Origin of the sequence: Pseudomonas sp. D4002 (assembly GCF_013385665.1) — a bacterium.
GTDB lineage: Bacteria > Pseudomonadota > Gammaproteobacteria > Pseudomonadales > Pseudomonadaceae > Aquipseudomonas.
Map to the genome: position 1 here is coordinate 1 of NZ_JACAPN010000041.1, position 112,714 is coordinate 112,714.

Below are 112,714 nucleotides of genomic sequence, written 5' to 3' on the forward strand. Positions count from 1 at the left end.
CCAGGTTAGCCGTCCTGGGCCAAGGATGGCCCATGACGGCGGCCCACGGTCCAAAGCCGGAGTGAGGGCACACCGAGCCTAGGCGAGGTGCCGAGTGGTGGGGCAAGAGCGTTTTGCTTACTTTTGCGCTCTTCAAAAGTGAGCCGCTGTAAGAGCGGAACCAATAGTCGCCGTTACCCAAACAACGGATATGTACCCTCAACCGTGCTTCTTGTAACGACGAATCCGAATATCCGCCTGCTCCTTGTGCCCCGCAAACCCTTCCATCCCGCAAAGCCGCGAGCAGTATTCCCCTACCAACACCGAAGCCTCATCCGTCAGCACCCGCTGATACGTGCACGTCTTGATGAACTTGCCGACCCACAGCCCGCCGGTGTACCGCGCAGTCCCGGTGGTAGGCAATGTGTGGTTGGTCCCAATCACCTTGTCGCCATAGGAAACGTTGGTGCGCTCACCAAGGAACAACGCGCCGTAATTGGTCATGTGCTCCAGGAAATACAACGGATCGCGGGTCATCACCTGCACGTGCTCGGAGGCGATGCGATCGGCTTCCTGCACCAGCTCGTCGACGCTGTCGCACAGGATGATTTCGCCATAGTCGCGCCAGGCGACAGAAGCAACCGGTGCGGTGGACAGGATCGCCAACTGCCGCTCGATCTCCGCCGGCAGGGTTTGCGCCAACTCCGCACTGTTCGTCAAAAACACCGCAGGCGAATTAACCCCATGCTCCGCCTGCCCCAACAAATCGGCAGCGATGATTTCAACATCGCTGCTGTCATCAGCAATCACCAGTGTCTCTGTAGGCCCGGCAATCAAGTCGATACCAATCTTGCCGAACAACTGACGCTTGGCCTCGGCCACATACGCATTACCCGGCCCAACGATCATATCCACCGGCTTGAACGTATCGGTGCCCAACGCAAACGCAGCAATCGCCTGCACCCCGCCCACGCAATAGATCTCATCGGCACCCGCCAAATACATCGCCGTCACAATGGCCGGATGAGGCTTGCCATCAAACGGCGGCGCGGCCGCAACAACGCGCTTCACCCCGGCCACCTTGGCCGTCAGCACGCTCATATGCGCCGACGCCAGCAACGGGTACTTGCCGCCCGGAATGTAGCAAGCCACCGAGTTCACCGGAATATTGCGATGCCCAAGGATCACGCCAGGCAAGGTCTCGACTTCCACATCGTGCATCGAGGCTTTTTGCACCTCGGCGAAGCGCCGGACCTGGGCCTGGGCAAAGGTGATATCGCCGATTTCCTGCTCGGACAGGCTCGCCACGCAGGCGGCAATTTCTTCGTCGCTCAGCCGGAAAGATACAGGCGACCACTGATCAAACTGCTTCGAATACTCACGTACGGCCGCATCGCCGTTACGGGCGACGTTGGCGATGATGCGCTCAACGGTATCGCGGACTTGGGCGGCAATCTCGGCTTGGGCTTCGACCGGTTTAGGCGTTTTCAGGTAACGAATCATCAGTGGCTCCAGGTGGTTCTTGAGGGCACGCGACATGCCCCCGGCATTGGCAACCATCTTTTCCTACCCCCCTGCCCCGGGCAATTTCGCAGCCTCCCTATTGGTGACGCAACCTGACGCAACACAGACGCAGTGTTGAAGCACTGCGGCGGGCTGCTGACGTTATTCGTATAACCCCCGATGAAAAACATGTAAGCCCCATTGACTTAGGGATTCGGAGTGATAGGTTAAATAAGCGGTTATACGTATAACCTAACAATCACACCCAACGTAAAGAGGTGATCAACCGTGAGTCGAGTCTTGTATCTATTCGGTGGCTGGCCCGGCCATTTCCCCTACGAAATTGCGGCATGGGCGCGCACCGTTTTCCAGGAACTGGATTTCGAGGTCGAAGAGTCCACCGACATCTTCACACTGGACAGGGACTTGACCGGTTATGACCTGATCGTGATCGGCTGGAACAACGCCGTCACTACCGAGACGCTCACCGCGTCCCAGGAAAACCGCCTGCTGGAAGCGATCGAAAGCGGCACCGGCCTGGTGGGTTGGCACGGCGCAGGCGCGGCGTTTCGCGCCAGCCTCAAATATCACTGGGTGCTCGGCGGCTCATTCCTCGAACACCCGATGGGCGAAGGCTTTCCCCACCCGTACCAGGTCAACGTCATCGACCACAGCCACGAGGTGACCCAGGGCGTCGAGGATTTCGAGGTACGGTCCGAGCAGTACTACATGCAGGTCGACCCGAACATTCATGTGCTGGCTGAAACCACCTTCGACGGCAACCCCTTCCCCTGGCTAAACGGCCATCGCAGCCCGGTGGCGTGGGTGCGCCAGTGGGGCCAGGGGCGGGTGTTCTATCACTCCATCGGGCACGACACCAGCAACCTCGCCGACCCGAATATCCGCCGCCTGACCAAGCAAGGCCTGAACTGGGCGACACGCGGGCGTGCAGCCAGTACCGCCGAGGCAACCCCCTCCGTTTCATCAACCCAAGGAGTCCTGTCATGACTAAATTGACCGGCAGCCAGATCGTGGCTCAAACCCTGAAAAACTATGGCGTCGAATACGTCGCCGGTATTCCCGGCCACGGTATCTGGACCCTGACCGACGCCTTCCTCGAAGAAGACTCCAAGCTCAAGTTCATCCAGGTGTTCCATGAGCAGAGCGCGGTGCACCTCGCCGATGGTTACTACCGGGTGAGCGGCAAGCCGATGGCGGCAGTGACGTCCATCGGTGCCGGCGCCGCCAACACGGTGATCGGCATGGCCACCGCGTTTACCGACTCCACCAGCCTGATGCTGATCACCGGCGGGCCACCCACTCACATGCGTGGCCATGGCTTGCTGCAGGAGCTGGAGCGCTACACCGACAACGACTTCCCGAAAATCGCCGAGGCCGTGACCAAGCGTCATTGGGTGGCGACCCGTGTTGAAGAGTTGCCGTTCATGATGCACCGCGCCTGGAGCGCAATGGTCACCGGACGCCCCGGGCCGGTGCACCTGGAAATCCCGATGGATGTGCAGGCCGAGGCCGCTGAAGTGACCCTGCATGCCCTCGAAGAGCGCACCCCGATCGGCAAATGCTTCCCGGACCCGGCAGCCACCGCACGCGCAGTGGAAGAGCTGAAACTGAGCAAGCGCCCGGTGCTGGTGATCGGCGGCGGCGTGATTACCGGCGAAGCCAGCGCGGAATTGTTCGCCCTGGCCGAAGCCTGGAAGATCCCGGTGGTCACCACCTGGAACGGCAAGAGCGGCTTCCCGGAAGATCACCCGTTGTTCGCCGGCAGTGTCGGCCAGACCGGCACCCTGTGCGGCAATAAAGTCGCGTCCACCGCAGACGTGATCATCGCCGTGGGCTGCCGTTTCACCGACTGGTCGTCGTCCAGCTACGCCAAGGGCGTGACCTTCGCGATCCCGCCGTCGAAGCTGATCCACATCGACATCGACCCGCATGAAATCGGCAAGAACTACCCGGTGACCGTGGGCATTTGTGCCGACGCCAAATACGCCCTCGCCGCCATTGTCGAAAGCCTGAAAGGCGAGACGGTTGAGCGCGAAGAGTACCTGAGCGACCTGCGCGGTTATCAGGAAGAATGGGAAACCAAACTGGCGGGCCGTCGTGACTCCGATCGCTTTCCGTTCACCTCGCAACGCCCCCTCGGCGCGCTGCGCAAAGTGTTCCCGCGGGACACCATCGTGGTGGTTGGCTCGGGCAACACCCAGGGCGCGGTCAAGCAGACTTTCCCGGTCTATACGCCACGTACCCACCTGACCTCCGGCGGCTTCTCGTCCATGGGCTGGGCCGTACCTGCGGCCATCGGTGCGAAGCTGGCGGCGCCTGACCAGCCGGTGGTGTGCATCCTCGGGGATGGCGATTTCCTGATGACCTCCCAGGAAATTGCGATCTGCGTGACCAACAATATCCCTGTGGTGTTCCTGATCCAGAACAACGCCGGCTACATGTCGATTCGCGGTGGCCAGCGCAAGCAGACCAGCCGCCATATCGGCACTGAGTTCAACCACCCGGACGGCACGCCCTACAGCCCGGACTTCAAGGCGGTGGGCGAAGCCTTCGGCCTCAAATCCTACCGTGTGGAGCGCCCGGAAGACCTTGAGCCTATCCTGCAGGAAGCGCTGGATTTGAATGTGCCGGTGCTGATCGAAGTACCCACCGACCGCGATGCGGCTGGCCCTTGGGTGCCCGGCTGGTGGGACTTCCCGATTCCGGAATACATCACCGACGAACGCCAGGATGAGTACTGGCAAATCCGTAATTCCGAACAACACCTGTAACTGCCGGAGCGGCTCACATGAGTGATGCATTGATTTCGCATCATGCAGAGCTGAATCCACAACCGGGGGCGCCGCGCGAACCGCGCGCCCTCGACGTGGTGACACCTGATGCAGATGGCACGATCAACTGTGACGTGGTGATTATCGGCTCGGGCATGGGCGGTTCGACCTTCGCCCATGCCCTGCGTGACAGCGGGCTGGATATTGTGATCGTCGAACGAGGGGATTTCCTGCCCCGGGAAATCCAGAACTGGAGCGCTGAAGCGGTGTTCGGCCAAGGACGCTATCGCAATGCCGAACCGTGGCTGGACCAGGCCAACCAAGCATTTTCGCCGGGGGTGTTTTATTACGTCGGCGGCAACACCAAATTCTACGGCGCCATGCTGCCACGGTTTCGCGAGGCGGACTTTGGCGAGATCCAGCATGCCGAGGGCGTGTCGCCTGCGTGGCCCGTCAGCTACGCCGAGTTTGAACCCTGGTACGCCGAAGCGGAAAAGCTCTACCGCGTGCATGGCCAGGCCGGCATTGACCCCAGCGAACCCTGGCGTTCAGGACCCTTCCCGCAACCGGCACTCAAGCACGACCCGGCCCTGGTTGCGCTGGAGCAAAGCATGCAGCGTGCCGGACTCAAGCCGTTCGTGATGCCGGCGGCGGTGGACTATGGCGATGGCGGCGATTGCGTATTGTGCTCAACCTGCGATGGCTATCCGTGCCTGGTGGAGGCCAAGGCCGACGCTGAAGTTTCTGCGCTCAGGCCCGCCCTGCGCAGTGGCAGCATTCGGCTGATGACTCGCACCACGATCCGGCAGCTGAACACCGATAACGATGGCAAAACCGTGACTCAAGCGCGGGGTCTGTTCGATGGACGCGAGGTGACACTGCGTGCCAAACGCTTCGTGCTGGCGTGCGGCGCAGTCAACAGCGCGGCATTGCTGTTCAAGTCCGCGAACGCTCAACATCCTCATGGCCTGGGCAATAGCTCTGGGCAGTTGGGGCGTAACTACATGGTGCACAACAGCACCTTCATGCTGGCGGTGGACCCGCGACGCAAGAACAACGTGACCTTCCAGAAAACCCTGGCCATCAACGACTGGTACAGCGCCAGCCCGCACAACGCATTCCCCTTGGGTAACGTGCAGATGCTGGGGAAAATCCGCGAGCCGATGATCAGTGCCATGCGGCCCTGGCTGCCGAAATTCGCTTCACGCTATATCACTGACCACAGCGTAGACCTGTACCTGACCTCGGAAGATCTGCCGACCCAGGACAACCGCGTCACCTACGACACACAGCGCGGTGCGATCAAGGTTCACTGGACGCCGAACAACCTCAAGGCCCATGAAGGACTGGTGAGCAAGGCCACCCAAACCATGCGTGATGCAGGGTATCCGCTGATCCTCAAGGCGCGCATGGGCATCGCGACGAACTCCCACCAGTGCGGCACTGCCGTGATGGGCAAGGACCCTACCACCAGCGTGCTGGACCTGAACTGCAAGCTGCATGACCTGGAGAATGTATGGGTGGTGGACAGCTCGTTCTTCCCGTCGTCGGCGGCGGTTAATCCGGCACTGACCATCGCGGCGAATGCCCTCAGAGTAGCGGCACACTTCAAGGGGCAGCCCGGGTAAAGGTGGGAGCTGGCTTGCCTGCGATGCAGTCGACTCGGTCTGTCAGTGGTATTGAGTCGATACCATCGCAGGCAAGCCAGCCCCTACAGCGATCCCTTACCAACGGGATCAGGCGTCTGCCTGCTGGATACTGCGGGTCGAGGTACGCACCACCAGCTTGGTGGCGAAAATCTTCTGCTCGGGCGCCAGCGGCGCATCAGCCGGGGCATTCAATTGCTCGGTCAGCATGCGTGCGGCGTACACGCCCTTCTCCACCATGGGTTGGGCAATGGTGGTCAACCCGAGCTGCACCGCCTCGGGAATATCGTCGAAGCCGATCACCGAAAGCGTCTGCGGCACTTGGCGACTGAGGGCGTGGGCGGTTTTCATGCAGGCAATCGCCATCACATCCGAGCACGCCACCACTGCCGTGACGTCGTTGGAGGTCAGCAATGTGAACGCTGCGGCCTGGCCGGACGTGGAATCCAGCCCACCGGCCTCGATCACGCTCAGGTCTTCAAACGCCAGGCCCGCGGCGGTGGCCGCCTCCACGTAACCGGTGAGGCGTTCGCGGACAATCCGCTCACTGGCACTTTTGAAGCGTTGCAGGTCAATCGGGCCGCGGTAACCATCCGGGTTGAGGCGGTCAATGATGACGCCGATCTTGCGGTGGCCCAGGTCCAGCAGATGCTGCATTTGCGTGCGAGCCGCACCGCGATCGTCGATGCCGACAAAAAACGAATTCTCGACCAGCGGCGAGTCGATCACCACGAACGGAATACTGTGCTTCACCACCGCCAGCACCGCCGGGTGATCATCGGGCAGGGTCGAGATAATCAGGCCATCCACCAGCCCGCGCAGGGCCAGGCTGCCGTGGCTCGCCGCCGGGCCCCGGCCTACCAGGCGGTTGTTGTTGAGCGGAAACAGTGTCAGTGCGACATTTTCCAACTCGCCCACTTCACTGATGCCGCGCAGCATGGCGATGGTGCACGGGTCGGCAAAGGCCAGGGACAACTTGTCCATCATCATCAACCCGATGGCGCCGATCTTGCCCGAGCGCAGGCTGCGGCCCAGCACATTGGGGCCCGGGTAGCCCAATGAAGCGGCCACCTCGAGGATATGCTCGCGCTGGGCCGGGGACAGTTTGGAAGGTCGGTTGTAGGCGTAAGACACCGCAGGCTGGGACACCCCTGCCGCCAGTGCTACGTCTTTCATTGAAACGGCCATCGCTTGCTTCCCAATCCTTTTGAAACCTCATGCGAGGTCATGAAAAAACAGGCGCTCAGTGTACCCGTTGAGGGGAAACCTTCGGAACCAGTCGTGTGGCACTGAACATGATTGCGACCATCAGCGAGGCAACCGCCAGCAGCGCCCAGGATAGATTCGTCGCGTGGGCGAACAAGCCGATCACCGCCGGGCCCATCAGGATACCCAGATAACCGAGGCTGGTGGCAGCGGCAATCGCCAGTTCCCCCGGCATGGTCTTTTGCGCGCCCGCCAGCGACAGGTACACCGGCGCGATGTTGGCCAAACCGATGCCGATGACCGCAAACCCCACCAGGTTCACCTGCCAGTTCGTCGCGAGCACCACCGTGAGAAAGCCCAGGATTACAATCAGGCCACCGCCCACCAGTACTAGCCGGGCGCCGAGCCTGAGCAGAATCCGGTCGCCACTCAAGCGCCCCAACGCCATCATCACGGCGAAGCAGGCGTAGCCCAGGCCTGCAATGGAAGGCTCGACATCACGCACCTGGGTCAGGAACACCGCGCTCCAGTCGAGAATCGCACCTTCGGCCAGGAACGCGAACAGGCACAGCACCCCCAGCACCAGGACTTTACGCGTGGGCCGCACGAAGATCGGGCTGCCCTCTTCGCCGCTGCGCCCGAGCATCTGGCGCCCGTAACTCAGGACAAACGCAGCCAGTGCCGCCATCACCGCGCTGCTGGCCAGCAACGGCGTGGCGCCCAGCCAGAGCAGCGCGGTGATCCCCGCCGCACTGACAATCGTGCCCAGGCTGAACAAGCCATGAAAACCCGACATCAAGGACCGCCCGGTCGCACGCTCAACCATCACGCCCTGTACGTTCATCGTCACATCCACTGCGCCGCACCCTGCACCGAACACGGTCAGGGCAAACATCAAGCCCAAGAATGAATGTGTGGTCGCCAGCAGAGGCAGCGTCAGAAACACCAGGGCGATGCCGATGTGCATGGTAAAGCGGCAACCTTTGCGGGCGTTCAGGATGCCCGCCAGCGGCATCATCACCAGTGAGCCCAGGCCCAGGCACAGCAACAGGATGCCCAATGCGCCGTCGTCCACCCCGGCCCGGCTGCGCGCATAGGGAACCAGCGGCGCCCAGGCGCCCATGCACAGGCCGGACAGCAGAAACGTCAAGCGGTAGGCCGACATATGCGGCGTGGAGCACGGCAATAACAACTCTTGAGACGACACGGAAACCCCAATACCTGGACAGTTGGAGTTATACGTATAACTTAAAACTCAAGCGCCAGCCACTGCCTTGTTACTGTTACATATTCTGGATTGATAAAGCATTGACAGCCCACAGGGTGCAGGTTTTACTTCCGCAAGGTTATTCGTATAACCCAAAATTGCATAACCACCCCACAAAAACAAAAGGGACCATGCAGCGTGATAAGCACTTTCCAGAAAACCCCGATCCCCCCGCGTATTCGCAAGGCACGTATCGCCACCTTTCTCGGTTTCATGATGATCGGCGCCATGATGTACATCTGGTCCACCGGTGTAAGCGTGTTCAGGACCCAGCTTGGCCTGACGGGAGAACTCGGGGACTCGAGTTTCGGCCTGATTGCCCTCGGGGTCGGTGTCGGTTCCGCAGCCGGTGCGCTGCTGGTCGGGCGGCTGCTGGACACCTTCGGCGCCAAGCCGGTAATTACCCTTGGCGCCCTCGCCTATCCCCTTTCGATTATCCCGCTGGGCTTCGTCAACGGTTTCTGGTTTGCGCTGTGTTTCGGCTCTGTGCTGGGGCTGTTGCGCGGCGCCCTGGATACCGCCTTGAATGCCCACGGCGTGCAGGTTGAACGGTTTTATCGACGCTCGATCATGTCCGGCTTCCATGCCTTCTATTCCCTGGGCGGCTTCCTGCTGGGCATGGCATGCAGTTGGCTGACCCGGTTCTACACCGACAGCGTGCTGGTGCCTTACACCGTACTGGGCCTGGCGATGTTCATTCTGGGCTGTGTGTTCAGCCGATGGTTGCTGGGCAAGCATGATGTGCCCGACGCCCAGCTCGACGACTGGCAAGCCGGCACCCAGTCCCGGGACGAAACCGGCAAGGGCCCTTCGGCCAAGACGCTGCTGGTGATGATCGCTCTCGGCACCTTGCTGCTGGGCAGCATGATGGGCGAAAACGCAATTGCCGACTGGGGCCAGGAATACATTCGCCGGGAGTTCGCGACCACCACCTCGACCGCAGGCATGGCGGTCTCACTGTTCGTCGGTGCGTCATTCGTGGGGCGTCTTTTTGGCGACCGCCTGGCCGCTGCGTTCGGTAATGCGCAGGTGGTGTTTGGATGCGGTACGTTGTGCGTCCTCGGCATGATCACCACGATATTGGGCGGTACGGCCGTGACCGGCGTTGTCGGCTTCGCGTTGTTTGGCCTCGGCCTTTCGTGCATCGCACCGTTGATGATCTCCGCCGCCGGGCGCCGGGACCCGGCACATGCCGGGCGCAATATCGGCATCGTCAACTGCATCGGATTTTCCGGGATGCTGGTGGGCCCCGCCGTCATCACCGTCATCGTCAGCAACTTCGGCCTGAGCAAGCTGATGTTCTTCCCGCTGGTGATGCTCGGTTTGCTCGCGACGTTCGGCCCACTGCTGATGCGCGCGCCGAAGAAAACCGTTGCCCGCGGCAAAGCGCAAACCGAGGTGTGAGGGAGGCCCGCATCGTCACTGCACCGGCAGGAAATTCATCAGCAGCAAGCTTTGCGCGTAGTTGAGCCCGATGCGCCGGTAGCGTTCGTCGAGCATCTGGGTCAACAGGTCGAGGCGCGCGACGATCTTGCCGAACTCCACGGCAAAGCTGAGGTTGCTGCCCGCCTCCGAGATCTCGTTGGAGAACAGCAACAGCGAGCCATTGGCATCCTGGCGCTGACTGAGCAGCCAGGTGGCCTTCTCGATATTGCGCGCGGCATTGCTGACGAACTGCGGGTTGATCGAGTCCGTTATATAAAACTCGGTGCGCCCGCCGTGTGCCGTCACCAGCATGCTGCCGATCGCGTAGATGAAGGCGCCTACCCGGTCGCCGCGAAACTCCGGGCTCAGGGAATAGCTCAACGCCGCCAGGTCGCGACGATCCCCCAGGGCAGGTAGCGGTTGGCGAAGTTCGATGGCCTGGCGGATTTGCCGGGCGGCGGTCACCGCGTCGGTGTAACCCGATTGACGCCACTGGTTGGGGTTGCGCAGGTAGAGCTTGCTCATCAGCAGATACAGGCTTTGCAGGTTGTCGCGCATGCTCAGGGTGGCCATGCGATCAACGCTGGTCTGGAAGAACTCGTCGGGCTTGCCGTTGCTGAACTGCGTGGCAATATCGCGCCCCTGCTGCTGGCTGCAACCGTTGGCGCAAAGCATCAAAACCGCAGCCAGCCACAGCGGCTGACGCATCCATCGGGTGATAAAAACAGGTAACGTGCGATCCATCGGCACCAGGTCTGGGTCTGCTGTCCACGCCGGAAATTAGTGTGGTCGGGACAGAGATAGATCGGAAGAACGGGAAAAAGTGCAGTGAGGGCGGCAAACCAATAATTTTTCCAGAGGTGCATCCACTTTGATCCTTGGTACGTAGATTCAATACCCTCACCCGGAGGGCACAAGCACCAAGGAGATACATCATGCACGCCATCTACAAAAAAATTGCTGCCGTTGCCTGCTTTACGATCCTCTCCGTCACCACATCCCTAAGTTTTGCCACCGACACCGTAATGGTGGGCGGCGCGGCGATGTATCCGACGAAAACCATCGTCGAAAACGCAGTCAACTCAAAGGACCACACCACTCTGGTGGCGGCGGTCAAGGCAGCCGGACTGGTGGATACCCTTAACAGCAAAGGCCCGTTCACCGTATTCGCACCGACCAACGAAGCTTTCGCCAAGCTCCCCGCAGGCACCGTGGATACGCTTGTGAAACCTGAGCACAAAGCCGATCTCACAAAAATCCTGACCTATCACGTGGTGGCTGGCACTCATACCTCTGCACAACTGATGGCCGACGCCAAGAAGAACGGCGGTACCGTGATGTTGAAAACCGTGCAGGGTGAGTCGCTGACGATCAAGCTGCATGACGGCAAACTGTGGGTGGTGGATGCCAAGGGTGGCAAGGCCAGCATCAGCATTGCGGATGTGATGCAGTCCAATGGCGTGATTCATGTGGTTGATTCGGTGCTGATGCCGTAATCGTCGCTTGACACCGAAAAGCCCGACGCAGTGTGCGTCGGGCTGATTCGGATGCTTCAGTTGTCGGGGTGTTCACTCGCGACAGAATCAGCCGCATCCACATCCGACATATCCTCTTCCAGAGGGGCATCATCGTCCGGTTGTAGAGGCGCTTCAGGTTGATCGCGCCGAGGATCATGCCCGGTTTCATTGTCTGTACCGCGCGTTACGCCTTGCTGGGATACATTCCCAGGGGCCTTCTCGTTAATTTCCATGCTGGCTCTCCGTTCTAGCGCGGGATGTCCGTGCTTGAACATGAGAAACGATGCGGTGTCGCGAGTGCCGGCCGATGGACGAACGGTGGGGATCAATTTCATAACGGCCCTAACGCTCCGAGAGACTCTATCCACCGCAGGATCGCGGGTTTCTCTGCTGGTTTTTCGCCAATGCAACACACCTCGGGGTCGGTGAGAGAACACCAGACAGACACCGGGTCTCCCACTCGCAAGCCATACGAGGCTTTACGAAGCGTCGTCGTTGACCAAGCGTCAACCGTCTCGTTGAGAGACTTGTGAAAGTGCTGCCCATTGACGCTATAGCTGAAGCTCATGAACTGGCGTCCGGCCCACGATGCCTCACGCCCGACGAAGGTTACGTAGCCAGGCACCACTTGCCCCGCGTCCATGGCGCTCATGAGTTCTCTCCTGAAAACAGCCCGGAAACACGTTTGTTTTTTGTGCTTTTACACTGTTATAGCTCAGAGGCCCGCAGCGCGACAGGTCCTTGGTCGCCGCCTACGGTGAGGCCTGAAACTGACTACCCTTTATATCTGACACACATTGACATATCGATAATTCTCGATATGATCACGCCATGGACTTACTCGAAATATTCAAAGCCCTCTCAAACCAGACACGCCTCGAAATCCTGAAAGGTTTGAAGGACCCCGAGAAGAACTTCCCTGCACAAGATGAAGGGGACGTTCACACGGTGGGCGTGTGCGTCAGCAGTATTCAGGAAGGCATCGGGCTCTCGCAGTCGACGGTGTCTGGTTACCTGGCAACGCTGCAACGGGTGGGTCTGGTCGAAGTCAGGCGCATCGGCCAGTGGACTTACTACAAGCGCAATGAAGCCACCATCCGCAGGCTTGCCGAGATCATAGGGAAAGATTTGTAGTTTTTTTACCACAGAATATCGAGATTTCGCGATATCCCTTTTTGTCGAAACGAGGAAATGCAATGAAGGCGTTGATACTCAAGTCATTTGGCGGCCCGGAATCATTTGAACTTCGCGACGTTCCCAAGCCCGTTCCGCACACGGGGCAAGTCCTGGTCCGCGTACACGCAACCTCCATCAACCCGCTGGATTACCAGGTCCGACGTGGCGACTACGCTGACCTGGTGCCGCTACCGGCGATTACCGGGCATGACGTATCGGGGGTCGTTGAGGAAGTCGGGCCGGGGGTTACGTCCTTCGCGCCAGGCGACGAAGTCTGGTACACCCCGCAAATATTTGACGGACCCGGCAGCTATGCCGAATACCACGTGGCGGCCGAAGGCATTATCGGGAAGAAGCCCCCTGCCCTGAGTCACCTTGAAGCGGCAAGCCTGAGCCTGGTCGGCGGCACCGCCTGGGAAGCGCTGGTGGTGCGTGCAGCCCTCAGGGTGGGAGAAAGCATCCTGGTGCACGGCGGCGCGGGCGGCGTCGGCCATGTGGCGATCCAACTGGCGAAAGCCATTGGCGCCCAGGTGTTCACCACCGTACGCGACGTCAATGTCGAGTTCGCGCGAAGCCTGGGCGCGGACGTAATCATCGACTACGAAAAGGAAGATTACGTCGACGCCATCCTGCGGGAAACGGGTGGCCGTGGCGTTGATGTGGTGTTCGATACCATCGGCGGCACCACATTGTCCCGTAGCCCGGACGCGCTTGCGCAACTGGGTCGCGTGGTCACGATTGTGGACACGGCGCACCCCCAGAACCTCGTCCAGGCCTGGGGCAGGAACGCGAGTTATCACTTCGTTTTCACACGACAGAACCGCGGCAAGCTGGATGAAATGAGCGCACTGATCGCCAACGGTCAACTGCGGCCACACGTTGGCGCGGTCTATTCCCTTGCCGACATCCCGCTCGCCCATTCCCGCCTGGAAAGCCCCAACAACGGCATTCAAGGGAAAATCGCGATTGCCGTGTTTGCCGGCTTACAGGAGGATTGGCGCAACGGTGCTTGAGCTGATCGCACTGAACCACTTTTTTGGAGAGCACGGGTAAATGGCAGAACTGATGGAAAGGCTCGACGGCCCAAGGACCGCGCAGCAGGAACTGTTCTACGACCTCGAAGATGCGACGGCCGTTATCGCCTGGTCGGTCAATCAATTGGCCACTATCGCCGGGGTCGCCAAATCACCCGACGAAGCAGTCGCCCTGATGAAGATGGGTGCACTGCTCGCGGCTCAGCAGGAAAAGCTCAGCGGGTACGCGGATGAGGTGAAGGCCGGAAGGATTGTGCGAGGAGAGGGTCACTCGTGATAAATACGCTACGCACTCAACAACCTTTCACATCCCTTTCACACTCGAGCGCTTATCGTTACTCCAGCTCCTAAGTGAACACCTTTAAGCCCGCACTCCCCATCGCGGGCTTTTCTTTGCCTGGAATTTGGTAAAAGGGATATCAAAACCTTCATCCAGTTTCATTTGTTGATGGCCTGGGCTGTCGCCTTAATGCTCCCACACGAACTCGTGCACAGGAGCAAAATATAATGAAAAAACGTCAACCGTTACTTCAGCTCAACACCTTGGCCGTGGCGCTGGCATTTGCCTTGCCGGCCATGAGCTATGCCAGCGATCAGTCCGACTCCAAGGGCTTTGTCGCCGACAGCAGCTTGAATATCCTCAACCGCAACCTGTTCTGGAACCAGAACGGCAACGGCGCCCACACCCGTGACTGGAGCCAGGCGCTGATGGCAACCTACAGCTCGGGCTTCACTCAAGGCACCATTGGCATCGGCATTGATGCGTTTGCCGACCTGGCGTTGCGCATCGACGGGGACACCGACCGCGCCGGTGGCCCGAACATACCGTCCGACGCCAATGGCAATCCGGATCATGGCTTCGCGAAGGCCGGTGGTGACGTCAAGTTCCGTATTTCCAATACCACGCTCAAGGTCGGCGACCTGCAGCCTACGTCGCCGGTGTTCGCCACCGCCGATAACTACCTGATGCCACAGACCGCAACAGGCTTCCAGATCGACAGCCATGAAATCACCGGCCTGAACCTGGAGGCCGGCCATTACACCTCCGGCACCGGTACCACCACCACCTCGCGCAGCGGCGACATTCTCGCCAGCTATGCAGGCGTGGAAGCGTCGTCGGCCAGCTTCGCGGGGGGCAAATACCAGTTCAGCAAGGAATTCACCGCGTCGCTGTACGGAGCACACCTGGAAGACGTGTGGAATCAGTACTACGTCAACCTGAACCTTGTTCATCCACTGACCGATGACCAATCCGTCGCGCTGGACTTCAACCTCTATCGCACACTGGACGACGGCAGCGCCAAGGCCGGGACCATCGACACCACCGCAGCCTCGCTGGCGGCTGCCTACACCCTGGGTGCACAGACCTTCACCCTGGCCGGGCAGAAAGTGCATGGTGACGAGCCGTTCGACTACGTCGGCTTTGGGGAGACCAATGCCGGCGTCGGTGCCGGGCGCTACGGCAACTCGATCAACCTGGCTGACTCGGTGCAATACTCCGACTTCAACGGCCCGGACGAGCGGTCCTGGCAGATGCGCTATGACCTGGACATGGGAGCCTTTGGCGCCCCCGGCCTGAGCTTCATGGCCCGCCATATTCGCGGTGCCGGCATCGACGGTACGCATACCCCCGGCAATTCGGCCTACACCGGGTTCTATGGCGCCAACGACCAGGAACACGAAACCGACGCCGAAGTGAAATACGTCGTGCAGAGTGGCCCGGCCAAGAAGCTGTCCTTCCGCCTGAGGGAAGCCTGGCACGATGGTGATGCGTCCACCGGGGGGCATCTGGTGCAGACACGCCTGATTACCGAGTACCCGTTGAATATCTTCTAAACAGGCGGGAGTGCCCGGTTGATGGATCTACCGGGTACTCTGCGTAGCCAGGTATTGATCGGTAGGCGTTTTGATTCCACACACAAAAAAAGGCGCTACCAAGAGCGCCTTTTTTGTTACCGCTGACTTATTGCAAACTAACCTGACGCAGTTCGGGCTCTTTCCCGCTACCAATCGTGATGCGCTTGGGCTTGGCCTCTTCAGGAACCACGCGCAGCAAGTCGATGCTTAACAGCCCGTTGTTCATCGAAGCACCGCGCACCTCGATATGATCTGCCAGCCGGAACGACAGCCGAAATGCTCGTTGCGCGATGCCCTGGTGCAGATAAGTGACTGCTTTCTCGGTTTCGCGCTTGTCGCCAACGACTGTCAAAACGCCCTTCTCGACCTGTATATCCAGATCCGCTTCAGTAAGCCCAGCGACAGCAATGACAATGCGATATTCGTCATCACCGTGCTTTTCCACATTGTGAGGCGGATAAGTGTTCGGAGCCTCGCTGCGAAGCGCCGACTCGAACAGGTCATTGAAGCGATCGAAGCCCACGGATTGACGGAACAAAGGGGCCAAGGAAAGGGTAGTAGCCATCTCAAAATCTCCTGATTAAATCCAAGTGATTAAGTGCGCGACCCGCATTCGGCGTCGCGTGATAAAAATTTATGTTCGCCGGGAAAATTTTCAAGAGGCCAGATAAAAATTTTTACATTTGAGTACCAGCCGGGAACGGCTTGCTCGGTTGGATAGACAGGCCGCCCTCAGGCTGCGATGCGTAGTCAGCCCACCTTTCTCTTGAGTGCTTGCCTGGGTCGGGTTCAGCAAGCGGTGGCTTCTTGGAACTCTCTGGCATGTTCGCCATGACTCGCGGCATGTCTTAAAATATCCGGTTGCCGAAGAACCGCCATGACATATCCATGAAGGGCTTCAATCCTTTACAAATAAGTGTGGTCAAGATGAACAAGCCTTTCATTTCGCTGTGCCCTGAAATTACGCGGGCGCACGCGCTGACGTTGGTGGATTGGTTAGAGGATGAACGCATCACCTGCTACCTGAGCGATTCGCGTCATGTCTCCCGCTCCATTGAGCAAGTCATTGATCGGACTCAGTTGCCGATCCTGACTCATCTATTCAACCAGGGCGGCAGATTCTTTATGGCCTATGACCGGCATGACGCCCCGGTTGGCTTTGTCCGTCTCATCAAGACCGGCTCAAATTGCGAGATTGTCCTGGTCATCGGAGACAGCGACAAATGGGGCCGGAACCTGGGCGCCAGCACGATCCGCGAAGGCATGAAACTGGCCTTCCTCGACATGCGGGCCGAGAAGCTCATCGCCAAGATTCACCCGGACAACTCGCGCTCGCTGAAAGCCTTTCTGCGCAGCGGCTTTATGCTGGAGAGCGAAACGCCGACATTGACGTCATTTTCCATGACGGCGGCAAGCTATTTCCAGTTCTTGCGCGAAGGCGCCGGTGGCGACTCCACCAGGATCTACATCACTGAAATCGACAAGGCCAGGCTCGAGGATCTGATCGCGTTCGAGCAAGGCCCGGCGGTTGTTGAACTCGAACATGAGCTTGAGCGGGCCATTGTCGTCAAGCCGCAGCAGGTGGCGTGCAATGTCATCACGATGAACTCCAGGGCCTTGCTGCAACTGGACGATGAAGAGTTCGAAGTGGCCTTGGTCTACCCTGAAGACGCGGACAGCAACGCAGCAAAGCATTCCGTGTATTCCGACATAGGCACCGCCATCCTTGGCTATCAGGAGGGAGACGCCATCGACTGGCGAATTGCTGACCGGACCCGCCGGATTGAGATCAAGAAAGTGCTTTACCAGCCGGAGGCTGCGGGCCATTTCCACCTATAACGGCGCCTTTTTCTCAGTATTCGCCCATCAGACGCGAGGATTCCCCAAAGGAAGGCGCCTCGCTTTCCGTGTCTGAGCGGCCTGTTGTAGGGTCAAGGGTAGGAGCGGAGCCAGTTGCGAAAAGCAGGAGGCGGTAGAACAGACCTAGCCGGCTCCTGCGACAGTTTTAATTCTCTAAGTTCACGGCTTCCCGTAATTCCCCAACCCAACCCAAATTGACACCACCGGTCACGGAGGGCGACGCCTTACTGGAGAGAATCCATGAGCCGTCTAGATCTCTACAGCCTCAAGCTGATACCGGGCCGAATGTCCGAAATACATCAATAGCCCCTTTAAACGGATCACGCCTGCCGGCGCGCCTGACTTCTCCAGAATGAACTGATAACAACCGCCTTCCCCCTACAGATCGAGCAAGGTTCAAGCTCGACCCGCTCCTGTTTAAATCCAGCCCTGTGCCCTTTCTGCATGTTTTAAAACCTCACCCTTAACAATTTGCCTTAAACTGACGCTAATCAGTCGTCGTCAGTCGCAAGTTTCAATAGATTGGAAAACCGAAAAATCGCCGCATTGATTTCATCTTGAGTGTCGCCATCCCAGCCTTCAACTGATACCAACTCTGCTTTGAGCGACTCTATTTGTTTTTGGATAACCCAGACTACCGCGCCCGGACCGCCCTTCTTGGCTGGACGAACGAAAAAACTGTTGAGCGTGAATAGAGTGGGCCGGTCAAAGACCCGGGACATTTCCTCGATCTCGGCTGCCTCAACTAGTTTTGCGGTGAGCGTCTGAGCCCGGGCCAGGGCGAACGGCATTTGCCGATGCTCCAGGTCACTCAGGGTCTTCTTGAGGAGGTCGCCGCCTTTCGTCTCGATCTTAAGCATGCCCCCACCCCCGATTTAGCGAGCTATTGCCCGCTTGCATTACGACCCACAACGGATTCAGTAACACCGGCCTTTCGTGCCAGGAATTGCGTATATAGCCCGCCAGCGACATCGGCGCCGATCACAGCGATTACAATGCCCAGGCCCGCCGCTAGGTAGAGGTTGTTCCAAAGGGCCATCGCGAGTAACAGCGTGGCCATACCCAACAGGCCTGAAGCGAGAAAGCGTAGCGCCACTCGCTGAAGGATTTGCCGAAGGCCCAGGTCGCTGCCTGATGCCCGCAACATTTCTCCAGACAAACCGGCGAGGCTCAGCAGAACCAACAACCAAAGAGGTACATCGGTCAGTGCCTGATGCTCAGAGTTCATCTTGAGTCCTCAAATAAGTCGGCCTCCACGTTGCTGGCATCCGCTTTAGGCAAGGAGACAGGCGTAGGGGCCGAAAACAAAAAAGCCCTGCTCAATGGCGGGGCTTGTAAATAGGAACAAAAAACCCGGCTCAGTGGCCGGGTTTTGAAGGCGTCTCGCTGCGTGCACAGCAATTCACGCTGCTATGAAACCAGATCTATTCCGTGCGGAAAACCCCTTTAACAACCAGTGAATGCTGATTTCAAATTTAGGTTTTGAGCGCATCCTTGCACCAACACCTGCGCTTTCAGAACGTCTAAAGAATCACTATCCTATTTTTTTCTATCTTGAAAAATTTTTGGAATAGCCTTGACCAAAACTCGACTTAACTCCGATTCCGACTTAGCTCTCTCTAACTCTACTGTCGTTTGACCTTTACCCAACACAAAATTCCGTTCAGTGTTGGAAAGAGCCTCGATCGCTGCCTTTAACGCACCGTTACTTTTAGTGATGTAAGCAAACTCAATAGCAGTCAACTTTGACTCAACATTGGTAAGCTCATTCTGAAAATATTTAATCTCAGAAAGCCCATCACGATACAAACGCAAAAAGAAATAAGCAAAGACCTCGACAAAAACCACCAATAAAACCCTAGGAATAATAGGAAGGACTAAATTCTTAAAAAATTTAGAGTCTGACTCCTTGCCCTCAGAGGCCAGCACTCTTAATAATTCAGAAGCGTCAACCATTGATACCGTAGACCACAAGAGCCATAGTCCACCTGCGGTTATCAGCATGCCTATAAGGAGGTTTATATTAGAACGGAGACGCAAATCCGATATTTCACGCATTAAACGAGAAACACTACTCTTCGACGTCGCAGCCAAACGGTCCAGCCCTAAACTATCAGAAAGCTGCGCTTCCAGACGTCCTGCCTCAACTGCAAAAACCTCTTTAATTGCATCAGCACTTGCAGCCTCTATAGCACCCTTCACCACTCGCTCTCGGTCGTGATCGGTCAATCCTTTTGCTACTTCGGCATCTTCAAGTCGCTTATTAAAAGCGTCAAGCTTTGCAGAAAAATCTATCGATTGACGTTCAAACTCCTCAAGAGCTCGACTAGCCTTATTTATATAGACACTACCTGAAGATCCAACACCTACTTTAAGACCAACATCAGAAACAACTGGCTTAGCACCAGACTGCAAATAAACAAAAGAAAACAATGTCGCCGAAGCCATCAAAAGAGCTACAGGAACTCCTATACCATAAGGATTATATTCACCCCCACCTCCAAGCATCATGCTAAATCGCTCAGAAAAAAGAAGTAAAATCGAGAGAACGCCTGTCAACGTACCACCGATTATAAATATGCGCTTAATGTAAAAATTAACGCGATAATTAAGATCTGATTCCATTCACTTCACCCAATAATCCAAGAAACCAGTTGCTAGCGGTCATTCAAAAAAACCAACACACAAGCCTGTCGGCACGCGATCATACTTCATGGCCGAGAAAAAAACATTTTCCTCGACTCTCTGAACATCCAATTCACCTCACTGATATCTCGACAAAATTCTCGAATAGTAAAATCTAAGCTACGCTCCGCATGACATCGATCGCGCAGTCGACCCATGCCGCGCCAGCTCTTGCCAACTCACGCGACTTTCCTTCACTGATACCGAAGTGTTTCCCCACTCGCAGCATTGGCCATTTTTCACCGTAATACAGCCAGAGTACGTCGCCCATTTGCTGATCTCGATGAGTGAGCCTCGCCACAGCGTTGTCGATGGCCACGGCCCACTCATCCGTTATGCAGTAGTTTTTGCTGGATGATGGTTGTGCCACGGCTTGCCGCATCAGTGCCAAGGTCGGTGATGTATAGCCAGGTACACCCATACCATCCATCCTCCACCAGCCCCACTGCTCAAGTAAGTACTCGGTATCTCCCAATGGCCGGCCTGCCGGCTTACGAATCATCATGCTCTCAATCCCCTGTGTAATTTGTGCCGCCTGCTCCCAGGCGGTTTGGTGTCTCGTATTGGCTCTGCGCTCCACCTATTGGTGCCGAACCTTTCAGCGCTGAAATTTCACGCTGTGCCTGCTGCAACTTGAAGCTCAACTGCGTGACCAACTCGTCCGAAGAAAGCACCAACTTGGTCCCAGCAACAACCCAACCTGAGCCGTTGCAATCCGTGCAAACCCGCTCATAAAACACCCACTAACCACCGCCTTACCCCTGCAGATCGAGCAAGGTTCCAGCTCGATCCGTTCCTGCTTAAATCCAGCCCTCAGCCCTTTCTGCATGTTTTAAAACCTCGCCCTTAACAAATTGTGGTTCTGGCTCGCAGGCCCCGCCGTTCAAGGCGTCTACGATGTTTTGCGAATCTTCATATCTAACACCTGTCTGCTCGTGAATCGCCTTGAAGCCACGCTCATCTAACCAGTTGTGCCACTTCACTAACGCCAGGCGGCTCTGCTCTTTCGCTTGGGTGTTGATGTAAGTGGAGGCGATCTTGCCCAGCGAGTGGTTGAGCAGCATCTCGCCGATGTGTCCGTCGACGCCGAGTTCAGTCCAGGCGGTGCGGGCAACCTTGCGCAAGTCGTGACTGGTCCAGGCGCCCTGCCCTAACCGGGTGAATACGGCGCTCGCCTGGTTGTCGCTCAGCGGCTTGCCACGGCGTGACGGGAACAAGAAAGCCCCTTCATATCCCTGGGCGGTCTGGCGGTCACGGTAACGACGCAGCAGCGCGGCAACCTGGTCGGTCAGTGGAACGCGCAGCTCGGTCTTGGTCTTGGTGTGTTCGGCTGGCAGGAACCACTCGCGCTCTGTCAGCGCAATGTCGGCCCAACGGGCCTGACGAGTCTCGCCGATCCGGGTGCCGTGACACAGCATCATCAAGGCCAGCATGGCGTCACCCGGTGCGCTGTCGAAGCGCTCAGCCAGCAGTGCCACCAATTCAGGCAACTGAACATCACGCACCCAAGACGCCATATGCGTCGACCAGCGTTCACGTATGGGGGCATATGTAACGCACCGAAAGCCCGGGCAACCCCCGGGCTTTTTTACGCCTCGCCTTTATCCGTCAGCACCCTCCCCTGCGCCCAGCGGCAAACAGCAGGCGGTCAGGTTGCTGACGAATAACGCAACCACAACCAAGGAGTCGGCATGAACCCAGCCATCCAACAAAGCCAAGCCGTTCTGCAGGCCCTGCGGGAACGGGTTTCGCTTTCCACTTCGGAGATGTACATGAAGATCGGTCGCGAAGAACCAGTGAAGGTGCCGCGCTACAACGTGGTACCGCTCGGCAAGAACACTTTTGACGTTATCGAGCGGGCCACCGGCCGCTGCCGCAGTGCACGCCTGGGCCACCACAGCGCCTGTCAGTACGCGCAAGAGCTTGAACACATCGCGGACTTCACTGATGCCGTGAAGTCGACATCAAAGCACTTTGGGGCTCGCCTGCTTCGCTGGACGATCGGCTTCGCGGCAATGCTGGTGGTGTTCGCCTGCTACGGTGCGCAACAATGATCGGCGTACCGATGGCCAACTCTCGCGACACAGTGATCGCGGATCTGCATCGCCAGATGGACGCTTTCTTCGGTGCGGGCAAAAAGGCCGAGCAGATTGCCGCCGGCGTCAGCGGTGAAGTTGGCGGCCCGATCAAATGTGCACGCACCAACAAGCTACGCGCCGAGCGGGACAAGCTGGCCCCCGACCTCAAGCAACTGGCCGATAGCGGCACGTCGATCAACAAGGCAGCCGCAGCACTCGGTATCTACCACAAGCGCGCCAGGCTCATCGCCAGAGAAAACGGCTTCAAGTTCACCGACAGCCCATGAAGCGCATCAGCAACCAGGTGCGGCAGCGCCGGCGGCAGGCATGGCTTGATTTGCCAGCACATGAAATCGGAGGGGTAGGCCATGGCCAAGGACAACGCGCAGATCCAGCGGGACAAGCGCGAAAGAGAAGGCGCTGCTCGAGCGGATCGGCGCCGAGAAGCGAACGCTGATTGTCTCGAAAGCGCTCGATGATGCACTTCAGGTGCTGGGAGAGCGCCACGACTTCGAGGAGTGGCAGGAAACGGCATCGACTTTACTAATCAACCTGGCAGCAGCTAACACCGAAGAGTCGGCCCGATTCGCCAACATGTCGCGACCTGCTTTTGAGGCTTCAGGGAAGCAGTCGCGACAGCTTGAAGAATTCTGCAAGACCGGCATTGAGCCTGTTTAGCGTAATACTGAGCCTTTCGAATGCAGTAGCTCAATCTGGGTAGCAGAGTTTTTCTTCAACTTCCCAAGTAACGCTCGCGCTCTGATTGCTTTCGATAACGAGAACCTCACCGTTTACGGCCTTAACCTGCCCAAAGCGCTCAGACCCAGTCGTCGTATCGCCTACTTGATCGCCGACTTCAAAGGTCACACTTCCGTCTTTGTTGTATTTCATGTCACTGCTCCGGTTTGGTTTGGGGCACCGTAATACCCCATCTCATCGATTCACGCCAGTCGGTGAGGCAGCCGCGCACCTGTAGATAGCCCACGGGCCTCGAACCACGCGACCGATGCGCACTGGACTGGTGGATCATTCACACCAACCGGCAGCACCCTAAATTTCAGGAGAACGTCTCGGTTAGGGCAATTTGTCAACATGTATACCTAGGCGGTGATGCATCTCAACGCAAGCCGCCTTGCTACACCACGCCATGCCCCGCGCTCACCTCGCAGCAGCCTGGTTTGAATTTACCATCTGCGTAATTTTGCTTTGTTGGATTTCGACCCACTCTTCGTATTTGTCGATAGAGTACCGCGCCTTTTTTAACAAGCTTTTCGATCGAGTGACCGCCTGCTCAAATTCCGGAGGGTTGTCTATTAAATGACGATCCAAATCAATGCACGCTAGCGAGCTTTTCACTATTTTGTCCGCAGAATTCTTGAACACCTCCCGCTGCCTAGCGTCTTGATCTTCAGGCTTAAAGCCAGATAATCCCGACAAATCCGCGTGAGCCTGAGGCAAACGAGAGCACCAAAAAGACATCGAGACCATATCAGTTATCGCATCATCAGATTCAACATGGTACCCATAAGGCTCATGCATATCTGTCTTACTACTAGGACTTCCTCCTATGAGCAGACGTAACTTCCAGATACCGAATGCAGAAGTGAAGCAATTTCTGTGTTCCAAGGAGCTTAATCGCGCCTGACTGTAGGCAGCACTCTTAAACTCTTGATAGTTTATGCCGAATTTTTCTTCGATATAGCTGGACGCGATCTCATCACCAAAAGAGTCTACGACTGATCCAATTAACGCTGCAAAAGCCGCGGCATCAACCTTGCTCTTGTCGTTACGACTAGTAATTAGAAAGACCCAATCCTCAGATCTGTAAAATGCCTGATGCGCGACCAGCTTATGAATTGCCGTATACAGACTGTTCCAAGTTCCTGGTTTGTGGCGGGCGAATGAAGCACAAAGGTCTATATTTATGATGTCAAAGGTTTTGTGCTTTTCCAACACCCTCTGATTAGCAATAGAATCCGTATTACAAAGATCTTCGAATCGCTCGTTAATCACACTGCTATTCTTGTCAACGAAATCTAGCGAACGAACTTCGTTCAAGGACAGGGCTTGTTCGGCATGGACTTCAGCGGCGTCTCTCTCAATAAAGTTCAACCCCAAAAAACTAAGCTTTACGTTGTTCTCATTGAGGACGTCTTCCAACGACCTTACGTCTAATAAATCCACGCCAGGCAGGCTCAAATAACTTAGTGGGCGGCCACTATCTCTTAGGCCAAGTCGTTTTATTAGCGCAACTGTCAACCTACCCCATTGACAATCCCTGATCCATTGCTTCCTCGGCTTATGCCATGGAGCAAAGTCGGTTTTCAGCTGAGGAGATGTGTGTATTGTTACTTTTGGGGCGACGCCCGCCAAAAAATCACCACCACCTTCGAAAGGATCTGCTGTGTTATCGATTTCCATATCGCTCATTTCTTAATCTCTAAAATCATAACTTCGAGAATAGCGGAGATCAGACTTTCAAATTTTTCTTCAGGTAAAAACTCGTCAACGCCGTAGATACTAAGCAGTGATGCCAGTGATTTAGCTTTTTCTTCATTCAACGAATGCCGCAACTTATCTTTGACTGTATAATTTTTACGATTTTGCAAAGGTTTCAACACAGAATCATTTAGCTCAATCCTCCCTTTCTCCTTAGCATCATCAGGGAAAAGAGTATGAACCTTTGCGGGAGCAACGTATGTGGCTTCTTTAAAGTCAGCGACCCCTTGGGTTTTCGCGGATGCCGCCACGATCTCTCGGAGCTGTTGAAAACTCTCGGCTTTCCGCTCCTGCAAAACTGCTTTGTTGACGTCGCTAGACAAATACTTGTGCTTGTTCATCAACTGGCGCAAAGCAGAATGAAGCCAGTTCTTCAGGATAAGGTAATGAGGGTGAGCGATGTTGAAAGATTCTCGATCGATGTTCAGGGCCGCATCGAGCCCTTTGATTACAAAAATCTCTGCTGTAATTTGCCGAAGCCTGGTTTGCTCAGATACTTGATACTTTAGAAAATGCTCCTCAAAAAGTGTACCACTTGCACCATTAATTCTGATCAGAACTCCATTGTGCTCGCGAGGAACTATCTTTTTAGACCAATACAAATAGGCCTCAAACTCTAAATCGCCACCTCTGTATTGTTCTGGTATTTCGCTTAAATCTGGTTTAGCTCTACCTACAAAAAATAATGGCTTATCAATTGGATGGCCTTCGATTGGGGCAAACGACCCGTATGAGAGTGGCCGAAATAACTGGATACCATCAATAAAGACGCCAAATGGAAGCGCATGCGATGCGGTAGACCTTAATTTGTATTTATCCGTAATCGTCTGACCTGGCAGTAGACTTACATCAACAGCACTACCCTTGGACTTGTTGTCTATCTGAAAAATTTTGATTCCGTCATTACCATCCAACTCAAAGGGATGCTTGCGTAGGTAGGGAATCGGTAAAGACAGGCTAAGAACCCAGAGCATGCGCAAATAGTAATCCAGAGCATGCGCAAATAGTAATCCAAATGCTGCTCTATACTAGGACCTTTAGAGCTTCTATCGGGATCGGATATATTGAACACTTTCTCAACAAGAGCACGAAACTTCTCTTCGCCAGTTTCGTTACCATCCCATGGCAGTTTGGCCTCCTTTAAAACCACTCCATGATCGGGGTCAATTTCACCGATATGATAGATCGGTTCTACAATATCAATATTGCCATCATAATCGTCTTCGTCGTCTAAGCTGGAACTTTCAGAGGCTTGTTCTAACGTCTCAGCTGCACGCTCTTCCTTTTCCCGAAGGGACGTCCAGGTAACCTTGGACAACAAAGCCTCTTTCACATGACTACGGAGATCCAGCAGTAATATTTCTGTTCCTTGAGAGTCGAGATCGTCAGCGTCAACAAACTTGATAGAGACTTCGCCGGTTACAAACTTCTGATCTTCTTCTTTCTCAAGAATCGCCTCAGACTGAGGCATCAGCAAGATATCGCAATATATGCGCTTATTACTGCCCGCGACCTTTGAGATGATGACAATATGATGCGTAATCTGTGAAACGGAAAACAAACCGATGCCAAGCTTACCAATCAGGGGCCTTCCTGCTTGACTTTTCGTTACATCATCGTCACTCGATATCTGATGCTTTTGCCCTTCTTTCGTTCGCTTAAGGCTTCCCCCAATATGACAAATGACATGTGCCAAAGTCTCTTTCGTAAGACCTTTGCCATTATCTCTAACTGAAATTTTACTAAACCTAGGATAGTCAGTTTCAACTCTGACATCAGTCGCGTCAGCGTCGTAAGCGTTGGCTATCAGTTCTCGTAGAGCAGACGCCGGATCACGATAAATACCGTCAGTAATACGCGCAAAAACCCGCTCATCCGTCATCAAGCGAGCTGTTACCGTATCGCCCGAGACAAGAGCATTATTCAGTTTTAAATTTACATCAACCTCGGTGCTCTCGTTTGCATCTACCGTGACATCCATGTATCCACCTTCAGCTAAATAGGTACTTTTTTACACGTTCCGCTAACGCCTCTGCAACAGGCGGAGCAACGGCGTTTGATATTTGTTTAACTTGGGCGCTTAAACTTCCCCACAGCGAATAGCTGGAAGGAAACCCCTGTAATTTCATAGCCTCATAGATACTGAGCCGTCTATTGCCGTCAGGATGGACGTGTATCTCCCTGTTTCCATATGCAACAGTACGACTAGGTTTGTCCCAGACCAACTTTATAAAAGAGCGTCCGCCCTTGGGCATATCCCCAGTAGTAAAACGCTTTGACTTCGGTTGCATCGTCCAGTGATTTGGATGGTGCGGAATCTCGGGCGTTATAACCCCCCGTTTAAAAAAGTACGGTTCAGGCAAGCCTTTGATTGCATCAGATACAGTTTTAACTGGGAGATCTAACGCAACTGGGAACTCAAAGCCCCCGGAGTCCACACTCTTTGCAATTCCAACTATAAAGTAACGCCTGCGGTTCTGAGGAACGCCGAAATCGCATGCATTCAGCTCTTTCTCGTAAATATTAAATTTTTTGGACAGCCGCTTACGAAGCAGCGCTAAAAACTCGACATTCTTCTTCGCCAGAATTTCTGGCACATTTTCGAACAAGAAAAACTTTATGTTTGAAGCCTTATGAAAATAGTTAACTATTTCAGCATACTTCAAAGCAAGCTGATTACGAGGATCTGTAGGGCATCTCGCCACATTACCCCGAGAAAAACCCTGGCAAGGAGGCCCACCAATGATTCCCTGAATGTTGTCACCGCCCTGTTGAGAAGCCAAGGCTTTCTGATACAACTCTTCCGGAGAGATAGTAAGAAGATCAAGCTTTACAGCAGTCTCGCCCGGATGATTCTGGTTATAAGTTCTAACTGCAGATGAATCAAAATCAGCCGCTAAAGGCACTGTAAAGCCTTGCTTCAAAAAGCCGATATCAAGACCGCCTGCGCCGCAAAAAAGGCTTAATACGCCAGGGGGGCTTATGGGACTGATTTCTTTGGGCTCAGAAGACGTAAAAAAATCTTCTGACACTTTAATGTTCATTCGTAACGCCTGCGCAATAGTTAATCGTATATACCACACACAGATGACAATCTCAAGCAAAATCAGCTATGCAGTACAACTTTCTATTAACTTGTAAGAAGCAATGGCATAACAGGCCGTGGCAGGTAAGCACTTACTAAACATAGAAGCCGTACATCAACAAATCGCAAGAAAAACATTCAACATAACAATGATGAAGTTTAGCCAATGAGCATTTTAGAACTTATTGCACATACCACCAACTTAAATTGGCGTCCGGCAGCACTAACACATGATTTAAGCGGGATAACTATAGTGACTGCTGCCCATCCACAGGATGCAGCGAATGCGGTTACACCGGCAAACGGCGACATCACTTTGGCTTCCCGCCTTCCCCGGCAGATCGCAAGCCCCCCCCCAATCCCCTTACATACCTGCCGGTGGGCGGCAGCTGAGTTCACGGAAGCTGAGCATCAACCCAGCGCTCTGCTACTTATATGGCCTCATCTAAGACAACAGGAAAGTCGGGCCACGAGCCTGACAGAATGGCAACAACTTCACCCAGACCGTGAAGATCAAAGGGCTCGACGATTGTCTCGGATGCAGGCACCAGGTCGTTTGGTCTTTTCCCGACGAACTTGAGGAATACCTTGTGGCCTGGGCACTCATGAGCGATCGGCACATCCAGATTGTGTGACATATATCCTCCCGAAGACTAAACGAATTGAACACCTGTTTTACACCCAACCCTTAGGTTTAGAAATCCGGGCAAACAGCGATTACTCCCCCCCCATGGCCACCGCAGCGGGGTTCGCTGATATCAGCCGCCCCGCGCGACGAGAACACCACATAAACATCACAAGAAAGCGCGGCCCAGTGCGGGCTGCGGGAGGTCGGTATGCAAGCAGAGATATTGTCGGACGAAGAGCTCGCCGACCCTACCGGCTACAAGCGTCGATCTGATCAGCGGAAATGGCTCAAAGATCGAAACTGGGCATTCGTCGAGAGTCGTGGCGGCCGGCCCCTGGTCGGCAGGATGTTCGCCCGCATGAAGCTTGGCATCGTAAATCCGACCTTCGTTGAACAAAACCCACCGCCGGGGCGCCCAGCTTGGATACCAGACTTTTCCAAGGTGAACTGATATGCGCCCCCGGAATAACGAAAACAGAGACTTGCCGCCAGGAATGGTGCGCCGTAAGCGCCCAAGGAAAAATGGCAAGGTCTGGATCGGATACTACTACCGGGATTCTGCCGGTAAAGAGATCCCGCTGGGCACGGACCTGAGCAAAGCACGCTTGAAATGGGCCGAACTGGAAGCCAAAGACAAACCGGCCGACCTCACAATGATGAAGGGGATGTTCGACCGGTACGTGCGCGACGTCATCCCTAAAAAGGGGGAGCGGACCCAGAAGGACAACATGGCCGAATTGAAGCAGCTTCGCCCTACCTTCGATGAGGCGCCCATCGATTCAATTACGCCGTTCAACATTGCCGGGTACCGTGATGCCCGCTCAGCGAAGGTTCGTGCCAACCGCGAGATCGCGCTCCTGTCCCACGTTTTTAACATGGCCAGGGAATGGGGGCTCACGGAACGGGAGAACCCATGCCAAGGCATCAGGAAGAACAAGGAGGCGCCGCGCGACTACTACGCCAATGCGACTGTCTGGGATGCCGTCTACGCCGTTGCCGAGCAAGAACTCAAGGAAGCCATGGACCTGGGCTATTTGACCGGACAGAGGCCTGCTGACGTGCTGATCATGCGCAGCGACGATACCGAAGGTGACTACTTCCTGGTAACGCAGGGCAAGACCGGCCAGAAGCTGCGAATCCTGATGCGTACCGATGCAGGGGAAAACAGCCTGGGGAGATTGGTCAGGGAGATCGGTGAAAGGAATATCGGGCATCCGTCCAAGTACTTGTTGATCAACAGGCATGGAAAGCGGATGACGAAGGGGATGCTGCGCTTGCGCTGGGACAGGGCGCGGGAAAAAGCAAAGCAGAACGCCATCGAACAAGGCGACCCGCTGCTCGCGGCCAAGATTGGAGGGTTTCAGTTCCGCGACATCCGGCCGAAAGCCGCGTCGGAAATCATCGATATCGGGGACGCCAGCCTGCTGCTGGGACACAGCAAACAGGAGATCACAAAGCGGGTCTACAGGAGGATTGGTGCCACCGCGAAACCGTCCAAATAGGCAAAGTTTCGGAACTCCTACCCGAAAGTTTCGGAACCCCTGCCAAAAGCAGCAGAAACTTTCCAAAACCCCAGAAACGCAAAAGCCCCGCAATAGCGGGGCTTTTGAGTCAATCTTGGCGGGAAACCAGGGATTCGAACCCTGGAGACGCTATTAACGTCCGCCGGTTTTCAAGACCGGTGCATTCAACCACTCTGCCAATTTCCCTTGTGCAACACAGGATTAGCGTAGCTCATCCTGCCTCAGCGGGCGCCATAATACCCGAATGAAACACACTGTCAAACTCTCGCCATAGCTTGTTACAGAGCGTCTGTTATGATCCTTGCGACTGAATGTTTCAAAACTGAAGGAGTGTCGCCATGCGCGAACAAAATTACGCAGTGAATGGAAACGCGCAGGCTGAGCAGCTAGAAGTTAGCCGCGTCCTGCGCAATACGTACGGCTTGCTCGCTCTCACCCTCGCGTTCAGCGGCGTGATGGCCTTCGTAGCCCAGCAAATGCGCGTCGGCTACCCGAATATCTTCGTCGTGCTGATCGGCTTCTACGGTCTGTTCTTCCTGACCAACAAGCTGCGCGACTCGGCCTGGGGCCTGGTGTCGGCGTTTGCCCTGACCGGTTTCATGGGCTTTATCCTCGGCCCGATCCTTAACCGTTACCTCGGCATGGCCGGCGGCGCGGAAGTGGTCAGCTCGGCATTTGCCATGACTGCCCTGGTATTTGGCGGCCTGTCGGCTTACGTGCTGATTTCCCGCAAGGACATGAGCTTCCTGGGTGGTTTCATCACCGCCGGTTTCTTCGTGTTGCTGGCTGCGGTACTGGCAGGCATGTTCTTCCAGATCAGCGGCCTGCAACTGGCGATCAGCGCAGGTTTCGTGCTGTTCTCCTCGGCCTGCATCCTGTTCCAGACCAGCGCAATCATCCAGGGTGGCGAGCGTAACTACATCATGGCCACCATCAGCCTGTATGTATCGATCTACAACCTGTTTATCAGCCTGTTGCAGATCTTCGGCATCATGGGCCGCGACGACTGATCGCAGCCGCATGCAAAAAGCCCGCTTCGGCGGGCTTTTTGTTGCCTGCGGCTTTATCATTGCCACAGGTTTTGCCTTCAGGGTGTTCCATGAAGTTCGCGATTGCGCTTTTTTCCGCCGCCCATGCGCCCTCCTCGCGCCGTGCCTTGCTGTTCGCCCAGGCGGCGCTGGCGGGTGGACATGAGATTGTGCGGCTGTTTTTTTATCAGGATGGCGTCTACAGCGCGTCCACTAACATTGTTGCGCCGCAGGATGAGCAGGATATCGCCCGTCAGTGGCGCGAGTTTGTCAGCGAGCATCAGCTCGATGGCGTGGTGTGCATCGCCGCGGCCCTGCGCCGTGGCGTGCTGAATGCCGAAGAGGCCACCCGTTATCAGCGCAGCGCGGTGAACCTGGACGCGCCTTGGGCATTGTCCGGGCTTGGGCAGTTGCATGACGCCGCCCAGTCCGCTGACCGCTTGATCTGCTTCGGAGGGCCGTGACATGTCGAAATCCTTGCTGGTGATCAGCCGACAGGCGCCGTGGTCCGGCCCCAGCGCCCGTGAAGCGCTGGATATCGTATTGGCTGGCGGCGCGTTTGATTTGCCGATTGGCCTGTTGTTTCTGGATGACGGCGTGTTTCAACTGGCCGCGAGCCAGGACGCCAGGGCCGTGCAACAGAAAGACCTGAGCGCCAACCTCCAGGCCCTGGAACTATTTGGCGTCGAAGAGGTGTTTGCCTGCAGCCATAGCCTCGCCGTGCGCGGGCTGGCCACCTCCGGCAACGCACAGCCGCTGAGCAGCGAACAAATTTCACTGATGATTGACCGTTACGACCAGGTGATTACCCTCTGATGTCGACCTTGCATGTGGTATCCCACTCGCCTTTTACCGACAGCCGGCTGGACAGCTGCCTGCGCCTCTGTGGCACCCAGGATGCGATCCTGCTGTGCGGCGACGGCGCCTACGCCCTGCAACCCGCCAGCCCGCCTTGCCAGGCCCTGCAGGCCAGGGGCGTGAAAGTGTTTGTACTGGCCGAAGACAGCCAGGCGCGTAACCTCGCCGTGCCTGAATGGGCCGGCAGTGTCGATTACCCGGCGTTCGTCCAGCTGTCGATCGACTATGACAAGATCAATACCTGGCTATGAACACTTTGACCGTAGGTGAACGCACCCTCGAACTGGACAAGGACGGCTACCTCGTCGACCTGACCGAGTGGTCCAGCGACGTGGCCAACGCCCTCGCCACCGCCGAAGCGCTGGAGCTGACCCCGGAACACTGGGAAATCCTCGAACTGCTGCGCGGCTTTTATACCGAATTCCAGCTGTCGCCCGCCACCCGCCCGCTGATCAAGTACACCGCCTTGAAGCTGGGCCCGGAAAAGGGCAACAGCCTGCACCTCAACCGACTGTTCAAAGGCACTCCCGCCAAACTCGCCGCCAAGTTGGCGGGCCTGCCCAGGCCGACGAATTGCTTATGACTGATTTTGCCCCGTTGATCACTGAAACCCCTGCCGAGCATCCGTTCGCGCCGTTCGTGCGCATCCTCGGCAAAGGCAAGCGCGGCGCCCGCAACCTCACCCGTGAGGAAGCCCGCGAAGCCATGGGCATGCTGCTGGACGAGAAGGTCGAAGACACCCAGCTCGGCGCCTTCCTCATGCTGCTGCGGCACAAGGAAGAAAGCCCGGAAGAACTCGCAGGCTTCACCGAAGCCGTGCGCGAGCGCCTGAATGCACCGTCGCTCAATGTGGATGTCGACTGGCCGACCTACGCCGGTAAAAAACGCCACCTGCCGTGGTACCTGCTGGCAGCCAAGTGCCTGGCACAGAACGGCGTGCGTATCCTGATGCACGGCGGCGGCGCGCATACGGCAGGCCGGCTCTACACCGAGCAGTTGCTGGATGGCTTGCAGATTCCGTTGTGCCGCAATTGGCAACAGGTGGAAGCGGCCCTTGAACAGGACAACCTGGCGTTTATTCCCCTGGGGGACTGGGCGCCGCAACTGCAGCGCATGATCGACCTGCGCAACACCCTGGGCCTGCGCTCGCCGATCCATTCACTGGCGCGCATCCTCAACCCGTTGAGCGCCCGCTGCGGCCTGCAAAGCATCTTCCACCCGGGCTACCAGGGCGTACACCGCGATGCCAGCGGCCTGCTTGGCGACAACACCATCGTGGTCAAGGGCGACGGCGGCGAGATCGAGATCAACCCGGACACGATCAGCCACCTGTACGGCACTACCGGCGGCGAGAGCTGGGATGAAGAGTGGCCCGCCCTCTCCGCCCAGCGTCACGTCAAGCCTGCCGCCCTGGAGCCCGAGCATCTCAAGGCGCTATGGCGCGGTGAGGTGCAGGACAGCTACCCGCAACTGGCACTGATCGCCACCATGGCCCTGGCCTTGCGCGGCCTCGGCCACCCGCGGGAACAGGCGTTCGAACTGGCCCAGCAGTACTGGGATGCCCGGGACAAATCGATTTAGTCGATCATTAACCCCCAGCCTTTGCGCTTTTTGTTCGAACTCAGACCTTTAGACTGCACTCCAACGCTTATTAGCCAAGGAGTCAGTCATGGGTTTGCTGATCGAAGGACGCTGGCATGACCAGTGGTACGAAAGTAGCGCAGACGGCGTCTTCCAACGGGAGCAGGCGCAACGCCGCAACTGGGTGACCGCCGATGGTGAACCCGGCCCGACCGGCGAAGGCGGTTTCGCGGCTGAAGCCGGTCGCTACCATCTGTACGTATCCCTCGCCTGCCCCTGGGCGCACCGCACATTGATCCTGCGCAAGCTCAAAGGCCTGGAGAGCTTGATCGATGTATCCGTGGTCAGCTGGCTGATGCTGGAAAATGGCTGGACCTTCGACAAGGCCCATGGCTCCAGCGGCGACAAGCTTGACGACTTCGCCTTCATGCATCAACGCTACACCGCCGACACCGCCAACTACACCGGGCGGGTCACAGTGCCGGTGTTGTGGGACAAGAAGCTCAAGCGGATTGTCAGCAATGAGTCGGCGGAGATTATTCGCATGTTCAACAGTGCGTTTAATGAACTGACCGGCAATCAACTGGATTTCTATCCCGAAGCCCAGCGCTCGACCATTGATGCACTGAACGATCGAATCTATCCCGCCGTGAACAACGGTGTGTACCGCGCAGGCTTTGCCACGTCACAAAAGGCTTATGAGGCCGCATTTGATGATGTGTTTGCCGAACTGGATCACCTTGAGCAGCACTTGGGTGAGCATCGTTACCTGGCGGGAGAATACCTGACTGAAGCCGATGTAAGGCTTTTCACCACGGCGATTCGGTTTGATGCGGTGTACTACAGCCACTTCAAATGCAACCTGCGGCGAATTGCGGATTATCCGAACCTGTCGAACTGGCTAAGGGAGTTGTATCAGTGGCCGGGGATTGCCGAGACGGTGGATTTTGCTCACATCAAGGGGCATTACTACGCCAGTCACCGCACGATTAATCCGACGGGGATTGTGCCGAAGGGACCGTTGCAGACGTTTGAGGCGGAGCATGACCGCGCGAGACTGAGCGGAAAAGGCATCTTGAGCTGACAAACCCTGTGGCGAGGGAGCTTGCTCCCGCTGGGCTGCGCAGCGGCCCCAAAATCCTGGGAGCGCTTCGCACTCCAGCGGGAGCAAGCTCCCTCGCCACAGCAAGCTCCCTCCCCACAGCAAGCTCCCTCGCCACAGAGACGGTCTCGCCACAGGAGACGTGTCAGACTTGCGACTGAGCGCCTTCAAACCACTTCAGCTTCTCACGCAACTGCACCACTTCTCCCACAATCACCAGTGTCGGCGCATGAACCTCATGTTCCGCCACCATGCGTGGCAGGTCAGCCAGGGTGCCGGTAAACACCCGCTGGTTGGACGTGGTGCCCTGCTGGATCAACGCCGCCGGCGTATCCGCCGAACGACCATGCTTGATCAGCTGTTCGCAGATGATCGGCAACCCGATCAAGCCCATGTAGAACACCAGGGTCTGCGAAGGGCCCACCAGGTCACTCCACGGCAGGTCCGAAGTCCCGTCCTTCAAGTGCCCGGTAATGAAGCGAACCGATTGCGCATAGTCGCGGTGGGTCAGCGGAATACCGGCATACGCCGCGCAACCACTGGCCGCGGTAATACCCGGCACCACCTGGAACGGGATGCCATGGGCCGCCAGCTCTTCGATCTCTTCACCGCCACGCCCAAAGATGAACGGATCGCCACCCTTGAGCCGCAGCACGCGCTTGCCTTGCCTGGCCAGGTCCACCAGTTGCTGGTTGATCTGGTCCTGCGGCACCGCATGGTCGGCGCGACGCTTGCCGACATACACCCGCTCGGCATCGCGACGGCACAATTCAAGAATCGCCGGCGCCACCAGGCGGTCGTACAGCACCACGTCGGCCTGTTGCATCAAGCGCAAGGCGCGGAACGTCAGCAGGTCCGGATCACCCGGGCCTGCGCCCACCAGGTAGACTTCGCCCGGTGCGTGGGGCGGCGCGCCGTTGATTTTCTCCACCAGCAGACGCTCGGCTTCATCGCCCTGCCCGGCCAGTTGCCGATCAGCAATCGGGCCCTGGAAGACATCTTCCCAGAACGCGCGACGTTGCTGCACATCCGGGAACAAGCCTTTGACCTGGCTGCGAAACCGCGCCGCCAGCCCGGCCAACTGGCCGTAAGTCGACGGAATCCAGGTTTCCAGCTTGGCGCGGATCAAGCGTGCCAGCACCGGCGCATCGCCGCCGCTGGACACTGCGATCACCAACGGCGAACGGTCGACAATCGCCGGGAAGATCACGCTGCACAAGGCCGGCGCATCCACCACATTGACCGGTACGCAACGACGCCGGGCATCGCTGGACACTTGCGCGTTCAGCGGCTCGTCGTCGGTCGCCGCGATGATCAGGGTGCAACCGTCGAGGTCGGCCTCCTGATAACCACGCAAAATCAGTTCACCGCCACTGCCCTGCACCAGTTCACGCAACTGGTCTTCAATCTGGGGAGCAACCACCCGCAACAACGCGCCGGCGTCGGCCAGCAGCCGGGATTTGCGCAAGGCAATCTCCCCGCCACCGACGACCAACACACGACTGCCGCGCAGGTTATGAAACAGCGGCAGAAATTCCATTTAGCCGATGACCTCAACGCCCGCCATGTACGGCTTGAGCACTTCAGGCACGCGGATCGAACCGTCAGCCTGCTGGTAGTTTTCCAGCACGGCCACCAGGGTACGGCCTACTGCCAGGCCCGAACCGTTGAGGGTGTGGACCAGCTCGGGCTTGCCGGTTTCCGGGTTACGGAAACGCGCCTGCATGCGACGGGCCTGGAAATCACCGCAGTTGGAGCACGACGAAATCTCGCGGTATTTGTCCTGGCTCGGCACCCACACTTCCAGGTCGTAAGTCTTCACGGCACTGAAACCCATGTCGCCGGTGCACAGCGCCAGAACGCGGTACGGCAGCTCCAGCAGTTGCAGGACGCGTTCGGCGTTGGCGGTCAGGCCTTCCAGCGCTTCCATGGAAGTCGACGGCTCGACAACCTGCACCATCTCGACCTTGTCGAACTGGTGCTGGCGAATCATGCCGCGGGTGTCGCGGCCCGATGCACCGGCTTCGCTGCGAAAGCATGGCGAGTGGGCGACAAACTTGATCGGCAACTGCTTGGCGTCGAGGATTTCCCCGGCCACGATATTGGTCAGCGATACTTCGGCGGTCGGGATCAGGTACAAGTCGGCTTCGCCATCGCGGCTGATCTTGAACAGGTCTTCCTCGAATTTCGGCAGCTGGCTGGTGCCCATCAGCGCCGGAGCCTGGACCAGGTACGGGGTGTAAGCCTCTTCGTAGCCGTGCTCGCCGGTGTGCAGGTTGATCATGAACTGCGCCAGGGCGCGGTGCATGCGTGCAATCGGGCCACGCAGCAAGGCAAAGCGCGCGCCGGACATTTTGGCCGCCGTTTCGAAGTCCAGGCCACCGGTCAGTTCGCCCAGGGCGACGTGGTCCTTGATCTCGAAATCGAAGGCTTTTGGCGTGCCCCAGCGACGGACTTCGACGTTGCCGTCTTCGTCTTCGCCGATCGGCACGGATTCGTGCGGCAGGTTCGGGATGCCCAGCAGGATCGAGTCCAGTTCGGTCTGGATAACGTCCAGCTCGACTTTGCCGGAAGCCAACTCGCCAGCCATACGCTCGACGTCCGCCATCAACGGCGCGATGTCTTCGCCGCGCTGCTTGGCCTGACCGATGGATTTGGAACGCGCATTACGCTCAGCCTGCAGTGCTTCGGTGCGGGTCTGGACGGTCTTGCGCTGTTCTTCCAGCGCTTCGATGCGCGCAACATCCAAGGCAAAGCCACGGGATGCCAGGCGGTCCGCTACGTCCTGAAGGTTGCTACGTAACAGTTTGGAATCGAGCATGTCGGTCTCTCGTTTATCAAAGTTTGGTCAAGGACAGGCCAGCCCAGGTGGCGAGCAGCCCGCCGAACACGCTGACGGCCAGGTACCCGAAGGCGACCGGTGCCTGCCCGCTTTCCAGCAGGCGTAGCGTGTCCAGTGAAAAGGATGAAAAGGTCGTCAGACCGCCTACAAAACCGACAATCAAGCCGGCACGAATCTCAATCGGCACTTCCGGGCGAAGCAGAAACCACCCGTACAACAAGCCTATGATCAAACAGCCCACCAGGTTGACCGCCAGGGTCGCCGCATAAAAATGCTTCGGCCAATTGGCGCTGACCCAGGTGCTGGTGGCGAAACGCAATAATGTACCAGCGATGCCGGCTACGGACACGGCAAGAATCGTTCTGAGCACTACTTTCTCCGCTGTTTCGGACTGAGCCGGTCAAGTTGGGCGAGGTGATTGAGCTTTTCGCCGATCTTCAGCTCCAGGCCGCGGGGCACCGGCTGGTAGAACGGCTGCGGCTCAAGGTCATCCGGGAAGTAATCTTCGCCAGCCGCATAGGCGTCCGGCTCATCGTGGGCGTAGCGGTATTCATCGCCGTAGCCGAGTTGCTTCATCAGCTTGGTCGGCGCATTGCGCAAGTGCAGCGGCACTTCCAGGGAACCATGCTCGGCGGCAGCACGCAGGGCGGACTTGAAGCCCATGTACACCGCGTTGCTCTTCGGTGCGCAGGCCAGATAGGTGATGGCCTGGGCCACCGCCAACTCGCCTTCCGGGCTGCCCAGGCGTTCCTGCACTTCCCAGGCGGCCAGGCACAGGCTCAGCGCACGCGGGTCGGCATTGCCGATATCTTCGCTGGCCATGCGCACCACGCGCCGGGCCAGGTACAGCGGGTCGCAACCGCCGTCGATCATCCGCGCAAACCAGTACAGCGCGCCGTCGGGGTTGGAGCCGCGCACAGATTTGTGCAGCGCGGAAATCTGGTCGTAGAACGCTTCGCCGCCCTTGTCGAAACGCCGGCGGGTGTCGCCCAACAGGCTCTGCAGCAAGTCGACGCCGATTTCGCTGCCATCCTCGGCCAGGTCGGAAGCGTTTTCCAGCAGATTGAGAAAACGTCGACCGTCGCCATCCGCAGCAGTCAGCAGGATCTTGAAGCCTTCCTCACTGACACTCAACTGGCGCTTGCCCAGGCCCTTGTCTTCGTTCAGCGCACGCTGCAAGAGCTTCTGCATCGCGGCTTCATCGAGGCTCTTGAGCACATAGACACGCGCCCGGGACAGCAAGGCATTGTTCAGTTCAAAAGACGGGTTTTCGGTGGTGGCACCAATAAAGATCAGCGTGCCGTCTTCGACATACGGCAAGAACGCATCCTGCTGCGACTTGTTGAAGCGATGCACTTCGTCGACGAACAGGATGGTGCGCTTGCCGTACTGCCCGGCCTGCTGCTTGGCGACTTCCACCGCCTGGCGGATCTCCTTGACCCCGGCCAGCACCGCCGAGACCGTCTCGAAGTGTGCATCCGAGACTTTTGCCAGGAGCCGCGCCAGGGTGGTTTTACCCACGCCCGGCGGCCCCCAGAAAATCATCGAGTGCAGCGCACCCTGCTCAAGGGCCTCGCGCAAAGGCTTGCCGCGGGCGAGCAGGTGTTCCTGCCCGACGTACTCGTCCAGGTTGGTCGAGCGCAGGCGCGCCGCCAGAGGCTGAGCAATCGGGTCACTTCGAAACAGGTCCATGGGCAGCGTTTGAAACCTCTGGGCAGTTTATTCCTGGATCACGTCGGCACCCTTCGGGATGTCGAACTTGAACTTGGATGCCGGTACCGGCTGGTTGGCCTTGACCCCGGAGAACAGGATATCGGTGCGCTGGCCGACGCTGTCAATCAGACGCATGTTGTTGATCACGCCGTTGCCAAACGACAGGGACAGCGTGTCAAAGAGCGTGTCCTTGGATTTCGGCTTAAGGGTGAATTCAATCACGTTGCTGGTCTGCTTGGAGGTAATGTCGAAGCTGTCGTTGATCTTCGACACATCGCCCGACAGCAACAGCGCTGGCGTCTGGTTCAGGCGCGGGTCGAGCTTCTTGATGGTCGCCTGCTCCAGGTCCGGGTCCCACAGGGTGACTTTTTGGCCGTCAGAGACGATGGTCTGCTCGGCCTTGCCTTCTGTGTGCCAGTAGAACAGCCCTGGACGCTGTACAGCCATCTCGCCGGCGGTTTCCTGCAACTGGGTGCCACCGGCATCCAGCGTGAGCTGGGAGAAGCGCGCGGTCAGGGTCTGGGATTTGTCCAACAGGTTTTTCAGGCTGGCGACGGAAGCCGGGTCAGCATGAGCCGAAACAGCAGTCAGGGCCAATGCAGGCAACAACAGCATGCGGATAAGACGCATGGGAGTCCTCTTAGATTCGGTTGCAAGGCGTGCCGCGTGTTGCCACGCGGCACGTAATCAGTCACGCATCTGCGCTGGCGCAATCACTTCGCGCGAGCCGTTGGTGTTCATCGAGGTGACCACGCCGGCCATTTCCATGGCTTCGATCATGCGGGCAGCGCGGTTGTAGCCAATCTTCAGCTTGCGCTGTACGGCGGAGATCGAGGCGCGGCGGCTTTCAAGCACGAACTGCACCGCTTCGTCGTAGAGCGCATCGGTCTCGGCATCATCGTCGCCACCGCCGCTGCCACCGTCGAAGCCGCTGCCGGCCTCTTCGACACCGGCGAGGATGTCGTCGTTGTATTCCGGGGCGCCACGCAGTTTCCAGGCTTCCACCACACGGTGCACCTCATCGTCGGAGACGAACGCGCCGTGGACACGGATCGGCAAACTGGTGCCCGGCGGCATGTAGAGCATGTCACCGTGGCCCAGCAGTTGCTCGGCGCCGCCCTGGTCGATGATGGTCCGGGAATCGATCTTGCTCGACACCTGGAACGCCATGCGGGTCGGGATGTTGGCCTTGATCAGGCCGGTGATCACGTCCACCGACGGACGCTGGGTCGCGAGGATCAAGTGGATCCCGGCGGCCCGCGCCTTCTGGGCGATACGGGCGATCAGCTCTTCGACCTTCTTGCCGACGATCATCATCATGTCGGCAAATTCGTCGACCACCACCACGATGGTCGGCAATTTGGTCAGCAGCGGCGCTTCGTCGTGGATGCTTTCGCGCTTGTACAACGGGTCGGTCAGCGGCGTGCCGGCGTCCTGGGCTTCCTTGACCTTGGCGTTGAAGCCCGACAGGTTACGCACGCCCATCTTCGCCATCAGCTTGTAGCGCCGTTCCATCTCGGCAACGCTCCAGCGCAGGGCGTTCGCCGCATCCTTCATGTCGGTCACCACCGGGCACAACAGGTGTGGAATGCCTTCGTAGATCGACAGCTCAAGCATTTTCGGGTCGATCATGATCAGCTTGGCGTCATCCGGGCCCGACTTGAACAGGATCGACAGGATCATCGCGTTCACACCCACCGACTTACCGGAACCGGTGGTGCCGGCAACCAGCAAGTGAGGCATTTTCGCCAGGTCGGTGATCACCGGCTTGCCGCCGATGTCGTGGCCCAGGGCCAGAGTGACCGGCGACTTGAAGTTGTCGTATTCCGGGGTCGACAGCACTTCGGAGAAGCGCACGATCTGCCGGTCTTCGTTGGGAATCTCGATACCGACGGTGGTCTTGCCCGGAATCACTTCCACCACCCGCACGCTGGTCACGGCCAGCGAACGCGCCAGATCCTTGGCCAGGTTGGAAATGCGGCTGACCTTGACGCCGGCAGCCGGCTGGATTTCGTAGCGGGTAATCACCGGGCCCGGGTGGATCGAATCCACCGAGACTTCGACGCCGAATTCCTTGAGCTTGATTTCCAGCAGGTGGCCGACGGCCGCCAGGGATTCAGGGGAATAATTGAGCTGTTTCTTTTCCGCAGGATCAAGAATCGAGATCGGCGGCAAGGTGCCTTCCACGGCGCTGTCGACAAACAACGGCGCCTGTTTCTCTTTCTGCACGCGATGGCTCGGCTCGGGGGCCTTCGGCGGCGCAGGGGCAATCACCGGCGGCACTTGCTTCTCGCGGTCCGACATGTGCTTGGTCAGGGCCTGCTCGCGTTCGATCAGGCGTTCCTTGACCTTGGCCTGCTCACGCCGGTCCGGCGTGCTCGGGGCTACCACCTCGTTGACGCGGGTATCCACCTCGCGCAGTTGCGCAACCATGCGTTTGCGGTCCACCCGGGCCGACCACCAGCGATTGGCCGCGCCCTGGAACAGTTCGAGCAGGTCGAGGGTGATCTTGCCGGTCACGTCCATGACCTTGAACCAGGACAGGTCGGTAAACACGGTGAGGCCGAACAGGAACAGCGCAATAAACATCAGGGTGCTGCCCTGGATGTTCAGGGTCCTGCGGGCCAGCTCGCCGAGGCTTTCGCCCAGAGCGCCGCCGGCACCGGCCGGCAGACCGGTAGGTGCATGGAAATGGATATGGGCCAGGGCCGCGCCGGACAACACCAGGAACACCAGGCCGATCAGGCGCCAGGAGAACAGCCAGCCGCTCCATTGCCACGGCTCGTGACGCTGGCGGAAGATCTGCCAGGTCTTGATGGCCAGCAGCAACGGGAAGATGTAAGCGAAGTAACCCAGCACCATGAACAGGATGTCGGCGCTGTAGGAGCCGGCCGGACCACCGAAGTTCTGCACGTCTTCGATCTTGCTGTTGTGGCTCCAGCCTGGATCGTCCTTGCCATAGGTGAGCAAGGCCATCATCAGGAACAGGCACAGCGCGCCGATGGCGATCAGTGCACCTTCCTTGAGTCGGTAGTGCAGGTGCTGGCGCCAGGCGGGCACGACTGCGGCTTTAGGTGTTGCGGCGGATTTCTTCAAAACGGGTCTTTTCCTGCGCCTTTAGCGCGTCCATCTGTTGAATGACTGCAAAACACTGCCCAATCCGGGCAGGTAAAAAATGAACGAGTGCCAGTGGAGCTACTTTTAACACCCTGCTACTGATTCATGAAACGGCGATAACGCCCCAATGGCCGCATTGTACGGGTTTGTGTGCGCGATGCCACGCACTTGGCCCTACGTTACACAGCATAGCCAATGTTCAATTTCATAACGTTCAATTTGAGCATGCATTGTCTTTACTGACAAAGGCTTATGAGCTGTTTTTGCCAATCCAGGCTAGCTTGCCGACCGACGTACGCGATTACGACCACGCCCCCGGCATAGAGTTGCAGAAACACCCGTTCATGCTTATCTGCACCGATCCCATGTTCGGGGTAGCCCCAGAGCGTTTCGTCGACAATAATCACAGCTCTTGCAACGGACAACATCGCCGTTACCGCCCTCCCCTTCCGTAAGCCTGGATGCCATGCTGACCTGGTTACAACGCAACACCCTGACCTTCCCACCGCTGGCCAAGGCCATGCGCGAACCCAATGGCCTGCTCGCTGCCGGTGGCGACCTGTCGGCCGACCGCCTGATCCAGGCCTACCGCCACGGCTGCTTTCCCTGGTTCTCGGAAGGCCAGCCCATCCTCTGGTGGTCGCCCGACCCACGCACCGTACTGTTCCCCGATGAGCTGCACGTTTCCCGCAGCCTCGGCAAATTGTTGCGCCAGCAGCGTTACACAGTGACCTTCGACCAGGACTTCGCTGCGGTCATCCAGGCGTGCGCGGCGCCGCGCAGTTATGCCGATGGCACCTGGATCACCGAAGCCATGCAGAACGCCTACCTGCAACTGCACCAGCGCGGTTATGCGCATTCGGTGGAGGTGTGGGACGCGGGCGAACTGGTGGGCGGCCTGTACGGCCTGGCGATGGGCCAGTTGTTTTTCGGCGAATCCATGTTCAGTCGCGCCGACAACGCCTCGAAATACGGCTTTGCCACCCTGGTTCGGCAACTACAGGCCTGGGGCTTTGTGCTGATCGACTGCCAGATGCCCACCGATCACCTGCACAGCCTCGGCGCCCGCGCCATTCCCCGCAGCGACTTCGCCAACTACCTGCGCGACCATTTGGACCAAACCAGCTCTGCTCCGTGGGTTTCCTAGGCGACTTCCCCACACCTGGCTTACACTTATTTCAAAGCTTATCCGAGGGTTGATCATGACCGAGTTGGCGCGTTTGAAGTTTTATGCCACTCAACCCCACTCATGCAGCTATCTGCCCGATGAGCAGGCCACCACGCTGTTCCTCGACCCCAGCCAGCCGATGGACGTGCATGTGTATGCCGATTTGTCGGAAATGGGCTTCCGGCGCAGCGGCGACCACCTTTACCGGCCGCACTGCCAGAACTGCAACGCCTGCGTACCGGCGCGCATCCCGGTGGCGCAGTTCCTTCCGGACCGCAACCAGAAACGCATCCTGAAGCGCAACGCCGACCTGACCGTTACCGCCACCAAACCCGGCTTCAGCGAAGAATATTTCGACCTTTACCAACGCTACATCGAACAGCGCCACGCCGACGGCGACATGTTCCCGCCCAGCCGCGACCAGTTTTCCACCTTCCTGGTGCGCGACCTGCCCTTCTCGCGCTTCTATGAGTTTCGGCTGGAGGGACGACTGGTGGCGGTCGCCGTGACTGACCTGCTGCCCAATGGCCTGTCGGCGGTCTACACCTTTTATGAGCCCGCCGAGGAACGGCGAAGCCTGGGACGCTTTGCGATCCTGTGGCAGATCGGTGAAGCCTTGCGCCTGGAATTGGAGGCGGTGTACCTCGGATACTGGATAAAAAACTGCAAAAAGATGAACTACAAGACCCAATATCGGCCCATTGAGCTGCTAATTAACCAAAGATGGGTCACGTTGAACTAGAACCTCTTGGCTTAAACACCCTTTTTCGGGCACAATGCACGCCGCTTTTGCCTGGCGCAGTTGCACCGGGCCATTCACTGGATACCGAGGGCTTTACTGCATGTCGAAAGAAGACAGCTTCGAAATGGAAGGCACTGTCGTCGACACCCTGCCCAACACCATGTTTCGTGTGGAGTTGGAAAATGGGCACGTCGTAACCGCGCATATCTCCGGCAAGATGCGCAAGAACTACATTCGTATTCTTACCGGTGACAAAGTGCGCGTCGAACTGACGCCCTATGACCTGAGCAAAGGGCGCATCACTTACCGCGCCCGTTAATCAAGTCAATACAAAACGCCCGGTTATGCCGGGCGTTTTTGTGTGCGCGCGATTTACCTGAAACCAGCAATCCCTTGTGGGAGCGGGCTTGCTCGCGAATGCGGCGTGTCAGTCACTGATTATGTCGACTGGCACACCGCATTCGCGAGCAAGCCCGCTCCCACATTTGATCTGCATCGGTTTCAAGGCAGCAAAAAGGCGCCTCTCGGCGCCTTTTTGTTTTGTTGCGTCAGCTATCAGGCCATTTCAGCCGTGGTTTCGAAGTCGAAGGTCAACTCGCCGTCCTTCAGATCGATATGCACCACGCCACCATGGTCTGCCAGTTCGCCGAACAGGATCTCTTCCGCCAGTGGGCGCTTGATCTTGTCCTGGATCAGGCGAGCCATTGGCCGAGCGCCCATTGCCGCGTCGTAGCCACCTTCCGCCAGCCAGTTGCGCGCCGCGTCCGAGACTTCCAGCTGCACGCGCTTGTCTTCCAACTGCGCCTGGAGCTCGGTGAGGAACTTGTCCACCACGCTTTTGATGACCTCATGGCTGAGGCGACCAAACTGAATGATGGTGTCCAGGCGGTTGCGGAATTCCGGCGTGAAACTCTTCTTGATCACTTCCATGGCGTCGGAAGAGTGATCCTGATGAGTAAAGCCAATGGAAGCCCGCGCGGCCGTTTCGGCACCGGCGTTGGTGGTCATGATCACGATCACGTTGCGGAAGTCCGCCTTGCGCCCGTTGTTGTCGGTCAGGGTGCCGTGGTCCATGACCTGCAACAGCAGGTTGAAGACTTCCGGGTGCGCCTTCTCGATTTCATCGAGCAGCAGCACGCAATGTGGCTGCTTGGTGATCGCCTCGGTCAACAGGCCGCCCTGGTCGAAGCCGACATAGCCCGGAGGCGCACCGATCAGGCGCGACACGGTGTGACGCTCCATGTACTCGGACATGTCGAAACGCACCAGCTCGATCCCCATGGCCTTGGCCAATTGCCGCGCCGCTTCGGTCTTGCCGACGCCGGTAGGCCCGGCGAACAGGAACGAACCGACTGGCTTGTCCGGCGACTTGAGGCCAGCGCGGGACAGCTTGATCGCGGTGGACAGCGAGTCGATCGCCGCATCCTGACCAAACACGGTCAGCTTGAGGTCGCGCTCCAGGTTACGCAGCAGCTCCCGATCGGAGGTGTTGACGTGCTTTGGCGGAATCCGCGCGATCTTCGCCACGATATCCTCGACCTGAGGCACGTCGATGCGTTTCACACGCTTCTCTACCGGCTGCAGGCGCTGGTAGGCACCCGCCTCGTCGATCACGTCGATGGCCTTGTCCGGCATGTGCCGGTCATTGATGTAGCGCGATGCCAGCTCGGCGGCTGCACGCAGCGCCTCATCGGTGTACTCGATGCCATGGTGCGCTTCAAAGCGCCCCTTGAGCCCGCGCAGGATGCCAATGGTGTCTTCTACCGAAGGCTCGGACACATCCACTTTCTGGAAGCGGCGCGCCAAGGCACGGTCTTTTTCGAAGATCCCGCGGAATTCCTGGAACGTGGTCGAACCGATGCAACGGATATCGCCCGAAGACAGCAGCGGCTTGAGCAGGTTCGACGCATCCATCACGCCACCGGAAGCCGCACCGGCACCGATGATGGTGTGGATTTCGTCAATGAACAGGATCGCCTGCGGGCGTTTTTTCAGCTCGCCGAGCAACGCCTTGAAGCGCTTCTCGAAATCGCCACGGTACTTGGTCCCGGCGAGCAATGCGCCCAGGTCAAGGGAGTAGACGACGCTGTTGGCCAGCAGGTCGGGCACCTGGTTATCAACAATGCGTTTGGCCAGGCCTTCGGCAATCGCGGTTTTACCCACGCCTGCCTCACCGACCAACAACGGGTTGTTCTTGCGGCGACGCGCCAGGATCTGCGCCACGCGCTCAACTTCCAGCTCACGCCCCACCAGCGGATCGATCCGCCCCTGGCGCGCCAGTTCGTTGAGGTTGCTGGCATAAGCGTCCAGCGGGTTGCTCGAAGAAGAAGACTCACCGCCCTCGTCATCCTGCATATCCTGCTCACCTTCCGAGTGATCGCCATGCCCCGGCACCTTGGAAATGCCATGGGCGATGTAGTTGACGACATCAATACGGGCAACGCTTTGCTGCTTGAGCAGGAACACAGCCTGGCTTTCCTGCTCGCTGAAGATCGCCACGAGCACATTGGCCCCTGTGACTTCGCGCTTGCCGGAGCTCTGTACGTGGAAAACGGCACGCTGCAGTACCCTCTGGAAGCCCAGGGTTGGCTGGGTCTCGCGGTCCTCGTCATGAACGGGGATCAACGGCGTGGTGGAGTCGATAAACTCCTGCAGGTCATGCTTGAGTTTGTCGAGATTGGCACCACACGCACGCAGTACGGTGGCGGCAGCTTCGTTATCCAAAAGTGCCAGCAGCAGGTGTTCGACGGTCATGAATTCATGACGCTTCGAACGGGCCTCCTTGAAGGCAAGATTGAGGGTGACTTCGAGCTCGCGGTTTAACATAGCTTCACCTCATACCCAAGTGGTCGGAGTTAACCGTCCTTCTCGATTTCACAGAGTAGCGGATGCTGGCTTTCCCTGGCGTACTGGTTGACCTGCATGGCCTTTGTCTCGGCGATGTCGCGGGTAAACACTCCACATACTGCCCGTCCTTCTGTGTGAACGGCCAGCATTACCTTGGTCGCCAACTCGCGGTTCAGGTTAAAAAACACCTCGAGTACTTCGACGACGAAATCCATCGGTGTGTAGTCATCATTGAACAAAACCACCTTGTACATCGGCGGCGCCTGTAAAGCAGGCTTGGCCTCCTGGACAGCAATGCCTGCAGAACCGTCGTCGTCTTCTTGATGATCCGGGCGATCCTGATTGAATGTTAGTCGAATCTGGCTGATTGCATGCATGGAAAGAAAGGTTCGTCAGTGGTTCAAATACAGTGGTGGGGGCGACCTGTCAGAATTTCAACTCTGACCGACTGGTCGCCTTGACTATCGGCAAATCAGTGTTACAACCAATAGAACCCACAGTGGGTAAAAAAGGTCCGCGCAGTCAACCTTATTTATTCGGGTTAGGACGGATAAACTGGATGATACTCCAGTGATGGAGTCTGGTGCAGAGGGATATGGGCATGGCGAGCGGTAAGGTCAAGTGGTTCAACAATGCCAAGGGTTACGGCTTCATCAACGAAGACGACAAGACTGACGACCTATTTGCGCATTACTCGGCTATCCAAATGGATGGCTACAAGACACTAAAGGCAGGGCAACCGGTTTCCTTCGACATCATTCAGGGACCCAAGGGCTTGCACGCAGTGAATATCAGCGCTCCAGTCAGCGCCACTACCCCCAAAGAGGGCGTCGCTCAAAAATCAAAAAGACAACTGGCCTGATCAGCCACTGAGCAAACGCTCTAAAAAAAACCGGCCCATCAGGCCGGTTTTTTTACGCCCCTGTATCAGCTTACATATGCGAAATCAGCGCATCCCCGAACGCCGACGACGACAGCAACTTGGCGCCGTCCATCAAGCGGTGGAAGTCATAGGTCACGGTCTTGGCCGAAATGGCGCCGTTGGTGCCCTTGATGATCAGGTCGGCCGCTTCGGTCCAGCCCATGTGGCGCAACATCATTTCCGCCGACAGGATCAGCGAACCCGGGTTGACCTGGTCCTTGCCGGCATACTTCGGCGCAGTACCGTGGGTGGCTTCGAACATCGCCACGGTGTCGGACAGGTTGGCGCCCGGCGCAATACCGATACCGCCCACTTCCGCCGCCAGGGCGTCGGACAGATAGTCACCGTTAAGATTAAGGGTGGCGATCACGTCGTATTCGGCCGGGCGCAGCAGGATCTGCTGGAGCATGGCGTCGGCAATGGCGTCCTTGACCACCACATTCTTGCCGGTGCGCGGGTTCTTGAATTGCATCCACGGGCCGCCATCCAACAGGGTCGCGCCGAACTCTTCGGCCGCCACTTCGTAGGCCCATTCCTTGAAGGCACCTTCGGTGAACTTCATGATGTTGCCCTTGTGCACAATGGTCAGCGAGTCGCGGTCGTTATCCACGACATACTGCAAGGCCTTGCGCGCCAGACGCTTGGTGCCTTCCAGGGACACCGGCTTGATGCCGATCCCGCAGTTCTGGTCGAAACGGATCTTGGTGACGCCCATCTCTTCCTTCAGGAACTTGATGACCTTGATCGCTTCCGGGGAGCCGGCTTTCCACTCGATGCCGGCGTAAATATCCTCGGAGTTCTCGCGGAAGATGGTCATGTCCACATCGCCTGGCTTCTTGACCGGGCTTGGCACGCCTTCGAACCAGCGCACCGGGCGCAGGCACACATAAAGGTCGAGCTGTTGGCGCAGGGCAACGTTCAGCGAACGGATACCGCCACCGACTGGGGTGGTCAGCGGGCCCTTGATGGAAACCACGTAGTCCTTGACCGCATCCAGGGTTTCCTGGGGCAGCCAGGTGTCCTGGTCGTAAACCTGGGTGGCCTTTTCGCCGGCATAAACCTCCATCCAGGAGATTTTGCGCTTGCCGCCATAAGCCTTGTTAACAGCTGCATCTACCACCTTGATCATCACCGGGCTGATGTCGACGCCAATACCGTCACCCTCGATGAAGGGGATGATCGGGTTGTCAGGAACATTGAGAGAATGGTCTGCATTGACGGTGATTTTGTCGCCGACTGCCGGAACCTGAATCTTCTTGTATCCCATGCTGAACTCCATCTATGGATTGAACATCTGGCTGCGTTCGAGCCTACTCCAGATAAATGAGGACTGAAACCTCAGGCCCTGCACATTTGCGTCGAAAACAGCATATTTAGCGGCCTACAAGCTTGAAAGCAAAGGGAAAAGCGCCAATCTTGAGCACATCATGCGACTTTAGGCGCAACCCGCTGCCTGCGACCTTTAGACCAATGGACGACACACCTTTTGTATGAAGGCTCGGCGTAAGCATAGCGACCTATGTATAATGCCGCCGCTGACCAAAGAGTCACGACGGCCGACCGCTCTAGACAGACGCCCTCCGCCAGAAAAGCCGAGCTACTACAGTAGCTCACCCGCTTGACGCTCGACTGATGCAACCCAACATCACCGCGAAGAAACTTCGACATTTCGCTCATGGATGACTTTGAACGAACGCGCTTTACCCGGCGCATCTCGAGTTTCTGCGCATGCTTTCAGCAAAGAAGAGAGTTAATCCGAATATGCCCACCCGCTCGAAGATCATCTACACCTTCACCGACGAAGCCCCAGCCCTCGCCACCTATTCACTGCTGCCTATCGTAGAGGCCTTCACCGCTTCCGCTGATATTGCCGTGGAAACCCGCGACATTTCCCTGGCCGCGCGCATCCTCGCAAGCTTCCCCGAGCAACTGGGCGCCAAGGCCGTGCCGGACCACCTCGCCGAACTGGGCGACCTGGCCGTTACCCCTGAAGCCAACATCATCAAGCTGCCGAACATCAGTGCCTCGACCCCTCAGCTGCAAGCTGCGATCAAGGAACTGCAGGCCCAGGGCTACGCCCTGCCGGACTACCCGGAAACCGTAACCACCGACGCGGAAAAAGAAACCCGTGCACGTTACGACAAGGTCAAGGGCAGCGCCGTGAACCCGGTACTGCGCGAAGGCAACTCCGACCGCCGCGCCCCGCTGTCGGTCAAGAACTACGCTCGCAAGCACCCGCACAAAATGGGCGCCTGGGCTGCCGACTCCAAGTCCCACGTTGCCCACATGAGCAACGGCGACTTCTACGGCAGCGAGAAAGCCGTTCAGATCGAAGGCGCTGATGCCGTCAAGATCGAACTGATCGCCAAGGACGGTACCGCTACCGTCCTGAAGGAAAAAACCAGCGTACAAGCTGGCGAGATCATCGACACCGCCGTGCTGAGCAAGAAAGCCCTGCGCAGCTTCATCGCCGCTGAAATCGAAGACGCCAAGAAACAAGGCGTGCTGCTGTCGGTTCACCTGAAAGCCACCATGATGAAGGTTTCCGACCCGATCATGTTCGGCCAGATCGTTGCCGAGTTCTATAAAGACGCGCTGGCCAAGCACGCTGTGGTGCTGGAGCAGATCGGCTTCAACCTGAACAACGGCATCGGCGACCTGTACGCTCGCATCAAGGCCCTGCCGGCCGATCAGCAAGCGCAGATCGAAGCCGACATCCAGGCGGTATACGCTGCTCGCCCTTCCCTGGCGATGGTCAACTCCGACAAAGGCATCACCAACCTGCACGTGCCGAGCGACGTCATCGTCGACGCATCGATGCCTGCCATGATCCGTGACTCCGGCAAGATGTGGGGCACCGACGGCCAGCTGCACGACACCAAGGCTGTGATCCCGGATCGCTGCTACGCCACTATCTACCAGGCAGTGATCGAAGACTGCAAGGCCAACGGCGCCTTCGACCCAACCACCATGGGCAGCGTTCCAAACGTTGGCCTGATGGCGAAAAAAGCCGAAGAGTACGGCTCCCACGACAAGACCTTCCAGATCAAGGCTGACGGCGTAGTCCGCGTCACCGACAGCAAGGGCAACCTGCTGATGGAACAGGCTGTTGAAGCCGGCGACATCTTCCGCATGTGCCAGACCAAAGACGCACCGATCCAGGACTGGGTCAAACTGGCCGTCAACCGCGCCCGCGCCAGCAACACCCCGGCCATCTTCTGGCTGGACCCGCAGCGCGCGCACGACGGCGTCGTGGTCGAGAAAGTTCAGGCTTACCTGAAAGACCACAACACCGAAGGCCTGGACATCCGCATCATGTCGCCGGTCGACGCGATGAAGTTCACCCTGGAGCGTACCCGCAAGGGCCTGGACACCATCTCGGTGACCGGCAACGTTCTGCGCGACTACCTGACCGACCTGTTCCCGATCATGGAACTGGGCACCAGCGCCAAGATGCTGTCGATCGTGCCGCTGATGAACGGTGGCGGCCTGTTCGAAACCGGCGCTGGCGGCTCGGCTCCGAAGCACGTGCAGCAACTGGTTGAAGAGAACTTCCTGCGCTGGGATTCCCTGGGCGAGTTCCTCGCCCTGGCCGCATCCCTCGAGCATTTGGGTGTGACGTACAACAACCCGAAAGCCCTGGTACTGTCCAAGACCCTGGACCAGGCCACCGGCCAGTTCCTCGACAACAACAAGTCGCCATCGCGCAAAGTCGGCAACATCGACAACCGCGGCAGCCACTTCTACCTGGCGCTGTACTGGGCTCAAGCCCTGGCGGCCCAGACCGAAGACACTGCATTGCAAGCGCAGTTTGGCGAACTGGCCAAGACCCTGACCGCGAATGAGGCAACCATCGTTGCCGAGCTCAACGCTGTCCAGGGCAAGCCAGTGGACATCGGTGGCTACTACGCACCGAACGCCGAGCTGACCAGCAAGGCCATGCGCCCAAGCGCCACCCTCAACGCGGCAATCGCTGCGCTGGTGTAAGGTTGTAAGGATGCAAAGAAGCCCCGGCCCTGTGCCGGGGTTTCTGTTTCTGGACATGGCGCTTTTATTGAAGAAACCCAATCAAAATGTGGGAGCGGGCTTGCTCGCGAATGCGGTGGATCAGTCAATACCTCTTTAACTGACACGCCGTATTCGCGAGCAAGCCCGCTCCCACACTGAATGCAATCGCGCCTGAAGACAGCGTTACACCTTGAATCGAGGTACTTTATGACCTGGCTACCTCACATCACCGTCGCCACCATCGTCGAAGACAACGGCCGCTTCCTGATGGTCGAAGAACTCAAGGGCGGCCGCGCCGTGCTCAACCAGCCCGCCGGTCACCTCGACCCGAACGAAACCCTGACCGAGGCCGCCGTGCGCGAAACCCTCGAAGAGACTGGCTGGGACGTCGAAGCCACCGGGATTGTCGGGATTTACCTGTACACCGCTCCCAGCAATGGCGTGACCTATCAGCGCGTATGCTTCATCGCCAAGGCCCTGCAACACCACCCGGACTACCCACTGGACGACGGTATTCTGCGCGCCCGCTGGCTGACCCGTGACGAATTGATGGCCCTGCGCGAAGACTGGCGCAGCGAGCTGATCATCCGCTGCATCGACGATTATCTGGCCGGCCAGCGCCACAGCCTCGAATTGATCCGCCCTTCTCTTTAGCCTTGCAGACGCGAGCCTGCTAGAATCGCGTCCTTTTTAAAGACTCCCGTTGAAATCCTATGCGTGATCCAGCCCCTTCTGACACACAAAAGAAGCGCGTCATCGTCGGTATGTCCGGCGGCGTGGATTCTTCCGTTTCCGCCGTTCTGCTCATGGAGCAGGGTTATGAGGTGGAAGGCCTGTTCATGAAGAACTGGGAAGAAGACGATGGAACGGAATATTGCACCGCCATGGACGACTTGGCGGATGCCCAGGCCGTCTGCGACAAAATCGGCATCAAGCTGCACACCGCCAACTTCGCCGCCGAGTACTGGGACAACGTGTTCGAGCACTTCCTGGCCGAATACAAGGCCGGTCGCACGCCGAACCCGGACATCCTGTGTAACCGCGAGATCAAGTTCAAGGCGTTCCTCGACTACGCGATGATCCTAGGTGCCGATCTGATTGCTACTGGCCACTACGTGCGCCGTCGCGACATCGATGGCCGCACCGAGCTGCTCAAGGGCCTGGACGCCAACAAGGACCAGAGCTACTTCCTGCACGCCGTCGGCGGCGAACAGATCGCCAAGACCCTGTTCCCGGTGGGCGAGCTGGAAAAGCCCGAAGTGCGCGCCATTGCCGAGAAACACGGCCTGGCCACCGCCAAGAAGAAGGATTCCACCGGGATCTGCTTTATCGGCGAGCGCCGTTTCAGCGACTTCCTCAAACAGTACCTGCCGGCGCAACCGGGCGAGATCAAGACCACCGAAGGCGAGATCATCGGCCGTCACCACGGCTTGATGTACCACACCATCGGCCAGCGCCAGGGCCTGGGCATCGGCGGCCTGAAAGACGCCGGCGAAGAGCCGTGGTACGTGCTGGTCAAGGACCTGGAGCACAACGAGCTGATCGTGGGCCAGGGCAATGACCACCCATGGCTGTTCTCCCGTGCCCTGCTGGCCTCGGACATCTACTGGGTCAACCCGGTGGACCTCAGCAGCCCGCGCCGCCTGACGGCCAAAGTGCGTTATCGCCAGAGCGACCAGCCCTGCACGCTGGAAAAAACCGCCACCGGCTACCGCGCCACCTTCGACGACCCGCAGCGCGCCGTAACGCCGGGCCAATCGGTAGTGTTCTATGACGGAGAGATTTGCCTGGGGGGCGGTGTGATCGAAGTTGCCGAACCCTGGAGCAGCCAGGCATGAGCCCGACCCAGGAGCAACTGACGGCACTGGGCGGCGTGTTTCTCGCCGCGGTGCTGGTGGACAAGATCGCCAAGACCGGCCAGGTCACCGAGGCAGGCCTGACCTGCATGCTCGGCAGCCTGCTGATCCGCGACCCGAAGGACACCCTGGAAGTGTACGGCGGCGATGACCTGGCCCTGCGCGAAGGTTATCGCGCACTGGTCGGCGCCCTCGAGCGCGATCCAAGCACCTTGCAGCGCGAGCCGCTGCGCTACGCCCTGTCGATGCTCGGCCTGGAGCGTCAATTGGCCAAGCGCGACGACCTGCTGGACACCATCGGCAAGCGCCTGCCGCAGATCCAGTCCCAGGTCGAGCATTTTGGCCCGGCCCACGAAAACGTGATCGCAGCCTGTGGCGCCCTGTACCAGGACACCCTGAGCACCTTGCGCCAGCGGATCCAGGTGCACGGCGATATGCGCAACCTGCAACAACCAAACAACGCCTCGAAAATCCGCGCCCTGCTGTTGGCCGGTATTCGTTCGGCGCGGTTATGGCGCCAATTGGGCGGTCATCGCTGGCAGTTGGTGGTCAGCCGACGCAAATTGCTGAAAGAGCTTTACCCGTTGATGCGCAACGAATAAGTCGCAGCAACCGATTTTTTTATAGCCCCACGCGTAATACGCCGGTCAGTTGGCAACGGACCGGCGGATTTTTTCATGTATGATACGCGCCCCATTTCGTTGCCCGACTGTCCGAGAACACCCCATGCAGCTTTCTTCGCTCACTGCGGTTTCCCCTGTTGACGGCCGCTACGCCGGCAAAACCCAGGCCCTGCGCCCTATTTTCAGCGAATACGGCTTGATCCGTGCTCGTGTTCTGGTTGAAGTGCGCTGGCTCCAGCGCCTGGCCGCTCACCCTGGCATCAGCGAAGTGCCGGCGTTCTCTGCCGAAGCCAACGCTGTGCTGAACGCCCTGGCGGAAAACTTCGCTCTGGAGCACGCCGAGCGTGTCAAAGAGATCGAGCGCACCACCAACCACGACGTTAAAGCCATCGAATACCTGCTCAAAGAGCAAGCGGCCAAGCTGCCGGAACTGGCCAAGGTCAGCGAGTTCATCCACTTTGCCTGCACCAGCGAGGACATCAACAACCTGTCCCACGCCCTGATGCTGCGCGAAGGCCGTGATGACGTGATGCTGCCACTGATGCGCCAGACTGCCGACGCCATCCGCGAACTGGCGATCCGTTTCGCCGACGTTCCGATGCTGTCGCGCACCCACGGCCAGCCGGCTTCGCCGACCACCCTGGGTAAAGAACTGGCCAACGTGGTGTACCGCCTGGAGCGCCAGATCGCTCAAGTCGCGGCCGTACCGCTGCTGGGCAAGATCAACGGCGCCGTAGGCAACTACAACGCCCACCTGTCGGCCTATCCTGAGATCGACTGGGAAGAAAACGCCCGCGCCTTCATCGAAGACGAACTGGGCCTGGGTTTCAACCCGTACACCACGCAAATCGAACCCCACGACTACATCGCCGAGCTGTTCGACGCGATTGCGCGCTTCAACACCATCCTGATCGACTTCGATCGCGATATCTGGGGCTACATCTCCCTGGGCTACTTCAAGCAGCGCACCATTGCCGGCGAAATCGGTTCATCGACCATGCCGCACAAGGTCAATCCGATCGACTTCGAAAACTCCGAAGGCAACCTCGGGATCGCCAACGCCCTGTTCCAGCACCTGGCCAGCAAGTTGCCAATCTCCCGCTGGCAGCGCGACCTGACCGACTCCACCGTACTGCGCAACCTCGGCGTGGGCTTCGCCCACAGCGTGATCGCGTACGAAGCCAGCCTCAAAGGCATCAGCAAACTGGAGCTCAACGAGCAGAAGATCGCCGCTGACCTGGACGCTTGCTGGGAAGTCCTGGCCGAGCCGATCCAGACCGTGATGCGCCGCTACAACATCGAAAACCCGTACGAGAAGCTCAAAGAGCTGACCCGCGGCAAGGGCATCACCTCCGAAGCGCTGCAAACTTTCATTGACGGCCTGGATATGCCAGCCGCCGCCAAAGCCGAGCTGAAACTGCTCACCCCGGCCAACTACATCGGCAACGCTGTGGCTCAAGCCAAACGCATCTGATAGAAGCTTGACCCTTTGAGACGCCCGGCAGCGCCGGGCGTTTTTATTCCCGTCTGAAAAGTGCTTTTTTTCAATAGGTTACACATGAATCCTGACATTCCTCTTCAACTTCTGGGCGGCATCACGGCACGGGAATTCCTGCGCGACTACTGGCAGAAAAAACCCCTGCTGATCCGCCAGGCCATCCCTGACTTCGAAAGCCCGATCGACGCCGACGAACTGGCCGGCCTGGCGCTGGAAGAAGAAGTCGAGTCGCGCCTGATCATCGAACACGGCGAACGCCCGTGGGAGTTGCGCCGCGGCCCGTTCGCCGAAGATGCCTTCAGCACCCTGCCCGAGCGCGAGTGGACCCTGCTGGTGCAGGCGGTCGACCAGTTCGTGCCGGAAGTGGCCGAACTGCTGGAAAACTTCCGCTTCCTGCCAAGCTGGCGCATTGACGATGTGATGATCAGCTACGCCGCCCCGGGTGGCAGCGTGGGCCCGCACTTCGACAACTACGACGTGTTCCTGCTGCAAGGTTCCGGCAAGCGCAACTGGAAGATCGGCCAGATGTGCAACTCCGAAAGCCCGCTGCTGCAACACGCGGACCTGCGCATCCTCGCTGAATTCGAAGAGACCGCCGAATGGGTGCTGGAACCGGGCGACATGCTCTACCTGCCGCCCCGCCTGGCCCACTGCGGCGTGGCCGTGGATGATTGCATGACCTACTCCGTAGGCTTCCGCGCCCCGAGCGCCGCTGAAGTGCTGACCCACTTCACCGACTTCCTCAGCCAGTACCTGACTGACGAAGAGCGCTACACCGACGCCGATGCCCAGCCGGTCAGCGACCCGCACCAGATCCAGGGCGACGCCCTCGACCGCCTGAAAAGCCTGTTGGCCGAGCACATGAGCGACGAGCGCATGCTGCTGACCTGGTTCGGCCAGTTCATGACCGAGCCGCGCTACCCGGAACTGGTCGCCGGCCCGGAAGTGGAAGAAGAAGACCTGCTGGGCAGCCTGGAAAACGGCGCCGTGCTGATCCGCAACCCGAGCGCCCGCCTGGCCTGGTCCGAAGTCGACGACGACCTGCTGCTGTTCGCCAGCGGCCAGAGCCGCCTGTTGCCGGGCAAGCTGCGGGAACTGCTGAAGCTGGTGTGCGCCGCCGACGCCCTGCACATCGACAACCTCGGCCCATGGCTGGCGGATGAAGATGGCTGCGCCCTGCTGTGGGAACTGGTCAAGCAAGGAAGCCTGGGGTTTGCCGATGAATAAGATTCACGTAAGTGTCGCGGACTGGCAAAAGGATATCGCCGAGATACGGCGCATTCGTGAAGCGGTATTTATCGCTGAACAATCGGTTCCACCGGAGCTGGAATGGGATGCAGACGACGCGAGTGCCGTGCATTTCCTGGCGTTCGAAGGCGACTTTCCCATCGGTACTGCACGCCTGCTGCCTACCGGCGAGATCGGCCGCGTGTCGGTTCTCAAAGACTGGCGCGGCCTGAAGGTCGGCGACAAGCTGATGGAAGCGGTGATCGGCGTGGCCGAGAAACGCGGCCAGACCCGGCAGATCCTCAGTGCACAGGTCCATGCGGCGCCGTTTTATGAGCGCCTGGGCTTCAAGATTGTCAGCGATGAGTTCCTGGAAGTCGGGATTCCTCACGTTGATATGGTGCGCGAGGGCTGATCCGAGACCGAGTCGCTCCCTTCGCAGGCAAGCCAGCTCCCACATTCGATCCAGTATATCCTTTGGAATGAGGTCAAATGTGGGAGCGGGCTTGCTCGCGAAGGCGCCATCAGCAACACCTCAAAAGGCCCTGCCATCCCCCGATGCCAGGGCCTTTTGCCGTCCAGGATTCAACTTGCGCCCCGCCAAGCCGACAAACTGGCAATATCTAGCCTAAATGACTCGCAGAGATAACGGACATGTCCCTACGCACCCTGCTCACCCTGTTGCTCCTGGCCACCAGTTTCTCGGTGATGGCCGCCACCGAAGTCGTGCCCCTGAGCAACCGCACCAGCGCCGACCTGCTGCCGGTGGCGCAGAACTTTATCGGCAAGGACGGCACCGTCAGCGCCTACGGCAACCAACTGATCGTGAACGCCGAGCCCGACAAGATCCAGGGCCTGCGCGCCCTGCTCGCGCAACTGGACACGCCTTCCAAGCGCCTGCTGATCACCGTCGACACCAACGAAAACAACCAGCAGAGCAACGGCAACAATCAAACACAGGTCATCACCTACAGCACCGAAAGCCGTGACGGCGGGATCCAGCAGATCCAGGCCAGCGAAGGCGTGCCCGCGCTGATCCAGATCGGCCAGAGCGTGCCCCTCACCACCACCCAGCCCGATGCCTACGGCCGCCCGCAGAACCAGACCCAGTATCGCAACGTAACCCAGGGCTTCTACGTGACGGCCAGCGTCACCGGCGAGACCGTTCACCTGAGCATCAGTACCAATCGTGACCGCATGAGCCAGGAACGTCCCGATGTAGTGAACGTGCAAAGTACCGACACAACTGTCAGCGGACGCCTGGGCGAGTGGATCACCCTGGCCGGGATCAACCGCCAGACCCAGGCCGACAAAAGTACCACAACCCGCAGCTACTCTACTCAAGGGCGCGATGACCTGACATTGCGGGTCAAAGTCGACACGCTGAACTGAAGCACCAAAAACTGACTGGCGAGTCGTATTAGACTAAAGATGTAGTGCTTGAAAAAAAGCACTACAAAACATTTGACGATCCAAAAAAGCATGGGCATGATGGCCTCGCTCCCGCTAATCAGGGGCCCTGGCAAGGGCCTTCGGATCGTCGCTCAAAGCCACCCACCTGAGCCGATTCGTGTCTGTACCGCCCACAAGGTGTGTTTGACGAGGTTGCGACTGGAACGAAGTTGTCCCGAGGGACGGAAGCTAACCAGGTAACCCGGCAACACACTGATGGATCGTACAAAGGCCCACGACGCCCGAAGACTGTTCGCAGTTCGCCCTTACCTGCTCAACTCCCCCTTGAGCCTATCGTTCATCCCGTCGCCTTCCCCGCCAAGCCTGACTTGACCGCCTAAGCTTCTGGTCAGCGAGCAGCCATAACCACGCACTGATTACGTGGCTGGCAAATGGAATTTTCCACCTAGACCTATGCGACGAGGTTTTTCCCCATGGCACTGACACGCGAACAGCAAATTGCAGCCCTTGAAAAAGACTGGGCTGAAAACCCACGCTGGAAAGGCGTGACCCGCGCTTATTCCGCTGCTGACGTCGTCCGCCTGCGTGGCTCGGTTCAACCTGAGCACACCTTTGCAAAACTCGGCGCCGAGAAGCTGTGGAAGCTGGTCACCCAGGGTGCCAAGCCGTCCTTCCGTCCCGAAAAAGATTTCGTCAACTGCATGGGCGCCCTGACTGGCGGCCAAGCGGTTCAACAGGTCAAAGCCGGTATCCAGGCGATCTACCTGTCTGGCTGGCAAGTGGCAGCGGACAACAACTCCGCTGAGTCCATGTACCCCGACCAATCGCTGTACCCGGTGGACTCCGTGCCAACCGTGGTCAAGCGCATCAACAACTCGTTCCGCCGTGCCGACCAGATCCAGTGGAAAGCCGGTAAAGGCCCGGGCGATGAAGGCTACATCGACTACTTCGCACCGATCGTTGCAGACGCTGAAGCCGGTTTCGGCGGCGTACTGAACGCCTACGAGCTGATGAAGAGCATGATCGAGGCAGGCGCTGCCGGCGTTCACTTCGAAGACCAGCTGGCTTCGGTGAAGAAATGCGGCCACATGGGCGGCAAGGTACTGGTTCCAACCCAGGAAGCTGTTCAAAAGCTGACGGCTGCTCGTCTGGCTGCTGACGTTGCTGGCACTCCGACCATCATCCTGGCCCGTACCGATGCCAACGCGGCTGATTTGCTGACCTCGGATTGCGACCCGTACGACCAGCCGTTCGTGACTGGCGAACGTACCCAGGAAGGTTTCTATAAAGTGCGCGCCGGTCTCGACCAGGCGATCGCTCGTGGCCTGGCCTACGCGCCGTACGCCGACCTGATCTGGTGCGAAACTGCCAAGCCGGACCTGGACGAAGCTCGCCGCTTTGCCGAAGCCATCAAGAAGGAATACCCGGATCAACTGCTGTCCTACAACTGCTCGCCTTCCTTCAACTGGAAGAAGAACCTGGACGACGCGACCATCGCCAAGTTCCAGCGTGAACTGTCTGCCATGGGCTACAAGCACCAATTCATCACCCTGGCCGGCATTCACAACATGTGGCACAGCATGTTCAACCTGGCGCACGACTACGCCCGCAACGACATGACTGCCTACGTGAAGCTGCAGGAACAAGAGTTCGCTGATGCTGCCAAGGGTTACACCTTTGTGGCGCACCAGCAGGAAGTGGGCACCGGTTACTTCGACGACATGACCACCGTGATCCAGGGCGGCACCTCGTCCGTGACTGCGCTGACCGGTTCGACCGAAGAAGAGCAGTTCCACTAAGTACTGAGTACACGGCCACTGCGGCCCCACGGAAGACCTAACCGCAGTGCCGCACGATCTGACGCCCCGACTGGTTCGGGGCGTTTTTTTGGGCGCCTGAAAAGCACTGGTGTGTGAGAGCAGCCACGGTCAACTGTAGGAGCTGGCTTGCCTGCGATGCCGACAACTCGGCTTCTGCGATACACCGAGGCGATGCCATCGCAGCCAAGCCAGCTCCCACAGGAAAGCAGAGCGGCACGCGCCTTGGCCCAGCCTTTGATTGGGCTTTTGAATATGTGCCCCTGCGCGCCCTCGCCAGCCGATTTCGATCAAAACATTGATCCAGAGCGCTATTCCCATCTGCAAAACCAGTTAAAAGATCCGCTTTACCAACTAGCATCACCCGCACAAGTAACAACAACTTCCCGCGCTAAACCCCGAACAGTTGTTTAAAACCCACGCAAACAATATTCATTATCATTTAGAGCATGAAAACTTCTTTACCGGTTAAACAAAACACAATTCGTGAAAAGCCCGCTAATGCCCGCAGCACAAGGGCTACAGCCCCAAGAAGGTGCACCATGTCCTTATTCCATCGAATAATTTCGCTATAGGAATTTTACTTGCCCGGTGTTTAGCCATAAAATCACCGCGATTGATTGCGCTGCGACATATCGTCACTGCATCGTTACTTTTTCGAGCTCAGAGACCTTTGCTCTCTGTTAAGGATTTCCAGCATGACCGAAGCGACAGGACTCATGGCCCACAACTGGGGCTTTGCCATTTTCCTCCTCGGTGTAGTCGGCCTTTGCGCCTTCATGCTCGGCGTCTCCAGCCTCCTCGGGTCAAAAGCCTGGGGCCGCAGCAAAAACGAACCGTTCGAGTCCGGCATGCTACCTACAGGTGGCGCCCGCTTGCGGCTCTCAGCCAAATTCTATCTGGTCGCGATGCTCTTCGTGATCTTCGACATCGAAGCCCTTTTTCTCTTTGCCTGGTCTGTGTCCGTCCGCGAAAGCGGCTGGACCGGATTCGTCGAAGCCCTCGTTTTCATAGCAATTCTGTTGGCAGGCCTTGTCTACCTATTTCGAGTGGGCGCCCTTGACTGGGCTCCGGAAGCTCGTCGCAAGCGGCAAGCGAAGCTGAAACAATGAGGCTTTGGCGATGCAATACAATCTCACCAGGATCGACCCGGATGCTCCTAACGAGCAGTACCCAATCGGCGAACGGGAAACCGTTTCCGACCCGTTAGAAGACCAAGTCCACAAAAACATCTACATGGGCAAGCTGGAAGACGTGCTGAGTGGCGCGGTCAACTGGGGACGTAAGAACTCCCTGTGGCCGTACAACTTCGGTCTGTCCTGCTGCTACGTGGAAATGACCACCGCCTTCACGGCGCCCCACGACATCGCGCGCTTTGGCGCCGAAGTTATCCGGGCATCGCCGCGTCAGGCGGATTTCATGGTTATCGCCGGTACCTGCTTTATCAAGATGGCGCCGATCATTCAGCGTCTCTACGAGCAAATGCTCGAACCAAAGTGGGTTATCTCCATGGGTTCGTGCGCCAACTCCGGTGGCATGTACGACATCTACTCCGTGGTTCAGGGGGTGGACAAGTTCCTGCCCGTGGACGTCTACGTGCCTGGCTGCCCGCCCCGCCCTGAAGCATTTCTGCAAGGCTTGATGCTGTTGCAGGAATCGATTGGCAAGGAGCGTCGTCCACTTTCCTGGGTTGTCGGAGATCAAGGCGTATACCGCGCCGAGATGCCGTCACAAAAGGAACAGCGCCGCGAACAGCGTATTCAGGTAACCAACCTGCGCAGCCCCGACGAAGTCTGATCCAGAACCGCTTCTTTTATAGAACGAAAACCTGGCTTCATTCTTTACGTTGACCGAAAGCGATAAAAAACCATGACTACAGGCAGTGCTCTGTACATCCCGCCTTATAAGGCAGACGACCAGGATGTGGTCGTCGAACTCAACAACCGTTTTGGCCCTGACGCCTTCACCGCCCAGGCCACACGCACCGGCATGCCGGTGCTGTGGGTGGCGCGTGCCAGGCTCGTCGAAGTCCTGAGCTTCCTGCGCAACCTGCCCAAGCCGTACGTCATGCTCTATGACCTGCATGGCGTGGACGAGCGCCTGCGCACCAAGCGCCAGGGGCTGCCGAGCGGCGCCGACTTCACCGTGTTCTACCACTTGATGTCGCTTGAACGTAACAGCGACGTGATGATCAAGGTGGCCCTCTCCGAGAGCGACCTGAGCGTTCCGACCGTGACCGGTATCTGGCCCAACGCCAACTGGTACGAGCGTGAAGTGTGGGACATGTTCGGCATCGATTTCCCGGGCCACCCGCACCTGTCGCGCATCATGATGCCGCCGACCTGGGAAGGTCACCCGCTGCGCAAGGACTTCCCTGCCCGCGCCACCGAATTCGATCCATTCAGCCTGACCCTCGCCAAGCAACAGCTTGAAGAAGAGGCTGCGCGCTTCCGTCCGGAAGACTGGGGCATGAAGCGCTCCGGCACCAACGAGGACTACATGTTCCTCAACCTGGGCCCGAACCACCCTTCTGCTCACGGTGCCTTCCGCATCATCCTGCAACTGGACGGCGAAGAAATCGTCGACTGCGTACCGGACATCGGCTACCACCACCGTGGAGCCGAGAAGATGGCCGAGCGTCAGTCGTGGCACAGCTTCATCCCGTACACCGACCGTATCGACTACCTCGGCGGCGTGATGAACAACCTGCCGTACGTGCTCTCGGTCGAGAAGCTGGCCGGCATCAAGGTGCCGGACAAGGTCGACACCATCCGCATCATGATGGCCGAGTTCTTCCGGATCACCAGCCACCTGCTGTTCCTGGGTACCTATATCCAGGACGTCGGCGCCATGACCCCGGTGTTCTTCACCTTCACCGACCGTCAGCGTGCGTACAAGGTCATCGAAGCCATCACCGGTTTCCGCCTGCACCCGGCCTGGTACCGCATCGGCGGCGTCGCCCACGACCTGCCACGTGGCTGGGAACGCCTGGTCAAGGAATTCATCGACTGGATGCCCAAGCGTCTGGACGAATACCAGAAAGCCGCCCTGGACAACAGCATCCTCAAGGGCCGGACCATCGGCGTCGCCCAGTACAACACCAAAGAGGCCCTGGAATGGGGCGTCACCGGTGCTGGCCTGCGTTCCACCGGTTGCGATTTCGACCTGCGTAAAGCACGCCCGTACTCCGGCTACCAGAACTTCGAATTCGAAGTGCCGCTGGCGGCCAACGGCGATGCCTACGACCGCTGCATCGTGCGCGTCGAAGAAATGCGCCAGAGCCTGAAGATCATCGAACAGTGCATGCGCAACATGCCGGAAGGCCCGTACAAGGCGGATCACCCGCTGACCACGCCGCCGCCGAAAGAGCGCACGCTGCAACACATCGAAACCCTGATCACGCACTTCCTGCAAGTTTCGTGGGGCCCGGTAATGCCGGCCAACGAGTCCTTCCAGATGATCGAAGCGACCAAGGGTATCAACAGTTATTACCTGACGAGCGATGGCGGCACCATGAGCTACCGCACCCGGATTCGCACGCCAAGCTTCCCGCACCTGCAGCAGATCCCTTCGGTGATCAAAGGTGAAATGGTCGCGGACTTGATTGCGTACCTGGGTAGTATCGATTTCGTTATGGCCGACGTGGACCGCTAAGCATGAATAGCACGCTTATCCAGACAGACCGTTTCACCTTGAGTGAAACCGAGCGCTCGTCCATCGAGCACGAGCTGCATCACTACGAAGACCCGCGCGCGGCGTCGATCGAAGCCTTGAAGATCGTCCAGAAGGAACGTGGCTGGGTGCCGGACGGCGCCCTCTACGCCATCGGCGAGATCCTCGGCATCCCCGCCAGCGACGTTGAAGGCGTGGCGACGTTCTACAGCCAGATCTTCCGCCAGCCGGTCGGCCGCCACATCATTCGCGTGTGCGACAGCATGGTCTGCTACATCGGTGGCCACGAGTCCGTGGTCAGCGAGATCCAGAGCAAGCTGGGCATCGGCCTGGGCCAAACCACTCCGGACGGGCGCTTCACGCTGCTGCCGGTGTGCTGCCTGGGCAACTGTGACAAGGCGCCGGCGTTGATGATCGACGACGACACATTCGGTGACGTGCAGCCTGCCGGCGTCACCCAATTGCTCGAGGGCTACCCATGACCCTGACTTCCTTCGGTCCTGCCAACCGCATCAAGCGGTCGGCCGAGACTCACCCGCTGACCTGGCGCCTGCGTGACGACGGCGAGCCTGTATGGCTTGACGAGTACCAGGCCAAGAACGGTTACGCGGCCGCGCGCAAAGCCTTTGCCGACATGGCCCAGGACGACATCGTCCAGACCGTGAAAGACGCAGGCCTTAAGGGCCGCGGCGGTGCAGGCTTCCCCACGGGTGTCAAGTGGGGCCTGATGCCGAAAGACGAATCCATCAACATCCGCTACCTGCTGTGCAACGCGGATGAAATGGAGCCGAACACCTGGAAAGACCGCATGCTGATGGAGCAACTGCCCCATCTGCTGATCGAAGGCATGCTGATCAGTGCCCGCGCGCTGAAAACCTACCGTGGCTACATCTTCCTGCGTGGCGAATACACCACCGCCGCCAAGCACCTGAACCGTGCCGTGGAAGAAGCCAAGGCCGCTGGCCTGCTGGGCAAGAACATCCTTGGTTCGGGTTTCGACTTCGAACTGTTCGTGCACACCGGCGCCGGGCGTTATATCTGCGGTGAAGAAACCGCACTGATCAACTCCCTCGAAGGCCGCCGCGCCAACCCGCGTTCCAAGCCGCCCTTCCCTGCCGCCGTGGGCGTGTGGGGCAAGCCGACCTGCGTGAACAACGTTGAAACCCTGTGCAACGTGCCGGCAATCATCGGCGACGGCGTGGAGTGGTACAAATCGTTGGCCCGCGAAGGCAGCGAAGACATGGGCACCAAGCTCATGGGCTTCTCCGGCAAGGTCAAGAACCCGGGCCTGTGGGAACTGCCTTTCGGCGTGACCGCACGCGAGCTGTTCGAGGACTACGCCGGCGGCATGCGCGATGGCTACACCCTCAAGGCCTGGCAGCCAGGCGGCGCCGGTACCGGCTTCCTGTTGCCAGAACACCTGGACGCTCAAATGTACGCCGGCGGCATCGGCAAGGTGGGCACCCGTATGGGTACCGGCCTGGCCATGGCCGTGGACAACACCGTGAACATGGTGTCGTTGCTGCGCAACATGGAGCAATTCTTCTCCCGCGAATCCTGTGGCTTCTGCACCCCGTGCCGCGACGGTTTGCCATGGAGCGTCAAGCTGCTGATGGCCCTGGAAAACGGCGAAGGCCGCGAGGGCGACATCGAGACCCTGCTGGGTCTGGTCGGTTTCCTCGGCCCAGGCAAGACCTTCTGTGCTCACGCACCGGGCGCCGTGGAGCCATTGGGCAGCGCGATCAAATACTTCCGCTCGGAGTTCGAAGCCGGCATCGCGCCTACCAGCGCCGCCGTCCCGCCTCTGGCAAGGCCGATCGTAGTCGGCGCGTAACGCTTAAAAAGGCGAAGGGTCCGTGCCCTTCGCTTTCTCATGTGCTGACGCCTTCAAGGCTGTGTTGATGCACATGAATAACAAGATTCCATTAGCCACGCCCGCTGACACCGGGCCAACGAAGAACTTTGAACCATGGCCACTATCCACGTAGACGGCAAAGAGCTCGAAGTCGATGGGGCAGACAACCTGTTACAGGCGTGTCTGTCGCTAGGCCTCGACATTCCATATTTCTGCTGGCACCCCGCCCTTGGCAGCGTTGGCGCTTGCCGCCAGTGCGCGGTCAAGCAGTACACCGACGAGAACGACACCCGTGGTCGTATCGTCATGTCCTGCATGACCCCTGCCACCGACGGCAGCTGGATCTCCATCGAAGACGAAGAAGCGAAAGTGTTTCGCGCCAGCGTCGTCGAATGGCTGATGACCAACCACCCGCACGACTGCCCTGTGTGTGAGGAAGGCGGCCACTGCCACCTGCAAGACATGACCGTGATGACCGGCCACAACGAGCGCCGGTATCGCTTCACCAAGCGTACCCACCAGAACCAGCAACTGGGCCCGTTCATTTCCCACGAGATGAACCGCTGCATCGCTTGCTACCGCTGCGTGCGCTTCTATAAGGACTACGCCGGCGGTACCGACCTCGGTGTGTTTGGCGCCCACGACAACGTGTACTTCGGTCGCGTTGAAGACGGCACCCTGGAAAGTGAATTCTCCGGCAACCTCACCGAGGTCTGCCCGACCGGTGTGTTCACCGACAAGACTCACTCCGAGCGCTACAACCGCAAGTGGGACATGCAGTTCTCGCCGAGCATCTGCCATGGCTGCTCCAGCGGTTGCAACATCTCCCCGGGTGAGCGCTACGGCGAACTGCGTCGGATCGAAAACCGCTTCAACGGTTCGGTCAACCAGTACTTCCTGTGCGACCGTGGCCGTTTCGGCTATGGCTACGTCAACCGCGAAGACCGCCCACGTCAGCCACTGCTGGCCGACGGCGCCAAGTTGAGCCTCGACGAAGCACTGGATAAAGCCGCTGACCTGCTGCGCGGTCGCAACATCGTCGGTATCGGTTCGCCCCGCGCCAGCCTCGAAAGCAACTACGCGTTGCGCGAGCTGGTAGGCGCCGAACACTTCTACTCGGGTATCGAAGCCGGTGAGCTGGAGCGTATCCGCCTGGTGCTGCAAGTTCTGAACGACAGCCCGCTGCCGGTTCCGAACATGCGCGACATCGAAGACCACGACGCGATCTTCGTCCTCGGTGAAGACCTGACCCAAACCGCTGCACGCGTGGCCCTGTCCCTGCGCCAGTCGGTAAAAGGCAAGGCCGAAGACATGGCCGACGCCATGCGCGTCCAGCCTTGGCTCGACGCTGCGGTGAAAAACATCGGCCAGCACGCGCTGAACCCGCTGTTTATCGCCAGCCTGACCGCCACCAAGCTCGACGACATCGCAGAAGAATGCGTACACGCCGCGCCTGACGACCTGGCCCGCATCGGTTTCGCCGTGGCCCACGCCCTCGACGCCAGTGCGCCTGCCGTAGAAGGCCTGGACGCTGAAGCCGCTGAACTGGCCAAGCGTATCGCCGACGCCCTGCTGGCCGCCAAGCGTCCATTGATCATTGCCGGTACCTCGTTGGGTTCCAAGGCGCTGATCGAAGCCGCTGCCAACATTGCCAAAGCCTTGAAGCTGCGCGAGAAGAACGGTTCCATCAGCCTGATCGTGCCGGAAGCCAACAGCCTTGGCCTGGCCATGCTCGGTGGCGAGTCCCTCGACGCCGCTCTGCAAGCCGTGACCGACGGCAGTGCCGACGCGATCGTGGTGCTGGAAAACGACCTGTACACCCGCACTGATTCGGCCAAGGTCGACGCAGCGCTGAACGCGGCCAAAGTGGTGATCGTTGCCGACCACCAGAAAACCGCCACCAGCGACCGTGCCCACCTGGTACTGCCCGCCGCCAGCTTTGCTGAAGGCGACGGTACCCTGGTCAGCCAGGAAGGCCGCGCCCAGCGCTTCTTCCAGGTGTTCGATCCGAAGTACATGGACGCCAGCATCCTGGTTCACGAAGGCTGGCGCTGGCTGCACGCCCTGCGCGCTACCCTGCTGAACCAGCCGATCGACTGGACCCAGCTCGACCACGTGACTGCCGCCACAGCCGCAGCCGCACCGCAACTGGCGCGCATCGTCGACGCTGCACCGTCTGCCTCGTTCCGCATCAAGGGCATGAAACTCGCCCGTGAACCGCTGCGTTACTCCGGCCGTACCGCCATGCGGGCTGACATCAGCGTGCATGAGCCACGTACACCGCAAGACAACGACACCGCGTTTGCCTTCTCCATGGAAGGTTACTCGGGTTCGGTCGAGCCACGTCAGCAGGTGCCTTTCGCCTGGTCGCCGGGCTGGAACTCGCCGCAAGCCTGGAACAAGTTCCAGGACGAAGTCGGTGGCCACATCCGTGCCGGCGACCCGGGCACCCGCCTGATCGAAAGCACCGGTGACTCGCTGAACTGGTTCGCCAGCGTTCCGCGTCCGTTCAACCCGGCCCAGGGTACCTGGCAGGTTGTGCCGTTCTTCCACCTGTTCGGCAGCGAAGAGACTTCTTCCAAAGCCGCGCCGGTACAAGAGCGCATTCCAGCCGCCTACGTGTCCGTAGCCAAGTCCGAAGCCGACCGCCTGGGCGTCAACGACGGTGCCCTGCTCAGCGTGAACGTCGCCGGCAAGACCCTGCGTCTGCCGCTGCGCATCGACGAAGAGTTGGGTGCTGGCCTGGTTGCATTGCCAAAAGGCCTCGCGGGGATTCCTCCGGCGATCTTCGGCCTTACCGTTGACGGTCTGCAGGAGGCAGCTCAATGACCTGGTTCACCCCTGAAGTGATCGACGTGATCATCGCGGTGGTCAAGGCCATCGTGATCCTGTTGGCCGTGGTCGTGGCGGGCGCCCTGCTCAGCTTCGTCGAACGTCGCCTGCTGGGCTGGTGGCAGGACCGTTACGGTCCGAACCGCGTTGGCCCGTTTGGTATGTTCCAGATCGCCGCCGACATGCTGAAAATGTTCTTCAAGGAAGACTGGACCCCGCCGTTTGCCGACAAGGTGATCTTCACCCTGGCACCGGTCGTGGCCATGAGCGCCTTGCTGATTGCCTTCGCAATCATCCCGATCACCCCGACCTGGGGCGTGGCGGACCTGAACATCGGCTTGCTGTTCTTCTTCGCCATGGCCGGCTTGTCGGTCTACGCGGTGCTGTTCGCCGGTTGGTCGAGCAACAACAAGTTCGCCCTGCTGGGCAGCTTGCGGGCCTCGGCCCAGACCGTGTCCTACGAAGTGTTCATGGGCCTCGCGCTGATGGGCATCGTGGTGCAGGTGGGCTCGTTCAACATGCGCGACATCGTCGAGTACCAGGCGCAGAACCTGTGGTTCATCATTCCGCAGTTCTTCGGCTTCTGTACGTTCTTCATCGCTGGCGTCGCCGTGACTCACCGTCACCCGTTCGACCAGCCGGAAGCGGAACAGGAACTGGCCGACGGTTACCACATTGAATACGCCGGCATGAAATGGGGCATGTTCTTCGTTGGTGAATACATCGGCATCATCTTGATCTCGGCCCTGCTGGTCACGCTGTTCTTCGGCGGCTGGCACGGTCCGTTCGGCATCCTGCCGCAGCTGGCGTTCTTCTGGTTCTTCCTGAAGACCGCGTTCTTCATCATGCTGTTCATCCTGCTGCGCGCTTCCATCCCGCGTCCACGGTATGACCAGGTGATGGATTTCAGCTGGCGATTCTGCCTGCCGCTGACCCTGATCAATTTGCTGGTGACTGCTGCCGTTGTGTTGTTGAACACGCCAGCGGGCGCGGTTCAGTGAGGATTTGACCCATGTTCAAATATATTGGCGACATCGTTAAGGGTACCGGTACCCAGTTGCGAAGCCTGGTGATGGTGTTCGGTCACGGCTTTCGCAAACGCGACACCCTGCAATACCCGGAAGAAGCGGTGTACCTGCCGCCGCGTTATCGCGGCCGCATTGTCCTGACCCGCGACCCCGACGGCGAAGAGCGCTGTGTGGCCTGCAACCTGTGCGCCGTGGCGTGCCCGGTGGGTTGCATCTCGCTGCAGAAAGCTGAAACCGAAGACGGTCGCTGGTACCCGGACTTCTTCCGCATCAACTTCTCGCGCTGCATTTTCTGCGGCCTCTGCGAGGAAGCTTGCCCGACCACCGCGATCCAGCTGACACCGGATTTCGAGATGGCCGAGTTCAAACGTCAGGACCTGGTGTACGAGAAAGAAGATCTGCTGATCTCTGGTCCCGGTAAAAACCCTGATTACAACTTCTATCGTGTTGCAGGTATGGCCGTTGCCGGTAAGCCGAAAGGCGCCGCACAAAACGAAGCCGAGCCGATCAACGTGAAGAGCTTGCTGCCTTAAGGAAGAAAGATGGAATTCGCTTTCTATTTCGCATCGGGTATTGCAGTGGTGTCCACGCTTCGCGTGATCACCAACACTAACCCCGTGCACGCCCTGCTCTACCTGATCATTTCGCTGATCGCCGTGGCCATGACCTTCTTCAGCCTCGGCGCACCGTTCGCCGGTGTACTGGAAGTGATCGCCTACGCCGGCGCCATCATGGTGCTGTTCGTGTTTGTGGTGATGATGCTCAACCTGGGGCCGGCGTCTGTCGCCCAGGAACGCGTCTGGCTCAAGCCCGGCATCTGGCTCGGCCCGGTGATCCTGGCAGCCCTGCTGCTGGGTGAACTGCTGTATGTGCTGTTCGCTCACCAGAGCGGCCAGGCCATCGGCCACACCACCGTAGACGCGAAAGCCGTGGGCATCAGCCTGTTCGGCCCGTACCTGCTGGTGGTCGAACTGGCTTCGATGCTGCTGCTCGCTGCAGCCATCACCGCCTTCCACTTGGGCCGCAACGAAGCCAAGGAGCAATGACGATGCCTGCTATCCCTTTGGAGCATGGTCTGGCGGTCGCCGGCATCCTGTTCTGCCTTGGCCTGGTCGGCCTGATGGTTCGCCGCAACATTCTGTTCGTGTTGATGAGCCTGGAAATCATGATGAACGCCGCGGCACTCGCGTTCATCGTGGCCGGTAGCCGTTGGGGCCAGCCGGATGGACAAGTGATGTTCATCCTGGTGATCAGCCTGGCAGCCGCCGAGGCCAGTATTGGCCTGGCGATCCTGCTGCAACTGTATCGTCGCTTCCACACGCTTGATATCGACGCTGCCAGTGAGATGCGCGGATGAACATGATCTTTCTGACTTTCGTATTTCCCCTGATCGGTTTCCTGCTGCTGTCGTTCTCCCGTGGACGCTGGTCGGAAAACCTCTCGGCCCTGGTCGGCGTGGGTTCCATCGGCCTGTCGGCAATTGTGGCCGCCTACGTCATCTGGCAATTCAACGTCGCACCGCCTGAAGGCGGTCACTACACCCTGGTGTTGTGGCAGTGGATGTCGGTGGAGGGCTTCAAGCCCAACTTCGCCCTCTACGTCGACGGCCTGTCGATCACCATGCTCGGCGTGGTGGTGGGTGTGGGCTTCCTGATCCACCTGTTCGCGTCCTGGTACATGCGCGGTGAAGCCGGTTACTCGCGCTTCTTCGCCTACACCAACCTGTTTATCGCGAGCATGCTGTTCCTGGTGCTGGGCGATAACCTGTTGTTCCTGTACTTCGGCTGGGAAGGCGTGGGCCTGTGCTCGTACCTGTTGATCGGTTTCTACTACAGCAACCGCAACAACGGTAACGCCGCACTCAAAGCCTTTATCGTGACCCGGATCGGTGACGTGTTCATGGCCATCGGCCTGTTCATCCTGTTCCAACAGGTGGGCACGCTGAACATCCAGGAACTGCTGGTGCTGGCACCGCAGAAATTCCAGGTCGGCGACTTCTGGATCACCCTGGCGACCCTGATGCTGCTGGGTGGCGCTGTCGGTAAATCCGCACAACTGCCGCTGCAAACCTGGCTGGCGGATGCGATGGCCGGCCCTACCCCGGTTTCGGCACTGATCCACGCCGCAACCATGGTAACCGCCGGTGTCTACCTGATTGCCCGTACCCACGGCCTGTTCACCCTGGCGCCGGAGATTCTGCACCTGGTGGGCCTGGTGGGTGGCGTGACCCTGGTACTGGCAGGTTTTGCTGCCCTGGTTCAGACCGACATCAAGCGTATCCTCGCCTACTCGACCATGAGCCAGATCGGCTACATGTTCCTGGCCCTGGGCGTTGGCGCCTGGGACGGCGCGATCTTCCACCTGATGACCCACGCCTTCTTCAAGGCCCTGCTGTTCCTTGCTTCCGGTGCGGTGATCGTTGCCTGCCACCACGAGCAGAACATCTTCAAGATGGGCGGCCTGTGGAAGAAACTGCCGTTGGCCTACGCCAGCTTCATCGTCGGCGGCGCGGCCTTGTCGGCCCTGCCACTGGTGACCGCAGGTTTCTACTCGAAAGACGAAATCCTCTGGGAAGCCTTTGCCAGCGGTAACCACGGCCTGCTGTACGCCGGCCTGGTAGGTGCGTTCATGACCTCGCTGTACACCTTCCGCCTGATCTTCATCACGTTCCACGGTGAAGCCAAGACTGAAGCCCACGCAGGCCATGGCATTTCCCACTGGCTGCCACTGTCGGTGCTGATCATCCTGTCGACCTTCGTCGGCGCCATGATCACCCCGCCACTGGCCGGTGTTTTGCCGGAAAGCGCCGGCCATGCCGGTGGTGCAGCCAAGCACAGCCTGGAAATCGCCTCGGGCGCCATCGCCATCGCGGGTATCCTGCTGGCGGCCCTGCTGTTCCTCGGCAAGCGCCGCTTCGTCACCGCCATCGCCAACAGTGGCATTGGCCGCTTCCTTTCGGCCTGGTGGTTCGCTGCCTGGGGCTTCGACTGGATCTACGACAAACTGTTCGTCAAGCCGTACCTTGCGATCAGCCACGTACTGCGCAAAGACCCGCTCGACCAAACCATCGGTTTGATCCCGCGTGCCGCCAAGGCCGGTCACACCGCCCTGAGCCGCAGCGAGACCGGCCAATTGCGCTGGTATGCAGCTTCCATGGCGGCCGGTGCCGTCCTGGTAATCGGCGCCATCATCGTGGTCGCGGTCTGACTATGCACATTGCGAACTTTGCGAACTTGCGAAAGGAAACGAGCCCGTCATGATTCTGCCCTGGCTAATCCTGATCCCCTTTATCGGCGGCCTGCTCTGCTGGATGGGTGAACGCTTCGGCGCCACCCTCCCCCGCTGGATTGCGTTGCTGACCATGTCCCTGGAACTCGCGCTCGGCCTCTGGCTGTGGGCCCACGGTGACTATTCATTTGCTCCGGCACCGGGTGTCGATCCCACCTTCGCGCTTGAATTCAAGCACGTGTGGATCCAGCGCTTCGGCATCAACGTGCACCTGGCCCTCGACGGCCTGTCGCTGTTGATGATCCTGCTGACCGGCCTGCTGGGTATCCTCTCGGTACTCTGCTCCTGGAAAGAGATCCAGCGTCACGTGGGCTTCTTCCACCTGAACCTGATGTGGATCCTGGGCGGCGTTGTCGGCGTGTTCCTCGCCCTCGACCTGTTCATGTTCTTCTTCTTCTGGGAAATGATGCTGGTGCCGATGTACTTCCTCATCGCGCTCTGGGGTCACAGTTCTTCGGACGGCAAGAAAACCCGGATCTACGCGGCGACCAAGTTCTTCATCTTCACCCAGGCTTCCGGCCTGATCATGTTGGTGGCGATCCTGGGCCTGGTACTGGTCAACTTCAACAGCACGGGCGTGATCACGTTCAACTACGCCGACCTGTTGAAAACCAAGATGTCCCTGACCACCGAGTACATCCTGATGCTGGGCTTCTTCATCGCGTTCGCGGTGAAGCTGCCGGTGGTGCCGTTCCACTCCTGGTTGCCTGACGCTCACGCCCAGGCGCCGACTGCAGGTTCCGTCGACCTGGCCGGTATCCTGTTGAAGACGGCGGCCTACGGCCTGCTGCGTTTCGCCCTGCCGCTGTTCCCGAATGCCTCGGCCGAGTTCGCGCCGATCGCCATGACCCTCGGTCTGATCGGGATCTTCTACGGTGCGTTCCTGGCCTTCGCCCAAACCGACATCAAGCGTCTGATTGCCTTCTCGTCCGTTTCCCACATGGGCTTCGTACTGATCGGCATCTACTCCGGCAGCCAACTGGCGCTGCAAGGCGCCGTGATCCAGATGCTGGCTCACGGTGTGTCGGCAGCGGCACTGTTTATCCTCAGCGGCCAACTGTACGAGCGCCTGCACACTCGTGACATGCGCGAGATGGGTGGCGTGTGGTCACGTATCGCCTACCTGCCGGCCATCAGCCTGTTCTTCGCCGCCGCATCCCTGGGCTTGCCGGGTACCGGCAACTTCATCGGCGAGTTCCTGATCCTGATGGGTGCCTTCGTGCATACGCCGTGGGTCAGTGCGATCGCTACGTCTGGCCTGGTGTTCGGTTCGGTCTACTCGCTGATCATGATCCACCGCGCATACTTCGGTCCGGCCAAGTCCGACACCGTGTTGCACGGCATGGACGGTCGCGAACTGATCATGGTGCTCGGCCTTGCGGTACTGCTGGTGTTTATCGGCGTGTACCCGCAACCGTTCCTGGATACTTCTGCCGCAACGATGCATGGCGTGCAGCAGTGGTTCGGCACCGCCTTCTCTCAACTCGCTTCGGCCCGGTAAGAGCGCTATGGAATTCACGATCCAACACTTTATCGCGCTTGCGCCGCTGCTGATCACCAGCCTCACCATCGTGGTGGTGATGCTGGCGATCGCCTGGCGCCGCAATCACTCGCAAACGTTCCTGCTGTCCTGTGCGGGCTTGAACCTGGCCCTGCTGTCGATTATCCCGGCACTCAAGGTCGCGCCACTGGCCGTGACCCCGCTGATGATGGTCGATGACTTCGCGCTGCTGTATATCGCGCTGATCCTGGTTGCCACCCTGGCCTGCGTCACGCTCGCCCACGCCTACCTCGGCGAAGGCGGCACCGGCTACCCGGGCAACCGCGAAGAGCTGTACCTGCTGATCCTGCTGGCTGCGGCCGGTGGTATCGTGCTGGTCAGCGCGCAGCACCTGGCCGGCTTGTTCATCGGCCTGGAACTGCTGTCGATCCCGGTCTACGGCCTGGTGGCGTATGCCTTCTTCAACAAGCGCTCCCTGGAAGCCGGCATCAAGTACATGGTGCTGTCGGCAGCCGGTTCGGCGTTCCTGTTGTTCGGTATGGCCCTGCTCTACGCAGAAGCCGGCAGCCTGAGCTTCAGCGGTATCGGTCACGCCCTGGCAGCCTCCGGCAGCCCTGCGCCAATTGCCCAACTGGGCCTGGCCATGATGCTGATCGGCCTGGCGTTCAAGCTGTCGCTGGTGCCGTTCCACCTGTGGACCCCGGACGTGTACGAAGGCGCCCCGGCGCCGGTGGCTGCTTTCCTGGCTACCGCGTCGAAAGTCGCCGTGTTTGCCGTGATGGTGCGTCTGTTCCAGATCTCCCCTGCGGCCAACACCGGTGTACTCAGCAACGTGCTGACCATCATCGCCATCGCTTCGATCCTGTTCGGCAACCTGCTGGCGCTGACCCAGAACAACCTCAAGCGTCTGCTGGGTTATTCGTCCATCGCGCACTTCGGTTACCTGCTGATCGCCCTGGTGGCGAGCAAGGGCCTGGCGATGGAAGCCATCGGCGTGTACTTGGTCACCTACGTGATCACAAGCCTGGGTGCATTCGGTGTGATCACGCTGATGTCCTCGCCTTACAAAGGCCGCGACGCCGACGCCCTGTACGAATACCGCGGCCTGTTCTGGCGCCGTCCGTACCTGACCGCAGTACTGACCGTGATGATGCTGTCCCTGGCGGGTATCCCGCTGACTGCGGGCTTCATCGGCAAGTTCTACATCGTGGCCACCGGTGTTGAAGCGCACGAATGGTGGTTGGTTGCTTCCCTGGTACTGGGCAGCGCCATCGGCGTTTTCTACTACCTGCGCGTGATGGTGACCTTGTACCTGATCGAGCCAAACCTGCGCCGTGTGGACGCCGAGTTGCACTGGGAACAGAAAGCAGGCGGCGTGATGCTGCTGGCAATCGCCCTGCTGGCGTTCTTCCTGGGTGTGTACCCACAACCGTTGCTCACCCTGGTGCAGCATGCGGTGATGGCGGGCTGATCGCTTAGTTAAACGCAGCAAGCAAAACGGCGCCTTCGGGCGCCGTTTTGCGTTTCTGGCGTATTAATTTGTTGTCTGACACACAAAGGGAATTTTCCTCGTCGAGATGCCTCCCCTTCCGGCATCACCCTGCCTGGGTCGCTCGTATCGTGGTTGCGTTTTAGGAAACATCCCACAGCAGGGTCACTTGACCCACCGCAGATGGGCCACCAAACTATACGCAGGCTACGTACAGAACATGGATGCTCTATTTATCGAATTGCCAGCCTTTGAGCGGCACCGCAGGGATTATCTGAGTGATGAGTTATTTCACGGCTTTCAACAAGAGTTGATGAGAAACCCGCAAGCGGGCAACGTGATAGAGGGAACCGGCGGGTTACGCAAGGTGCGCTTTGTCGACGAGCGACGCAACAAGGGCAAACGGGGTGGCCTGCGAGTCATCTATTACTGGTGGTCGGGCGGTACGCAGTTCTGGCTGTTCACCCTTTATGGCAAACACGAACAGGACGACCTGAGCGCTCAACACAAAACGGCGCTCAAACACCTGCTGGACAGGGAAATCAAAGCGAGAAAATCTTATGAAACGTGACATCTTTTCCGAACTGGTCGAAGGCTTCGACGCGCTGGCAGATGAACGACAAGGCAAGGTAACGCTGCGCAGCCACAAGGTGCAGTTGAGCAAGCTGGCACCGCTCACTGCCGACGAAGTAGTCGCTGTGCGTCAACAACTCAATCTGTCGCGCTCGGTGTTTGCGATGTACCTGCGCACCAACACCCGGACCCTGGAAAATTGGGAGCAAGGCCGGGCCACACCCAATGCTCAGGCGGCAACCTTGATTCGGCTGGTGTCGAAGTTTCCGGAGACGGTGGAACGTTTGGCGCTGTTGACCTGATCGATCAATCCAGCCAAGCCCGTCGGCAACGGGACGTTGCCGACGGCTCAAGCCTGCAATCAAATCCTGAACTGCCCCACCAACTGACCCAACCGCTGCCCCAGGTCCGCCAGGCTGCGGGAGGTCTGGGCACCCTGTTGGGTTTCATCGGCCACACTGTCAACCGCCACCGCGATCTGATGCACGCTGCGGTTGATCTCTTCGGCCACGGCGGTTTGTTCTTCCGCCGCGCTGGCGATCTGCGCGTTCATCGAGTTGATGGTGCCGATCAGCTGCGCCATGGTGTCCAGGGATGCTCCGGCTTCGTTGGCCTGGGCCGATGTGCCGTCACCGGCGTCACTGGAACGGCGCATGGACTCCACGGCGGCTTCGGTGCCTTTTTGCAGGCGGTCGATCATGCCCTGGATCTCCTGGGTGCTTTGCTGGGTGCGGCTGGCCAACGCCCGTACTTCGTCGGCGACCACGGCAAAACCACGACCGGCCTCCCCTGCCCGCGCGGCTTCAATGGCGGCGTTGAGGGCGAGCAAGTTGGTCTGTTCGGCAATCGAGCGGATCACGCCAAGCACGCTGACAATCGACGACACATCCTGCTGCAAGCTGTCCAGGGACACGCCGCTGCTGCGGATGTCGTTCACCAGCGCGTGAATCTGCGCGATGCTGCCATCCACGACTTTTTTCGCGGCCTGGCCTTCGGCGTCGGTTTGCTGCGCAGCGACGGCTGCGCCTTGGGCACTGCGCGCCACTTCATGGGCCGCGGAGGACATTTCGTTGATCGCGGTAGCCACTTGGTCGGTCTCGTGACGCTGGCGCTCCATGGCTTTTTCCGAGCGGTTGGCTTGCTCGGCGACCTGGCTCACCAGGCCGGTAAGCTGGGAGGTCATCTCGGTGATCTGGCGTACCAGGCTGTGGATCTTGTCGACAAAGCGGTTGAAAGAGCCTGCCAGTTCGCCAAGCTCGTCCTGGCTGGTGATGGCCAGGCGGCGGGTCAGGTCACCCTCACCGGCGGCGATGTCGTCGAGGTTGATCTTCATCAGGTGCAACGGCCGCAGGATGGTATTGGCCACCAGCATGCCCACGGCGGCAATCACCAACAGCACCACCACGGCAATGCCGATGATGCTCAGGACCACGCCTTCCATGCGTTTCTCCACCTTGGCCTGAACCTCGGCAACCTGGGCGTCGATGCCGTCCAGGTTCACCGAGGTACCGATCACCATGTCCCACTTGGGCAAGTATTCGGTGTAGCCAAGCTTGGGCACCAGCTCGGTCTGGCCGGGCTGCGTCGAGCTGTATTGCAGGTAGTGGGTGCCGTCCTTGCCGACTTTCACCAGGTCGCGGTTGACGTAGACGCCGTTCGGGTCGCGGTTGTCCTTGAAGCTTTTGCCGACGCCGTCCGGGCTGTTGCCCTTGAACAGGCGAATGGTCTCGGAGTCGTAGCCGAAGAAATAACCGTCCTTGCCATAGCTGATGTTGGACAGCAGCTTGACCACTTGCGTCCGTGCGGCCGTATCGCCTTGGGCGGCAGCGTCGTACAGCGGCTTGATGGTGGTCATCGCCACCTCGACGTAGCCGCGCAAGGTGGTCTTGGCGTCGTTGAGCAGGTTCTGACGGGTTTCTTCGACCTCGTTGCGGGCCTGCTCCCGAAGGATCCACACCGTGGTCAGGCTGATGATCACGGCAAACAACAACACGGGCAGGACAGCAAGGGACAGTACTTTGGCCTTTAGACTCAGACGCATGGCTCTTCTCTCTTGAGGGACAACTCAAGAGGTTAACGGCTAGTTACAATAAATCTGTAGGACAATCCCGTCAGAGCGTCATCGCGGCAAACCAGCCAAACGCCAGCAGCGGAATGTTGTAGTGCAGGAAGGTCGGCACCACGGTGTCCCAGATATGGTGGTGCTGGCCATCGATGTTCAAACCGGAAGTCGGGCCCAGGGTGGAGTCCGACGCAGGCGAGCCGGCATCACCCAATGCCCCGGCCGTGCCGACGATGCACACGATCGCCAGCGGGCTGAAGCCCAGCTGCACGCACAGCGGCACAAAGATCGCCGCCAGGATCGGCACCGTGGAAAACGACGAGCCGATGCCCATGGTCACCAGCAAGCCCACCAGCAGCATCAGCAGCGCGCCCACACCGCGGCTATGGCCGATAAATGCCGCGGAGGCTTGCACGAGTGTCTGCACTTCACCGGTGGCCTTGAGCACTTCGGCAAAGCCTGACGAGGCGATCATGATGAAGCCGATCATCGCCATCATCTTCATGCCTTCGGTGAACAGGTCATCGGTGTCGCGCCAGCGCACGATGCCCGACACCGAAAAGATCAGGAACCCGGCCAGGGCGCCAATGATCATCGAGTCCAGCCACAGCTGGATAATGAACGCCGCCGCAATCGCCAGGCCGGCCACCAGCAGGGTCAGCGGGTTGTATTGCACGGCCACCTGCTCGACTCGCTCGATCTTCTCCAGGTCGTACACACGCTTCTTGCGGTAGCTGACAAACACCGCCACCAGCAAACCGACCACCATGCCCAGCGCTGGGAGGCCCATGGCATGGGTGACATTGACCTGGCTGATGTCGACACCGCTCTTGGCCACGTTGGCCAGCAGGATCTGATTCAGGAAGATGTTGCCGAAGCCCACCGGCAGAAACATGTAGGGCGTGATCAGGCCGAAGGTCATGACGCAGGCGATGAGACGGCGGTCCAGCTGCAGTTTGGTCAGCACGTATAAAAGCGGCGGTACCAGCAGCGGGATAAACGCGATGTGGATCGGCAGGATGTTCTGCGAGGCGATGGCCACCACCCAGAGCAGACCGATCAGCAGCCATTTGACGTGACTGCCGCCCGTGGCTTCCTGGCGATCCACCAGCAGCAGGGCTTTATCGGCCAGCGCATGAGCCAGGCCGGATTTGGCAATCGCCACGGCGAACGCGCCGAGCAGCGCGTAGGACAACGCCACCGTCGCACCGCCACCCAGGCCGCTGTTGAACGCCTTGAGCGTCGCGTCGATACCCAGGCCGCCGGTCAGGCCACCCACCAGGGCGCCGACAATGATCGCGATCACCACATGCACGCGGGACAAGCTGAGCACCAGCATGGTGCCGACCGCGGCGATTACTGCATTAATCATCGTTACCTCAAGACAGAAAACATGAAAAAAGCACGCACCTGCCCGGGCTGCTGTCGGGAACGGCTGCCGCAAACCAGGTTTTAAGGGAGTTTTATTAGAGGGCGCGCACTTTGCAGCACCCGGCCTGCCTTGTCAAAAAAGTGGGGAGAAGGTTTGTCAGTGGTTAGGGGATTTGTCTGTGGCGAGGGGGCTTGTCCCCCGTTGGAGTGCGCAGCGCTCCCGCTTTTCTTGGGGCCGCTAAGCAGCCCAACGGGGGACAAGCCCCCTCGCCACACAAACAGGTTTAAATTGATCGTTTGAATAAAGAAAATTTCCGAGCCGCCGATACAGGCAGATCGTCTCTGTCGTATCGAAAGTTAAGGAAGGCTCCATGTCGCTCAGACAGCTGTCCATTCAATGGAAAATTACCCTGCTGGCCGGTCTTTGCCTGCTGGGCATCGTGACCTTGCTGGTAGGTCTCTCGCTGTACCGCATGGCGCAGAGCTCCGACCTGGTCAAGGCTTCCAGTATGGAAATGCTCGACGAAGCCGCCCAGGCGCGCATCGAAGCCCAGGGTGAGGTCCAGGCCTTGGGCATTCGCCAGCAGTTCATGGACGCCTATCAATACGGCCACGGTTTTTCCCGGCAGGTGTTGTTCCTGCGCGAACAGGCCGAGAAACGCTTCCTGGATGCCTTCGACCTGCGCGAAGACCTGACCCGGCAGGTCAAGGCCGCGCTGCAGGCCAACCCTGACCTGCTGGGCCTGTCCCTGGTATTCGAGGCCAACGCACTGGATGGCAAGGACGAACTGTTCGCCAACCAGCAAGAGCTGGGCAGCAACGACAAGGGCCGCTTTGCGCTGTACTGGTCCCAGCCGACTGCGGGCAAGCTGACTTCAATGTCGCTGCCCGAAAGCGACATGTCCGACACCAGCGTCGGACCCAGCGGCGAAAAAGCCAACGCCTGGTTCACCTGCCCGCGCACCACACTCAAGCCCTGCGTGATCGAGCCGTACTTCTATGTGATCGATGGGCAAAAGGTGCTGATGACCAGCATCGTCTTCCCGCTGATGGTCAACGGCAAAGTCATCGCCTCGCTGTCGGTGGACATCAACCTCAACAGCCTGCAAGCCGTCAGCCAGGGCGCCAGCCAGAAACTCTACGACGGCCAGACCAGCGTCAGCATCATCAGCCCGGTGGGCCTGCTGGCCGGCTACAGTCCGGACGCCGGCAAACTCAGCCAGCGCCTGGATGCCGTCGACACCGCCAACGGCGCGCAATTGATCAGTTCGCTTTCCACCAGCACCCAGACCCGCAGCGTGCGCACCGACCACCAACTCAAGGTGCTCGCGCCGTTCCAGCCGATCCCCGATGGCAAGCCGTGGGGCGTGTTGCTGGATGTTCCGGAAAAAGTCCTGGTGGCTCCGGCTGAAGCCCTGAAGTCCAAACTGGACGCCGATAACGCCAAGGGCACTCTGCTGGAACTGAGCCTGGGCCTGCTGGCAGCAATCGTCGGCCTGTTGCTGGTGTGGCTGATGGCCCGCAGCGTGACCCGGCCGATCCTCGGTGTGGCGCGCATGCTGGAAGACATTGCCAGTGGCGAAGGTGACCTGACCCGCCGCCTGGCCTACGACAAACACGACGAACTCGGCGAATTGGCCGGCTGGTTCAACCGCTTCCTCGACAAGCTGCAGCCGATCATTGCCCAGGTCAAACGCTCAGTGCAGGACGCCCGTGGCACCGCCGACCAGTCGGCCGCCATCGCCACTGAAACCAGTGCCGGCATGGAGCAGCAATACCGTCAGGTCGACCAGGTGGCCACCGCCTCCCACGAGATGAGCGCCACCGCCCAGGACGTCGCCCGCAGTGCCGCGCAAGCCGCCCAGGCTGCCCGCGATGCCGATCAGGCGACGCGTGAAGGTTTGACCGTGATCGACCGCACCACCACCAGCATCGGCCACCTGGCGGCGGATATGAGCACCGCGATGACCCAGGTTGAAGGACTGGCGGCCAACAGCGAGAAGATCGGTTCGGTACTGGAAGTGATTCGTGCAATCGCCGAGCAGACCAACCTGCTGGCACTGAACGCCGCTATCGAGGCCGCCCGCGCGGGTGAAGCCGGTCGTGGTTTTGCGGTGGTCGCCGATGAAGTGCGCAACCTGGCGCGACGTACCCAGGAGTCGGTGGAAGAAACCCGCCTGGTGATCGAGCAACTGCAAAGCGGTACCCAGGAAGTGGTCGGTTCCATGAGCAACAGCCATCGCCAGGCCCAGGGCAGCGTCGAACAAGTGGGCCAGGCCGTGACCGCCTTGCGCCAGATCGGCGATGCGGTAACGGTAATCAGCGACATGAACCTGCAGATCGCCAGCGCCGCCGAAGAGCAAAGTGCGGTGGCCGAGGAGATCAACAACAACGTGGCGACGATTCGAGATGTGACGGAGTCGTTGTCCGAGCAAGCGAATGAATCGGCGCGGGTCAGCCAGGCGTTGAACAGCCTGGCGAATCAGCAGCAGGGCCTGATGGATCAGTTCAGGGTTTGATGAGTTGCGGGATACTCCGGCAATCAGCCCGAGTATCCCGTAGCAGCTGTCGAGCCTTGGCGAGGCTCGACAGCTGCTACGTTTGTGTTCACTGGCGGCGTGGCAGGTCGATGATGACCTTTAACCCGCCCAGCTCGCTCTCCTGCAACAGAAGCACCCCGCCCCACACCTCGACAATATCCCGCACGATCCCCAGCCCCAGACCATGCCCGTCAGTCTGCTCATCCAACCGCGTGCCTCGGCTGAACACCTGATCACGCTGGCTCTCGGGAATCCCCGGCCCGTCATCTTCGACAGCCAACCGAAAGCCTTCCGGGGTTTCGCCGATGCTCAACACAATCTCCGCGTCCGCCCATTTACACGCGTTGTCCAGCAGGTTGCCCAACAGTTCCAGCAGGTCTTCGCGGTCCCACGGCAATTGCAAACCGGGCGGCACGCGGTAACTCAAATCCAGGTGTTCGCCATGGATCATGTTCAGGGTCGCAAGCAACCCCGGTAATTCGCCGTCGCAATCGAACAAGGCACCCGGCAGTGTCTCTCCGGCCAGGCGGGCACGATTGAGTTCACGATTAAGCCGTTGCTGCACCTGCTCCAACTGTTCCCGCAGCAGCTTGCTCAGTTGCGGATGGTCCTTGAGCTGTTCACTGGATGCCACGCTCAACAACACCGCCAACGGGGTTTTCAAGGCATGGCCGAGATTGCCCAGGGCATTGCGCGAGCGCTTGAGGCTGTCTTCGGTGTGGGCCAGCAGATGGTTGATCTGCGCCACCAGCGGCTCCAGCTCCACCGGCACCTGGGTATCCAGTTGCGAGCGCTGGCCCTGCTGCAGTTGGGCGATCTGGTTGCGTGCGGTCTCCAGCGGGCGCAAGGCGCGGCGCACGGTGACCCGTTGCAGAATCAGGATCAGCAACAGCGCCGCCAGCCCCAGCACCAGGCCGATCTGGCGCATCAGCCGAAAGCTTTCTCTGACGGGTGTGTAGTCCTGGGCCACGCTGATGGAAATCGACTGGCCAAACCGTTTGTAGTCCGAACGCAGTACCAGCAACTGCTGGCCTTCCGGCCCCAACTGCAGGTTGCCCTTGAGCCCGGCGTGGGGCAACTGCGGCAGTTCCTGGTCCCACAGCGAGCGGGAACGCCAATGGGTGTCGGCAAAATCGATACGGAAATAGTGCCCGGAAAACGGACGCTGGTACGCAGGAGACAACCGCTGCTCATCCAGTTGCACACCCGCCGGCCCGCGCACCAGCGCCACCAGCAGGTTCTCGCTGTCGTTGCGCAAGCCGGACTCCAGGTAACGTTGCAGGCCCATTTCGAACAGCCACAGGCTGGTCTGCGCCAGCACCAGACCGACGATCACCATCACACTGATCAGCCCCAGGCTCAGGCGCCGCTGGATCGACTTCATGCCGGGCTGGCGCCAAACCGATAACCCTGGCCGCGCCGGGTCTCGATCACGCTGCGGCCCAACTTGCGGCGCAGGTGGTTGACGTGGACCTCCAACACATTGGAGTCACGCTCGGTCTCGCCATCGTACAAATGTTCGGCCAGGTGACTTTTTGAAAGGATTTGCTCGGGGTGCAGCATGAAGTAACGCAGCAGCCGAAACTCGGCCGCGGTCAGCTGGATCTCCTCGCCATCACGCATCACACACTGGCGACCCTCATCCAGGTGCAAGCCGGCAGCCTGCAAGGTGGGCTGATTGGCGTGGCCATGGGAACGACGCAGCAAGGCCTGGATACGCAGGTGCAGCTCTTCGGGATGGAACGGTTTGCTGAGGTAGTCGTCGGCCCCAGCCTTGAGCCCTTCGATGCGCTCGGCCCAGGAGTCGCGGGCAGTGAGGATCAGCACCGGCGTGGCCAGGCCGGCGGCACGCCATTGCGTCAACACCTCAAGCCCGGGCAAACCCGGCAGGCCGAGGTCAAGGATGATCAGGTCGTAGGGTTCGCTGCGCCCCTGATACACCGCATCGCGCCCGTCCGCCAGCCAGTCGACGGCATAGCCCTGGCGATTGAGCCCGGCCATCAACTCATCGGCCAGGGGTACGTGGTCTTCCACCAGCAGCAGGCGCATCAGTCGTCTTCCTTGTCTTTGAGCAGTTGACCGGTGTTGGCATCGAGTTCGATCTCGCGCACTACGCCTTCCACCGTCAATAGTTCGATTTCATAGATATAGCGCACAGGGCGATCCTTGTGCTCTTCAAGCTCGGCGTCCAGCAGCTTGGCGCCCGGGTAGCGCTCGAAAGCCGGGCCCAGCAGATGCTCAAGCGGCGCGATCACACCCTCCTGGCGCAGGCGCAGCGCCTCGTCCTGGCCCAGGTCACGAGCGGCCAGGCCTGAGCAAAATGCCAGGAGCACCAGCGCCACTTGAACGCTGGTGCGTAGATTTACCTTCATTACGTATCCTGATGATCCTTGAGGACGGCGCCGGTGACGGCGTCCAATTCCAGGTCCCACTCGACGCCCTGGGCGTCGCGCAGTTCAACCTGATAAAGGTATTTGCCGTATTCCTCTTCAAGCTCGGTTTCATGCACGGTGGCGCCGGGATGTTTGGCCAGTGCGATAGCATTGAGCTTCTCGAAAGACACAATGGTACCAGCGTCGCGCAACTTCAGTGCTTCGTCCGGCCCCAGGTCGCGAGCCTGGGCGACGCCTGCGGTGAGGGCGATGATACTGCTGGCGATCAAGGCTGTGAGGGTTTTCATGGTGAGTCTCCGTTTCGGGATATTTTGCCTACGGGGCTCACGGTACTGGATCCAACTTAACTGAAACTGAATTGCCACCATGGCAATTCTCTGCGAGACCTTTGCCTGCAACCGGGCAAGATTTTCTATACTGCCCTGCTCGCGGTAAATGAGACCGGTATGACTGCTATCCATATGAAGTTCCCCGCCTTGACCCTCAAGGCCGGTAAACGCGCTTTTGCACGCATTCGTGAGCAGGGGCTTGCGCCTGCGGACGTCGGCATCCTTCCCGGCGCTGCCGGCGGGCCCAAGGCGCTGGGCATCCAGGGTCTGGACCTGGCGCTGTTTGGTGACTGGCTGCCCCGGGCGCCCCGCGAGCGTGCGCTGATCGGCGCCTCGATAGGCTCCTGGCGGTTTGCCAGTGCGTGCCTGCCCGACCCGGTGCAAGGCCTGCTCGACCTGGGCCGGCTGTACAACGCACAAAGCTTTGCCAAAGGCGTGACCATGGCCGAAGTCAGCCAGAGCTGCGTGCGCATGCTCGATGACTTGCTGGCCGGCCGCGATGCCCGCGTGCTCGACAACCCGCACTACCGGCTGAACATCATGGTGGTCAAAAGCCATGGCCTGCTCGCCGACGATCATCGCGGTCGGCTTGGTTTGGGGTTGTCCTCGGTGATCGCCGACAACCTGAGGGGCCGCGCGCGGTTGTCCCGGCACTTCGAACGGCTGATCGTCCACGATCCACGCCAGGCGCCACCGCTGCATGCGCTCAAGGATTTCCCGTCGCGCTTCCTTGATCTGGAACTGGGCAACCTGCGCCAGGCCTTGCTGGCGTCGGGCTCGATCCCCATGGTGATGCAAGGCGTACGCGACCTGCCGGGTGCAGGCCAAGGCACTTACCGCGATGGCGGCCTGCTGGACTATCACCTCGACCTGCCCTACCACGGCGATGACATCGTGCTGTACCCGCACTTCACCGACCGGGTCATTCCCGGCTGGTTCGACAAAGGCTTGCCGTGGCGCCACGCCAATCAACAGGGTTTGCAGGATGTCCTGCTGCTGGCGCCGTCGAAGGAATACCTGGCGCGACTGCCCCACGGCAAACTGCCGGACCGCAGTGACTTCAAGCGCTTCATGGGGGATGACCCGGGCCGCAACAAGTACTGGCAAACCGCAATGAGCGAAAGCCAGCGGCTGGGGGATGAGTTTCTGCAACTGGCCGACAATGGCCAATTGGGCGAACGCCTGCTGGCTCTCTAGCGCCCTCTCCGTAGCAGCTGTCGAGCCCAAGCGAGGCTGCGTCGGCAGCACCTCGGTTTGTCAGACAAATCGCAAACGCAGCCTCGCCATGGCTCGACAGCTGCTACGCGGTATGCGCGCGGCCGCGACAAACTGTTAAACTCGCCGCCTGCCAGACACCTCACCGAGCTGAAAAACCCTGTGGAAATCTTCAAAGAGTTTACCTTCGAGTCCGCCCACCGCCTGCCCCACGTTCCGGAAGGCCACAAATGCGGGCGCCTGCATGGCCATTCGTTCAAGGTGGCGATCCACCTCAGCGGCGACCTCGACCCGCACACCGGCTGGATCCGTGACTTCTCGGAGATCAAGGCGATTTTCAAGCCGCTCTACGAACGCCTCGACCACAACTACCTCAACGACATCCCGGGCCTCGAAAACCCCACCAGCGAAGTGCTGGCCAAGTGGATCTGGAATGAACTGAAACCGCTGTTGCCGGAACTCAGCGCGATTCGCATCCATGAGACCTGCACCAGCGGCTGCATCTATCGCGGCGAATAAGCCGGCGACGTAAAAAACCACCCTTGCGGTGGTTTTTTTATGCCGGAGACTCCCTTACAGTCGTGGCCTCTTGTACAGGAAGCGCTGCGATGCCAACCCATATCCGCCCCGCTACCGGCGACGATATCCCCGCTATTGAAGCGATCGTCCACGCCGCCTACTCCCCTTACATCCAGCGAATCGGGCGCAAGCCAGGACCGATGCTGGATGACTATCGCCAGCAGGTCGCCGCCGAACGGGTGCATGTGCTGGAGAGTGCGGGCCAGGTCCGCGGCTTTGTCGTACTGATTCATCACGATGAGTACCTGCTGCTGGATAACCTGGCCGTCGACCCCGGTGCCCAGGGCTTGGGTTACGGGCGCCTGTTGCTGGGCTTCGCGGAAGGCCAGGCCAGGCATGGCTCCATCCGTCTCTACACCAATGAAGCGATGACCGAAAATATCGCGCTGTACACCCGCAAAGGCTATGTGGAAACCCACCGGGCCGAGGAAAACGGCTTGCGTCGGGTCTACATGCAAAAAGACCTCACCGCCTCGCACTGAAGGAGCTCCCATGGAAAACACCTGGCTGGCCCAGGCCAAGCGCCTGCAAGCATTGGCCTCCACGGGGCTGCACTTCTGCACCGATGACTTCGAGCGCGAGCGCCTTGAGGAAATCGCCCAGATTGCCCACAGCATGCTGGCGCAATTGGGCGAAGTACCGCTGGAGCGCATCACCGGGCTGGTGCCGGATTTTGCCAAACGTTATTCGACGCCCATGATTGATGTGCGGGGCGCAGTGATTGACGGTGACCGGATCCTGTTGGTCCGCGAGCTCACGGATGGCTGCTGGGCATTGCCCGGCGGTTATGCGGATATTGGTTTGTCGGCGGCTGAAAACATCGTCAAGGAAATTCGCGAAGAGGCCGGGCTGACGGTCACGGCCAAGGCGCTGTACAGCGTCACCCACAAGGCCAAAGGCTTGTACCGGCCGGATATCCGGGACTTCTACAAACTCTACTTTCTGTGCGAACGGGTTGATCAACTGGCGCCGGCGGCCGGTTTCGAAACCACCGAAGTTGGCTTCTTCAGCCTGGACGATCTGCCGCCGCTGTCCCGTGGCCGCACCATTGAAAGCGACCTTGAGGCCGCTTTTGCCTTTCATCGCGGGCAGACCACTCACACCCTGTTCGATTGAATAACGGGTGATCCAATTTGTATCACCCTGCACCGCTTTCGCGCCTGACTGGGCAGAAAGACCAATCCCGCCTGCGTGTTTCTCCTGTTTGGCTATAAATACTGTGCAACCTGCACAGTCCTGACCGTGCGCCCATCACTGCCTCGCACTTGGCACGACGGGTGCAATAGGCCTGCGTCACTCATTCAGGGAGAACGGCACATGACGCAGAACGAACCGGGCAATGACTACCCTCTCAGCGAGGTGCCCATGCATGCCCGCAAAGGCCTGGCCTCCACCGCCATGGTGCTGCTGGGCTTTACCTTTTTTACTGCGACCATGTTCGCCGGCGGCAAGCTGGGGGTGGCCTTCAGCTTTACCCAGATGCTCGGCATCGTGGCCCTGGGTAACCTGCTGTTGGGTATCTACGCCGCAGGCCTGGGTTACATCGCGTTCAAGAGCGGTTTGAACTCGGTGCTGATGGGGCGCTTCTGCTTCGGTGAAGTGGGCAGCAAACTCAGCGACTTGATTCTCGGTTTTACCCAGATCGGCTGGTACGCCTGGGGCACCGCCACCGCAGCCGTAGTACTGGGCAAGTATTTCGAGTTGAGCCAGGGCAGCGTACTCGGGCTGATGGTGCTGTTTGGCATGGTGTTCTGCGCGACGGCCTACGTGGGCTATCGCGGGTTGGAGATTCTGTCCTACATCGCCGTGCCGGCCATGGGTATTTTGTTGTTTCTGTCGATGTGGGTCGCCACCGTCAAGGTCGGCGGGCTCGATGGACTGCTGGCGGTGGTGCCGACCGGTGAGCTGGACATGTCCACGGCTATCACGCTGGTGTTCGGCACCTTTGTCAGCGGCGCGACCCAGGCTACCAACTGGACGCGGTTCTCACGCTCGGCCAGGGTCGCGGTGCTGGCCAGCCTGATCGGCTTCTTTATCGGCAACGGCTTGATGGTGTTGATCGGTGCCTATGGCGCCATCGTCTACCAGCAGCCCGACGTGGTCGAAGTGTTGCTGCTGCAAGGCTTCGCCATGGCGGCCATGGCGATGCTGTTGCTGAATATCTGGAGCACCCAGGACAACACCATCTACAACTTCGCCGTCGCCGGCTGCAACCTGCTGCGCACCAAGCGCCGTAAAACGGTGACCCTGGCCGGTGCGGTAATCGGCACCCTGCTGGCGTTGCTGGGCATGTACGACATGCTGGTGCCCTACCTGATCCTGCTGGGCACGGTGATCCCACCGATTGGCGGGGTGATCATGGCGGATTTCTTCTATCGCTACCGCGGCCACTATCCGCGCCTGGCCGATACACGCCTGCCGGCCTTCAACTGGCCAGGGCTGATAGCCTATGCCGTGGGTACGGTGCTGGCCTTTCATTCACCCTGGGTGGCGCCATTGGTGGGGATCGTGGCGGCGTCCCTGACCTACATCGTGCTGACCAGCGTATTGCGGGTGCGGGCACCTTTGGCTGACGTCCAGGCATGAGCCTGACAGTCGCCGATGTGCTGGCCTTGCCCGGCCTTGAATCGATGTGCCTGCGGGCCGGGGAAGCCGGCCTGGAGAACACGGTGCGCTGGCCCTATGTCGCAGAAAACAGCGGGATCGCCGAATGGGTGCTGGGGGGCGAACTGGTGTTCGTCACCGGCATCAATCACCCACGGGACGAGGCCAATCTGTTGGTGCTGCTGGACGAAGCCTGTCAGCGCCAGGTCGCCGGCCTGGTGATCCTCACGGGGCCGGACTATATCCAGGCGATTCCCCAGCGTTTGCTGGAAGCGGCGCAAGCGGCGGGCATGCCGCTGATCGAACAGCCTTACTCGTTGAAGATGGTACTGGTGACCCAGGCCATCGGTTCGGCGTTGATCCAGTCGCAGCAGTTGGGGCGCTCGCGACACGATGTGCTGGAGCGCCTGCTGGCCGGTGATTACCAATCCCTGGATTTGCTGCTGCACCGCGCTGCGCAGTTGGACATGCCGCTGGCCGGCCATTGGCAACTCGTCCAGTTGCAACTGGACGGCAGCGACGCGCTGTTTGCCCAGGGTGAGGCGCCAGTGGTCGAGGCGCAGCTTGCCCGACAACACGATGCGATTACCCGCCGTCTGCGCCAGTTTGCTGCGCAGCATCCGTCGCGCCTGCCCGTGCTGGGGCGTGCCGGACAATGGACGTTGTTGCTGCCTGCGATAGACGCGGGTGCGGCATTGGCCAACCGTCAGTCGTTGGCGGGTTGGTTGAAGGCACTGAATCTGCGCCTGGCACCGTTGAAACTGTTTATCGGCCTGAGTGCTGCCGCGCACCCACCCGCGCGCCTGGCCCAGGCCCTGGATGAGGCGCGCCAGGCATTGGCCGCTGCGCGACGGTTCAGTGAACGCGCCGGGCTGTGTGTCTACGATGAGTTGGGCGTACTCAAGCTGCTCAGTGGCGTACGTGATCGCGCCCTGCTCGATCAATTCCTCAACGAACGCCTGGGGCCGCTGCTGCGCCACGACCTGCACCATGGCCCAAGCCTGATGCCGACCCTGGAGGCCTGGTTCCACGAGAATGGTAACCTTGTGGCCGCAGCCCAACGGCTGGCGGTTCACCGCAACACCCTGACGCACCGCGTCCAGCGTATCGAAGCCCTGTGCGGGCTGACGCTGGACAATGCTTATGACCGCCTGGACATCGGCATCGCGCTGATGATCTGGCGGCTGTCTGCCTGACTGTTTTTTGCCAAGAGGAACTTGCCCATGCACATCATCAACGCCCGCCTGCGCAACCGTGAAGGCCTGCATGATCTGCACCTGGAACACGGCCGGATCGCCAGCATCACCCAACAAGGCGCTGCCCCCCTGGCAGGCCCCGACGACCTGGACGCCGCCGGCAACCTGGTGGTCCCGCCTTTCGTCGAGCCGCACATTCACCTCGATGCCACCCTGACCGCCGGCGAGCCGCGCTGGAACATGAGCGGCACCCTGTTTGAAGGCATCGAGTGCTGGGGCGAGCGCAAGGCCACCATCACCCTGGAAGACACCAAGACCCGCTCCAAAAAAACCATCCAGACCCTGGCCGCCCATGGCATCCAGCATGTGCGTACCCATGTCGACGTCACCGACCCGGACCTCACCGCGCTCAAGGCCATGCTTGAAGTACGTGAGGAAAGCGGCCACCTGATCGACCTGCAAATCGTCGCGTTCCCCCAGGAAGGCATCGAGTCGTACCGCAATGGCCGCGAGCTGATGGAAGAGGCCATTCGCCTGGGCGCCGACGTGATCGGCGGCATCCCGCACTTTGAATACACCCGTGACCAAGGGGTGAGTTCGGTGAAGTTCCTGATGGACCTGGCCGAACGCACCGGTTGCCTGGTCGATGTGCATTGCGACGAAACCGACGACCCACACTCGCGCTTTCTTGAAGTGCTGGCCGAAGAGGCCCGCAGCCGTGACATGGGCACCCGCGTGACCGCCAGCCACACCACGGCCATGGGCTCCTACGACAATGCTTACTGCGCCAAACTCTTCCGCCTGCTGGGGCATTCGGGCATCAGCTTTGTCTCCTGCCCTACCGAAAGCATCCACTTGCAGGGCCGCTTCGACACTTTCCCCAAACGCCGCGGCGTGACCCGGGTCAACGAACTGCTGGAGGCTGGCATGAACGTCTGCTTCGGCCAGGACTCGATCGTCGACCCTTGGTATCCCTTGGGTAACGGCAACATTTTGCGGGTGCTGGAAGCCGGGTTGCATATCTGCCACATGCTTGGCTACCGCAACCTGCAAAGTGCCCTCGACCTGGTCACCGACAACAGCGCCCGGGCGATGGCCCTGGGGGATCGTTATGGCCTGGAACCTGGACGCCCGGCGAACCTGTTGATCCTGTCTGCAGACAGCGACTATGAAGTGATTCGCAGCCAGGGCTTGCCGTTGTATTCGATTCGCGCGGGCAAAGTGTTGATGAAACGCCGGCCGGCGCAGGTGGAGTTTTTGTAGGCTCATACGATTGAATCTATATCGAGGGTTTGTGGCTTTCCCCAGCCATCATCCGATTGTGGCGGGATGCTCGCCACTTGGGTGAGTACGCGATTTTGCGGGTGAGCGAACCAGCGTTTCAGGCTGGATTGCAGGGTTGGGGATGAAGCGTGGCTGCCGTAGACGTCGCGGGCCTGGAGGCGGCGCCAGCGGAGGGTTGCCAGGCGGTCGCGACTGTCTTTCAGCCGGTCGACTTCCTGGCTCAAGGGGTCGTGGTGTTCGTAGCCACGCTGGTTGGCAGGGCGATGCAGATCCAGTTTCTTTCGTTGCTCCCGTAGCTGGTGCTGCATGGTGAATAGGGCTTCGTCGATCAGTTCAAACTCACGGGCAGTTACGAGGGTGCCATGGGTGTCGAGTGTTTGTTGCCAGCGGCGCAACGTGGCCCAGGCGGCGGGGATGTAGCTGACGACCATGGAGTGATGGGCACTCTGAACAAGCTGTTTGATTAGGTTGGCGCGATCCGGCATATCGCCATTGAGCCTCAATGCGCGTTTGCAGGCTGCGTCCTCAATGGATTCACAGCCAGGGGTCCACAAAACGGAGGACCGTGTACCGTCCGGTAGGAGTATCGGCATGAAGTGCTGCTGCGCGCCGTGATGCTGGTAAGGGTTGCCGGTCAGCCGTACCAGGCCCAAGGCAAACAGCAGGCCCCCGGGCGCAGGGTTACTGAATAGCACCACGGCGCCAGGAATCCAGATTTTGGCGGTGGTGTTCATCCAGGGCGCAGGCACACTCGGGACAGGGTCACTGTGATTGACGATGCGGTGGTGCACCAGAGCGGAGGCACCGTCTGTGAATTCGGAGTCGGCAGCTCGGGGGGCTCCGTAGGTGTATAGGAGGATGTTGTAGTGGGTATCTTCGGTTCGACGTAATCCCTCAGCCAGTAACAAGGCAATCGCACCGCCGAGGCTGTGCCCGCAAATCACGATGCGCTGCCCTGTATAAAATTGGTCAAGGTAGCGCCGTACAAAATCATGCATGGCTTGATAAGCCTGGTAAAAGCCTTCATGAGCCTTGCCGACACCATCAATGAAATTCACTTGATGGGCATTTACATCCCTCAGTATGTCGACTCCGCTGGCCGTGCCCCTTACGGCAATAATGATCACTTCATCGTGATGACTGATAAATGCCTGAGTATCAGTGCCATCCTTTTCGTCGTCGAAAAAGTGCAGACGTGCTGGATGTTCCTGCTCTTCACCCAACTCGGAGCGATTTTGCTGATACAACTCAGGATCGAAGGGCAAAATTTCGAAACGCAGGGAATACGGTACCTCTTCCAATAACGGATAAAAGTGTTGTACTTGCTTAGCATCGACCTTCCAGGGTTCCTGATAGCCCGATAGTCTGTCGGCAAAGAAATGACCGACGCTAGGGTCCCGTTGAAAGCTGACTTGGTCTATGGGTTTTGCTGGGGGCTCCTGTCCAAAATCGCAATAGCTCAACGTGGACATAAGCGCCAACTGATAGAGGTTCAAGGCACAGAATTGATCCTCGATGGACAGCATAGGGCGCAGTGCTCGCAATGGGCGAACCTCAAGTACTGTGTGCCGGTTGGGAAATAAAACGACACCAACCAACGTCGGCTGGGGTGGCCCGAATCCAAGGTCGGCCATCATTTTTAGTGCATGTCGCGGGGGCCGATGAGTACGGGATACGATGCGTGGCAAGTGAGCGGCGTATCGGACCAGATCACGTACTTCGACCTGATAGAACAGGTCCGTCTGATTCTTCGAAAGGCTTCGTTCGACACGCTGGCCATCGGCCCGGAGAAAGCGGGTTTGTTCCGCACGAACCTGGAGCTCGGTGATGGGTAGCTTGTAAGCCAGACGCGTCATCAAATCGGTATAAGGCTTTTCTGAACCGGAGTAGTGTTCATCCAACTTAATGACGAGCGGACCACAGTAAAAATCATCTCGCCTGGCAAAGCCCTCACCATCCAAACGACCGAAGTACTCACGCCCCGCACTGTCATAAAATGTGTAAGGCAGACCGCCGTAGGCCTTTCCGTCCCCAAACTCATCTACTAGACAGAAACTTGCCCAATGTCCTCTTAACGAACAAGCAGGTGCCTTGTCGCTAAAAAACGGTTGCTTCCATGCATCCTGTTTCATGAATAAGCTTCCTATTCTGTACACGTTGGATAGACGTCGCATACGCGTCCATCCGGCATTTTGATAGCTTTGAAATCAGTAGTATTCCCACGGCAATACGCAAACACATCGTCCAAGCTTTCCCCCATACAGCGTCTCCAGCCTCCCGGAACGGCAACCCAGTTGTCGTCTACAGCGGGTAGCTCCTCGCTTGCTACTGCCAGCACCATCCTCAGTGTTTTCCCCTCTAACTGATCCCGTTGTACAAAGCCTCCTGCTCGTGACTTACTCGGCTGTCCAATGGCGTCCAACGAATTACACATAAGGATTTTCCTGATCGCATGCAGCGGTCCGATCGTCCTGAAAAACCACTGACACCGCCCCCATAACTCCTGAACACCCGGTTCAGGCATTCCGGTCATACCCTCTTCCAACCGATCCCGCACATTAATAATTGCGAAATCCCCCCCGACATCCGCCGACCGCTCCCCCCACTTCGCGTACATATCAAACGTAATACTGCGTAACACCAACGGGCACCCATCCACCACTTCCGTCAGTGGTACTTCAAAGCTCACCCGATTGGCGACCGGCTTCCCAAGGGCGTCAAAAACCTTGTCCTCCGGCCGCTTGCCCCGGCGCTTGGGTAATGTGCAGTTCTCACCCGTTGCCGGTCGATAAGCCGCATCACTCTTGAAGCGAAAATTCGCCGGCAAATCGACTTCCAGGGTGAAACTATCCGCCGGTTTCATCGCACAGCCAGAAACAGCCAGCCCGCCACAAACGAACAGCCCTCGCCACACGCCCGACATAAATCCCCTACGCATCCTGCTGCTCCCGCTCCACCCGACGCCACTCCCCAACCACCCGCTGAAAATGATCCTCCGCCACTTCCCCACGCATCGGCTGCCATCGAACAAGCACGTCCCCAGTGGCTTCCAACAACCGCCGCACGACCAAAAACTCCAGCTGTTCCGGCCTGTCCCATTGCCAGGCCCGCGCTTGCTCCAGCACCTGCGCCAACCAGACTCTCGGGTCTTGAAACTCAACCAGTGCGCTCAACGCCTCGCTGTACTCGGCCAGCAGGTAACGCAGGATATTGGCTTGCAGAATCACTCCCGCCTGGGGATTCGGCACCTCCAGCCACGGCGCAGGATCGGGTACCGGATACGCCCCCGGAGCCGGGTTATCGACACAACTCCAACGCTCACCCTGCCAGTAACACACGCCGATCAGCGGCCCGAGAAAAACAGGCCAGTCCCGAGCAGGCAGGTGAACCAAGGCCCGCGCCAAGGTGCGGTTATCGTGGAAGCGGTACAGCGCCTGACTGCCCGCCGTTCCCACCACCAACCTGTCGCGCCAGTGCCGGGTAACACCCGATAAATCATCACCAGCCAGGCTGCCCAACCAGCCCCAATTACGCTGGGGGTTTTGCAGCAAACCCACCAATGCGGGCTCGCTGACATGGTCGAGCAACAGGAGCATCGGCCCATCCGCTGCCATTTCCGATGCGACGGTTTCACCATAGAGGCAGCGATACTCAGCGACCGTGCGTGTCGCCAGCAGTACCCCACGCGCATCGCTTTCACCCTGTAGAACCAGGCACAGCCGGCGCCCTGCCTGCTGCTGTTCAGCCATCCACTGGCCAGGCGCGATCTCCATCAAGCCGCCCTCCCCGTGGATTCGCACAGGCCTTCACGGCAGCGCTCGCACACTGGACAGAAGTCCGCATCCAGTCTTCTGGCCAGCTCCATGACTGCGCCTTGGATAACCGAAACCTTCGGCCCATCCGCTGCAAATGCGGACGAAGCAGCCACGTCACCCGGTCCAACTGGGTTGGCTGTGCGAATCACGGCAGGCGCACCGCCCAACGTGATCGGCCGACTGCTGAAAATCCCGCCGGCCTGAATCAGCAAATGCTCACCACCGGCCTTGAAGCTCAACTGCGCACCGGCATCGATAACCAGGTTGGCCCCCGCCTTCAGATGGACCTGTTGCCCCGCTTCGATCACCAGGGTCTGGCCGACAAGGGTCTGGCTGTTGCCCTGCACGTGCAAGTGATCATCAGCCCCAAGCCGAACCTTGCGGTCGCCGGCGATGCTGCGGTGTTCCTCGCCTCCCAGGGTGGTGGCACTCAAGCCGTGGATGGTTTCCCGACGTTCGCCCACCACCTCCAGCCGACTGTCGTGGCCGACCTGCTGCTCCAGATCGCGTTGGGCGCGCAGGTAGATGAGTTCCTGGCCGCTGCGGTCCTCGAGGTGCAGCTCGTTGGCCCCCGTCCCGCCCGGCGAACTGCGGCTGCGCAGCACACTGCGGGTCTTGTGTTGGGGCAACGGATAGGCAACAGGCTGCAAGGTATTGGGCAGGCAACCATTGATCACTGGCCGGTCTGGATCACCTTCCAGGAACGTCACCAGTACCTCCATGCCCACACGCGGGATCATCACCGCGCCATAGCTGTCACCCGCCCATCCGGACGCCACACGCACCCAGCAGCTGCTCTTGTCGTCGTGCTGGTCCAGGCGGTCCCAATGAAAGCGAATTTTCACCCGGCCGTGAGCGTCGCAATGCACGTCTTCACCCTCGGGCCCGGTGACGGTTGCGGTCTGGCTGCCGCTGATACGCGGTTTGACGTGCTTGAGCGGCGGGCGGTAAGCGGCGCGCCAGGGCGTTGCGGTAAATCGATTGCGATAGCCGTGGAATGCCTCGACATCCACCACCGCCTCCTCCAGCACCTGCGGTTGATAGCCTTCGTGACGCACGCCGGTGATCAGCCACAAGTCATTACAGGTGCGGTCCGGATGGCCGCGCAGTTCCAGGAAATGCCCGCTGCGCAAAGCCGGCTGGTCACTGCGGCCCAGGGCCCGATGGCGGTCGCGTTGATGACGTTCCAGGCCACGCCGGGCCAACTGCGAACCTCGCAGATGCCCCGTGAATCCCGCAGGGTATTGATAGTCTTCAAGTGCCGGGAAAGATCCGGCCTGCTCCTGCAAGCGCAGCGACGGATGTTCGAAGTCGTAGTCACGCCGAACAACCTGAGCACTGCGCGTGGCCAGGCGCACATCGAAACGCTGGATCACCAGCGTTTCGGCAGCCGGGCCTCCGGCCGGGCAGTAGCGTTGCGCCGGCAAACGACGAAACACCGTCTGGTCATCACCCAACACCAGTACATGGGCGTCTGCACTGTGGCGAAAGTGGTAGTGAATGCCCTCTTCCTCGCACAGCCGCTGGATAAAGTGCAGGTCGGTTTCCGCGTATTGCACACAGAACGTACGCGGTGGGTAAACCACCGGCCCCAGTTCGAAGGTATAGGCATCAGCAAGGATGCCGTGCTGCTCAAGCACTGCCGCGATAATTTGCGGCACGCTGCGCTGCTGGAAAATCCGCTGGTCGCAACGATGGGCCAGGTACGCCACGCGCGGCGCAAGGGTGAGGTGGTAGCGGGTCAGCCGCTGCCCCGGGCCTTCCCGGCCAATGCTGTAGATTTGCCCGTGCAGGCCTTCACCGGGCTCGCCAAAATCCAGATAGGCCGGTTGGTGAAGTAACTTCTTCAGATCCAGGCTGGGGTTTTCACTGACCCACTGCACTTCAATGAAAAAAGGCTGGTCAATCGTTTCGCTGCCTTTAAAAGCCAGCACCTGAAATGCCTGGTTCATTCCTGCAACGACCAGTTTGAAACGTGACGAAACAAGCGTATTGAACATCCGTTGTTACCCGCCATTCATTGTCGAGCTGAAATAACTTCACCCGTAAAACGCAGATAAAGCCACTCAATTCGAAGCCGATAAAAAGTGCCTGAACCCCAGGAATACTAGCGATTTCAGGCGAAATTCGGCCGCCTCAAAATAAAAAAGAAGATTCGTACATTGATATTGGAAGGGTCTTTTATAAATACAGAAATGCAGTTAAACAGCCAGTACTGACTAACGAGAATACTCTTACACCACCATTCACCAGAGCTGCTTATTTATAGAGAAACAGCTGACAAAGATGATTAAGCCCGCCACTGCCTTTTTCAAACTTCCTGCAGCCGCGCAGTCCCGAACAGGCTAACGCTCGGCAACTCACCCGGCTCTGCTTGCAACCGTACGGGTGCGGTACCGCCCGGCATCACCACCGCCACCTGACCCGCCGTCACCCATCCTACAGACCAGGCGGCGCATGCCACCGCACTGGCGCTGGTCCCGGAGGACGCCGTGGGCCCCTCACCACGCTCAAACACCCGCGCGATCACGCGATTGCCTGAATCCCGGGCGACCCATTGCAGGTTGACCCCGGAAATACAAGGTTGGCCGGCCCCGGCAGGTGGTGCGAAAGCAATCGCCCTCAGCGGATCGAACCAGGCTGATCGATGCAGCTGGGCGTTGTCCGGCAACGCTGACGCGTCCTGTACCAGCGTCACACAATGCGGGTTGCCCACACGCACAAACTGGCTGTGATTCCACTCGGGGTTGAGCGCAGCCAGTGGCGAAACATGGCTCACCTCAGTTCCCTCAAGCGAGACCGCGCCCACACCAACAGCCCCTACCGCCAAAGGCCCGAACTCGGGACGCCCGAGCGCCAGCCAAAAGCCCTGCACCTGTTCGTACTCCGCCGGCTCAACCCGCGTAACCACCGGCGACAGTGCGTCTGTCTTGTCGTGATGCACCCGCAACTCACAGCCTTGCGCCATCAATCCCTGGTCGGTCAACGACTGGGCAAAGATCGTCAGGCCATTGCCACTGCGTTCGGCCAGGGAACCGTCGGTGTTGACGATCAACAGGTCAAAAGGCGGCGCGGCCTGGAACGGCCCCACCAACAAACCGTCACAACGATGCGCCTTGGCCTCGGCCGGGCGCGGCAACTCATCCCAACCGCACTCGGCGGCAATCGCCGCCAATGCCCAAACACCTCGGGTGCCAGCGGCCAAGTCGGCACGGTCCGGCACGTCGATACCCTTGCTGCGTAACTGCGCCGGGCTTACCACCCCGTAGATATTCCCGCGGGCGTCGTAGAACAGGGTCATTGCGCAGTCCGCATAAAGATTCGTACCACCTCTTCCAGGTGCTTGCGCATCGCCTGTCGCGCCCCCTCCACGTCTCGCTGTTCCAGTGCATCGAGGATCTTGCGATGCTCGTCTTCCGAGCGATGGGGCATGTCGTCCGAGGTGTAATGCGCCTGCAACCGCTGGAACATGCTGCCGTAACGATGCCCCAGCAAGTGCGCAATCATCAACGCATACGCCGGATTGCCCGAGGCCTGGGCGATGCGAATGTGAAACAGGCGATCGCCCGGATGGGTATGGGAGCCGTCGCGGTTGTCCTGCACATTACGCTCGAAGGCCTCGCGGATCCCCGCCAGCTCTTCGTCGGTGGCATGTTTGGCGGCCAGGGCGGCGGCTTCCGGCTCAATCAGGCGACGGGCCTGGAGCAGGGAAAACGGTGGAATCTCGGCATTGGAGTCGACGTGCAGGTTGAGTTCCGGATCGAACTCTTTCCATTGATCCCGGGTGGCCTGGGCCATCACCGGTTCCTGGCTGACTGTCGGTTGCACGGGTTCACACACCAGCACGCCGTTGCCCACCCGCACGTCTACCAGGCCGATCACCTCCAGGGCAATCATCGCCTCACGCACGGAAGCGCGACTCACGCCCAGCAGTTTGGCAAGTTCACGCTCAGCGGGAAGTCGACTGCCCGGCGGAAATTCTCCGCTGTCGATCAACGCCCGCAACTGGTCGGCAATCTGTCGATAAAGACGTTGGTTATCAATCACTTGAAATGGCATCTAGGCTCAGCTCGATTCATGCACAGCACGGTCAAAGCGATCAACCCGCGAAAAAGCCGCTTGTTGACCGGGATGACCCATGCTAAAAATTGGATCAATGGCCTGACCATTGGATCGTTTCCAGTGTGCTGATCATAGCAAACCCACCAGGGTTCGCTATGCCGCAGATGCAGGTGTTTCACGCCCTCAATGGCCTGACCATTGAGCCAATAACAATAATCAAGGGAGTCTGTCATGGACCTCACCGGTAAACGCGTGCTGATCACCGCCGCCGCCCAGGGCATTGGCCGCGCCAGCGTCGAAGCCTATCTGGCGGCAGGGGCCGAAGTGATTGCAGCCGACATCAATCAACAGGCGCTCGCCGGCTTGCCGGGTGCGCAAACGGTGGTGCTGGATGTCACCGACGCCAGCGCCATCCAACGCCTTGCCGCCGAGATCGGCCCTCTGGACGTGCTGTTCAACTGCGCAGGCGTGGTGCATGCCGGCAATATCCTCGAATGCCCGGAAAGCGACTGGACGTTTGCCCTCGACCTGAACGTCACCGCCATGTACCGCATGATCCGCGCGTTTCTGCCGGGGATGCTGGCGGCGGGCGGCGGCTCGATCATCAACATGTCGTCGGTGGCCTCCAGCCTCAAGGGCGTGCCCAACCGCTTTGCCTATTGCGCCAGCAAGGCGGCCGTCATCGGCCTGACCAAATCCGTCGCGGCCGACTTTGTCACCCAGCGCATCCGCTGCAACGCTATCTGCCCGGGCACCGTGGAGTCGCCTTCGCTGCAGCAACGCATCGTCGAACAAGCCAGTCGTGAAGGCCGCCAGCAGGATGAGGTATACGCCGCATTCACCGCCCGCCAGCCGATGGGACGCCTGGGCACGCCCCAGGAAATTGCCCAGCTGGCGCTGTACCTTGGCTCCGATGCCAGCGCGTTTACCACCGGCACCACCCAGATCATTGACGGCGGCTGGAGCAACTGACCGCCCACTTCCAATAAGAGGATTGCTCATGAAATTGCTGCGCTATGGTGAAAAAGGTCAGGAACGCCCGGCCCTGCTGGACGCTGATGGACGTCTGCGTGACCTGTCCGCCCACATCAGTGATATCGCCGGTGACGCCCTGCTCCCGCAAAACCTCGCTCGCCTGCAAGAACTCGACCCCGCGAGCCTGCCCCTGGTACCGGGCAATCCGCGTTTGGGCGCCTGTGTCGGCCAGGTAGGAAAATTCATCTGCATCGGCCTGAACTACGCCGATCACGCTGCCGAAACCGGCGCCCCCATCCCTGACGAACCGATCATCTTCAACAAGTGGACCAGCGCCATCGTCGGCCCCAACGACAACATCGAAATCCCCCGCCACTCCACCAAGACCGACTGGGAAGTGGAGTTGGGCGTGGTGATCGGCCAGGGTGGCCGCTACATCGAGGAAAGCCAGGCCATGCAGCACGTGGCCGGCTACTGCGTGATCAACGATGTCTCCGAGCGCGAGTTCCAGCTGGAACGCGGCGGCACCTGGGACAAGGGCAAGGGCTGCGACACCTTCGGCCCGCTCGGCCCCTGGCTGGTCAGCCGCGATGAGATCGCCGACCCGCACCAACTGTCGATCTGGCTGGAAGTCGACGGCCACCGCTACCAGAACGGCAACACCCGCACGATGATTTTCCAGATCCCCAAACTGATCAGCTACCTCAGCCAGTTCATGAGCCTGCAACCGGGGGATGTGATTTCCACCGGCACCCCGCCCGGTGTCGGCCTGGGGATCAAGCCCACGCCGGTCTACCTCAAGCCCGGGCAAAAAATCCGCCTGGGTATCGAAGGCCTCGGCGAACAGAACCAGACCACGGTCGACGCCTGACAAGAGACTAGGAGCCGTTCATGACTACCATTACCGCGATTCGCGTCGAAGATATCCGCTTTCCTACGTCCCAGTCCCTGGACGGTTCCGACGCCATGAACCCGGACCCGGACTACTCGGCCGCCTATGTGATTTTGCAGACCGACAACCCGGCCCTTGAAGGCCATGGCCTGACCTTCACCATCGGCCGTGGCAACGAGATTTGCTGCGCGGCGATCCAGGCCATGCAGCCGCTGCTGGTGGGCTTGACCCTGGAATGGATCGCCGAAGACATGGGCCGCTTCTGGCGGCATGTCACCAGTGACAGCCAGTTGCGCTGGATCGGCCCGGACAAGGGCGCAATCCACCTGGCCACCGGCGCGATCGTCAATGCCGCGTGGGACTTGTGGGCCAAGGCCGAAGGCAAACCCCTGTGGCGCCTGGTCGCCGACATGAGCCCGGAACAGCTGGTGCGCTGCATCGATTTCCGCTACATCACCGACTGCATCACCTCCAGCGAAGCCCTGGCCTTGCTGCGCCAACGCGCCGAAGGCAAGGCTGAACGCCTGGCCGACCTGCAAGCCAACGGCTACCCCTGCTACACCACCTCCGCCGGCTGGCTCGGTTACGGCGACGAAAAGCTGCGCAGGCTGTGCCAGGAAGCGGTGGATGCCGGCTTCAACCACGTCAAGCTCAAGGTCGGCCACGACTTGCAGGATGACCTGCGGCGCGTACGCATCGCCCGCGAAGTATTGGGCCCGGACCGCCAATTGATGATTGACGCCAACCAGGTGTGGGAAGTCGACACCGCCATCGATTGGGTGCGCGAATTGGCGTTTGCCAAGCCGTGGTTCATCGAGGAACCCACCAGCCCCGACGATATCGAGGGCCATCGCAAGATCCGCCAGGGGGTGGCGCCGGTCAAGGTCGCCACCGGCGAGATGTGCCAGAACCGGATCATCTTCAAGCAATTGATCATGCGCGAAGCCATCGACGTGGTGCAGATTGACGCCTGCCGCCTGGGCGGGGTCAACGAGGTGCTGGCGGTGATGCTGATGGCGGCCAAATATGGCCTGCCCGTGTGCCCGCATGCCGGTGGTGTCGGGCTTTGCGAGTACGTGCAGCACCTGTCGATGATCGACTACCTGTGCATTGCCGGCACCCACGAAGGCCGGGTGATCGAGTATGTCGACCATTTGCACGAGCATTTCGAGGAACCTTGCGTGGTGCGCGGTGCGGCCTATCTGCCGCCGAAGGCGCCGGGCTTTTCGATCCAGATGAAAGCCGCGTCCCGGGAGCAATACCGCCACCGGCCGTGAGCTGAACCGCAATTTGAATGGACGGAGCACAATAACAATGTCGTCCCCATCACCTTTGAGGCTCGATGCGCACCAGCATTTCTGGCGCTACCGGGCCGCTGATTATCCGTGGATCGGTACGGCTGAGGCTGACCTGCGGCGGGACTTTCTCCCACAGGACTTGCGGCCGTTGCTCGACGCTGCCGACCTGGATGGCTGCATTGCCGTGCAAGCCCGCGTCGGTGAGCAGGAAACCGACGCGCTGCTGGAAATGGCGCGGCAGCACCCATGGATACTCGGCGTCGTCGGCTGGGTCGACCTGTGCGACCCACGCCTGGAACAGCACCTGGAACAGTGGCGCGACGCACCGGGACTCAAGGGCTTTCGGCATCAGATTCAGGATGAGCCTACGCCTGCCAGCTTTATGGCCGACGCCAGGTTCTCCCGTGGCCTGCAACACCTGCAGCAACAAGGCTACGTCTACGAGGTGCTGATCCGCTGCGCCGACCTCGACGCCGCGACAGCCCTGTGCCAGCGCCACGACCGGCATCATCTGGTGCTGGACCACCTGGGCAAACCGGACATCGCCAACGGCCCCGTCGGTTGGGCCGAACACCTGGCGCCACTGGCCGCCCTGCCCCACGTCAGTTGCAAGCTGTCGGGCCTGCTCACCGAAGCCGGGCCCGAGCAACGCAACGCCCGAGCCCTGCGCCCCTACATCGAACTGGCGCTGGAATTGTTCGGCGCCGAGCGCCTGATGTTCGGTTCGGACTGGCCGGTGTGCCTGCTGGCCGGGGAATACCAGGGCACCTGCCAATTGCTGCAACAGACCCTCGGCCCACTGTCGCCCGATGAACAGCAAGCCATCTGGGGCGGCACGGCCCAGCGGGTCTATCACCTTGAAGGAAACTGCCCATGAATCTGCATTTGCAGGACCGCGTGATAATCGTCACCGGCGGCGGCTCGGGGATTGGCGCCGCCATTTCCCTGGGATTGATTGCCGAAGGCGCAATCCCGGTAATTTTCGGCCATCAACCGTTGTCGCCGGCCTTCGCGGCCGAGCTTGAGCAGCACGGTCAAAGCCACTTCATCCGTGTCGAGTTGCGCGATGAGGACGCCTGCCGCGCAGCCGTCAACGAAGTGTTGCGACGTTTCGGACGCATCGACGGCCTGGTGAACAACGCCGGGGTCAACGACGGCGTGGGCCTGGATGCGGGCCGTGCAGCGTTCGTCGAATCCCTGGAAAAGAACCTGATTCATTACTACTTGATGACCCACTTGTGCCTCGATGCCCTCAAGGCCAGCCGCGGGGCAATCGTGAATATCAGCTCCAAGACGGCCCTCACCGGCCAGGGCGGTACCAGCGGTTATACCGCCGCAAAAGGTGCGCAGCTGTCACTGACCCGGGAATGGGCCGCCTCCTTGCTGGAGTTCGGCATCCGGGTCAATGCCGTGGTGCCCGCCGAGGTGCTGACGCCGCTGTATCAACGCTGGATCGACGGCTTCGACAACCCCGAGGCCAAGCTCGCCGCCATCGTCGAAAAAATCCCCTTGGGCAAACGGATGACCACTCCCGAGGAAATTGCCGACAGCGTGCTGTTCCTGCTCTCACCCCGCGCCTCCCACACCACCGGACAGTGGCTGGTGGTGGATGGAGGCTACACCCACCTCGACCGGGCGCTGACATGAGCGGCCAACGTTACTGCCTGGCGCTGGACCTGATCGACGATGCGGCATTGATCGCCGAGTACCAGCAGCTGCATCGACGCATCTGGCCTGCCGTGGCAGAGCATCTGCGCAGCCAGCAAATCCTGGAAATGCAGATCTGGCGCCTGGGCACGCGGCTGTTCATGGTCATGGACACAGCGGCCGGGTTCAGCTTCGAAGGGCTGGACCACGCTGCACGCGCCAACCCCGACGTGCAAGCCTGGGAAACCCTGATGTGGCGCTTCCAGGCCCCCACGCCGTGGACTGACCCCGGCGGCAAATGGCAGCCCCTGGAGCAGATTTTCTGCCTTACCGACCAACCCTGATACCCGCTGCATCGCACGCCTTGATCCCATAAAAACAACAGGAGAAGCGTCATGTTAAGCAAAGATACACACCTGCCAGGCACCCGTGCCGTGCCGACCTATCGCTGGGCGCTGATGCTGGTGACCAGTCTGTTTTTCCTCTGGGGCTTGTCCTACGGTTTGCTCGACGTACTGAACAAGCACTTCCAGGAAGTCCTGCACGTCAGCAAGGCCCAGTCCGGGCTGTTGCAAAGCGCCTATTTCGGCGCGTACTTCCTGATTGCCCTGCCGGCCGGGTTGTTGATGGACCGCCACGGCTACAAGGCCGGGATCCTGCTGGGCCTGTGCCTGTATGCGACGGGCGCGCTGCTGTTCATGCCGGCGGCTGCGGCGGCGAGCTTTCCGTTTTTCCTGTTCGCGCTGTTTGTCATCGCCTGCGGCCTGGGCTGCCTGGAGACCGCTGCCAACCCCTATGCCACGGTGCTGGGCGAACCCCAGGGCGCCGAGCGGCGGTTGAACCTGGCGCAATCATTCAATGGCCTTGGCCAGTTCTTCGGCCCGCTGATTGGCGGCGCGATGTTCTTCAGCGCCGGCAGCACACCGGCCTCGGACATGAGTTCGTTGCAGACCACCTACGTGGTGATCGCGGTCCTGGTACTGCTGGTGGCGCTGCTGATCGCCCGCACGCCGCTGCCGGATTTGCGCGCGCAGGAACAGGCACTGCAACCGACGGCCGGCAAGGGTCTGTGGCAGCACCGGGAGTTTGTCGGTGGGGTGATCACGCAGTTTTTCTATGTGGCGGCCCAGGTCGGAGTCGGCGCATTTTTCATCAACTACGTCACCGAGCATTGGGCACAGATGGGCAATCAGCAAGCCGCCTACCTGCTGTCGATCGCAATGCTGGCCTTCATGTTCGGGCGCTTTTTCAGTACCTGGCTGATGGGCCGGGTCAGCGCGCAGAAGCTGCTGCTGATTTATGCGCTGATCAATATCGCGTTGTGCGGCCTGGTGGTGATCGGCCTGGAAGGTATCTCGGTGATCGCGCTGATCGCGGTGTTCTTCTTCATGTCGATCATGTTCCCGACGCTGTTCGCCATGGGCGTGAAGAACCTCGGGCCGCACACCAAGCGCGGCAGTTCGTTCATGATCATGGCGATCGTCGGCGGCGCCCTGATGCCCTACTTGATGGGCAAGGTGGCGGACAACAGCACAGTGGCGCTGGCTTACCTGTTGCCTATGGGGTGTTTCGTGATTGTGGCGGTGTATGCCCGTAGTCGCTTGCGCCATCCGTGAAGTACCGCCCCGGCGTCGTCCCGAACGTACGCCGGAACATCGCAATAAAGGCACTGACGTTTTCATAACCCAGGTCCAGCGCAACCCGGGTCACGGGTGCATGCGCCGCCAGCAACTCCAGGGCGCGCAACAATCGCGCGCGCTGGCGCCACTGGCTGAAGGTGAACCCGGTCTCGGCAATAAACCGCCGGGCCAGGGTACGCGGCGAGACACCGGCCCACTGCGCCCAGTGTTCCAGCAGGCGGTTGTCGTCGGGACTGTCGGCCAGCGCCTGGGCGATGCGCAACAGGCGCGGGTCCCGGGGCAGCGGCAAGCCGAATGGTTCCTGGGGCAACCCGGCGATTTCATCAAGGATCACCTGGGCGATCCGTGACTGTGGCGGCTCGAGCAGCAGCTGGCTCCAGGTTGCCGCGCGCCTGACGGCTTCCAGCAACAAGGCCGACGTGGCGATAACGCACGTCTGTCGGGGCAGCCCTGCACATGCCTGGGGTTCGACATACACACTCCAGCCATCAAACGGCCCGTGGGAACGCAAGGCGTGGGAACAATCGGGGGCAATCCACACCGCATGGGTGGCCGGTACTACCCAATGCTGGTGCGCCGCCTGCACCGACAACAACCCGCGCTGGGCTCCGAGCAATTGCCCGCGGGCATGCTGATGAAGGGCCGTGGTGCGTGCTACCGGACTGCTGCGCAACGTCGCCACCAGCAATGGACCGCCGGTCGCATTGGCGAGCTGGGCTGAAACGAGTGTTGACGGCATATGGCAGCTTTACCGTATTGAATGACCTGGATAAGGCAGTGTAGCCATTTGCGCACGCCCAGACTGCGGATTCATTCATTGAGGGCTCCGCCATGCGTGCAGAAGACGTGCTTCCCGACCATCTCGACCAAGGCCAATTCAATGGCGTGACCGTGCGCAAGGGCACGGTGGGCGCATTCCTCGCCAACGCCAGAACCTGGTGCGATCCGGCCACCCCGGACGAGCAGCGCTTGCTGGCCGAACAGGACATCCTGCAAGCCCTCCCCGCCCTGCAGGCCCTGGGCTTGTTTGAAGTGTTGCAGGTGCGGGATGGCAAACTGGCGCGGCTGCTGAAGTGAGAGGATCGGCCTGGAAGGTGGTAATCCGTCGCTGGAAGCCCGGGGTTCACCAGTTCTCGCGGGGATTACGCACCTTCCAGGCCACCTCGCACCTCAAGTGGTTACTTGTCCTACGAACTGATAGTGGTTGGAAAGGCCCGTCGCGTTCCATGATCCTGGAAAAAATGTTTGGCCCTGTGTTCAGGCATGCCAAGGGAACCCGGCTCGCTCGATACGGCCTGATGTGCAAGGATGTTGCGCTGCACATCGTTCGTTGAACGCAAAACCAAGGATTTTTCATGACCGCCATCAGCACCCCAGCGCCCGTGGTACCCGGGCGGCTGGAACAAATGTCGACCCGCATCGCGTTTTTCATCGCCGGCTTCGGCATCGCCGCCTGGGCACCACTGGTGCCTTATGCCAAGGCCCGCGCCCAACTCAATGAGGGCACCCTCGGCCTTTTGCTGTTGTGCCTGGGGGTGGGCTCGATGATCGCGATGCCGGTCGCCGGGGCCCTGGCGTCGCGCTACGGTATCCGGCGAGTGGCCACCGGCGGCACCCTCCTGATCTGCCTGGGCCTGCCGATGCTGGCCACCGTCACCTCGATTCCGTTGCTGATGGCCGCGCTGTTTGTGTTTGGTGCCGGCCTGGGCACGGTGGACTCCACGGTCAACCTGCAAGCGGTGATGGTCGAACGAGCCAGCGGCAAGACCATGATGTCGGGCTTCCACGGGCTGTTCAGCCTGGGCGGGATCGTCGGGGCGGCAGGTGTCAGCGGGCTGCTGGGGTTGGGCTGGTCGCCGTTGCAGGCCACCCTCGCCGTGATCGTCGTCATCGTAGTGGCCTTGCTCAAGGCCGGGCCACACCTGCTGCCTTACGGCAGTGAAAGCTCCGGGCCGGCCTTTGCCGTGCCCCACGGCGTGGTGCTGTTTATCGGCTGCCTGTGCTGCATCGTGTTTCTTGCCGAAGGCGCCGTGCTGGACTGGAGCGCGGTGTTCCTGAGCGCCGAGCGCGGCCTTGACGAAGCCTATGCGGGCCTTGGCTACGCAGCCTTTGCCTTGACCATGACCGTCGGGCGCCTTACCGGCGACAGGATAGTTCGCCGCCTGGGCGCAACCCGGGTGATTGTATTCGGTGGCGCGCTCGCCGCCGGCGGCATGCTGTTGGCGACGCTATTACCTGCGTGGGAAACGGCCCTGCTGGGGTATGCTTTGGTCGGTGCCGGGTGTTCGAACATCGTACCGGTGCTGTACACCGCCGTCGGCAAGCAGACCGTCATGCCGGAACACATTGCGGTGCCCGCCATCACCACCCTGGGCTACACCGGCATTCTCGCCGGCCCTGCGGTGATCGGCTTCATCGCCCATGGCAGCAGCTTGAGCACTGCCTTTGTGCTGATTGCCGTACTGCTGATCGGTGTGGCGATCAGCGGGAAAATACTGCGGGTCTGACCACCCAGCCCCATCACGCCTCGTACATTGAGGCGTCAACCCGGGGTCATTTGGCTTTCTGGAGTTCCAGCCAGCGATCAAGGGTTTTGTTGCTGAGCCAGCCCGCCTGGTGATGGCTGCCGAAAATTCGCCGACCGCTGTCGGCGGTGTTTTCCAGCGACCGCAACAAGCCCGGCCGGTCCACAAGGTTTTTCGCCATATACACCTGCTGTTCGTCGTATTTCTTCTTCGGTAGCCCCGTGGCCGGGTCCAGTACAACTTGGCCATGGCTGTCGAGCTCATCCGGGTCTTTGCTCATCATCGCCAGCACCTCGATATTGACGTAGCAGATCTGCTCGAAAAACCCCATGCGGTCCCGCGACCGGTCCCGTAACTCGGTGAACATTTCCTTGAACAGGCGGACGAGATCGGCATTGTTTTTTGTGTGGAAAGGGTCCGGGCTGAAGGCACTGGGATCGCTGTTGCCGAACACGACGTTCTCGGCCTGTGCCAGGCTTTCGCGGGTGATGTAGCCGTCCTGGTCGAGGATCGCATCGATCAGGCGCGGACGCTGGATGATCGCCTTGGCAAGCAGGATAGCGCTGTCGGCCTCTCGGCTGGCACCGAGCTTTTTACTGGCGATTCGTTGCAGTGAAGACAGCTTCAGTCCGTCAGTTCTCATGGAGTTTTTTCAGCATGGCAAATTGGGCGTTCGCCGCGCTCACCAAATCGCTGTCCGGCAAACGAATGTAGGGATTGGGCCCGCGGAGGCGGCTGGCCACTTCGTTCTGAAGCCCCAGGTGTTGCAGCAGACTCCTGCAGTGACTCTCCCCCCGCAAAGGAGGCCGATAGCCTGATGAGCGGACAGGCGCCTCGCCGGATTGATGGCTGTGCTTTCGCGCAGCCTCACCGGGTTCACTTGAAGCGGCGTGAATTGCCCGTGTACCGCCGTCCAGTGCCGGGGCAATACAGGGTGTAGCACCGAGGTGCTGGCAGACCGACCCGCCGTTGATTGTCATGATTCATCTCCACCATTTTCCGGTTCCACATTGACCTGGTCATCATCCCGGCAATCGCCGTATCGCTCAGGTGAAAACAGGCCAAAGGTGTGTGGTGTGCCGGTGGCAATGGTTCCGAGATAGAGCAGCGTTCCAATGACAACATGTAAAAACCGAAGAATCAGTCGGCTTTTCGAGACCCTGGCGAGGTCGGTTTTGTCTCCTGCCAAAGGTCTTTGATCGCTGCGACCATAGCGCCCATCACCGCGCGCAACGGGCGTAACCCAGGCGCGTGGGAGGCAGGCAACTGCCCGTGCGGCAACATGCCTTTGATGAAGTCGTCAGCCGCCGGCGCCTGGAATGTGTGCTGCCCGGTGAAGTTCTTCACTCGCCGGGCTTCGGCGCCCTCTTCGCACCGTTTGCCCGGTGCGGCAACGGGGGGCGGTTGCAGGGTATCGCTGCCCGTCGGCGCAAGACAGGCTGGCTGATAGCCAGGATTTTGCGATCCACACGAAGGTGTAGCCATGTCTGAGCCCTGGCTGAGAGTTTGAAAGCAGCGGATTGATCAAGGCAGGTCATCACGCCGCGAGAGGGTCGCGGCGTGATCGAGCTAAAACAGGTTCAGAGAGAGGTGGCGCAGGGCGGCTCTGCCGATCTTGCCGTCATACCGGTCAAGAGAGTCCATCAGCGTTAACAGGCTTGAGCGCTGAGTGACTTCCTTGGCCAACTCGATGAGCCGCTGTTGCTTTGGGTCGCTCGACGACGATGCGGCCAATTTTTTCAAATCTTTGATACTGATGGAGCGGCTCCAGATACCCTTCAGGGCGTCGAAGTCCTTCAACATCTGTTCGGCGAGCTGTTTGTCGGTCTTGTACTTCAAGGCGTTGCCGGAGTCGAGCACGGCGTTGAGGTCCCGCCGGGAGATTCGACCATCCAGATCACCGGTCCTGCCGGCTCGGTCAAAGGCTTGTATTACGTCTGGGCGTCGCAGCAGTTCCCGGGCCAACAGAATGTTCTCATTACGGTCCTGGTCGTTGGTCAACCGTCTGCCCGCCATCTCCTCCAGGCTTTGTTTTGTGATGAAGGGCTGGCCCGGCACCGTGAACGCATCAAATTTGTTCTTGAGGAGGTTCCCCAGTTGATCGGGGGTTTGCCTCGAAAAGTGTGGGTCCGGGCGACCGTATCCCGGGTCAGGCTTGCAGGGGGTCGGACGGCAGTGTCCGGGAAGAGGCCTGAGTGGAATGGAAGGGTCAGGACGACCATAACCGGGGTGAGGCCGGAACGGATTGAACAGCTTGTGCAGAAAGTCCTGAAGCTGTCCGATCAGCCCGCCCAGGAACGAGTTTGCATAGGACGCCCGGAATGAGTTGTTGGCGGCACCATGGGGATCCATCGTGCTCTGCGTCGTCGTCCAATTCGAATATCCCGGGCCGATCCCATTCTGTGGCAAGTTGAAGCTGATGTGGATCGACCCCTGCCCGGAGCGTGAGCGTGACTGCGTCGATGTGGCGGCATCAGTATGCGGCTGCGCGGCGTTATCAGAGGGGTTGGCAACAGTTGAGTTGGATAAGGTTACCGACATAGGCATCTCCAGTTCGGCGTATTGACACGATTCACTCCCGGCTCAAAGACACCTCGGCGATACAAGGTATCCCATGGAAAGTGGGCACCTCCTTGTGTGGTAGACCTGTCGGATTCAGTTCCTGCGGACGCAGAAAATCGTTAGAAAAAGAGTAGGAAGAAGGGCTATGGCGAGGGGGCTTGCGCCCCCTCGTCACTGTCGATACCTGGGATCAGGCACGCATCAGAAGCCGACGCTGGCCTGCACGAAGAACGTGCGCGGTTCACCCAGGTAGATCCCGGAGTTGTTGTCGCTGGAGCGGGTGTAGTGTTCCTGGTTGAACACGTTTTTTACCCCGACGCCCAGCTTCAGGTTCGACAGTTGCGCACCGAAGTCATAACCGCTGCGCACGTTCACCGAGACGTAGCCGGGAATATCCCCGTACTGGCCATCAGCAGTCGGCTGGGTGATGTAGGTGGTACCGGTGCCCGGCGCACGCTGGCCGGACTGGGCATAGACGTCCAGGTTGTGGGTCCAGTGGTTGATGTCGTAACGCAGCCCCAGGGTGGCCACTTCACGGGAGTACAGCGGCAAGTCGCGGCCCTTGAAGGCAACGTCGCCTTCGGAGGTGGCCCTGGTGTAGGTGAAGCCGGCGTTGGCGGTCAGGCCGTCCAGGCGCGGGTCGAGGTTCGACAGGTCGTAATGGGCCGACGCTTCGATGCCCTCGTGCTTGGTAGCGCCGAGGTTGGTCCAGCCCACATCGTTGCTGACGTATTGCAACTCGTCCGAGAAGTCGATGTAGAACAACGTCACTTCGCCGCCCCAGACGTTGTCGTTGTAGCGGGTACCGATTTCGTAGGTCTTGGCTTTTTCCGGGTTCAGGCCGTTCGCGGTCTGGTCGCCGTTACCGCCCTGGCCCAGCTGGAAGTATTGCAGGCTGCCGAAGGAGGTTTCGTAGTTGGCAAACAGCTTCCAGGCATCGGAGACGTGGTACATCACGCTCAAGGCCGGCAGCGGTTCGTTGTTGTGGATCTCGCGACGTTTCTCCTGAACCGTGGCGCCATTGAGGCCTACCACCGGACGGTCGTGCCATTCGGTGCGGATCTGCTCAAAGCGAATGCCCGGGGTGACGGTCCATTTGCCGATATCAATCTTGTTGTCGATATAGAACGAGTTGGCCTCGGTGCCACCGGTACGGTCCTGGTACACGTGGCCGTCACTCTGGCCCACGGGCGTCGGCACGTTGTTGACCAGCGCCAGGCTGGTGGCCTGCTCGTGCATGCCTTCCTTGAGGTAGCGATAACCGACGCTGACTTCCTGGGTGCTCGGCCCCAGGTCAAATACATGGGACACACGCGGCTCGATGCCGAAGGTGTAGTAGGTGCGCGGGTAGGAACCCAGGGTCTT

108 protein-coding genes, 1 tRNA gene and 3 pseudogenes (1 of these 112 cut by a window edge) are annotated in these 112,714 nt (G+C 59.5%); 67 read left to right on the forward strand and 45 right to left on the reverse strand.

Going from position 1 to position 112,714, the window contains the following annotated elements:
- Positions 1–198 precede the first annotated feature (198 nt).
- Positions 199–1,482, reverse strand: a complete 1,284-nt coding sequence (gene hisD, locus HX824_RS25145; RefSeq protein WP_008431521.1) for a histidinol dehydrogenase — start codon at positions 1,480–1,482, stop codon at positions 199–201.
- Between the two features lie 288 nt (positions 1,483–1,770).
- On the opposite strand from hisD, the gene HX824_RS25150 reads away from it, so the two are divergent.
- From HX824_RS25150 to HX824_RS25160, 3 genes are read left to right on the forward strand one after another with little or no spacing between them, the layout of a single operon-like run.
- A complete protein-coding gene (locus HX824_RS25150; protein ID WP_032898774.1) occupies positions 1,771–2,490 on the forward strand; it encodes a ThuA domain-containing protein in 720 nt (239 codons plus the stop codon).
- Positions 2,487–4,274: a thiamine pyrophosphate-binding protein gene (locus HX824_RS25155; protein WP_102604522.1), complete on the forward strand. Its 1,788-nt coding sequence runs from the start codon at positions 2,487–2,489 to the stop codon at positions 4,272–4,274. Before HX824_RS25150 ends, HX824_RS25155 begins: the two co-directional genes overlap by 4 nt.
- 17 nt (positions 4,275–4,291) lie before the next feature.
- Positions 4,292–5,902: a GMC oxidoreductase gene (locus tag HX824_RS25160; protein WP_102369430.1), complete on the forward strand. Its 1,611-nt coding sequence runs from the start codon at positions 4,292–4,294 to the stop codon at positions 5,900–5,902.
- Positions 5,903–6,010: 108 nt separating this feature from the next.
- Here HX824_RS25160 and HX824_RS25165 read toward each other — a convergent pair whose 3' ends face one another.
- Positions 6,011–7,108, reverse strand: coding sequence for a LacI family DNA-binding transcriptional regulator (locus HX824_RS25165; RefSeq protein ID WP_008431528.1), 1,098 nt, complete (start codon positions 7,106–7,108; stop codon positions 6,011–6,013).
- 55 nt (positions 7,109–7,163) lie between these two features.
- On the reverse strand, positions 7,164–8,291 hold the full coding sequence (locus HX824_RS25170) for an MFS transporter (protein WP_050550296.1): 1,128 nt from the start codon (positions 8,289–8,291) through the stop codon (positions 7,164–7,166).
- A gap of 243 nt (positions 8,292–8,534) precedes the next feature.
- On the opposite strand from HX824_RS25170, the gene HX824_RS25175 reads away from it, so the two are divergent.
- The gene (locus HX824_RS25175) at positions 8,535–9,797 is read left to right on the forward strand and encodes an MFS transporter (RefSeq protein WP_102604557.1); all 1,263 of its coding nucleotides are present in this window, start codon (positions 8,535–8,537) and stop codon (positions 9,795–9,797) included.
- A 15-nt stretch (positions 9,798–9,812) separates the two neighbouring features.
- Here HX824_RS25175 and HX824_RS25180 read toward each other — a convergent pair whose 3' ends face one another.
- Positions 9,813–10,562 (reverse strand): hypothetical protein, encoded by a 750-nt coding sequence (locus tag HX824_RS25180; protein WP_032898777.1) that lies wholly within the window; start codon positions 10,560–10,562, stop codon positions 9,813–9,815.
- Positions 10,563–10,753: 191 nt separating this feature from the next.
- On the opposite strand from HX824_RS25180, the gene HX824_RS25185 reads away from it, so the two are divergent.
- Positions 10,754–11,314, forward strand: coding sequence for a fasciclin domain-containing protein (locus tag HX824_RS25185; RefSeq protein ID WP_008431536.1), 561 nt, complete (start codon positions 10,754–10,756; stop codon positions 11,312–11,314).
- Between the two features lie 56 nt (positions 11,315–11,370).
- Here HX824_RS25185 and HX824_RS25190 read toward each other — a convergent pair whose 3' ends face one another.
- Together HX824_RS25190 and HX824_RS25195 are read right to left on the reverse strand one after the other, a co-directional pair.
- Positions 11,371–11,568 carry a hypothetical protein gene (locus HX824_RS25190; protein WP_177055286.1) on the reverse strand — a complete coding sequence of 66 codons (198 nt, stop codon included), beginning with the start codon at positions 11,566–11,568 and terminating at the stop codon, positions 11,371–11,373.
- 98 nt (positions 11,569–11,666) lie between these two features.
- On the reverse strand, positions 11,667–11,987 hold the full coding sequence (locus tag HX824_RS25195) for a hypothetical protein (protein WP_003219650.1): 321 nt from the start codon (positions 11,985–11,987) through the stop codon (positions 11,667–11,669).
- A gap of 179 nt (positions 11,988–12,166) precedes the next feature.
- Between HX824_RS25195 and HX824_RS25200 the strand changes: the two genes are divergently transcribed.
- The 4 genes from HX824_RS25200 (at position 12,167) to HX824_RS25215 (ending at position 15,381) form a co-directional block, all read left to right on the forward strand.
- The gene (locus HX824_RS25200; protein WP_003219649.1) at positions 12,167–12,469 is read left to right on the forward strand and encodes a helix-turn-helix transcriptional regulator; all 303 of its coding nucleotides are present in this window, start codon (positions 12,167–12,169) and stop codon (positions 12,467–12,469) included.
- Positions 12,470–12,531: 62 nt separating this feature from the next.
- Positions 12,532–13,524, forward strand: coding sequence for a zinc-dependent alcohol dehydrogenase family protein (locus tag HX824_RS25205; protein ID WP_087693044.1), 993 nt, complete (start codon positions 12,532–12,534; stop codon positions 13,522–13,524).
- Between the two features lie 40 nt (positions 13,525–13,564).
- Positions 13,565–13,822, forward strand: coding sequence for a hypothetical protein (locus tag HX824_RS25210; protein ID WP_177055288.1), 258 nt, complete (start codon positions 13,565–13,567; stop codon positions 13,820–13,822).
- Positions 13,823–14,052: 230 nt separating this feature from the next.
- The gene (locus HX824_RS25215; protein WP_177055290.1) at positions 14,053–15,381 is read left to right on the forward strand and encodes an OprD family porin; all 1,329 of its coding nucleotides are present in this window, start codon (positions 14,053–14,055) and stop codon (positions 15,379–15,381) included.
- A 127-nt stretch (positions 15,382–15,508) separates the two neighbouring features.
- Here HX824_RS25215 and HX824_RS25220 read toward each other — a convergent pair whose 3' ends face one another.
- Complete coding sequence (locus HX824_RS25220; RefSeq protein ID WP_003219642.1) at positions 15,509–15,967, reverse strand: Hsp20 family protein; 459 nt, start codon at positions 15,965–15,967, stop codon at positions 15,509–15,511.
- A 362-nt stretch (positions 15,968–16,329) separates the two neighbouring features.
- Here HX824_RS25220 and HX824_RS25225 point away from each other — a divergent pair, with 362 nt between their 5' ends.
- The gene (locus HX824_RS25225) at positions 16,330–17,241 is read left to right on the forward strand and encodes a bifunctional GNAT family N-acetyltransferase/nucleoside diphosphate kinase regulator (RefSeq protein WP_177055356.1); all 912 of its coding nucleotides are present in this window, start codon (positions 16,330–16,332) and stop codon (positions 17,239–17,241) included.
- A gap of 512 nt (positions 17,242–17,753) precedes the next feature.
- Here HX824_RS25225 and HX824_RS25230 read toward each other — a convergent pair.
- From HX824_RS25230 to HX824_RS25250, 5 genes and pseudogenes are all read right to left on the reverse strand, one after another.
- Positions 17,754–18,122, reverse strand: a complete 369-nt coding sequence (locus HX824_RS25230) for a hypothetical protein (RefSeq protein WP_177055291.1) — start codon at positions 18,120–18,122, stop codon at positions 17,754–17,756.
- Positions 18,123–18,145: 23 nt separating this feature from the next.
- On the reverse strand, positions 18,146–18,490 hold the full coding sequence (locus HX824_RS25235) for a phage holin family protein (protein ID WP_177055293.1): 345 nt from the start codon (positions 18,488–18,490) through the stop codon (positions 18,146–18,148).
- Between the two features lie 311 nt (positions 18,491–18,801).
- Positions 18,802–19,887: a hypothetical protein gene (locus HX824_RS25240; RefSeq protein WP_177055295.1), complete on the reverse strand. Its 1,086-nt coding sequence runs from the start codon at positions 19,885–19,887 to the stop codon at positions 18,802–18,804.
- A 175-nt stretch (positions 19,888–20,062) separates the two neighbouring features.
- Positions 20,063–20,452: an antiterminator Q family protein gene (locus HX824_RS25245; RefSeq protein WP_177055297.1), complete on the reverse strand. Its 390-nt coding sequence runs from the start codon at positions 20,450–20,452 to the stop codon at positions 20,063–20,065.
- A 295-nt stretch (positions 20,453–20,747) separates the two neighbouring features.
- Positions 20,748–21,458: pseudogene (locus tag HX824_RS25250) on the reverse strand (site-specific integrase); the annotation flags it as partial.
- A gap of 180 nt (positions 21,459–21,638) precedes the next feature.
- Here HX824_RS25250 and HX824_RS25255 point away from each other — a divergent pair.
- On the forward strand, positions 21,639–22,001 hold the full coding sequence (locus HX824_RS25255) for a hypothetical protein (protein ID WP_177055299.1): 363 nt from the start codon (positions 21,639–21,641) through the stop codon (positions 21,999–22,001).
- A complete protein-coding gene (locus HX824_RS25260; RefSeq protein ID WP_177055301.1) occupies positions 21,998–22,312 on the forward strand; it encodes a hypothetical protein in 315 nt (104 codons plus the stop codon). Before HX824_RS25255 ends, HX824_RS25260 begins: the two co-directional genes overlap by 4 nt.
- A 421-nt stretch (positions 22,313–22,733) precedes the next feature.
- Here HX824_RS25260 and HX824_RS25265 read toward each other — a convergent pair whose 3' ends face one another.
- The 5 genes from HX824_RS25265 to HX824_RS25285 form a co-directional block, all read right to left on the reverse strand.
- On the reverse strand, positions 22,734–22,916 hold the full coding sequence (locus tag HX824_RS25265; RefSeq protein ID WP_177055303.1) for a hypothetical protein: 183 nt from the start codon (positions 22,914–22,916) through the stop codon (positions 22,734–22,736).
- Between the two features lie 267 nt (positions 22,917–23,183).
- On the reverse strand, positions 23,184–24,455 hold the full coding sequence (locus HX824_RS25270; protein ID WP_177055305.1) for a hypothetical protein: 1,272 nt from the start codon (positions 24,453–24,455) through the stop codon (positions 23,184–23,186).
- Positions 24,452–25,438: a hypothetical protein gene (locus HX824_RS25275; protein WP_177055307.1), complete on the reverse strand. Its 987-nt coding sequence runs from the start codon at positions 25,436–25,438 to the stop codon at positions 24,452–24,454. The genes HX824_RS25270 and HX824_RS25275 overlap by 4 nt, the downstream gene beginning before the upstream one ends.
- Positions 25,402–26,505, reverse strand: coding sequence for an ATP-binding protein (locus HX824_RS25280; RefSeq protein WP_177055309.1), 1,104 nt, complete (start codon positions 26,503–26,505; stop codon positions 25,402–25,404). The genes HX824_RS25275 and HX824_RS25280 overlap by 37 nt, the downstream gene beginning before the upstream one ends.
- 10 nt (positions 26,506–26,515) lie before the next feature.
- The gene (locus HX824_RS25285; RefSeq protein WP_177055311.1) at positions 26,516–27,568 is read right to left on the reverse strand and encodes a DNA cytosine methyltransferase; all 1,053 of its coding nucleotides are present in this window, start codon (positions 27,566–27,568) and stop codon (positions 26,516–26,518) included.
- An 877-nt stretch (positions 27,569–28,445) separates the two neighbouring features.
- On the opposite strand from HX824_RS25285, the gene HX824_RS25290 reads away from it, so the two are divergent.
- Both HX824_RS25290 and HX824_RS25295 read left to right on the forward strand, forming a co-directional pair.
- Complete coding sequence (locus HX824_RS25290) at positions 28,446–28,688, forward strand: DUF4224 domain-containing protein (protein WP_177055313.1); 243 nt, start codon at positions 28,446–28,448, stop codon at positions 28,686–28,688.
- 1 nt (position 28,689) lies between these two features.
- Positions 28,690–29,739 carry a tyrosine-type recombinase/integrase gene (locus HX824_RS25295; protein WP_177055315.1) on the forward strand — a complete coding sequence of 350 codons (1,050 nt, stop codon included), beginning with the start codon at positions 28,690–28,692 and terminating at the stop codon, positions 29,737–29,739.
- A gap of 116 nt (positions 29,740–29,855) precedes the next feature.
- Here HX824_RS25295 and HX824_RS25300 read toward each other — a convergent pair.
- A tRNA-Ser gene (locus tag HX824_RS25300) sits at positions 29,856–29,946 on the reverse strand.
- A 152-nt stretch (positions 29,947–30,098) separates the two neighbouring features.
- Between HX824_RS25300 and HX824_RS25305 the strand changes: the two genes are divergently transcribed.
- The 7 genes from HX824_RS25305 (at position 30,099) to HX824_RS25335 (ending at position 34,311) form a co-directional block, all read left to right on the forward strand.
- Entirely contained in the window at positions 30,099–30,770 is a 672-nt protein-coding gene (locus HX824_RS25305) for a Bax inhibitor-1/YccA family protein (RefSeq protein ID WP_003219636.1), read from the forward strand.
- An 89-nt stretch (positions 30,771–30,859) separates the two neighbouring features.
- Positions 30,860–31,252 carry a sulfurtransferase complex subunit TusD gene (tusD, locus tag HX824_RS25310; protein ID WP_003219632.1) on the forward strand — a complete coding sequence of 131 codons (393 nt, stop codon included), beginning with the start codon at positions 30,860–30,862 and terminating at the stop codon, positions 31,250–31,252.
- 1 nt (position 31,253) lies between these two features.
- Complete coding sequence (gene tusC, locus HX824_RS25315) at positions 31,254–31,604, forward strand: sulfurtransferase complex subunit TusC (RefSeq protein ID WP_177055317.1); 351 nt, start codon at positions 31,254–31,256, stop codon at positions 31,602–31,604.
- A complete protein-coding gene (gene tusB, locus HX824_RS25320; RefSeq protein WP_177055319.1) occupies positions 31,604–31,897 on the forward strand; it encodes a sulfurtransferase complex subunit TusB in 294 nt (97 codons plus the stop codon). Before tusC ends, tusB begins: the two co-directional genes overlap by 1 nt.
- Positions 31,894–32,229 carry a TusE/DsrC/DsvC family sulfur relay protein gene (locus HX824_RS25325; protein WP_102369434.1) on the forward strand — a complete coding sequence of 112 codons (336 nt, stop codon included), beginning with the start codon at positions 31,894–31,896 and terminating at the stop codon, positions 32,227–32,229. Before tusB ends, HX824_RS25325 begins: the two co-directional genes overlap by 4 nt.
- Positions 32,226–33,227, forward strand: coding sequence for a glycosyl transferase family protein (locus HX824_RS25330; protein WP_177055321.1), 1,002 nt, complete (start codon positions 32,226–32,228; stop codon positions 33,225–33,227). Before HX824_RS25325 ends, HX824_RS25330 begins: the two co-directional genes overlap by 4 nt.
- An 88-nt stretch (positions 33,228–33,315) precedes the next feature.
- Entirely contained in the window at positions 33,316–34,311 is a 996-nt protein-coding gene (locus HX824_RS25335; protein WP_102604530.1) for a glutathione S-transferase family protein, read from the forward strand.
- A 163-nt stretch (positions 34,312–34,474) separates the two neighbouring features.
- On the opposite strand, the gene cysG is transcribed toward HX824_RS25335, so the two are convergent.
- Genes cysG through ftsK form a run of 6 tightly spaced genes read right to left on the reverse strand, consistent with a single transcriptional unit; the run spans position 34,475 to position 41,980 of the window.
- On the reverse strand, positions 34,475–35,869 hold the full coding sequence (gene cysG / locus HX824_RS25340; protein WP_003219620.1) for a siroheme synthase CysG: 1,395 nt from the start codon (positions 35,867–35,869) through the stop codon (positions 34,475–34,477).
- A complete protein-coding gene (gene serS / locus HX824_RS25345) occupies positions 35,870–37,150 on the reverse strand; it encodes a serine--tRNA ligase (RefSeq protein WP_003219618.1) in 1,281 nt (426 codons plus the stop codon).
- Between the two features lie 16 nt (positions 37,151–37,166).
- Entirely contained in the window at positions 37,167–37,541 is a 375-nt protein-coding gene (crcB, locus tag HX824_RS25350) for a fluoride efflux transporter CrcB (protein ID WP_003219617.1), read from the reverse strand.
- Positions 37,541–38,863: a replication-associated recombination protein A gene (locus HX824_RS25355; protein WP_003219616.1), complete on the reverse strand. Its 1,323-nt coding sequence runs from the start codon at positions 38,861–38,863 to the stop codon at positions 37,541–37,543. Before HX824_RS25355 ends, crcB begins: the two co-directional genes overlap by 1 nt.
- Positions 38,864–38,890: 27 nt before the next feature.
- Positions 38,891–39,514, reverse strand: coding sequence for an outer membrane lipoprotein chaperone LolA (gene lolA / locus HX824_RS25360; RefSeq protein WP_003219615.1), 624 nt, complete (start codon positions 39,512–39,514; stop codon positions 38,891–38,893).
- 57 nt (positions 39,515–39,571) lie between these two features.
- Positions 39,572–41,980 (reverse strand): DNA translocase FtsK, encoded by a 2,409-nt coding sequence (gene ftsK, locus HX824_RS25365; RefSeq protein WP_177055323.1) that lies wholly within the window; start codon positions 41,978–41,980, stop codon positions 39,572–39,574.
- Positions 41,981–42,467: 487 nt separating this feature from the next.
- Between ftsK and aat the strand changes: the two genes are divergently transcribed.
- The 3 genes from aat (at position 42,468) to infA (ending at position 44,230) form a co-directional block, all read left to right on the forward strand.
- Entirely contained in the window at positions 42,468–43,148 is a 681-nt protein-coding gene (gene aat, locus HX824_RS25370; RefSeq protein WP_003219611.1) for a leucyl/phenylalanyl-tRNA--protein transferase, read from the forward strand.
- Positions 43,149–43,203: 55 nt separating this feature from the next.
- Complete coding sequence (locus tag HX824_RS25375; protein ID WP_003219609.1) at positions 43,204–43,911, forward strand: arginyltransferase; 708 nt, start codon at positions 43,204–43,206, stop codon at positions 43,909–43,911.
- A 100-nt stretch (positions 43,912–44,011) separates the two neighbouring features.
- The gene (gene infA / locus HX824_RS25380; protein WP_002553999.1) at positions 44,012–44,230 is read left to right on the forward strand and encodes a translation initiation factor IF-1; all 219 of its coding nucleotides are present in this window, start codon (positions 44,012–44,014) and stop codon (positions 44,228–44,230) included.
- 236 nt (positions 44,231–44,466) lie between these two features.
- Here infA and clpA read toward each other — a convergent pair whose 3' ends face one another.
- The gene (clpA, locus tag HX824_RS25385; RefSeq protein ID WP_003219606.1) at positions 44,467–46,737 is read right to left on the reverse strand and encodes an ATP-dependent Clp protease ATP-binding subunit ClpA; all 2,271 of its coding nucleotides are present in this window, start codon (positions 46,735–46,737) and stop codon (positions 44,467–44,469) included.
- Positions 46,738–46,766: 29 nt separating this feature from the next.
- Positions 46,767–47,135, reverse strand: a complete 369-nt coding sequence (gene clpS, locus HX824_RS25390; RefSeq protein ID WP_003219604.1) for an ATP-dependent Clp protease adapter ClpS — start codon at positions 47,133–47,135, stop codon at positions 46,767–46,769.
- Between the two features lie 224 nt (positions 47,136–47,359).
- Between clpS and cspD the strand changes: the two genes are divergently transcribed.
- A complete protein-coding gene (cspD, locus tag HX824_RS25395) occupies positions 47,360–47,620 on the forward strand; it encodes a cold shock domain-containing protein CspD (protein ID WP_023658953.1) in 261 nt (86 codons plus the stop codon).
- Between the two features lie 70 nt (positions 47,621–47,690).
- On the opposite strand, the gene icd is transcribed toward cspD, so the two are convergent.
- Positions 47,691–48,947 carry an NADP-dependent isocitrate dehydrogenase gene (gene icd, locus HX824_RS25400; protein WP_003219599.1) on the reverse strand — a complete coding sequence of 419 codons (1,257 nt, stop codon included), beginning with the start codon at positions 48,945–48,947 and terminating at the stop codon, positions 47,691–47,693.
- A gap of 494 nt (positions 48,948–49,441) precedes the next feature.
- Here icd and HX824_RS25405 point away from each other — a divergent pair, with 494 nt between their 5' ends.
- The 24 genes from HX824_RS25405 to HX824_RS25520 all read left to right on the forward strand — a co-directional run bounded on the left by HX824_RS25405 (position 49,442) and on the right by HX824_RS25520 (position 76,662).
- Complete coding sequence (locus HX824_RS25405; RefSeq protein WP_087693052.1) at positions 49,442–51,667, forward strand: NADP-dependent isocitrate dehydrogenase; 2,226 nt, start codon at positions 49,442–49,444, stop codon at positions 51,665–51,667.
- A 228-nt stretch (positions 51,668–51,895) separates the two neighbouring features.
- Entirely contained in the window at positions 51,896–52,342 is a 447-nt protein-coding gene (locus tag HX824_RS25410) for an NUDIX hydrolase (protein ID WP_008431568.1), read from the forward strand.
- 59 nt (positions 52,343–52,401) lie between these two features.
- The gene (mnmA, locus tag HX824_RS25415; protein WP_003219588.1) at positions 52,402–53,526 is read left to right on the forward strand and encodes a tRNA 2-thiouridine(34) synthase MnmA; all 1,125 of its coding nucleotides are present in this window, start codon (positions 52,402–52,404) and stop codon (positions 53,524–53,526) included.
- On the forward strand, positions 53,523–54,146 hold the full coding sequence (gene hflD, locus HX824_RS25420; RefSeq protein WP_003219586.1) for a high frequency lysogenization protein HflD: 624 nt from the start codon (positions 53,523–53,525) through the stop codon (positions 54,144–54,146). Before mnmA ends, hflD begins: the two co-directional genes overlap by 4 nt.
- Positions 54,147–54,270: 124 nt before the next feature.
- Entirely contained in the window at positions 54,271–55,641 is a 1,371-nt protein-coding gene (purB, locus tag HX824_RS25425; RefSeq protein ID WP_003219584.1) for an adenylosuccinate lyase, read from the forward strand.
- Positions 55,642–55,725: 84 nt separating this feature from the next.
- A complete protein-coding gene (locus HX824_RS25430; protein ID WP_003219582.1) occupies positions 55,726–56,892 on the forward strand; it encodes a cupin domain-containing protein in 1,167 nt (388 codons plus the stop codon).
- Complete coding sequence (locus HX824_RS25435; RefSeq protein ID WP_003219580.1) at positions 56,885–57,307, forward strand: GNAT family N-acetyltransferase; 423 nt, start codon at positions 56,885–56,887, stop codon at positions 57,305–57,307. The genes HX824_RS25430 and HX824_RS25435 overlap by 8 nt, the downstream gene beginning before the upstream one ends.
- Before the next feature lie 239 nt (positions 57,308–57,546).
- Positions 57,547–58,284, forward strand: coding sequence for a secretin N-terminal domain-containing protein (locus HX824_RS25440; RefSeq protein WP_177023236.1), 738 nt, complete (start codon positions 57,547–57,549; stop codon positions 58,282–58,284).
- Positions 58,285–58,778: 494 nt separating this feature from the next.
- Positions 58,779–60,104 (forward strand): isocitrate lyase, encoded by a 1,326-nt coding sequence (aceA, locus tag HX824_RS25445; RefSeq protein WP_003219577.1) that lies wholly within the window; start codon positions 58,779–58,781, stop codon positions 60,102–60,104.
- Positions 60,105–60,820: 716 nt separating this feature from the next.
- Entirely contained in the window at positions 60,821–61,234 is a 414-nt protein-coding gene (locus HX824_RS25450; RefSeq protein ID WP_003219575.1) for an NADH-quinone oxidoreductase subunit A, read from the forward strand.
- Between the two features lie 10 nt (positions 61,235–61,244).
- The gene (locus HX824_RS25455) at positions 61,245–61,919 is read left to right on the forward strand and encodes an NADH-quinone oxidoreductase subunit B family protein (protein ID WP_003219572.1); all 675 of its coding nucleotides are present in this window, start codon (positions 61,245–61,247) and stop codon (positions 61,917–61,919) included.
- A gap of 72 nt (positions 61,920–61,991) precedes the next feature.
- Positions 61,992–63,776 carry an NADH-quinone oxidoreductase subunit C/D gene (gene nuoC / locus HX824_RS25460; RefSeq protein ID WP_003219570.1) on the forward strand — a complete coding sequence of 595 codons (1,785 nt, stop codon included), beginning with the start codon at positions 61,992–61,994 and terminating at the stop codon, positions 63,774–63,776.
- A gap of 2 nt (positions 63,777–63,778) precedes the next feature.
- Positions 63,779–64,276 carry an NADH-quinone oxidoreductase subunit NuoE gene (gene nuoE / locus HX824_RS25465; RefSeq protein ID WP_177055325.1) on the forward strand — a complete coding sequence of 166 codons (498 nt, stop codon included), beginning with the start codon at positions 63,779–63,781 and terminating at the stop codon, positions 64,274–64,276.
- Positions 64,273–65,628, forward strand: coding sequence for an NADH-quinone oxidoreductase subunit NuoF (gene nuoF / locus HX824_RS25470; protein WP_003219566.1), 1,356 nt, complete (start codon positions 64,273–64,275; stop codon positions 65,626–65,628). Before nuoE ends, nuoF begins: the two co-directional genes overlap by 4 nt.
- A gap of 135 nt (positions 65,629–65,763) precedes the next feature.
- Positions 65,764–68,478 carry an NADH-quinone oxidoreductase subunit NuoG gene (nuoG, locus tag HX824_RS25475; protein WP_008432794.1) on the forward strand — a complete coding sequence of 905 codons (2,715 nt, stop codon included), beginning with the start codon at positions 65,764–65,766 and terminating at the stop codon, positions 68,476–68,478.
- Positions 68,475–69,482 (forward strand): NADH-quinone oxidoreductase subunit NuoH, encoded by a 1,008-nt coding sequence (nuoH, locus tag HX824_RS25480; protein ID WP_003219563.1) that lies wholly within the window; start codon positions 68,475–68,477, stop codon positions 69,480–69,482. The genes nuoG and nuoH overlap by 4 nt, the downstream gene beginning before the upstream one ends.
- A gap of 11 nt (positions 69,483–69,493) precedes the next feature.
- Positions 69,494–70,042 (forward strand): NADH-quinone oxidoreductase subunit NuoI, encoded by a 549-nt coding sequence (gene nuoI, locus HX824_RS25485; protein ID WP_003174725.1) that lies wholly within the window; start codon positions 69,494–69,496, stop codon positions 70,040–70,042.
- A 9-nt stretch (positions 70,043–70,051) separates the two neighbouring features.
- Positions 70,052–70,555 (forward strand): NADH-quinone oxidoreductase subunit J, encoded by a 504-nt coding sequence (nuoJ, locus tag HX824_RS25490; RefSeq protein ID WP_003219561.1) that lies wholly within the window; start codon positions 70,052–70,054, stop codon positions 70,553–70,555.
- A gap of 2 nt (positions 70,556–70,557) precedes the next feature.
- The gene (gene nuoK / locus HX824_RS25495) at positions 70,558–70,866 is read left to right on the forward strand and encodes an NADH-quinone oxidoreductase subunit NuoK (RefSeq protein WP_003219560.1); all 309 of its coding nucleotides are present in this window, start codon (positions 70,558–70,560) and stop codon (positions 70,864–70,866) included.
- Positions 70,863–72,716 (forward strand): NADH-quinone oxidoreductase subunit L, encoded by a 1,854-nt coding sequence (nuoL, locus tag HX824_RS25500; RefSeq protein WP_003219559.1) that lies wholly within the window; start codon positions 70,863–70,865, stop codon positions 72,714–72,716. Before nuoK ends, nuoL begins: the two co-directional genes overlap by 4 nt.
- 49 nt (positions 72,717–72,765) lie before the next feature.
- On the forward strand, positions 72,766–74,298 hold the full coding sequence (nuoM, locus tag HX824_RS25505; RefSeq protein WP_003219558.1) for an NADH-quinone oxidoreductase subunit M: 1,533 nt from the start codon (positions 72,766–72,768) through the stop codon (positions 74,296–74,298).
- A 7-nt stretch (positions 74,299–74,305) separates the two neighbouring features.
- Positions 74,306–75,769 (forward strand): NADH-quinone oxidoreductase subunit NuoN, encoded by a 1,464-nt coding sequence (gene nuoN / locus HX824_RS25510; RefSeq protein WP_003219557.1) that lies wholly within the window; start codon positions 74,306–74,308, stop codon positions 75,767–75,769.
- A gap of 238 nt (positions 75,770–76,007) precedes the next feature.
- A complete protein-coding gene (locus tag HX824_RS25515) occupies positions 76,008–76,358 on the forward strand; it encodes a toxin (protein WP_032899042.1) in 351 nt (116 codons plus the stop codon).
- Positions 76,348–76,662: a DNA-binding transcriptional regulator gene (locus HX824_RS25520; protein WP_177055327.1), complete on the forward strand. Its 315-nt coding sequence runs from the start codon at positions 76,348–76,350 to the stop codon at positions 76,660–76,662. The genes HX824_RS25515 and HX824_RS25520 overlap by 11 nt, the downstream gene beginning before the upstream one ends.
- A gap of 59 nt (positions 76,663–76,721) precedes the next feature.
- On the opposite strand, the gene HX824_RS33010 is transcribed toward HX824_RS25520, so the two are convergent.
- From HX824_RS33010 to HX824_RS25530, 3 genes and pseudogenes are all read right to left on the reverse strand, one after another.
- Positions 76,722–77,543 (reverse strand): methyl-accepting chemotaxis protein, encoded by an 822-nt coding sequence (locus HX824_RS33010; RefSeq protein ID WP_371132463.1) that lies wholly within the window; start codon positions 77,541–77,543, stop codon positions 76,722–76,724.
- 36 nt (positions 77,544–77,579) lie between these two features.
- Positions 77,580–78,401: pseudogene (locus HX824_RS33015) on the reverse strand (cache domain-containing protein); the annotation flags it as partial.
- Positions 78,402–78,471: 70 nt separating this feature from the next.
- Positions 78,472–79,791 carry a Na+/H+ antiporter family protein gene (locus tag HX824_RS25530; RefSeq protein WP_177055358.1) on the reverse strand — a complete coding sequence of 440 codons (1,320 nt, stop codon included), beginning with the start codon at positions 79,789–79,791 and terminating at the stop codon, positions 78,472–78,474.
- A gap of 1,516 nt (positions 79,792–81,307) precedes the next feature.
- On the opposite strand from HX824_RS25530, the pseudogene HX824_RS33020 reads away from it, so the two are divergent.
- A pseudogene (locus HX824_RS33020) lies at positions 81,308–81,454 on the forward strand (HAMP domain-containing protein); the annotation flags it as partial.
- A 102-nt stretch (positions 81,455–81,556) separates the two neighbouring features.
- The gene (locus HX824_RS33025) at positions 81,557–82,312 is read left to right on the forward strand and encodes a methyl-accepting chemotaxis protein (protein ID WP_371132963.1); all 756 of its coding nucleotides are present in this window, start codon (positions 81,557–81,559) and stop codon (positions 82,310–82,312) included.
- Positions 82,313–82,400: 88 nt separating this feature from the next.
- On the opposite strand, the gene HX824_RS25540 is transcribed toward HX824_RS33025, so the two are convergent.
- The 4 genes from HX824_RS25540 to HX824_RS25555 are packed head-to-tail and all read right to left on the reverse strand — an operon-like array spanning position 82,401 to position 85,013.
- A complete protein-coding gene (locus HX824_RS25540) occupies positions 82,401–83,717 on the reverse strand; it encodes a sensor histidine kinase (RefSeq protein WP_177048423.1) in 1,317 nt (438 codons plus the stop codon).
- The gene (locus HX824_RS25545; protein ID WP_003219550.1) at positions 83,714–84,382 is read right to left on the reverse strand and encodes a response regulator transcription factor; all 669 of its coding nucleotides are present in this window, start codon (positions 84,380–84,382) and stop codon (positions 83,714–83,716) included. The genes HX824_RS25540 and HX824_RS25545 overlap by 4 nt, the downstream gene beginning before the upstream one ends.
- A complete protein-coding gene (locus HX824_RS25550) occupies positions 84,382–84,705 on the reverse strand; it encodes a PepSY domain-containing protein (protein WP_008432790.1) in 324 nt (107 codons plus the stop codon). Before HX824_RS25550 ends, HX824_RS25545 begins: the two co-directional genes overlap by 1 nt.
- Entirely contained in the window at positions 84,705–85,013 is a 309-nt protein-coding gene (locus tag HX824_RS25555) for a PepSY domain-containing protein (protein ID WP_008432789.1), read from the reverse strand. The genes HX824_RS25550 and HX824_RS25555 overlap by 1 nt, the downstream gene beginning before the upstream one ends.
- A 159-nt stretch (positions 85,014–85,172) precedes the next feature.
- On the opposite strand from HX824_RS25555, the gene HX824_RS25560 reads away from it, so the two are divergent.
- The 7 genes from HX824_RS25560 (at position 85,173) to codA (ending at position 91,912) form a co-directional block, all read left to right on the forward strand.
- Positions 85,173–86,252 (forward strand): patatin-like phospholipase family protein, encoded by a 1,080-nt coding sequence (locus HX824_RS25560; protein WP_102604539.1) that lies wholly within the window; start codon positions 85,173–85,175, stop codon positions 86,250–86,252.
- A 180-nt stretch (positions 86,253–86,432) separates the two neighbouring features.
- Positions 86,433–86,789: a 6-carboxytetrahydropterin synthase QueD gene (gene queD / locus HX824_RS25565; RefSeq protein ID WP_003190259.1), complete on the forward strand. Its 357-nt coding sequence runs from the start codon at positions 86,433–86,435 to the stop codon at positions 86,787–86,789.
- Positions 86,790–86,878: 89 nt separating this feature from the next.
- On the forward strand, positions 86,879–87,331 hold the full coding sequence (locus tag HX824_RS25570) for a GNAT family N-acetyltransferase (RefSeq protein WP_177055331.1): 453 nt from the start codon (positions 86,879–86,881) through the stop codon (positions 87,329–87,331).
- Positions 87,332–87,341: 10 nt separating this feature from the next.
- Positions 87,342–87,965 carry an NUDIX hydrolase gene (locus HX824_RS25575; protein WP_008432778.1) on the forward strand — a complete coding sequence of 208 codons (624 nt, stop codon included), beginning with the start codon at positions 87,342–87,344 and terminating at the stop codon, positions 87,963–87,965.
- 201 nt (positions 87,966–88,166) lie between these two features.
- Positions 88,167–89,435, forward strand: a complete 1,269-nt coding sequence (codB, locus tag HX824_RS25580) for a cytosine permease (RefSeq protein ID WP_177055333.1) — start codon at positions 88,167–88,169, stop codon at positions 89,433–89,435.
- Positions 89,432–90,649, forward strand: a complete 1,218-nt coding sequence (locus tag HX824_RS25585) for a PucR family transcriptional regulator (protein WP_177055335.1) — start codon at positions 89,432–89,434, stop codon at positions 90,647–90,649. The genes codB and HX824_RS25585 overlap by 4 nt, the downstream gene beginning before the upstream one ends.
- Positions 90,650–90,676: 27 nt before the next feature.
- Entirely contained in the window at positions 90,677–91,912 is a 1,236-nt protein-coding gene (gene codA / locus HX824_RS25590) for a cytosine deaminase (protein WP_177055337.1), read from the forward strand.
- Positions 91,913–91,914: 2 nt separating this feature from the next.
- On the opposite strand, the gene HX824_RS25595 is transcribed toward codA, so the two are convergent.
- The 6 genes from HX824_RS25595 to HX824_RS25620 all read right to left on the reverse strand — a co-directional run bounded on the left by HX824_RS25595 (position 91,915) and on the right by HX824_RS25620 (position 99,807).
- Positions 91,915–94,065: a lipase family protein gene (locus HX824_RS25595; RefSeq protein ID WP_177055339.1), complete on the reverse strand. Its 2,151-nt coding sequence runs from the start codon at positions 94,063–94,065 to the stop codon at positions 91,915–91,917.
- A gap of 11 nt (positions 94,066–94,076) precedes the next feature.
- Positions 94,077–94,871: a hypothetical protein gene (locus tag HX824_RS25600; protein WP_177055341.1), complete on the reverse strand. Its 795-nt coding sequence runs from the start codon at positions 94,869–94,871 to the stop codon at positions 94,077–94,079.
- Complete coding sequence (locus tag HX824_RS25605; protein ID WP_177055343.1) at positions 94,864–95,706, reverse strand: DUF4123 domain-containing protein; 843 nt, start codon at positions 95,704–95,706, stop codon at positions 94,864–94,866. The genes HX824_RS25600 and HX824_RS25605 overlap by 8 nt, the downstream gene beginning before the upstream one ends.
- Complete coding sequence (locus HX824_RS25610; protein ID WP_177055345.1) at positions 95,706–97,748, reverse strand: type VI secretion system tip protein VgrG; 2,043 nt, start codon at positions 97,746–97,748, stop codon at positions 95,706–95,708. Before HX824_RS25610 ends, HX824_RS25605 begins: the two co-directional genes overlap by 1 nt.
- A gap of 311 nt (positions 97,749–98,059) precedes the next feature.
- Complete coding sequence (locus tag HX824_RS25615) at positions 98,060–99,049, reverse strand: diaminopimelate epimerase (RefSeq protein ID WP_102604549.1); 990 nt, start codon at positions 99,047–99,049, stop codon at positions 98,060–98,062.
- The gene (locus HX824_RS25620; RefSeq protein ID WP_177055347.1) at positions 99,046–99,807 is read right to left on the reverse strand and encodes a FadR/GntR family transcriptional regulator; all 762 of its coding nucleotides are present in this window, start codon (positions 99,805–99,807) and stop codon (positions 99,046–99,048) included. Before HX824_RS25620 ends, HX824_RS25615 begins: the two co-directional genes overlap by 4 nt.
- A gap of 234 nt (positions 99,808–100,041) precedes the next feature.
- On the opposite strand from HX824_RS25620, the gene HX824_RS25625 reads away from it, so the two are divergent.
- Genes HX824_RS25625 through HX824_RS25655 form a run of 7 tightly spaced genes read left to right on the forward strand, consistent with a single transcriptional unit; the run spans position 100,042 to position 106,238 of the window.
- A complete protein-coding gene (locus HX824_RS25625; protein ID WP_177055349.1) occupies positions 100,042–100,782 on the forward strand; it encodes an SDR family oxidoreductase in 741 nt (246 codons plus the stop codon).
- A 28-nt stretch (positions 100,783–100,810) separates the two neighbouring features.
- Positions 100,811–101,656, forward strand: coding sequence for an ureidoglycolate lyase (locus HX824_RS25630; RefSeq protein WP_102604551.1), 846 nt, complete (start codon positions 100,811–100,813; stop codon positions 101,654–101,656).
- Positions 101,657–101,676: 20 nt separating this feature from the next.
- Positions 101,677–102,954 carry an L-fuconate dehydratase gene (locus HX824_RS25635; RefSeq protein WP_003219522.1) on the forward strand — a complete coding sequence of 426 codons (1,278 nt, stop codon included), beginning with the start codon at positions 101,677–101,679 and terminating at the stop codon, positions 102,952–102,954.
- A gap of 37 nt (positions 102,955–102,991) precedes the next feature.
- On the forward strand, positions 102,992–103,852 hold the full coding sequence (locus HX824_RS25640) for an amidohydrolase (RefSeq protein ID WP_177055350.1): 861 nt from the start codon (positions 102,992–102,994) through the stop codon (positions 103,850–103,852).
- Positions 103,849–104,622: an SDR family oxidoreductase gene (locus HX824_RS25645; protein WP_003219518.1), complete on the forward strand. Its 774-nt coding sequence runs from the start codon at positions 103,849–103,851 to the stop codon at positions 104,620–104,622. Before HX824_RS25640 ends, HX824_RS25645 begins: the two co-directional genes overlap by 4 nt.
- The gene (locus tag HX824_RS25650) at positions 104,619–104,966 is read left to right on the forward strand and encodes an L-rhamnose mutarotase (RefSeq protein WP_003219515.1); all 348 of its coding nucleotides are present in this window, start codon (positions 104,619–104,621) and stop codon (positions 104,964–104,966) included. Before HX824_RS25645 ends, HX824_RS25650 begins: the two co-directional genes overlap by 4 nt.
- A 51-nt stretch (positions 104,967–105,017) precedes the next feature.
- Positions 105,018–106,238, forward strand: a complete 1,221-nt coding sequence (locus HX824_RS25655; RefSeq protein ID WP_008432753.1) for a sugar MFS transporter — start codon at positions 105,018–105,020, stop codon at positions 106,236–106,238.
- Here the strand turns inward: HX824_RS25655 and HX824_RS25660 are convergent.
- The gene (locus HX824_RS25660; RefSeq protein WP_032899034.1) at positions 106,180–107,001 is read right to left on the reverse strand and encodes a helix-turn-helix domain-containing protein; all 822 of its coding nucleotides are present in this window, start codon (positions 106,999–107,001) and stop codon (positions 106,180–106,182) included. The genes HX824_RS25655 and HX824_RS25660 overlap by 59 nt on opposite strands.
- 92 nt (positions 107,002–107,093) lie before the next feature.
- Here HX824_RS25660 and HX824_RS25665 point away from each other — a divergent pair, with 92 nt between their 5' ends.
- Complete coding sequence (locus HX824_RS25665; protein ID WP_008432748.1) at positions 107,094–107,339, forward strand: hypothetical protein; 246 nt, start codon at positions 107,094–107,096, stop codon at positions 107,337–107,339.
- A 278-nt stretch (positions 107,340–107,617) separates the two neighbouring features.
- A complete protein-coding gene (locus tag HX824_RS25670) occupies positions 107,618–108,769 on the forward strand; it encodes an MFS transporter (protein WP_008432746.1) in 1,152 nt (383 codons plus the stop codon).
- Positions 108,770–108,815: 46 nt separating this feature from the next.
- Here HX824_RS25670 and HX824_RS25675 read toward each other — a convergent pair whose 3' ends face one another.
- The 4 genes from HX824_RS25675 to HX824_RS25690 all read right to left on the reverse strand — a co-directional run.
- Entirely contained in the window at positions 108,816–109,430 is a 615-nt protein-coding gene (locus tag HX824_RS25675) for a hypothetical protein (protein WP_008432744.1), read from the reverse strand.
- A gap of 497 nt (positions 109,431–109,927) precedes the next feature.
- On the reverse strand, positions 109,928–110,272 hold the full coding sequence (locus tag HX824_RS25680; protein WP_238544218.1) for a hypothetical protein: 345 nt from the start codon (positions 110,270–110,272) through the stop codon (positions 109,928–109,930).
- Positions 110,273–110,356: 84 nt separating this feature from the next.
- Entirely contained in the window at positions 110,357–111,328 is a 972-nt protein-coding gene (locus HX824_RS25685; RefSeq protein ID WP_177055352.1) for a type III secretion protein, read from the reverse strand.
- 222 nt (positions 111,329–111,550) lie between these two features.
- Positions 111,551–112,714, reverse strand: the 3' end of a protein-coding gene (locus HX824_RS25690) for a TonB-dependent receptor (protein WP_177020141.1). The gene runs 1,242 nt beyond the window's last position; 1,164 of the gene's 2,406 nt are visible here — the last part of the coding sequence; its start codon lies off the right edge, out of view — the gene reads right to left on this strand; its stop codon occupies positions 111,551–111,553.

What these genes read in the sequence shown, in the direction of transcription:
- HX824_RS25325 (WP_102369434.1), top strand. Translation starts at nt 31,894, where the DNA reads ATGAACACTTTGACCGTAGGTGAACGCACCCTCGAACTGGACAAGGAC.
- HX824_RS25405 (WP_087693052.1), top strand. Translation starts at nt 49,442, where the DNA reads ATGCCCACCCGCTCGAAGATCATCTACACCTTCACCGACGAAGCCCCA.
- HX824_RS25450 (WP_003219575.1), top strand. Translation starts at nt 60,821, where the DNA reads ATGACCGAAGCGACAGGACTCATGGCCCACAACTGGGGCTTTGCCATT.
- HX824_RS25610 (WP_177055345.1), bottom strand. Translation starts at nt 97,748, where the DNA reads ATGTTCAATACGCTTGTTTCGTCACGTTTCAAACTGGTCGTTGCAGGA.
- purB (WP_003219584.1), top strand. Translation starts at nt 54,271, where the DNA reads ATGCAGCTTTCTTCGCTCACTGCGGTTTCCCCTGTTGACGGCCGCTAC.
- HX824_RS25290 (WP_177055313.1), top strand. Translation starts at nt 28,446, where the DNA reads ATGCAAGCAGAGATATTGTCGGACGAAGAGCTCGCCGACCCTACCGGC.
- codA (WP_177055337.1), top strand. Translation starts at nt 90,677, where the DNA reads ATGCACATCATCAACGCCCGCCTGCGCAACCGTGAAGGCCTGCATGAT.
- nuoI (WP_003174725.1), top strand. Translation starts at nt 69,494, where the DNA reads ATGTTCAAATATATTGGCGACATCGTTAAGGGTACCGGTACCCAGTTG.
- nuoL (WP_003219559.1), top strand. Translation starts at nt 70,863, where the DNA reads ATGAACATGATCTTTCTGACTTTCGTATTTCCCCTGATCGGTTTCCTG.
- HX824_RS25215 (WP_177055290.1), top strand. Translation starts at nt 14,053, where the DNA reads ATGAAAAAACGTCAACCGTTACTTCAGCTCAACACCTTGGCCGTGGCG.
- aceA (WP_003219577.1), top strand. Translation starts at nt 58,779, where the DNA reads ATGGCACTGACACGCGAACAGCAAATTGCAGCCCTTGAAAAAGACTGG.
- infA (WP_002553999.1), top strand. Translation starts at nt 44,012, where the DNA reads ATGTCGAAAGAAGACAGCTTCGAAATGGAAGGCACTGTCGTCGACACC.
- HX824_RS25155 (WP_102604522.1), top strand. Translation starts at nt 2,487, where the DNA reads ATGACTAAATTGACCGGCAGCCAGATCGTGGCTCAAACCCTGAAAAAC.
- nuoG (WP_008432794.1), top strand. Translation starts at nt 65,764, where the DNA reads ATGGCCACTATCCACGTAGACGGCAAAGAGCTCGAAGTCGATGGGGCA.
- HX824_RS25435 (WP_003219580.1), top strand. Translation starts at nt 56,885, where the DNA reads ATGAATAAGATTCACGTAAGTGTCGCGGACTGGCAAAAGGATATCGCC.
- HX824_RS25170 (WP_050550296.1), bottom strand. Translation starts at nt 8,291, where the DNA reads ATGTCGGCCTACCGCTTGACGTTTCTGCTGTCCGGCCTGTGCATGGGC.
- HX824_RS25660 (WP_032899034.1), bottom strand. Translation starts at nt 107,001, where the DNA reads ATGCCGTCAACACTCGTTTCAGCCCAGCTCGCCAATGCGACCGGCGGT.
- HX824_RS25630 (WP_102604551.1), top strand. Translation starts at nt 100,811, where the DNA reads ATGAAATTGCTGCGCTATGGTGAAAAAGGTCAGGAACGCCCGGCCCTG.
- HX824_RS25600 (WP_177055341.1), bottom strand. Translation starts at nt 94,871, where the DNA reads ATGCGTAGGGGATTTATGTCGGGCGTGTGGCGAGGGCTGTTCGTTTGT.
- mnmA (WP_003219588.1), top strand. Translation starts at nt 52,402, where the DNA reads ATGCGTGATCCAGCCCCTTCTGACACACAAAAGAAGCGCGTCATCGTC.
- lolA (WP_003219615.1), bottom strand. Translation starts at nt 39,514, where the DNA reads ATGCGTCTTATCCGCATGCTGTTGTTGCCTGCATTGGCCCTGACTGCT.
- aat (WP_003219611.1), top strand. Translation starts at nt 42,468, where the DNA reads ATGCTGACCTGGTTACAACGCAACACCCTGACCTTCCCACCGCTGGCC.
- HX824_RS25625 (WP_177055349.1), top strand. Translation starts at nt 100,042, where the DNA reads ATGGACCTCACCGGTAAACGCGTGCTGATCACCGCCGCCGCCCAGGGC.
- codB (WP_177055333.1), top strand. Translation starts at nt 88,167, where the DNA reads ATGACGCAGAACGAACCGGGCAATGACTACCCTCTCAGCGAGGTGCCC.
- nuoH (WP_003219563.1), top strand. Translation starts at nt 68,475, where the DNA reads ATGACCTGGTTCACCCCTGAAGTGATCGACGTGATCATCGCGGTGGTC.
- HX824_RS25280 (WP_177055309.1), bottom strand. Translation starts at nt 26,505, where the DNA reads ATGGATGTCACGGTAGATGCAAACGAGAGCACCGAGGTTGATGTAAAT.
- HX824_RS25570 (WP_177055331.1), top strand. Translation starts at nt 86,879, where the DNA reads ATGCCAACCCATATCCGCCCCGCTACCGGCGACGATATCCCCGCTATT.
- HX824_RS25245 (WP_177055297.1), bottom strand. Translation starts at nt 20,452, where the DNA reads ATGATGATTCGTAAGCCGGCAGGCCGGCCATTGGGAGATACCGAGTAC.
- HX824_RS25270 (WP_177055305.1), bottom strand. Translation starts at nt 24,455, where the DNA reads ATGAGCGATATGGAAATCGATAACACAGCAGATCCTTTCGAAGGTGGT.
- HX824_RS33025 (WP_371132963.1), top strand. Translation starts at nt 81,557, where the DNA reads ATGGAGCAGCAATACCGTCAGGTCGACCAGGTGGCCACCGCCTCCCAC.
- HX824_RS25620 (WP_177055347.1), bottom strand. Translation starts at nt 99,807, where the DNA reads ATGCCATTTCAAGTGATTGATAACCAACGTCTTTATCGACAGATTGCC.
- HX824_RS25605 (WP_177055343.1), bottom strand. Translation starts at nt 95,706, where the DNA reads ATGGAGATCGCGCCTGGCCAGTGGATGGCTGAACAGCAGCAGGCAGGG.
- HX824_RS25555 (WP_008432789.1), bottom strand. Translation starts at nt 85,013, where the DNA reads ATGAAAACCCTCACAGCCTTGATCGCCAGCAGTATCATCGCCCTCACC.
- clpA (WP_003219606.1), bottom strand. Translation starts at nt 46,737, where the DNA reads ATGTTAAACCGCGAGCTCGAAGTCACCCTCAATCTTGCCTTCAAGGAG.
- HX824_RS25520 (WP_177055327.1), top strand. Translation starts at nt 76,348, where the DNA reads ATGAAACGTGACATCTTTTCCGAACTGGTCGAAGGCTTCGACGCGCTG.
- serS (WP_003219618.1), bottom strand. Translation starts at nt 37,150, where the DNA reads ATGCTCGATTCCAAACTGTTACGTAGCAACCTTCAGGACGTAGCGGAC.
- HX824_RS25205 (WP_087693044.1), top strand. Translation starts at nt 12,532, where the DNA reads ATGAAGGCGTTGATACTCAAGTCATTTGGCGGCCCGGAATCATTTGAA.
- hisD (WP_008431521.1), bottom strand. Translation starts at nt 1,482, where the DNA reads ATGATTCGTTACCTGAAAACGCCTAAACCGGTCGAAGCCCAAGCCGAG.
- HX824_RS25330 (WP_177055321.1), top strand. Translation starts at nt 32,226, where the DNA reads ATGACTGATTTTGCCCCGTTGATCACTGAAACCCCTGCCGAGCATCCG.
- HX824_RS25190 (WP_177055286.1), bottom strand. Translation starts at nt 11,568, where the DNA reads ATGGAAATTAACGAGAAGGCCCCTGGGAATGTATCCCAGCAAGGCGTA.
- HX824_RS25260 (WP_177055301.1), top strand. Translation starts at nt 21,998, where the DNA reads ATGATCGGCGTACCGATGGCCAACTCTCGCGACACAGTGATCGCGGAT.
- icd (WP_003219599.1), bottom strand. Translation starts at nt 48,947, where the DNA reads ATGGGATACAAGAAGATTCAGGTTCCGGCAGTCGGCGACAAAATCACC.
- HX824_RS25235 (WP_177055293.1), bottom strand. Translation starts at nt 18,490, where the DNA reads ATGAACTCTGAGCATCAGGCACTGACCGATGTACCTCTTTGGTTGTTG.
- HX824_RS25375 (WP_003219609.1), top strand. Translation starts at nt 43,204, where the DNA reads ATGACCGAGTTGGCGCGTTTGAAGTTTTATGCCACTCAACCCCACTCA.
- HX824_RS25670 (WP_008432746.1), top strand. Translation starts at nt 107,618, where the DNA reads ATGACCGCCATCAGCACCCCAGCGCCCGTGGTACCCGGGCGGCTGGAA.
- HX824_RS25665 (WP_008432748.1), top strand. Translation starts at nt 107,094, where the DNA reads ATGCGTGCAGAAGACGTGCTTCCCGACCATCTCGACCAAGGCCAATTC.
- HX824_RS25200 (WP_003219649.1), top strand. Translation starts at nt 12,167, where the DNA reads ATGGACTTACTCGAAATATTCAAAGCCCTCTCAAACCAGACACGCCTC.
- HX824_RS25540 (WP_177048423.1), bottom strand. Translation starts at nt 83,717, where the DNA reads ATGAAGTCGATCCAGCGGCGCCTGAGCCTGGGGCTGATCAGTGTGATG.
- tusC (WP_177055317.1), top strand. Translation starts at nt 31,254, where the DNA reads ATGTCGAAATCCTTGCTGGTGATCAGCCGACAGGCGCCGTGGTCCGGC.
- HX824_RS25225 (WP_177055356.1), top strand. Translation starts at nt 16,330, where the DNA reads ATGAACAAGCCTTTCATTTCGCTGTGCCCTGAAATTACGCGGGCGCAC.
- cysG (WP_003219620.1), bottom strand. Translation starts at nt 35,869, where the DNA reads ATGGAATTTCTGCCGCTGTTTCATAACCTGCGCGGCAGTCGTGTGTTG.
- HX824_RS25410 (WP_008431568.1), top strand. Translation starts at nt 51,896, where the DNA reads ATGACCTGGCTACCTCACATCACCGTCGCCACCATCGTCGAAGACAAC.
- HX824_RS25455 (WP_003219572.1), top strand. Translation starts at nt 61,245, where the DNA reads ATGCAATACAATCTCACCAGGATCGACCCGGATGCTCCTAACGAGCAG.
- HX824_RS25650 (WP_003219515.1), top strand. Translation starts at nt 104,619, where the DNA reads ATGAGCGGCCAACGTTACTGCCTGGCGCTGGACCTGATCGACGATGCG.
- HX824_RS25615 (WP_102604549.1), bottom strand. Translation starts at nt 99,049, where the DNA reads ATGACCCTGTTCTACGACGCCCGCGGGAATATCTACGGGGTGGTAAGC.
- nuoE (WP_177055325.1), top strand. Translation starts at nt 63,779, where the DNA reads ATGAATAGCACGCTTATCCAGACAGACCGTTTCACCTTGAGTGAAACC.
- HX824_RS25230 (WP_177055291.1), bottom strand. Translation starts at nt 18,122, where the DNA reads ATGCTTAAGATCGAGACGAAAGGCGGCGACCTCCTCAAGAAGACCCTG.
- HX824_RS25515 (WP_032899042.1), top strand. Translation starts at nt 76,008, where the DNA reads ATGGATGCTCTATTTATCGAATTGCCAGCCTTTGAGCGGCACCGCAGG.
- HX824_RS25635 (WP_003219522.1), top strand. Translation starts at nt 101,677, where the DNA reads ATGACTACCATTACCGCGATTCGCGTCGAAGATATCCGCTTTCCTACG.
- HX824_RS33010 (WP_371132463.1), bottom strand. Translation starts at nt 77,543, where the DNA reads ATGACCTCCCAGCTTACCGGCCTGGTGAGCCAGGTCGCCGAGCAAGCC.
- HX824_RS25220 (WP_003219642.1), bottom strand. Translation starts at nt 15,967, where the DNA reads ATGGCTACTACCCTTTCCTTGGCCCCTTTGTTCCGTCAATCCGTGGGC.
- HX824_RS25575 (WP_008432778.1), top strand. Translation starts at nt 87,342, where the DNA reads ATGGAAAACACCTGGCTGGCCCAGGCCAAGCGCCTGCAAGCATTGGCC.
- HX824_RS25645 (WP_003219518.1), top strand. Translation starts at nt 103,849, where the DNA reads ATGAATCTGCATTTGCAGGACCGCGTGATAATCGTCACCGGCGGCGGC.
- hflD (WP_003219586.1), top strand. Translation starts at nt 53,523, where the DNA reads ATGAGCCCGACCCAGGAGCAACTGACGGCACTGGGCGGCGTGTTTCTC.
- HX824_RS25295 (WP_177055315.1), top strand. Translation starts at nt 28,690, where the DNA reads ATGCGCCCCCGGAATAACGAAAACAGAGACTTGCCGCCAGGAATGGTG.
- HX824_RS25655 (WP_008432753.1), top strand. Translation starts at nt 105,018, where the DNA reads ATGTTAAGCAAAGATACACACCTGCCAGGCACCCGTGCCGTGCCGACC.
- HX824_RS25545 (WP_003219550.1), bottom strand. Translation starts at nt 84,382, where the DNA reads ATGCGCCTGCTGCTGGTGGAAGACCACGTACCCCTGGCCGATGAGTTG.
- HX824_RS25335 (WP_102604530.1), top strand. Translation starts at nt 33,316, where the DNA reads ATGGGTTTGCTGATCGAAGGACGCTGGCATGACCAGTGGTACGAAAGT.
- nuoM (WP_003219558.1), top strand. Translation starts at nt 72,766, where the DNA reads ATGATTCTGCCCTGGCTAATCCTGATCCCCTTTATCGGCGGCCTGCTC.
- HX824_RS25675 (WP_008432744.1), bottom strand. Translation starts at nt 109,430, where the DNA reads ATGAGAACTGACGGACTGAAGCTGTCTTCACTGCAACGAATCGCCAGT.
- HX824_RS25195 (WP_003219650.1), bottom strand. Translation starts at nt 11,987, where the DNA reads ATGAGCGCCATGGACGCGGGGCAAGTGGTGCCTGGCTACGTAACCTTC.
- HX824_RS25550 (WP_008432790.1), bottom strand. Translation starts at nt 84,705, where the DNA reads ATGAAGGTAAATCTACGCACCAGCGTTCAAGTGGCGCTGGTGCTCCTG.
- HX824_RS25595 (WP_177055339.1), bottom strand. Translation starts at nt 94,065, where the DNA reads ATGAAACAGGATGCATGGAAGCAACCGTTTTTTAGCGACAAGGCACCT.
- HX824_RS25185 (WP_008431536.1), top strand. Translation starts at nt 10,754, where the DNA reads ATGCACGCCATCTACAAAAAAATTGCTGCCGTTGCCTGCTTTACGATC.
- nuoF (WP_003219566.1), top strand. Translation starts at nt 64,273, where the DNA reads ATGACCCTGACTTCCTTCGGTCCTGCCAACCGCATCAAGCGGTCGGCC.
- tusB (WP_177055319.1), top strand. Translation starts at nt 31,604, where the DNA reads ATGTCGACCTTGCATGTGGTATCCCACTCGCCTTTTACCGACAGCCGG.
- HX824_RS25560 (WP_102604539.1), top strand. Translation starts at nt 85,173, where the DNA reads ATGACTGCTATCCATATGAAGTTCCCCGCCTTGACCCTCAAGGCCGGT.
- HX824_RS25440 (WP_177023236.1), top strand. Translation starts at nt 57,547, where the DNA reads ATGTCCCTACGCACCCTGCTCACCCTGTTGCTCCTGGCCACCAGTTTC.
- nuoK (WP_003219560.1), top strand. Translation starts at nt 70,558, where the DNA reads ATGCCTGCTATCCCTTTGGAGCATGGTCTGGCGGTCGCCGGCATCCTG.
- nuoC (WP_003219570.1), top strand. Translation starts at nt 61,992, where the DNA reads ATGACTACAGGCAGTGCTCTGTACATCCCGCCTTATAAGGCAGACGAC.
- HX824_RS25640 (WP_177055350.1), top strand. Translation starts at nt 102,992, where the DNA reads ATGTCGTCCCCATCACCTTTGAGGCTCGATGCGCACCAGCATTTCTGG.
- clpS (WP_003219604.1), bottom strand. Translation starts at nt 47,135, where the DNA reads ATGCATGCAATCAGCCAGATTCGACTAACATTCAATCAGGATCGCCCG.
- HX824_RS25240 (WP_177055295.1), bottom strand. Translation starts at nt 19,887, where the DNA reads ATGGAATCAGATCTTAATTATCGCGTTAATTTTTACATTAAGCGCATA.
- HX824_RS25585 (WP_177055335.1), top strand. Translation starts at nt 89,432, where the DNA reads ATGAGCCTGACAGTCGCCGATGTGCTGGCCTTGCCCGGCCTTGAATCG.
- nuoJ (WP_003219561.1), top strand. Translation starts at nt 70,052, where the DNA reads ATGGAATTCGCTTTCTATTTCGCATCGGGTATTGCAGTGGTGTCCACG.
- HX824_RS25165 (WP_008431528.1), bottom strand. Translation starts at nt 7,108, where the DNA reads ATGGCCGTTTCAATGAAAGACGTAGCACTGGCGGCAGGGGTGTCCCAG.
- HX824_RS25180 (WP_032898777.1), bottom strand. Translation starts at nt 10,562, where the DNA reads ATGGATCGCACGTTACCTGTTTTTATCACCCGATGGATGCGTCAGCCG.
- HX824_RS25160 (WP_102369430.1), top strand. Translation starts at nt 4,292, where the DNA reads ATGAGTGATGCATTGATTTCGCATCATGCAGAGCTGAATCCACAACCG.
- HX824_RS25680 (WP_238544218.1), bottom strand. Translation starts at nt 110,272, where the DNA reads ATGGCTACACCTTCGTGTGGATCGCAAAATCCTGGCTATCAGCCAGCC.
- HX824_RS25255 (WP_177055299.1), top strand. Translation starts at nt 21,639, where the DNA reads ATGAACCCAGCCATCCAACAAAGCCAAGCCGTTCTGCAGGCCCTGCGG.
- HX824_RS25265 (WP_177055303.1), bottom strand. Translation starts at nt 22,916, where the DNA reads ATGAAATACAACAAAGACGGAAGTGTGACCTTTGAAGTCGGCGATCAA.
- HX824_RS25305 (WP_003219636.1), top strand. Translation starts at nt 30,099, where the DNA reads ATGCGCGAACAAAATTACGCAGTGAATGGAAACGCGCAGGCTGAGCAG.
- nuoN (WP_003219557.1), top strand. Translation starts at nt 74,306, where the DNA reads ATGGAATTCACGATCCAACACTTTATCGCGCTTGCGCCGCTGCTGATC.
- tusD (WP_003219632.1), top strand. Translation starts at nt 30,860, where the DNA reads ATGAAGTTCGCGATTGCGCTTTTTTCCGCCGCCCATGCGCCCTCCTCG.
- HX824_RS25355 (WP_003219616.1), bottom strand. Translation starts at nt 38,863, where the DNA reads ATGGACCTGTTTCGAAGTGACCCGATTGCTCAGCCTCTGGCGGCGCGC.
- cspD (WP_023658953.1), top strand. Translation starts at nt 47,360, where the DNA reads ATGGCGAGCGGTAAGGTCAAGTGGTTCAACAATGCCAAGGGTTACGGC.
- HX824_RS25685 (WP_177055352.1), bottom strand. Translation starts at nt 111,328, where the DNA reads ATGTCGGTAACCTTATCCAACTCAACTGTTGCCAACCCCTCTGATAAC.
- HX824_RS25210 (WP_177055288.1), top strand. Translation starts at nt 13,565, where the DNA reads ATGGCAGAACTGATGGAAAGGCTCGACGGCCCAAGGACCGCGCAGCAG.
- HX824_RS25285 (WP_177055311.1), bottom strand. Translation starts at nt 27,568, where the DNA reads ATGAACATTAAAGTGTCAGAAGATTTTTTTACGTCTTCTGAGCCCAAA.
- HX824_RS25430 (WP_003219582.1), top strand. Translation starts at nt 55,726, where the DNA reads ATGAATCCTGACATTCCTCTTCAACTTCTGGGCGGCATCACGGCACGG.